The 92,856-nt window shown below is 59.6% G+C and carries 85 protein-coding genes and 1 tRNA gene; 55 read left to right on the top strand and 31 right to left on the bottom strand.

Annotation, left to right across the window (positions count from 1 at the left end):
* Positions 1–199: 199 nt before the first annotated feature.
* Genes B9Q17_RS12985 through B9Q17_RS13010 form a run of 6 tightly spaced genes read right to left on the bottom strand, consistent with a single transcriptional unit; the run spans position 200 to position 4,334 of the window.
* The gene (locus B9Q17_RS12985) at positions 200–778 is read right to left on the bottom strand and encodes a metallophosphoesterase family protein (RefSeq protein WP_154707643.1); all 579 of its coding nucleotides are present in this window, start codon (positions 776–778) and stop codon (positions 200–202) included.
* Between the two features lie 27 nt (positions 779–805).
* Positions 806–1,603, bottom strand: coding sequence for a metallophosphoesterase family protein (locus B9Q17_RS12990; RefSeq protein WP_094625540.1), 798 nt, complete (start codon positions 1,601–1,603; stop codon positions 806–808).
* Between the two features lie 34 nt (positions 1,604–1,637).
* Positions 1,638–1,910, bottom strand: a complete 273-nt coding sequence (locus tag B9Q17_RS12995) for an AbrB/MazE/SpoVT family DNA-binding domain-containing protein (RefSeq protein WP_244177390.1) — start codon at positions 1,908–1,910, stop codon at positions 1,638–1,640.
* Positions 1,911–1,932: 22 nt separating this feature from the next.
* Positions 1,933–2,886: a TraI domain-containing protein gene (locus B9Q17_RS13000; RefSeq protein WP_094625542.1), complete on the bottom strand. Its 954-nt coding sequence runs from the start codon at positions 2,884–2,886 to the stop codon at positions 1,933–1,935.
* Complete coding sequence (locus tag B9Q17_RS13005) at positions 2,873–4,096, bottom strand: Arm DNA-binding domain-containing protein (RefSeq protein WP_094625543.1); 1,224 nt, start codon at positions 4,094–4,096, stop codon at positions 2,873–2,875. The genes B9Q17_RS13000 and B9Q17_RS13005 overlap by 14 nt, the downstream gene beginning before the upstream one ends.
* Positions 4,089–4,334 (bottom strand): hypothetical protein, encoded by a 246-nt coding sequence (locus tag B9Q17_RS13010; RefSeq protein ID WP_094625544.1) that lies wholly within the window; start codon positions 4,332–4,334, stop codon positions 4,089–4,091. The genes B9Q17_RS13005 and B9Q17_RS13010 overlap by 8 nt, the downstream gene beginning before the upstream one ends.
* A 153-nt stretch (positions 4,335–4,487) precedes the next feature.
* Between B9Q17_RS13010 and B9Q17_RS13015 the strand changes: the two genes are divergently transcribed.
* On the top strand, positions 4,488–4,697 hold the full coding sequence (locus B9Q17_RS13015) for a helix-turn-helix domain-containing protein (RefSeq protein ID WP_094625545.1): 210 nt from the start codon (positions 4,488–4,490) through the stop codon (positions 4,695–4,697).
* A gap of 249 nt (positions 4,698–4,946) precedes the next feature.
* Here the strand turns inward: B9Q17_RS13015 and B9Q17_RS13020 are convergent.
* Positions 4,947–5,023, bottom strand: a tRNA-Met gene (locus B9Q17_RS13020).
* A gap of 254 nt (positions 5,024–5,277) precedes the next feature.
* Here B9Q17_RS13020 and B9Q17_RS13025 point away from each other — a divergent pair.
* The 6 genes from B9Q17_RS13025 to B9Q17_RS13050 all read left to right on the top strand — a co-directional run bounded on the left by B9Q17_RS13025 (position 5,278) and on the right by B9Q17_RS13050 (position 11,557).
* On the top strand, positions 5,278–6,399 hold the full coding sequence (locus tag B9Q17_RS13025; protein WP_094625546.1) for a metallophosphoesterase family protein: 1,122 nt from the start codon (positions 5,278–5,280) through the stop codon (positions 6,397–6,399).
* Positions 6,396–9,026: an AAA family ATPase gene (locus tag B9Q17_RS13030; RefSeq protein ID WP_094625547.1), complete on the top strand. Its 2,631-nt coding sequence runs from the start codon at positions 6,396–6,398 to the stop codon at positions 9,024–9,026. Before B9Q17_RS13025 ends, B9Q17_RS13030 begins: the two co-directional genes overlap by 4 nt.
* Before the next feature lie 140 nt (positions 9,027–9,166).
* On the top strand, positions 9,167–9,589 hold the full coding sequence (locus tag B9Q17_RS13035) for a roadblock/LC7 domain-containing protein (protein ID WP_058340176.1): 423 nt from the start codon (positions 9,167–9,169) through the stop codon (positions 9,587–9,589).
* A gap of 38 nt (positions 9,590–9,627) precedes the next feature.
* Entirely contained in the window at positions 9,628–9,984 is a 357-nt protein-coding gene (locus tag B9Q17_RS13040) for a roadblock/LC7 domain-containing protein (protein WP_094625548.1), read from the top strand.
* A 72-nt stretch (positions 9,985–10,056) separates the two neighbouring features.
* Positions 10,057–11,010 (top strand): hypothetical protein, encoded by a 954-nt coding sequence (locus B9Q17_RS13045; protein ID WP_022988732.1) that lies wholly within the window; start codon positions 10,057–10,059, stop codon positions 11,008–11,010.
* Between the two features lie 10 nt (positions 11,011–11,020).
* The gene (locus tag B9Q17_RS13050; RefSeq protein ID WP_022988733.1) at positions 11,021–11,557 is read left to right on the top strand and encodes a GTP-binding protein; all 537 of its coding nucleotides are present in this window, start codon (positions 11,021–11,023) and stop codon (positions 11,555–11,557) included.
* Between the two features lie 13 nt (positions 11,558–11,570).
* On the opposite strand, the gene B9Q17_RS13055 is transcribed toward B9Q17_RS13050, so the two are convergent.
* Both B9Q17_RS13055 and B9Q17_RS13060 read right to left on the bottom strand, forming a co-directional pair.
* Positions 11,571–11,951 (bottom strand): rhodanese-like domain-containing protein, encoded by a 381-nt coding sequence (locus B9Q17_RS13055; protein ID WP_094625549.1) that lies wholly within the window; start codon positions 11,949–11,951, stop codon positions 11,571–11,573.
* Positions 11,952–12,003: 52 nt separating this feature from the next.
* Positions 12,004–12,810 (bottom strand): DNA-binding transcriptional regulator, encoded by an 807-nt coding sequence (locus B9Q17_RS13060; protein ID WP_094625550.1) that lies wholly within the window; start codon positions 12,808–12,810, stop codon positions 12,004–12,006.
* Between the two features lie 200 nt (positions 12,811–13,010).
* On the opposite strand from B9Q17_RS13060, the gene B9Q17_RS13065 reads away from it, so the two are divergent.
* The 10 genes from B9Q17_RS13065 (at position 13,011) to B9Q17_RS13110 (ending at position 23,994) form a co-directional block, all read left to right on the top strand.
* Positions 13,011–14,684 carry a bifunctional 3-(3-hydroxy-phenyl)propionate/3-hydroxycinnamic acid hydroxylase gene (locus B9Q17_RS13065; RefSeq protein ID WP_094625551.1) on the top strand — a complete coding sequence of 558 codons (1,674 nt, stop codon included), beginning with the start codon at positions 13,011–13,013 and terminating at the stop codon, positions 14,682–14,684.
* A gap of 1 nt (position 14,685) precedes the next feature.
* A complete protein-coding gene (locus B9Q17_RS13070; protein WP_094625552.1) occupies positions 14,686–15,627 on the top strand; it encodes a 3-carboxyethylcatechol 2,3-dioxygenase in 942 nt (313 codons plus the stop codon).
* Between the two features lie 41 nt (positions 15,628–15,668).
* Entirely contained in the window at positions 15,669–16,538 is an 870-nt protein-coding gene (locus B9Q17_RS13075; RefSeq protein WP_094625553.1) for an alpha/beta fold hydrolase, read from the top strand.
* 34 nt (positions 16,539–16,572) lie between these two features.
* Positions 16,573–17,367: a 2-keto-4-pentenoate hydratase gene (gene mhpD, locus B9Q17_RS13080; RefSeq protein WP_094625554.1), complete on the top strand. Its 795-nt coding sequence runs from the start codon at positions 16,573–16,575 to the stop codon at positions 17,365–17,367.
* 30 nt (positions 17,368–17,397) lie between these two features.
* Positions 17,398–18,333, top strand: a complete 936-nt coding sequence (locus B9Q17_RS13085; RefSeq protein ID WP_094625555.1) for an acetaldehyde dehydrogenase (acetylating) — start codon at positions 17,398–17,400, stop codon at positions 18,331–18,333.
* Between the two features lie 12 nt (positions 18,334–18,345).
* Positions 18,346–19,374, top strand: coding sequence for a 4-hydroxy-2-oxovalerate aldolase (gene dmpG / locus B9Q17_RS13090; protein WP_094625556.1), 1,029 nt, complete (start codon positions 18,346–18,348; stop codon positions 19,372–19,374).
* 314 nt (positions 19,375–19,688) lie between these two features.
* On the top strand, positions 19,689–20,828 hold the full coding sequence (locus tag B9Q17_RS13095) for a C4-dicarboxylate TRAP transporter substrate-binding protein (protein WP_167373030.1): 1,140 nt from the start codon (positions 19,689–19,691) through the stop codon (positions 20,826–20,828).
* A 67-nt stretch (positions 20,829–20,895) separates the two neighbouring features.
* Positions 20,896–21,402 carry a TRAP transporter small permease gene (locus B9Q17_RS13100; protein ID WP_094625558.1) on the top strand — a complete coding sequence of 169 codons (507 nt, stop codon included), beginning with the start codon at positions 20,896–20,898 and terminating at the stop codon, positions 21,400–21,402.
* 11 nt (positions 21,403–21,413) lie between these two features.
* Positions 21,414–22,709, top strand: a complete 1,296-nt coding sequence (locus B9Q17_RS13105; protein WP_094625559.1) for a TRAP transporter large permease — start codon at positions 21,414–21,416, stop codon at positions 22,707–22,709.
* A gap of 142 nt (positions 22,710–22,851) precedes the next feature.
* Positions 22,852–23,994, top strand: coding sequence for a DcaP family trimeric outer membrane transporter (locus B9Q17_RS13110; RefSeq protein ID WP_154707644.1), 1,143 nt, complete (start codon positions 22,852–22,854; stop codon positions 23,992–23,994).
* Positions 23,995–24,071: 77 nt separating this feature from the next.
* Here B9Q17_RS13110 and B9Q17_RS13115 read toward each other — a convergent pair whose 3' ends face one another.
* Positions 24,072–25,814 carry an FAD-dependent monooxygenase gene (locus B9Q17_RS13115; RefSeq protein WP_094625561.1) on the bottom strand — a complete coding sequence of 581 codons (1,743 nt, stop codon included), beginning with the start codon at positions 25,812–25,814 and terminating at the stop codon, positions 24,072–24,074.
* Between the two features lie 153 nt (positions 25,815–25,967).
* On the opposite strand from B9Q17_RS13115, the gene B9Q17_RS13120 reads away from it, so the two are divergent.
* The gene (locus B9Q17_RS13120; protein ID WP_094625562.1) at positions 25,968–26,624 is read left to right on the top strand and encodes a GntR family transcriptional regulator; all 657 of its coding nucleotides are present in this window, start codon (positions 25,968–25,970) and stop codon (positions 26,622–26,624) included.
* 99 nt (positions 26,625–26,723) lie between these two features.
* Here the strand turns inward: B9Q17_RS13120 and B9Q17_RS13125 are convergent, their stop codons facing one another.
* Positions 26,724–27,731, bottom strand: a complete 1,008-nt coding sequence (locus B9Q17_RS13125) for a hypothetical protein (protein WP_094625563.1) — start codon at positions 27,729–27,731, stop codon at positions 26,724–26,726.
* A gap of 35 nt (positions 27,732–27,766) precedes the next feature.
* Between B9Q17_RS13125 and B9Q17_RS13130 the strand changes: the two genes are divergently transcribed.
* Positions 27,767–29,608: an autotransporter assembly complex protein TamA gene (locus tag B9Q17_RS13130; RefSeq protein WP_482805298.1), complete on the top strand. Its 1,842-nt coding sequence runs from the start codon at positions 27,767–27,769 to the stop codon at positions 29,606–29,608.
* The gene (locus B9Q17_RS13135; RefSeq protein ID WP_244177391.1) at positions 29,605–33,399 is read left to right on the top strand and encodes a translocation/assembly module TamB domain-containing protein; all 3,795 of its coding nucleotides are present in this window, start codon (positions 29,605–29,607) and stop codon (positions 33,397–33,399) included. The genes B9Q17_RS13130 and B9Q17_RS13135 overlap by 4 nt, the downstream gene beginning before the upstream one ends.
* Before the next feature lie 6 nt (positions 33,400–33,405).
* Here B9Q17_RS13135 and B9Q17_RS13140 read toward each other — a convergent pair whose 3' ends face one another.
* From B9Q17_RS13140 to B9Q17_RS13150, 3 genes are read right to left on the bottom strand one after another with little or no spacing between them, the layout of a single operon-like run.
* The gene (locus tag B9Q17_RS13140) at positions 33,406–34,101 is read right to left on the bottom strand and encodes an SIMPL domain-containing protein (RefSeq protein WP_244177392.1); all 696 of its coding nucleotides are present in this window, start codon (positions 34,099–34,101) and stop codon (positions 33,406–33,408) included.
* An 8-nt stretch (positions 34,102–34,109) separates the two neighbouring features.
* The gene (locus tag B9Q17_RS13145) at positions 34,110–34,868 is read right to left on the bottom strand and encodes a gamma-glutamyl-gamma-aminobutyrate hydrolase family protein (RefSeq protein ID WP_425268625.1); all 759 of its coding nucleotides are present in this window, start codon (positions 34,866–34,868) and stop codon (positions 34,110–34,112) included.
* Entirely contained in the window at positions 34,861–35,862 is a 1,002-nt protein-coding gene (locus B9Q17_RS13150; RefSeq protein ID WP_094625565.1) for an amidoligase family protein, read from the bottom strand. The genes B9Q17_RS13145 and B9Q17_RS13150 overlap by 8 nt, the downstream gene beginning before the upstream one ends.
* 169 nt (positions 35,863–36,031) lie before the next feature.
* Here B9Q17_RS13150 and lexA point away from each other — a divergent pair, with 169 nt between their 5' ends.
* Both lexA and B9Q17_RS13160 read left to right on the top strand, forming a co-directional pair.
* The gene (gene lexA, locus B9Q17_RS13155) at positions 36,032–36,640 is read left to right on the top strand and encodes a transcriptional repressor LexA (protein WP_036219354.1); all 609 of its coding nucleotides are present in this window, start codon (positions 36,032–36,034) and stop codon (positions 36,638–36,640) included.
* Positions 36,641–36,655: 15 nt separating this feature from the next.
* Positions 36,656–37,147, top strand: a complete 492-nt coding sequence (locus tag B9Q17_RS13160; protein ID WP_094625566.1) for a cell division inhibitor SulA — start codon at positions 36,656–36,658, stop codon at positions 37,145–37,147.
* 18 nt (positions 37,148–37,165) lie between these two features.
* Here the strand turns inward: B9Q17_RS13160 and B9Q17_RS13165 are convergent, their stop codons facing one another.
* Both B9Q17_RS13165 and B9Q17_RS13170 read right to left on the bottom strand, forming a co-directional pair.
* On the bottom strand, positions 37,166–37,438 hold the full coding sequence (locus B9Q17_RS13165; protein WP_022988742.1) for a hypothetical protein: 273 nt from the start codon (positions 37,436–37,438) through the stop codon (positions 37,166–37,168).
* A gap of 55 nt (positions 37,439–37,493) precedes the next feature.
* Positions 37,494–37,994 (bottom strand): DUF6586 family protein, encoded by a 501-nt coding sequence (locus B9Q17_RS13170; RefSeq protein WP_094625567.1) that lies wholly within the window; start codon positions 37,992–37,994, stop codon positions 37,494–37,496.
* A 259-nt stretch (positions 37,995–38,253) separates the two neighbouring features.
* Between B9Q17_RS13170 and B9Q17_RS13175 the strand changes: the two genes are divergently transcribed.
* The 3 genes from B9Q17_RS13175 to B9Q17_RS13185 all read left to right on the top strand — a co-directional run bounded on the left by B9Q17_RS13175 (position 38,254) and on the right by B9Q17_RS13185 (position 41,517).
* Complete coding sequence (locus tag B9Q17_RS13175; RefSeq protein ID WP_094625568.1) at positions 38,254–39,612, top strand: DUF1329 domain-containing protein; 1,359 nt, start codon at positions 38,254–38,256, stop codon at positions 39,610–39,612.
* A 22-nt stretch (positions 39,613–39,634) separates the two neighbouring features.
* A complete protein-coding gene (locus B9Q17_RS13180) occupies positions 39,635–41,083 on the top strand; it encodes a sigma-54 dependent transcriptional regulator (protein ID WP_094625569.1) in 1,449 nt (482 codons plus the stop codon).
* A gap of 92 nt (positions 41,084–41,175) precedes the next feature.
* Complete coding sequence (locus B9Q17_RS13185) at positions 41,176–41,517, top strand: Hpt domain-containing protein (RefSeq protein WP_094625570.1); 342 nt, start codon at positions 41,176–41,178, stop codon at positions 41,515–41,517.
* Here B9Q17_RS13185 and B9Q17_RS13190 read toward each other — a convergent pair.
* Together B9Q17_RS13190 and upp are read right to left on the bottom strand one after the other, a co-directional pair.
* Positions 41,514–42,770 carry a uracil-xanthine permease family protein gene (locus B9Q17_RS13190; protein WP_094625571.1) on the bottom strand — a complete coding sequence of 419 codons (1,257 nt, stop codon included), beginning with the start codon at positions 42,768–42,770 and terminating at the stop codon, positions 41,514–41,516. The genes B9Q17_RS13185 and B9Q17_RS13190 overlap by 4 nt on opposite strands.
* A 2-nt stretch (positions 42,771–42,772) precedes the next feature.
* Complete coding sequence (gene upp / locus B9Q17_RS13195) at positions 42,773–43,411, bottom strand: uracil phosphoribosyltransferase (protein WP_058340163.1); 639 nt, start codon at positions 43,409–43,411, stop codon at positions 42,773–42,775.
* 146 nt (positions 43,412–43,557) lie between these two features.
* Between upp and B9Q17_RS13200 the strand changes: the two genes are divergently transcribed.
* From B9Q17_RS13200 to ccmI, 12 genes are all read left to right on the top strand, one after another.
* A complete protein-coding gene (locus B9Q17_RS13200; RefSeq protein ID WP_094625572.1) occupies positions 43,558–44,376 on the top strand; it encodes a MinD/ParA family protein in 819 nt (272 codons plus the stop codon).
* Positions 44,373–46,652 carry an ATPase, T2SS/T4P/T4SS family gene (locus tag B9Q17_RS13205; RefSeq protein WP_094625573.1) on the top strand — a complete coding sequence of 760 codons (2,280 nt, stop codon included), beginning with the start codon at positions 44,373–44,375 and terminating at the stop codon, positions 46,650–46,652. Before B9Q17_RS13200 ends, B9Q17_RS13205 begins: the two co-directional genes overlap by 4 nt.
* Positions 46,649–47,749, top strand: a complete 1,101-nt coding sequence (locus B9Q17_RS13210) for an ATP-binding protein (protein ID WP_094625574.1) — start codon at positions 46,649–46,651, stop codon at positions 47,747–47,749. Before B9Q17_RS13205 ends, B9Q17_RS13210 begins: the two co-directional genes overlap by 4 nt.
* Positions 47,750–47,875: 126 nt before the next feature.
* Positions 47,876–48,514 (top strand): cytochrome c biogenesis heme-transporting ATPase CcmA, encoded by a 639-nt coding sequence (gene ccmA / locus B9Q17_RS13215; RefSeq protein WP_094625575.1) that lies wholly within the window; start codon positions 47,876–47,878, stop codon positions 48,512–48,514.
* A complete protein-coding gene (gene ccmB, locus B9Q17_RS13220) occupies positions 48,504–49,229 on the top strand; it encodes a heme exporter protein CcmB (RefSeq protein WP_094625576.1) in 726 nt (241 codons plus the stop codon). Before ccmA ends, ccmB begins: the two co-directional genes overlap by 11 nt.
* Before the next feature lie 20 nt (positions 49,230–49,249).
* The gene (gene ccmC / locus B9Q17_RS13225; RefSeq protein ID WP_022988752.1) at positions 49,250–49,993 is read left to right on the top strand and encodes a heme ABC transporter permease CcmC; all 744 of its coding nucleotides are present in this window, start codon (positions 49,250–49,252) and stop codon (positions 49,991–49,993) included.
* A gap of 3 nt (positions 49,994–49,996) precedes the next feature.
* Positions 49,997–50,233 (top strand): heme exporter protein CcmD, encoded by a 237-nt coding sequence (gene ccmD / locus B9Q17_RS13230; protein WP_022988753.1) that lies wholly within the window; start codon positions 49,997–49,999, stop codon positions 50,231–50,233.
* Positions 50,234–50,247: 14 nt separating this feature from the next.
* Complete coding sequence (gene ccmE / locus B9Q17_RS13235) at positions 50,248–50,724, top strand: cytochrome c maturation protein CcmE (RefSeq protein ID WP_022988754.1); 477 nt, start codon at positions 50,248–50,250, stop codon at positions 50,722–50,724.
* A gap of 33 nt (positions 50,725–50,757) precedes the next feature.
* A complete protein-coding gene (locus B9Q17_RS13240) occupies positions 50,758–52,758 on the top strand; it encodes a heme lyase CcmF/NrfE family subunit (protein WP_094625577.1) in 2,001 nt (666 codons plus the stop codon).
* Positions 52,755–53,291 (top strand): DsbE family thiol:disulfide interchange protein, encoded by a 537-nt coding sequence (locus B9Q17_RS13245; protein ID WP_094625578.1) that lies wholly within the window; start codon positions 52,755–52,757, stop codon positions 53,289–53,291. Before B9Q17_RS13240 ends, B9Q17_RS13245 begins: the two co-directional genes overlap by 4 nt.
* A complete protein-coding gene (locus B9Q17_RS13250; protein WP_094625579.1) occupies positions 53,291–53,770 on the top strand; it encodes a cytochrome c-type biogenesis protein in 480 nt (159 codons plus the stop codon). The genes B9Q17_RS13245 and B9Q17_RS13250 overlap by 1 nt, the downstream gene beginning before the upstream one ends.
* 36 nt (positions 53,771–53,806) lie before the next feature.
* Positions 53,807–55,081: a c-type cytochrome biogenesis protein CcmI gene (ccmI, locus tag B9Q17_RS13255; RefSeq protein ID WP_094625580.1), complete on the top strand. Its 1,275-nt coding sequence runs from the start codon at positions 53,807–53,809 to the stop codon at positions 55,079–55,081.
* Here ccmI and B9Q17_RS13260 read toward each other — a convergent pair.
* Genes B9Q17_RS13260 through B9Q17_RS13285 form a run of 6 tightly spaced genes read right to left on the bottom strand, consistent with a single transcriptional unit; the run spans position 55,071 to position 62,030 of the window.
* Complete coding sequence (locus B9Q17_RS13260) at positions 55,071–56,801, bottom strand: BatD family protein (protein WP_094625581.1); 1,731 nt, start codon at positions 56,799–56,801, stop codon at positions 55,071–55,073. The genes ccmI and B9Q17_RS13260 overlap by 11 nt on opposite strands.
* On the bottom strand, positions 56,795–58,648 hold the full coding sequence (locus B9Q17_RS13265; RefSeq protein ID WP_094625582.1) for a VWA domain-containing protein: 1,854 nt from the start codon (positions 58,646–58,648) through the stop codon (positions 56,795–56,797). Before B9Q17_RS13265 ends, B9Q17_RS13260 begins: the two co-directional genes overlap by 7 nt.
* Positions 58,641–59,666: a vWA domain-containing protein gene (locus B9Q17_RS13270; protein WP_094625583.1), complete on the bottom strand. Its 1,026-nt coding sequence runs from the start codon at positions 59,664–59,666 to the stop codon at positions 58,641–58,643. The genes B9Q17_RS13265 and B9Q17_RS13270 overlap by 8 nt, the downstream gene beginning before the upstream one ends.
* Positions 59,663–60,130, bottom strand: coding sequence for a DUF4381 domain-containing protein (locus B9Q17_RS13275; RefSeq protein ID WP_094625584.1), 468 nt, complete (start codon positions 60,128–60,130; stop codon positions 59,663–59,665). Before B9Q17_RS13275 ends, B9Q17_RS13270 begins: the two co-directional genes overlap by 4 nt.
* Positions 60,127–61,062 (bottom strand): DUF58 domain-containing protein, encoded by a 936-nt coding sequence (locus B9Q17_RS13280; protein ID WP_094625585.1) that lies wholly within the window; start codon positions 61,060–61,062, stop codon positions 60,127–60,129. The genes B9Q17_RS13275 and B9Q17_RS13280 overlap by 4 nt, the downstream gene beginning before the upstream one ends.
* 5 nt (positions 61,063–61,067) lie before the next feature.
* Complete coding sequence (locus B9Q17_RS13285) at positions 61,068–62,030, bottom strand: AAA family ATPase (RefSeq protein ID WP_036219357.1); 963 nt, start codon at positions 62,028–62,030, stop codon at positions 61,068–61,070.
* A 163-nt stretch (positions 62,031–62,193) separates the two neighbouring features.
* Here B9Q17_RS13285 and B9Q17_RS13290 point away from each other — a divergent pair, with 163 nt between their 5' ends.
* The 3 genes from B9Q17_RS13290 (at position 62,194) to B9Q17_RS13300 (ending at position 69,315) form a co-directional block, all read left to right on the top strand.
* A complete protein-coding gene (locus B9Q17_RS13290; RefSeq protein ID WP_094625586.1) occupies positions 62,194–67,068 on the top strand; it encodes an NAD-glutamate dehydrogenase in 4,875 nt (1,624 codons plus the stop codon).
* A gap of 65 nt (positions 67,069–67,133) precedes the next feature.
* The gene (locus B9Q17_RS13295; protein WP_094625587.1) at positions 67,134–68,192 is read left to right on the top strand and encodes a class I SAM-dependent methyltransferase; all 1,059 of its coding nucleotides are present in this window, start codon (positions 67,134–67,136) and stop codon (positions 68,190–68,192) included.
* A complete protein-coding gene (locus tag B9Q17_RS13300) occupies positions 68,179–69,315 on the top strand; it encodes a class I SAM-dependent methyltransferase (RefSeq protein WP_022988767.1) in 1,137 nt (378 codons plus the stop codon). The genes B9Q17_RS13295 and B9Q17_RS13300 overlap by 14 nt, the downstream gene beginning before the upstream one ends.
* A gap of 19 nt (positions 69,316–69,334) precedes the next feature.
* Here B9Q17_RS13300 and B9Q17_RS13305 read toward each other — a convergent pair whose 3' ends face one another.
* Positions 69,335–69,955 (bottom strand): riboflavin synthase, encoded by a 621-nt coding sequence (locus B9Q17_RS13305; RefSeq protein WP_022988768.1) that lies wholly within the window; start codon positions 69,953–69,955, stop codon positions 69,335–69,337.
* Positions 69,956–70,059: 104 nt separating this feature from the next.
* Here B9Q17_RS13305 and B9Q17_RS13310 point away from each other — a divergent pair, with 104 nt between their 5' ends.
* The 4 genes from B9Q17_RS13310 (at position 70,060) to B9Q17_RS13325 (ending at position 73,302) form a co-directional block, all read left to right on the top strand.
* On the top strand, positions 70,060–70,737 hold the full coding sequence (locus tag B9Q17_RS13310) for a TetR/AcrR family transcriptional regulator (RefSeq protein WP_036219365.1): 678 nt from the start codon (positions 70,060–70,062) through the stop codon (positions 70,735–70,737).
* Between the two features lie 68 nt (positions 70,738–70,805).
* A complete protein-coding gene (locus tag B9Q17_RS13315) occupies positions 70,806–71,294 on the top strand; it encodes a L,D-transpeptidase (protein ID WP_022988770.1) in 489 nt (162 codons plus the stop codon).
* Between the two features lie 23 nt (positions 71,295–71,317).
* Positions 71,318–72,529 carry a mechanosensitive ion channel family protein gene (locus tag B9Q17_RS13320; protein WP_022988771.1) on the top strand — a complete coding sequence of 404 codons (1,212 nt, stop codon included), beginning with the start codon at positions 71,318–71,320 and terminating at the stop codon, positions 72,527–72,529.
* Positions 72,526–73,302: an S-methyl-5'-thioinosine phosphorylase gene (locus tag B9Q17_RS13325; RefSeq protein WP_094625588.1), complete on the top strand. Its 777-nt coding sequence runs from the start codon at positions 72,526–72,528 to the stop codon at positions 73,300–73,302. Before B9Q17_RS13320 ends, B9Q17_RS13325 begins: the two co-directional genes overlap by 4 nt.
* Here B9Q17_RS13325 and B9Q17_RS13330 read toward each other — a convergent pair.
* Positions 73,283–73,912, bottom strand: coding sequence for a CsiV family protein (locus B9Q17_RS13330; RefSeq protein ID WP_094625589.1), 630 nt, complete (start codon positions 73,910–73,912; stop codon positions 73,283–73,285). The genes B9Q17_RS13325 and B9Q17_RS13330 overlap by 20 nt on opposite strands.
* 29 nt (positions 73,913–73,941) lie before the next feature.
* Positions 73,942–77,484 carry a transcription-repair coupling factor gene (mfd, locus tag B9Q17_RS13335; RefSeq protein WP_094625590.1) on the bottom strand — a complete coding sequence of 1,181 codons (3,543 nt, stop codon included), beginning with the start codon at positions 77,482–77,484 and terminating at the stop codon, positions 73,942–73,944.
* A 181-nt stretch (positions 77,485–77,665) separates the two neighbouring features.
* On the opposite strand from mfd, the gene B9Q17_RS13340 reads away from it, so the two are divergent.
* The 10 genes from B9Q17_RS13340 (at position 77,666) to sthA (ending at position 88,053) form a co-directional block, all read left to right on the top strand.
* A complete protein-coding gene (locus B9Q17_RS13340; protein ID WP_058340140.1) occupies positions 77,666–79,135 on the top strand; it encodes a glyceraldehyde-3-phosphate dehydrogenase in 1,470 nt (489 codons plus the stop codon).
* A gap of 243 nt (positions 79,136–79,378) precedes the next feature.
* On the top strand, positions 79,379–80,725 hold the full coding sequence (locus B9Q17_RS13345) for a Na(+)-translocating NADH-quinone reductase subunit A (RefSeq protein WP_094625591.1): 1,347 nt from the start codon (positions 79,379–79,381) through the stop codon (positions 80,723–80,725).
* Between the two features lie 4 nt (positions 80,726–80,729).
* Positions 80,730–81,938 carry an NADH:ubiquinone reductase (Na(+)-transporting) subunit B gene (locus B9Q17_RS13350; RefSeq protein WP_094625592.1) on the top strand — a complete coding sequence of 403 codons (1,209 nt, stop codon included), beginning with the start codon at positions 80,730–80,732 and terminating at the stop codon, positions 81,936–81,938.
* The gene (locus B9Q17_RS13355) at positions 81,931–82,734 is read left to right on the top strand and encodes a Na(+)-translocating NADH-quinone reductase subunit C (protein WP_094625593.1); all 804 of its coding nucleotides are present in this window, start codon (positions 81,931–81,933) and stop codon (positions 82,732–82,734) included. Before B9Q17_RS13350 ends, B9Q17_RS13355 begins: the two co-directional genes overlap by 8 nt.
* A 2-nt stretch (positions 82,735–82,736) precedes the next feature.
* Positions 82,737–83,402: an NADH:ubiquinone reductase (Na(+)-transporting) subunit D gene (locus B9Q17_RS13360; protein ID WP_094625594.1), complete on the top strand. Its 666-nt coding sequence runs from the start codon at positions 82,737–82,739 to the stop codon at positions 83,400–83,402.
* Positions 83,402–84,010, top strand: a complete 609-nt coding sequence (gene nqrE, locus B9Q17_RS13365; RefSeq protein ID WP_022988780.1) for an NADH:ubiquinone reductase (Na(+)-transporting) subunit E — start codon at positions 83,402–83,404, stop codon at positions 84,008–84,010. Before B9Q17_RS13360 ends, nqrE begins: the two co-directional genes overlap by 1 nt.
* Before the next feature lie 37 nt (positions 84,011–84,047).
* Positions 84,048–85,274 carry an NADH:ubiquinone reductase (Na(+)-transporting) subunit F gene (gene nqrF / locus B9Q17_RS13370; RefSeq protein ID WP_022988781.1) on the top strand — a complete coding sequence of 409 codons (1,227 nt, stop codon included), beginning with the start codon at positions 84,048–84,050 and terminating at the stop codon, positions 85,272–85,274.
* Positions 85,275–85,283: 9 nt separating this feature from the next.
* Complete coding sequence (locus B9Q17_RS13375) at positions 85,284–86,333, top strand: FAD:protein FMN transferase (RefSeq protein ID WP_094625595.1); 1,050 nt, start codon at positions 85,284–85,286, stop codon at positions 86,331–86,333.
* A 12-nt stretch (positions 86,334–86,345) separates the two neighbouring features.
* Positions 86,346–86,588: a (Na+)-NQR maturation NqrM gene (gene nqrM, locus B9Q17_RS13380; RefSeq protein WP_094625596.1), complete on the top strand. Its 243-nt coding sequence runs from the start codon at positions 86,346–86,348 to the stop codon at positions 86,586–86,588.
* A 73-nt stretch (positions 86,589–86,661) separates the two neighbouring features.
* Complete coding sequence (gene sthA, locus B9Q17_RS13385; protein ID WP_022988784.1) at positions 86,662–88,053, top strand: Si-specific NAD(P)(+) transhydrogenase; 1,392 nt, start codon at positions 86,662–86,664, stop codon at positions 88,051–88,053.
* 25 nt (positions 88,054–88,078) lie between these two features.
* Here the strand turns inward: sthA and B9Q17_RS13390 are convergent, their stop codons facing one another.
* The 4 genes from B9Q17_RS13390 to dusA form a co-directional block, all read right to left on the bottom strand.
* The gene (locus tag B9Q17_RS13390) at positions 88,079–88,852 is read right to left on the bottom strand and encodes a glycerophosphodiester phosphodiesterase (protein WP_022988785.1); all 774 of its coding nucleotides are present in this window, start codon (positions 88,850–88,852) and stop codon (positions 88,079–88,081) included.
* The gene (locus B9Q17_RS13395) at positions 88,849–89,976 is read right to left on the bottom strand and encodes a 3-deoxy-7-phosphoheptulonate synthase (protein ID WP_094625597.1); all 1,128 of its coding nucleotides are present in this window, start codon (positions 89,974–89,976) and stop codon (positions 88,849–88,851) included. Before B9Q17_RS13395 ends, B9Q17_RS13390 begins: the two co-directional genes overlap by 4 nt.
* A gap of 21 nt (positions 89,977–89,997) precedes the next feature.
* A complete protein-coding gene (gene tal, locus B9Q17_RS13400; protein ID WP_058340134.1) occupies positions 89,998–90,966 on the bottom strand; it encodes a transaldolase in 969 nt (322 codons plus the stop codon).
* A 119-nt stretch (positions 90,967–91,085) separates the two neighbouring features.
* Positions 91,086–92,102: a tRNA dihydrouridine(20/20a) synthase DusA gene (dusA, locus tag B9Q17_RS13405; protein ID WP_425268626.1), complete on the bottom strand. Its 1,017-nt coding sequence runs from the start codon at positions 92,100–92,102 to the stop codon at positions 91,086–91,088.
* Between the two features lie 147 nt (positions 92,103–92,249).
* Here dusA and B9Q17_RS13410 point away from each other — a divergent pair, with 147 nt between their 5' ends.
* Positions 92,250–92,792: a helix-turn-helix domain-containing protein gene (locus tag B9Q17_RS13410; RefSeq protein WP_094624264.1), complete on the top strand. Its 543-nt coding sequence runs from the start codon at positions 92,250–92,252 to the stop codon at positions 92,790–92,792.
* Positions 92,793–92,856: the final 64 nt, after the last annotated feature.

The following is a 92,856-nucleotide window of genomic DNA, read 5'->3' on the forward strand; positions in this document are numbered from 1 at the left end:
GATGGCGGGCCTGGCGTTTGAAGTGCTTTTGGATACCGGCGTGTTGATTCAGGCCTTGCCGGTCTGGGAGCGTGAATGGGCCAACCCGCAGGGCTACTCCAACCCAGAACTACTCGAAAACATTGTCAGGGACGGCATTGTGCTTTGGCGTGCCGGATAACTGCGCCGCAAACCTCGCATACTGATACTGTCGTAAAAATTAACCACCTCGCTGTACTTGCGCCACTCTTTCCAGCACACGATGAGCCGGCATCAACGGCACCTGACCGGTTCTCGCCAGAACGTCAATCCAGACCTGATTCCCGCGTTGAATGATCTCGACAGTCCCGATGTGGCCTGACACCACGGCCGAGATACCCGTAATGGTTTGATCTTTTCCCTGGGCCCGGTTCCAGGGCCAGGTGCACTCAATGGCAAAACGCTCTGAGAAAGAACACTCCTGAACGGTGCGCCAGTCGTCGAACGGGCTTTGGGCATGCACCAGCTCGAGCTGTCCGTTCTCGCACTCCAGCGTCATGGTGAGCGGCAGCTGGTAGCGACACTGGGTTGCCAGATTTTTGTAAGAGGCTTCATCCAGGCTCGCGGCCCAGTCACCGCCCATCCCCCGGTGCTTGTATCGGTTGCGGTTATCCTCAGCGCCGGCGATAAACATCAGCTCATGGGCACCCGACAACGCTGCTTGCAGGGCGTCGAACTCGCCATGCAGGTCACCACAAACCCAGTCCACCCCGACCGGATTGGCCGCAATAAAGCGGTGTGGAGTCAGTCGCATGCTCACCGGATGGGATCTCCCGCGCCTAATCGTTCACTCACCGTCAACCTCCGGCAGAACCACCACGAGCCGCCCATCGACATTCAACGCCTGACCCTCTCCGAGTGAAATAAGCCAGGGCCAGTCCCATCGAGTATGGCCGAACACGGTGAGCCCTTGAAAGCCGGTTTCGAGCGATAGCGCGACACCGGGATCACCCCGACGATCCGCCCGTTCCGGGTCGGTTGGGCCTTGATGGAGTAGCAGGATCTCAGGGGCTTGATCGGTTACCGATTCCAGTGCGGCCAGGAAATCATCTTCGGTTCGCCGTTGATTGCGATTTGGATTGCCCACGATACCGCTGACGCCACCGACGTTCAGGTTGCCCAACATCCCAACCACCTCGCCATCCAGGAGGGTAGTGTTGTCTGGAAGCGCCTCGGGGTACTCCATCTGGTCGTGGTTCCCCAGAACGCCGACGACCTCCGGCGTGATCGCAGAAAACGCCTGAAACACCTCGTCCACCGGCCCAGTACCGCCGCGTTTTCGGCAGTCGGGATAATCGTACAGATCGCCGCACAGAAACACTGCGTCGGGCGCCGGAATGACGCCTTCCCGAGACAATGCCAAAAGTGCTTCAGCCACAGGCACGCCGAGCAGCCGATTCTGACCGCCGGCTTCTCGCCCCTGGAGATCGGAGGTCAACACAAGGCTCCTCACATGACTCGGAAGGCCGATGGCATACGCTCGATAAAACGGCAGGCGATTATGCAGTGGCGCACCGGCCGGGCCGCTGGTGCGGTGTGGCAAGGTGAAAAAGGGTTCCGGGTCGAACCGGGCGATGCGTGGCATGGATGGCCTCTACATTTTCGCGATGATGATATTGTTACTTATCACGCTCATCCGGTGCCGGTTGCTCGCGGTCTTCCATAAAATCGTCACTGACGCCATCAGAGTCGAAATACTCGTCCCAAACCGAATCGGTCGGCCGATCATAGCGTTTGACGGAACCCTTGAGGCGTTCCAGCGGAGTGAGCTCCTGAGGCAACGGGTCGGCCAGCTCATCGGCATGGGCGGTGTGGGCATCTAGGCCTTCCAGCAGCTCTTTTTCGGTCGGGCGCTTGGTTGTCATGATGGCGTACTCCGCTCGTTGTGTCATCGAAGCCAGTCACCGTTGGTGCTCATCCATGAGCGGTAACCGACGGCTTCCAGTATACGTTGTTTCCAAGCCGGCCAAAGCCAACAGGGTGGCGCTTCCGGTAAGCCTTCCTTTGGTTATCTGCCATGGCACTTTGTGCATCCGCATCTCGAACGTATCGGGCGACGGTCATCGCCGGAGCTGCTCCGTACCGCGCGCCGGGTGAGGCGCAAGTCCAGATGTGGCGCAGAGCCAGCGCTGAGTCCGGGTCAACCTTGTCAAGGTAAGCCAGGCCACAGGCGCAAGCCTCCAGTGTCAGGTCGGCATGATCACACAGCTTTGCCGCAGCTGTAGGCTTACCATGCATGTCATACGTGTAGGTTTTACCGATATCGTGTAGGAGGCCCGCCACAAAGCCAAGCTCTCGAAGTTCCCTCGGCATTTCCGGCTCATTGACTTGAATCATCGCCAAGACGTTTTGAGCGACTTCCAGTGAGTGAGCAATCAGCCCTCCCGGTTCATTATGATGATAGTTCTTGCTGGCTGGTGCTTTGAGAAAGACTTCCAGCCTGTCCCGGCGTTCCAGCACCCGTTTGATGAATTGTTGCAAGGGCAGGGATGTCAGGGAACGTACTGCCATAATCAGTTGGTCCAGTGCTTCTGGTTTCGGGCAAAAGGTGCGAGGAAGCGTCTGCAGTGCCGGCAAACCGGCAACGTCTGTCTGCAGCGGGCGGCGGATCTCGGTCAGTAGAATTTCACTGTCTTCTGCACCTACGCACACTTGTCCTTTGACCACCACGAGTTCCATGTGCCCCAAGTGCTCAGGAATTACGATAGAGCCAATCACCGCCAGCACCACAAGGTCACTGGAACAACTGCTCAGTCGTAGTTTCAGGTATGGAATGCCTTCGTCATCGAAGCAGGCAACACGACCTGTCAGGCGATAGGTGCCTTTAAAGGTTTCTTGCATCAACGGGCGCAGATCATTCAGTTTCATCACCTACCTCCTTATCGTTTTCGATGACCCGGCTCTGGATAAGACGCTCAAACGCGCTGCCGTCCATGCGAGTCAGGTTTGGAATGTAGCGGGAGTACACTTTGAACAGCATTTCGGTGGATGAGTGGCCGAGTGTGCGGGCCACCCATTCCGGGTTCTCGCCGGAGGCAAGGAGCAGCGTCGCCGCTGTATGCCGGGTCTGGTAAGGCCGGCGCTTCTTCAGCTTGAGGTGCTCCAACAGCGGGTACCAGACACGCTTGGTCACATTGTTGTGATCCAGAGGCTCACCCATGCGGTTACAAAACACGAATTTGCTGAGCTTGCCCGTGGCCTCGTACTGGGTCTTGAGTGCTTCGTACACGGGGCCGAACATGGGGATCTCCCGTTGGGAGCCGTCAGTTTTGGTGTATTCGGTCTGGCCATGAATGAGAGTTTCACGCACCAGGATTTCCCTTTTTTCGAAATCCACGTACTCCCACTTGAGGCCATCAATCTCGCCCGTGCGCATCCCAGTGTAGAAACGCACAGCGTAGTAGTTGCGGTAATCTTCCCTGACCGTCTCCAGGATCTTTTCCACTTCATTTAGGGAGAAGGGCTCGATATGCACCTTCTGCTGTTTGAGTGGCTTGATGTTCAGGTAGGGGTTGGTGAAGTCAAACCGCTCAGCCGCCTCAGTCAGGATCATCCTCAGGATGGTCATGTGGCTGTTGATGGTTTTGGGGGACATCAAGCCATTAGTACCCCGGCCCTTGCGGCGACCCAGTTTGTTTCGTGCTGCCAGGATATCCGCCTTGGTGATGTCGCCAATGCGCTTGTTCTTGAAGGCCGGCTTCAAGGATCCGTTCAGAATGGACTCCACGTTCCGGGTGTGGGAGTTGCGCCACTGGATTTTGCACTCGAGGAACCACTGGTCGGCGAAGTCTGTGAATAGGGGCGTGTCAGTTCCCCCGTTACTATCCGATACGCCAGCACCCCGGTGGGCTGCCTGTTTCTGCTTAATCTTTTGCGGGTTGCGACTATCTGGAAAATACTCAGCGTAGTTGAAGTCTCCCAAGAGAATCCTGGCTTCAACTTTCTGCAAGAGTGCGTTTACACGCTTACGATTAGCAGGCGTGTCCGGAAGCGCCGTTTGTTCCCTGCACCGGTGACCCGCGTACATAAAGTCCAGATAAAGCTTCCCGGTTTCTTTTCGCGCTCTGACTTTACCCATGGCATACCACTCCGCTTGCCATAGGGATAGCCAGATGCTCGTGTTCGCGAGCACCGTCTAGCATTTCTTTTTCCACTTCTTCCCAGAGAAAAAGAATCTTGCGGCGGCCGAAAGGCTTGATGTAATGCTTGCCCTCGAGGAGAACTGTATCTTTCAAGCACTGACGGATAGTTCTGCAGTCATACTTGATTCGACCGGCCAGTTCTTCAGTGGTCAGATAGGTGTAAGAGTTTTCCATCGAAATATTCCTTCTGTTGCGATACTCTAGATCAACAAAAGACATTCCCCGTATCAGAATGTCATCCTAAATGACATATTAGGCGATAAAAGAACATTTGCAAGCGCTTTTTGTCATTCTGGATGATATTTTTTCATTAAGGATGAGTTGGAAATGATTCGATGCCACCTGGCCCGCCTCATGGGCGAGCACAAAATGAAAATCGTGGATGTGGCGCGAGAGACCGGCCTGAATCGCAACACGGTGACGCTGCTCTATAAGGAGACGGCTCAACGGATTGATCTTGATGCGCTCGACAAACTCTGCAAGCTATTCAAATGTGAAGTGAGCGATCTACTGGAATTTCAGGAAGACCGCCGGTAGGTAGCAACTGAATATGGTGGGGAGATTCCAGAGGGAGAATTGCCAACTGGTGATTGGTCAATTTGTCCGCTGAAGAGGTTATTTGGGGGGAGTGACGTAAAATGACTTACGGTCAATTTCACCTAACCACCCAAATAGGGGGGCACAAGGATTGGCACATATATGTCACATATACGTCACAGGGAAATTTGGCTACCCCAGACGCAAAAAAGGCAGACCAGTAAGTGACTGATCTGCCTTTCTTTTTTATGGTAGCGGGGGCAGGATTCGAACCTACGACCTTCGGGTTATGAGCCCGACGAGCTACCAGACTGCTCCACCCCGCATCAAAACTGGTTGTTGGCTTCGGGGCTGGCCCCGATCAACGAGGGGCGCATAATACAGCTGGGCAGGGTGCTTGTCAAACCTTACTTAAGACTTTCGTTGTTTACCGTAACCCCTGAAAATACCGCCAGGGTCAGCTGTGAAGGTTGCTTGCATGAAGCCCAAGCATGATTAGGATGGTAGCAGAAGCCGCCGGGCTCCCACGCCAGAATCGGCAAGCGATGAGACTAAAGTCTACATTTTGAAGGGGCACGCAATGCCAAGATTTCTACACACCGCCGACTGGCAAATGGGGCGTACCTACAGCCGTTTTGAAACCGAAGACGGTGCAGCGCTGGTGGAAGCCCGGTTCGAGGCCATAGAAAAGCTGGCCCGCCTTGCCAATGAACATCAGTGCCAGGCGGTGCTGGTGGCCGGTGATGTGTTTGATGCCCAGACGGTATCTGATCGCACCATTCGCCGGGTGTTCAACGCCACCAGGGCATTCCCTGGCCCCTGGGTGATGCTGCCGGGAAACCATGATGCGGCGCTCGCCGAAAGCGTCTGGACCCGCGCTCAACGGTTGGGTGCCGTGCCGGATAACGTGCACCTGGCGCTGGAGCCGGGCGTTATCGAACTGGCTGCCGAAGGCCTCGCCATACTGAACGCACCGCTGACCCAGCGCCATACCTATGGTGATCTGACAGAAGCTTTCGGTCGCTACGAGACCCCGGCAGGATTGGTTCGGGTGGGGCTGGCCCACGGCAGCGTGCAGGGATTGCTGGCGGGTGAAATCGATTCCACCAACCCTATTGCGCCGGACCGGGCACAAGCCAGCAAGCTGGATTACCTGGCATTGGGAGACTGGCACGGTACCAAGGAAATCAACGAACGCACCTGGTACAGCGGTACCCCGGAGCCGGAGCGGTTCCGGAATAACGAGGCCGGTAATGCCCTGATTGTCGATATTTCCGGCCCGGGCGAGCTGCCGCAGGTTCAGGTGGTAGCCACCGGTCGTTATCAGTGGCATCAATGGCGGGAAACCCTTTCGGTAGACTCAGACCTGGACCAGTTACTGGAACGCCTGCAAAACCTGCCTGAATCCTCGGTGGTGGATCTTCGGCTGGATGGCCTGATCACCCTGGCAGGCGAAGAAAAACTTCAGCACGGATTGTCGGTTGCCGAAGCCCGTTTCCGCAGCATTCGTTGCGAACGCAGTAACCTGCAGCTGGCGCCCACCGACGATGATATTGCCGCCCTGAAAGCCGACGGCTATGTTGGCGATGTGATCGAAACCCTGCGGGAGCAGCAAGCCGGCGAACAGGGCGAAGTTGCCCGGGATGCCCTGGCCATTCTGGCCTCGATGCTGAAAACACCGGCTCAGGAGGCAGGCCAATGAAACTGCAGAGCCTGAAGGTTGAACAGCTGCGCCAGTTCCGCCAACCCTTTGCCCTTGAGCATCTTCAGCCCGGCCTGAACCTGATCCACGGCCCCAACGAATCCGGCAAAAGTACCCTGGTGCGTGCCATCCGGGCGGCTTTCTTTGAACGTTACCGGTCCCAGGCGGTGGATGACCTTCGCCCCTGGGGCGACTCTGCAGCAGCTCCCACCGTTGAACTGGCCTTCGAGCATCAGGGTGCCCAATGGCGCCTGGTTAAAAGTTTCCTGAAACGCACCCGCTGTGACTTGTCGGTCGGCAACGAAACCTGGAGCGAAGACGAGGCAGAAGAAAAACTGGCGGAGCTGTTGGGTTACCAGTATCCCAAGCGGGGTGCCAGCAAAGCGGAGCATTGGGGCATTCCGGGCTTGCTGTGGGTAGAGCAGGGCACGGGGCAGGATATCGAACAAGCCGTTGAACACGCGGGCGATCACCTGAAATCTGCCCTCAATGCCTTGGTAGGCGAGGTGGCCAGCACCGGCGGCGATGCAGTGATTGATGACGTAAGATCCAAGCGCGAAGTGTTGCTGACGGCTACCGGCCAGCCCAAGGGTGACTACAAAAAGCTGGATAAAGAGCGGGAAGACCTGCAGCAACAGGTCGACGATTTGCAGCTGCGGGTTGAGCAGTATCAGGGACAGGTGGATCGCCTCGGGCAGTTGTCGCAGGCGTTTGATCGCACCGAACAGGAAAAGCCCTGGGACGACGCACGGCGGCAACTGGACCAGGCCCGTGAACAGCTGCAGCAGGTCGAGCAGCTGGAACAGCAGCAGGAACAGGAAAAGAATACCCTGGCGCAGCTGGTTCAGAACCGCGAGCTGCTGGAGCAGAACCTAGGCCACTTGAGCCGGCTGGACGAACAGCGCCGCGCCCGCAAGGCAGAACTGGAGAGTGCCGAACGCAAACTGCAACAAACCGGGCAGCAGACCGCTGCCCTGGCTGGCGCCCTGAACGATGCCCGGGCTGCCTATGAAAATGCCCGGTCACAACTGCAACTTGCTCGCCAGCAGGAAATCCGGCAGCGGCTGGAGCAGGATCTGCGCCAGTCTGAACAGCGACAGCAGGCCCTCAGCCAGAACCTGGCCAGGGCCCGGGAATACCAGCAACAGGTTGACGAGGCCCGGGAGCAGGCAAAGGCAAACCGCATTGATACCGCCGCGGTGGCCCGCCTGAAAACAACCGCCAGGGAACTGAATGACGAAACCATCCGTTCCGGCACCGTTGCCACCCGCCTGAGCTGGCAGCTGCAGCCCGGCGCTAGTATCACCCTGGACGACCGGCAGCTGGAGGGGCAGGGAGAACAGCAATTGCTGGAAGCCTCGCAGCTGGTTATTCCGGGCGTAGGCACCCTGGGCATCGCCCCGGGCGGCGAGGAGCTGGCCAGTACCAGACGCAAGCTCGAAACGCTCGAACAGTCCCTGGACGAGCAATTGCAGGCCATGGCTGTGGCGTCCGTTGAGCAGGCAGAAAGCCGTGCCTCCGCCTGGGAGGTAGCGGAGCAAAAACGTAAACATGCCGTCGAGTTGTTGCGTTCGGTCGCCCCGGCCGGTCTGGAGCCACTGGAAACCGAGCTGGCGGAACTGCAGGCAGAATTGAAAGCTGTTCGTGAAAAACTGGAAGCCACTCCCGTATCGGATCAGGAAGTTCAGGTATTGGATCTGGCCTCGGCCGAAAGCGCCCTGGCCAGTGCCGAGAAACGCTTGAATGACGCCGAGGCCAGCGACCGCAGCCATCAGGCGCAACTGCTCACCGGCAAGCAGGCCCGGGATAACGCAAAGGCCGAATGGCTGCGGCTGGAAGATGAGGCCAACAGCCCCGAGCGCCAACAACAGTTGACCCGATTAACGGCTGAGCTTGCCCGGATCGAACAGCAGCAGGTCAGCCTGCGCGAGAGCATGGCGAAGCGGGAGCAGCAAATCCGCGAGGCACGGCCGGATATCCTGCGGCAGGATATCGACCGTTTTCAGCGCACGATCCAGACTTTGCAGCAAACCCAGGAAGACCGGCAACGGGAACTGCGGGACATTCGTGTTCGGCTTGAGGCCTGGGGTGCCGAAGGCCTGGAAGAGCAATTGAGCGAGAAGCAGGCGGAGCTGGAACAGTGTCAGCGCCGTTACCAGGAGCTGGACCGCCGTGCCCGGGCACTGGATTTGTTGCTCACACTGCTGACCGACAAACGCCAGGCGCTGACCCGGCGCCTGCAGGCCCCATTGCAAAAACATCTTAACCATTACCTGTCGCTGCTGTTTCCGAATGCAACGCTGGAGGTGGACGAACACCTGCGGCCGGGAACCTTCAATCGGGGGAATGAGCTGGGCCAGATTGCCGAACTGAGTTTTGGTGCCCGGGAACAGATGGGGCTGATCAGCCGGCTGGCCTATGCCGACCTGTTGAAGGAAGCCCAAAGGCCCACCCTGATTCTCCTGGACGACACCCTGGTGCACAGCGACCAGAACCGGCTGGAAGACATGAAGCGCATCTTGTTCGATGCTGCCAGCCGGCATCAGATCCTGCTGTTCACCTGTCATCCCGAGAAATGGCAAGACCTCGGGGTGCCGCCCATTGACCTCCAGAAGCTGAAAAGCTGAAACGCTGAAACGAAAAATTCCGTAAAATAACTGAAACTTATTACGACATAACTGATCTGCCTGTCTTTTCAGGCCGTAACACTGTCACCTGTTTCGATTTGTCGAAACTATGTGTTTTAACTAAGTGATAGGTTGGGCCTGTGCAAGCTACCGATAAACAAGCAAATTCCAATGTTGTTGACCAGTTCAGCGAAGCCTGCCAGGCCACCCTGGACCGGGTGCTGGGCAACAACAGTGCCGGCGTATTCGCTTCGGTGACTACCCTGGACGGTCGTTCACTGGCCTTTACCGCCAAGAACGATGCCATCCGCAGCAGCCGGGTGGCCGCACTGGGTTGTTCCCTGATGTCTCTCAGCGAGGCATTCAGCCGGGAAATCCTGCAGAGCCAGTGCTCCCACAATGTCATTGCCACCAGCCACGGGTCCATCATCACTGTGCGCTTGCCCTGCAAGCAGCACCAGTTTGCGCTGTCCGTCTGTGTAGACCGCAGCGAGAACCTGGCCATGGCCTTGCGTATGACCCTGGATGCGGCCCAGGCCCTGGCTGACACCATCGACAACTAATTTCCAACCCCAACTCAACAGAAGAAGGATAGTTCAGCATGGCAAAAATCAACCTTGAATCCCTGCGTGACATCGACGGCTACGTGGCAGCGGCCCTGGTCGACATGGACAGCGGCATGATGATGGCCGGAGACGGCACCGGCATTGACCTTGAAATTGCTGCGGCTGGCAATTCCGAAGTGCTGCGCGCCAAGCGCAAAGTGGCTAGCAGCCTCGACCTGAACGACACCATCGAAGACGTGCTGATCAGCCTGGCCAAGCAGTACCACCTGATTCGCCCGCTGGAAAGCAACCAGCAGATCTTCCTGTACCTGGTGCTCGACCGCTCCCGGGCCAACCTGGCCATGGCTCGCCACGAGCTGCGCAGCTTTGAGAAAAACCAGGACTTCTCCTGATCGAAAGAGCTATTCCCGGGCCCTCCAGGCGGGCCCTTTTCTGAACAGGTTTGCGTAAAGGAGGCTCCACCAATGAACGTTGATATCAGGGTAGCTGTCGCCGGTGATGAACTGCAGAAAAGGCTCCGGCTGGCTGCGGGGCTGCTGCAGGCCCATAAAATTGAAGGCAGCCTGCGCCCCTGGGATGGCACCCGGTGCGATTGCGCCATCGTTGCCGCCGATGACCTGTACGGTGAACGGATACAGGACTATGCCCGGCGCAAGCAGATCCCGGTACTCGCCATCACCCGGGCAAACGACCGCTTTGACCCCGACACCGCCACCATTGGCGAGCATGCACCCTTAAACGTGTATGTGCGGGCCCTGCTGAACCTGCTGAAGGCTGAGGCCGAACCGGCAGAGCCGGCGCAGGCAACGGCGGCTTCGGTAACATCCCGGACCCCCGGAATTATTGTGCTCGCCCAGGCCCTTAGCCGGCCAAGCAGTGACCTGGTGATGGCATTGGACGGGGTGGAGCTTGGCATTTGCCCGTCGACCGGAACCATCCGGGCGGCGTCGTCTGAGGTGATGCTTCAGGCCAGGCAACTGCTGGGGCAGCCGGGCTGGCAACTGCGTGAGGCATCGGGCGGCGCGCTTGCCAATGGTCATTCCGAAAGCCTGGATATTTTCATGATCCGTGCCGGTATTCATCATGGCGAGGCCCTGCCCATGTTCCCTCTGGAAGGATCACGAATGAAGTGCTGGCCGGATCTTGGCGCCGCGCCGGATCTGATCGAGCCGCTCCGGGTTGCGAGCCTGCTGGCCAAGGGCCATCGAGATCTGCAAAAGGTGGCCGGGCTGACCGGCATCGAACCGGTGCAGGCGTCGGGTATTCTGTGGGGCTTCCAGGCCGCAGGGTTGATTGTGCCGGACCAGCAGAAAATGCCCTCGCCACACCCGAAAACAGCGTCGAACGACCGGCTGCCGGCAGCAGGCCTGTTCCAGAAACTGGCGGCCCGCTTCGGGTTGTTCCAGAAAGCCTCCTGACGGACAGTATATGCAAGACATTAACAGCAGTGCGGTAAAACTGGTGATCGCCGGCCCGGTGGGGGCCGGCAAGACCACCACCATTCGAACCCTGTCAGACTCGGAACCGGTGTCCACCGAAATGCCCATGAGCGAGCCAGCCATGGGTGATAAAACCACCACAACTGTCGCCTTCGATTTTTCCACGGTCATGCTGGATGACGGCCAACCCCTGTTCATTTACGGCTTGCCCGGGCAGGAGCGGTTTGAGCATATGTGGTCGATCGTGCTGGAAGGGGCTTTTGGTGTGTTGTTGGTGCTGGATGCCAGTGATGAACGGCTCCAGGAAGAATGCGAGGGCTGGCTGGCCGCTATTGAAAAGATTGCTCCCGGCACCCCGGTTGTCATCGGCCTGACCAAAACCGACTTGCTGGCCAAGCCGGACTTGCGATCTTTGCGTGCCAACCTGGCGGAACAGGGGCTGGTTCTGCCTGTGTTCAGCTTTGATGCCAGAGACAAGGCGCAGGCGAACCACATGGTGCGTGCGCTGCTTGCCTCTATAGACTGATCCGCCCCCGGGTTTAATCGAAGTCTGGCAGTTCCGGTTTTACCAGCGGCTTGCCGGCAGCTTCCCAGGCTTCAATGCCGCCTGCAATGGACTGAACGTGAATGTACCCCATTTCCTTCATGGCCCTGGCTGCCAGGGCTGATCGGCCGCTGTTCTTGCAGTAGATCACCATATTCAGGGCCCGGTCTTCAAACGCCGGATCGTTGGTGAGCTTGAATTCCAGAATGCCACGGGACACATTGACGGCACCGGGAATGTGGCTGGTGTGGTATTCGTCTGCTTCGCGCACATCCAGCAGTACGTCGGCTTCCTTGATGGCGTCTTCGGCCTGGTCCGGCGGAATTTCACGAATTTCCGCACGGGCGGCTTCTACGAGGTCGTGAGCAGTTTTCATTGGCAGGCTCCTGTCAGTTTGGATGCTTGTTCGTGTGTTCGGTAATCATAGGTTAATCGATAGTACTTGCGCGTTCCCCGATAGCTTGCAGGATTTTGTCCCTGGTGCGCTCCATTGCGGGAAGATACTTTGCCGCCGCTTCATCTATGCTCATAGCTTCTGCGATGTAGACAAGGTTGAGACAGGCAAGTACATCTTCTCCTGAGGAGATTGGGATGGCAATCGAGGCGATTCGCTGTTCCATGTCCCAGTCCTGGTAGTTCTCACCGAAGCCCTTACGTTGTGTTCTCAGCAACAGATTGTTGAGGGTCTTTTTGTCCCGTGCAATTTCGCCTTCACGGTTGTCCTGACTGGCCAGCAGTTCGATCAGTTCCTGCCGCTCGTTCTCCGGGCAAAACGCGATGTAGGCCAAGCCGCTGGCGGTTTCCAGCAGCGGTAAACGCCGGCCCACCATAGAGCGGTGGAACGACAGCCGGCTGAATCGGTGGGTAGTTTCCCGCACCACCATGGCATCGACATCGAGGGTGGTCAGGTCGGTTGGCCACAGCACTTTATTGAGCAGCTCGCCGAGCAGGGGCGCGGCCACTGCCGAAATCCAGTGGTCGTCCCGGAAGCCTTCGCTCAGTTCCCGCACCTTCATGGTCAGCCGGTAACTGTCATCCGACGGGCTGCGGCGCACATAGCCTTCACTTTGCAGGGTTTCGAGCAACCGGCGCACGGTGGTGCGGTGAATCCCGGTAATGTCGGACAGCCTGGACGGCGTGGCGCCTACCAGTTCCCGGTTCAGGGCATTGAGTACGGCCAGCCCGCGGGTCAGGCCTCGTACAGTTTTATAGCTGGCGGTTGAGCTTGGTTCCATCAGTGATCGACCTGGGAGTGCGGTGCACTCTGTGCACCGACAGCCTGTTTTTCATTGAGAGCGAGACAGGCTGATTTTTATACTGCTGCTCATTCGGAAAATGACAATTGACAATTATCGTAAACCCCGCGAGCAATCCCGGCACCGGGCTGGATGCTGTCATCCAGGGCACGCGACTTCCTGTTTAGCAAGGTGTTCTCATGACCAGTTCCCAAAAGACCAGCACAGAGACCAACGATTATACCTGTAAAGTGGCCATCCTGGGCGCAGGCCCGGTAGGGCTGACAATCGCCAACTATCTGGGCCAGGCCGGCGTGGAAGTTCTTGTCATCGAGAAGCTGGACCAGCTGATCGACTACCCCCGCGCCATTGGTATCGACGATGAAGCCCTGCGTACCATCCAGTCTGTCGGGCTGATCGATGAAGTATTGCCGCATACCACACCTTATCATGCCATGCGCTTCCTGACTCCCAAGGGCCGTTGCTTCGCTGATATCCAGCCGATGACCGATGAGTTCGGCTGGTCCCGCCGGAACGCCTTCATTCAGCCGCAGGTAGATGCGGTTCTGTACCGTGGCCTGAGCCGCTTCAATAACGTGAAGGTACTGTTCTCCCGCGATGTGCAGGAGTTCGAGCAGGATACCGCTGGCGTCACCCTGGTTGCCGATGCCCCGGAAGGCAAGAAAGAAACCATTCGTGCCGATTACCTGATCGCCTGTGACGGCGGTAACAGTTACATCCGCCGTAACCTGGGTATCAGTTTTGATGGCAAGACCGCGCCTAACCAGTGGATTGTTGTGGACATCGCCAACGACCCGCTGGCGACACCGAACATATACCTGTGTGCGGATCCGGAGCGCCCCTACGTTTCTGCCGCGCTGCCCCATGGCATCCGCCGTTTCGAATTCATGGTCATGCCGGGTGAAACCGAAGAGCAGCTGAACCAGCCGGAAAACATGCGCAAGCTGCTGGAAAAAGTGATCCCGAACGCCGACAACGTAGACCTCATCCGTAGCCGTGTGTACACCCACAACGCTCGCCTGGCAGGCCAGTTCCGCAAGGGCCGGGTTGTGCTGGCGGGAGACGCGGCCCACATCATGCCGGTATGGCAGGGCCAGGGTTACAACAGTGGTATGCGTGATGCCTTCAACCTGGCCTGGAAAGTCTCCCTGGTGGTTCAGGGCAAGGCCGGCGAAGAGTTGCTGGATACCTATGAAATGGAACGCCGCGACCACGCCAAGGCGATGATCGACCTGTCTGTTCTGGCGGGCCACGTTCTGGCTCCGCCCAAGCGCTGGCAGGCAACCCTGCGCGACAGCTTGTCCTGGGCCATGGGCTTTGTGCCGCCGGTGAAGCGTTACTTCCTGGAGATGCGTTTCAAGCCGATGCCGAAGTACGAGAAAGGCGCACAGGTTGAAGTGAAAGAAAACCGCAAAGAGTCCCCGGTCGGCAAAATGTTCATCCAGCCGAAAGTGCTTACCGAGCAGGGCAACGAAGTGCTGCTGGACGAGGTAATCGGTTCCGGCTTCGCCATCATCGCCTGGGGCGCAGACCCCACCTGGGGCCTGAGTGAGAAGCAGGTTGCTGCGTGGAAGGCGCTGGGTGCCACCTTTATCCAGGCGATTCCGGCTGTACAGATGCGTAATGAGCGGGAAGTTGTGGATGGCGTGGTACGTGTTGGTGACGTGCAGAACCGCCTGAAGGACTGGTTCGGCCAGTACCCGGCCTCCATTGCCATCATTCGCCCGGACCGCTTTGTTGGCGCTGTGGCTATTCCGCAGACCCTGGGCAACATTGGCGACGACTACCTGCGTGTGCTGAAAGCCACCCCGGTCAGCGCCAAGGCCACAGGTTCCAGCAGGAAGGTGGCGTGATATGACGGCGTTACTGCAATGTTTGTCCCATACTCCGCTGGTAGGGCATGTGGACCCGGAGCAGCCGATTCTGGACGAAGTGGACGGCGTGATTACCGCCGCCCGCAAGCGCATAGAAGCGTTTGACCCGGAGCTGGTGCTGCTGTTTTCGCCGGACCATTACAACGGCTTCTTCTACGACATCATGCCGTCGTTCTGCGTTGGTACCAAGGCCTACGCGATCGGCGATTTCGGAACGGCTGCCGGTGACCTGCCAGTGCCGACCGAGCTGGCTGAGCAGGCCGTGCAGCAGGTAATGGACGCCGGGGTAGATGTGGCGCTGTCCCACAAGATGCAGGTGGATCACGGGTTCTCCCAGCCGCTGGAGTTCCTGCTCGGTGGCCTGGACAAGGTTCCGGTGATTCCGGTGTTTATTAACTCGGTGGCGGTACCGCTGCCGTCTTTCCAGCGGGCTCGCCTGCTGGGTGATGCGCTGGGTCGCTGGGCAGCATCTTTGAACAAACGGGTATTGATTATCGGTTCCGGTGGTTTGTCGCACCAGCCACCGGTACCGGAATTGGCCACCGCCAATGACCATATGAAAGACCGCCTGCTGGGTAGTGGCCGTGACTTGCCGGAAGAAGAGCGTGAGTTGCGCACCAGCCGGGTGATCGAGGCAGCTCGCAAGTTTGTGGACGACCAGAATACCCTGCACCCGCTTAACCCGGAGTGGGACCAGTGGTTCCTGGAAGTGGTTGCCAGCGGCAAGCTGACGGAACTCGACAGCGTGAGCAACCAGGAAGTATCTGACAAGGCCGGCAAGTCGACCCATGAAGTCAAGAACTGGGTGGCTGCGGCCGCCGCAATGGCTGCGTTCGGCGATTACGCCGAAGAAACCCGTTATTACCGGCCGATTCCTGAGTGGATTGCCGGGTACGGCGCACTGACAGCAGCCAAGGCCTGAGTGTTCAGGCCCGATAACACATAAATTCGAGGGGAAAGAATATGACACAGCAATGGACCGAAGCAGGTACCAGCAAGTTTGTGACCATCCGTGAAGGCGATGCGGACCTGAACATCCACTACAACGACACCGAAGCCGGTGATGAAGTGGTTGTGATGCTGCACGGTTCCGGCCCCGGCGCCAGCGGCTGGGCCAACTTCAACCGCAACATCCAGCCCCTGACCGACGCCGGCTACCGGGTGATCCTGATGGACTGCCCGGGCTGGAGCAAAAGCGACACCATCGTGAACGACGGTTCCCGTTCCCACCTGAACGCCCGTGTTCTGAAAGGTCTGGTGGATGCGCTCGGCCTGAACAAGATTCACATCATCGGTAACTCCATGGGTGGCCACAGCGCTGTAGCCTTTACCCTGGAATACCCGGAACACGTGGACAAGCTGATCCTTATGGGTGGCGGCACCGGTGGCGGCAGCCTGTTCACCCCGATGCCGGCCGAAGGCATCAAGCGCATCGGCAAGCTGTACCGTGAACCGAACATGGACAATCTCAAAGAGATGATGGACATCTTCGTTTACGACACCAGCAACCTGACCGAAGAGCTGTTCCAGACCCGCCTGGACAACATCCTGGCCCGTAAGGATCACCTGGAAAACTTTGTTGCCAGCACCAAGGCCAACCCCAAGCAGTTCCCGGATGTAGGCCATCGCCTGGGCGAGATCAAGAACGAAACCCTGATTGTCTGGGGTCGCGATGATCGCTTTGTACCCATGGATACCGGTATTCGCCTGGTGAACGGCATCCAGCGTTCTGAGCTGCACATCTTCAATCGCTGTGGCCACTGGGTGCAGTGGGAATATGCTGACAAGTTCAACCGCATGGTTCTGGACTTCCTGAAGCACGGCATCAACTGATCGCCAGCCACAGATAGCCTTGAAGGACGTTGAAATGAGTGTAGATCAACAGGTTCTGGACAAGCTGGCGGAACAACTGCGCCAGGCCGAAGTTTCCGGTGAACCGGTGCCGCCGCTGCGTGACCAGATCGGCGAAGACAGCGCGGAAGCGGCGTATCAGATCCAGCGTTTGAATGTGGCCCATGCCTGCGCCAACGGTGCCCGCATTGTCGGCCGCAAGATCGGCCTGACCAACCCGAAAGTACAGGCCCAGCTGGGCGTGGATCAGCCGGACTTCGGCACCCTGTATGCCGATATGGCTTACGGCGATAACGAAGAAGTGCCCTTTGGCCGTGTACTGCAGCCAAAAGTGGAAGCGGAAATCGCCCTGGTGCTGGCCGAAGATCTGCCCCGGGCAGATACCGGACTGGCTGAGTTGGTGGCTGCAGTGGACTGGGTAATGCCGGCGCTGGAAATTGTCGGTAGCCGTGTCGAAAACTGGAACATCCGCTTTGTGGACACCGTGGCCGACAACGCCTCCAGTGGCTGCTTTGTGCTGGGTGGTCCGGCCCGTCGTATTGACGGTGTAGACCTGCGCAAGGCCGCCATGACCATGACCCGTAACGGCGAGGAAGTCTCCGCCGGCGACGGTTCAGAGTGCCTGGGCAACCCCCTGAATGCTGCGGTATGGCTGGCTCGCAAAATGGCGAGCCTGGGTGAGCCCCTGCGTAAAGGTGACATCATTCTGACCGGTGCACTGGGGCCTATGTCCCCAGTGGCTGCCGGCGACCGGTTTGAGGCCGTCATCGAAGGCATTGGCCAGGTTGGCGTGTCATTCAGTGCCGAATAAGGCCTACCGGACTTTTTGAGGAAAACGAGTATGAGCAAGAAAATCAAAGCAGCGATCATCGGCTCGGGCAACATCGGCACCGACCTGATGATCAAGATCCTGCGTAACGGCAAGCACATCGAAATGGGCGCCATGGTCGGTATCGACCCGGAATCCGACGGCCTGGCCCGTGCCCAGCGCATGGGCGTGGCCACCACCCACGAAGGCGTGGACGGCCTGGTGAAGATGCCGGAATTTGCCGACATCGACATCGTATTTGACGCCACCTCTGCCGGCGCGCACATGCACAACGAAGTGTTTCTGCGTGGCCACAAAGAAAACATCAAGATTGTCGACCTGACCCCCGCGGCCATTGGCCCCTACTGCGTGCCGGTGGTGAACCTGGAGCAGAACCTGAGCGAAGGTAACGTGAACATGGTCACCTGCGGTGGCCAGGCCACCATCCCGATGGTGGCCGCCGTGTCTCGCGTGGCCAAGGTGCACTACGCCGAAATTGTGGCATCGATTTCCAGTAAGTCTGCCGGCCCGGGCACCCGCGCCAACATCGACGAGTTCACCGAAACTACCTCCAAGGCCATCGAAGTGGTCGGTGGCGCCCAGAAGGGCAAGGCCATCATTATCCTGAACCCGGCCGAACCGCCCTTGCTGATGCGCGACACCGTCTACGTGCTGTCGGATGCAGCAGACCAGGCGGAAGTAGAGAAGTCTGTGGAAGAGATGGCTGCGGCCGTACAAAGCTACGTCCCGGGCTACCGTCTGAAGCAGAAGGTGCAGTTTGATGTAATCCCGGAAGACCAGCCCCTTAATGTTCCGGGCCTGGGTCACTTCAGCGGCCTGAAGACGTCGGTGTTCCTGGAAGTGGAAGGCGCCGCCCATTACCTCCCGGCCTATGCCGGCAACCTCGACATCATGACCTCTGCGGCCCTGGGCACAGCCGAGCGCATCGCCGAGTCACTGATTAACTGAGGAGATTGAAACATGACTTTTAACCCTGGCAAGAAACTCTACATCTCCGACGTGACTCTGCGCGACGGCAGCCACGCCGTACGCCACCAGTACAGCATCAAGAACGTGCAGGACATCGCCCGTGCCCTGGACAAGGCCAAGGTGGATTCCATCGAAGTGGCCCACGGCGACGGCCTGCAAGGCTCCAGCTTTAACTATGGCTTTGGCGCCCACACCGACCTGGAGTGGATCGAAGCCGTGGCAGAAGTGATCGAGCATGCCCAGATCGCAACCCTGCTGTTGCCCGGCATTGGTACTGTTCATGACCTGGATAACGCCTACAAGGCTGGTGCACGCATTGTCCGGGTAGCCACCCACTGCACCGAGGCGGATGTGTCCAAACAGCACATCGAGCACGCTCGCAAGCTGGGCATGGACACCGTGGGCTTCCTGATGATGAGCCACATGCAGACTCCTCAGGGTCTGGCCGAGCAGGCCAAGCTGATGGAAAGCTACGGTGCTACCTGTATCTACGTGGTGGACTCCGGCGGCGCGATGAACATGAACGATATCCGCGACCGGTTCCGCGCCGTTAAAGACGTGCTGGACCCGAATACCCAGACCGGTATCCACGCTCACCACAACCTGGCCCTCGGTGTCGCTAACTCCATGGTTGCCGTGGAAGAAGGCTGTGACCGTATCGATGCCTCGCTGGCAGGGCAGGGTGCCGGTGCCGGCAACGCGCCGCTGGAAGTGTGCATTGCCGCTTTCGACAAGCAGGGCTGGGAGCATGGTACCGATCTGTACGCCCTGATGGATGCCGCTGACGACATCGTGCGCCCGCTTCAGGATCGCCCGGTGCGTGTGGACCGTGAAACCCTGGCCCTGGGCTATGCCGGCGTGTACTCCAGCTTCCTGCGTCACTCCGAAGTGGCTGCACAGAAGTATGGCCTGAAGACTGTGGATATTCTCGTTGAACTGGGCAAGCGCCGGATGGTGGGTGGCCAGGAAGACATGATTGTTGACGTTGCACTGGATCTGCTCAAGCAGCAGGGCAAGTAACTCGTAAGAGGCGTTGTTGTGACCCCTCATTGGCCGGCCGGGCTCTGCTTCGCCGGCCCTTTTTATTTTTTGGGTAGGAATATTGTGCACCAGGTGCACGGAGTGAACGAATTTCGTTGAGGCTGACTTTTGTCAGTTTTTATACTGCGTGCCTGATGGATTGGCACAAATACTTATCAGGGATTCTACCAACAAAGCAAAAGCTGTTATTGACCAGCATCAAAGGCAGAGAGCCAAATCGTTTTGTTGGAGCTTGGCCCGATGATTGCGGCATACCGCCTCAGTCCACGACATGATCAAAATAGGTGATGACTATGACAACAAAATTACCCTACGTGAAGAAAGCCGCTAAAGTCCTGTTTGGTGCTGCTCTGGCCGCCACGCTGACCGCTGGCGTTTCCGCCAAGGAACTCCGCCTGGCTTCTGGCCTGCCGCCGCTGCATCCGGCACACGATCCCCTGTACACTGATTTCCAGGAACTGCTGCCTGAGTATTCCGACGGTCGTTTGAGCGGTCGCCTGTTCGGCACTGAAATTACCACCCTGGGTAACATGCGCGCTTCTATTCTGAGTGGCATGGTCGAGGTGGGCCTGTTCCTGCCAGCTTACTTCCCGGCTGACCTGCCGAACTTTAACCTGGTGGGTGACCTGTCCATGTTGGGCCACCAGAATCCCCAGGTAACTGCCGCTGCAATGAGCGAGTACATCCTTACCTGTGATGACTGCCAGGACGAATTCAAGAAGCTGGGCGTGGTTTACACCAACTCCCATGCCAACCCTTACAGCGTACTGACCACCAAGCCAGTCACCAAGCCGGAAGACCTGGACGGTCTGCGCCTGCGCACCGCTACCCCGCAGCACGCGCGCTGGGTAGAAGCCATGGGTGGCAAAGCCGTCACCATGGCAACCGGTGAAGCCTTTGAAGCGCTGTCCCAGCGGGTTATTGATGGCACTGTGACTTCTATTTCTGACGTGATCTCGTTCAACCTGGGTGAGGTGATTACCCATATCACCCTGCTGGACATGGGTACTTTCCATTCCCTGGCCAACCATTCAGTACGTAACAACGTCTGGAACGGGCTGTCCCTGGAAGACCGTGAAGCGCTGATGAAAGCGTCTGTTGTCGCCAACGTTCGTACCACTGCACGTTGGCTTGAAATGGTTGCCGAGGGCAAGGGCGTGGCACAGGAAAACGGCCTGGAAATCCTCGAACCGGAACAGTCCCTGGTTGACGCCACACTGAAGTTCAAGGATGACGACCTGGTGGATGCCGCTGCCAGCTCTGAAGAGCGTTTCGGTATTACCGGTGCGGAAGCGAAAGTTGAGCGTTTCAAGGCTCTCGTTGAAAAGTGGGAAGGCCTGATTGCTGACACAGATGGCAGCGAAGATGCCGTTGTTGCGCTGTATGAGTCTGAAATTCTCTCCAAAATCGATCTGGCAACCTACGGTCAGTAAACCATACTGGTCTGGTCAACGGCCATCGTTCTGATGGCCGTTTTTCCAATGAGAAGCTGAGGGCGCTATGAATACGCTTTCCCGCATAACCGATCGACTCACCGGATTTCTGTCGTACTTTGGCATGATCGGTGTACTGGCCATGATGGTGCACATCTGTGCCGATATTATCGGCCGCACGGTGTTTGACATATCGGTGCCGGCAACCCTGGAAATGGTGACCCGTTACTACATGCTGATGCTGGTGCTCCTGCCCCTGGCGTGGGTGGAAAGCAAGCGTTTCATGATCATGGTAGAAGCCTTTTCGGGCCTGTTCGGCAAGCTGGGGCTGCGAATTATCGATGTGCTGGTTGCTGTTGTCTGCATTGGCGTTTACTCGATACTGGCAATCAGTACCTGGGAAAAGGCGATCGAACAGTACGATGTGGGGGCCTACATTGTTGCCCTGGATACCCAGATCATCGTCTGGCCCGGTTACTTTACCCTGCCTTTCGGTTTCGGCCTGGCAGCGCTGGTCTGTCTGGTGAGAATTCCGCTTCTGTTGTTCCCCCAATCGGCGTCTGAAGCCGCGTAAGGTATTCCGCTATGTTTCTTGAAACAGGTCTGATTGGTCTTGGCGTCCTGCTGGTAATGTTGATCCTGCGGGTGCCGGTTGCCATTGCGCTGATTGGCGTATCGATGGGTGGCATTGCCGCCATGATGGGCTCAGACGTGGCGGTCAGCATGCTGGCTTCCAAGCCCTACGATTTTCTTTCCAAGTGGACGCTCAGTGCGGTGCCCATGTTTCTGCTGATGGGGTTTGTCAGCTATCACACCGGTCTGACAGCGGGTCTCTTTAATGCCGCCAAGGTGGTGTTTCGCTGGTTGCCGGGTGGCCTGGCTATTTCCAGCGTTGTCGCCAGTTCCGGCTTTGCCGCGGTGTCCGGCTCCAGCGTAGCCTGTGCGGCCGCCATGGGTAAAATTGCCATCCCGGAGATGGTGCGTTCCGGCTATAAGCCGAGCTTCGCCTGCGGCACCATTGCGGCCGGCGGCACCATTGGTGCCCTGATTCCGCCCAGCATTCTGATGATTATCTACGGAACCTTTACCCAGACCTCCATCACCAACATTTTTCTGGGTGGTATCGTCATCGGCCTGGTCACCGCGCTGGCCTACAGTATTGTGATCATGCTGGTGAGCTTCTTCCGGCCGGATGTGGTGCCCCGCCATGAGGAAGGTGCCCTGGACTACACCGTTGCCCAGGCAATCCGGGAAGTCTGGCCGGTACTGGTGTTGGGTATCATCATCTTTGGTGGCATGTTCTCCGGTGTGTTCACTGCTACCGAGGCTGGTGCCATCGGTGCTGGCGGTGCCATTATTATTTCGGTACTGCTTCGTCGCCTGGATCTGTCCACCTTTAAAACCTCTTTGCTGGAAACCCTGTCGACCACGTCTTCGCTGCTGATCATCGGTATTGGCGCCAGTATGTTTACCGTGTTCCTGAGCCTGAGTGGCGTGTCTGGTGCGGTGGGCGACCTGCTTGCAGAATGGCAGCTGAGCTACCTGCAGTTGATGCTGGCTATTGTGGTGGTGTACCTGATTCTCGGCCTGTTCATGGAGCCGTTCGGTGCCATGCTGATTACCTTGCCTATCTTCTTGCCGGTGCTGAGTGATTTCGGCGTGTCGCTGATCTGGTTTGGTGTCCTGGTGGTCAAACTGCTGGAAATCGGCATGATTACTCCGCCGGTGGGCATGAACATTTTCGTTATCCGTGGTGTGGCATCCCAGTATGCCTCACTGGTGGATATCTTCCGCGGGGTCACCCTGTTCCTGGTGGCGGACCTCCTTATCGTTGCTCTCATGGTGTTCGCGCCGGAGTTTGTGATGATCCTTTCTGAGTAACTCGTTGGACGGCTTCGGCCGTCTTTTTTTCATCTGATCACTCTTGACGAAAAACGGGAGGGTATTGCTCCAGAGTATCGCTGTGCCTTTTTTTCATAAAAACAACCGTGTATGACCGACAACTACAATGGATGACAACACTATGAAACGTGATTTCCAATTCGTTACCGCACGTAGCCTGGCTACAGGCCTGTCCCTGATGGCTGTGAGCGTAAGTGCTGCAGCAGTTGACCTGAATGTAAATGGCACCCAGGCCAAGCTGTATGGCTTTGCCGAACTGAACATGATTTACGACGTGGATGCGGATCTCGGCCCGCTGCTGATTCCCCAGCGTATTGGCCTGAACAGCGATGGCGCAGAAGGTCACTTCCAGGCCGATGCCAACCAGTCCCGTCTTGGTCTTTCCACTGTCACCGAACTGGAAGATGGCAGTGAGCTGAAGACGGTTGTGGAAGGTGATTTCTTTGGCGGTGGCCCTGCCGGCGGTGAACTGCGTCTGCGCCACGCCTACGGCGAATGGAAAGGCATCCTGGCCGGCCAGACCTGGACCAACTTCCCCGGCTTTACCGGTATTTACCCGACCGTGGATTTCCGCGTGCCGGTAGGTACGTCCAACACCCGCCAGGCCCAGCTGCGTTACACCACAGGTAACTTGTCTGTTGCGCTGGAAGAGGCTGGTAATCTTGGTGGAAAGGTAGTGGAAACGGCAGCGGATGTAGCCAAAAGTGCCAAGAACAGCATGCCCGACTTCACGGTTAAGTACGCCAGCCGTGGCGCTACCAGCTACCACGCAGCAGCGGTAATGCGTCAGCTGTCAGTGGATAATGGTGCAGACGATGATTCCGCTTTCGGCTGGGGTGTGTCCTTCGGCCTTGCCCAGGAAGTGACCAATGCCCTGACTCTGCGTGCCAGCGTGGTACACGGTGATGGTGTAGGCGGCTACCTGAACCTGAACCCCGGTGCACCGGCATACGTGGTTGATGGCAATGTGGAAACCATTGAAGCCACCGGCGGCACCCTGGCGGCAACCCTGAAAGTAGGTCCGGGTGCGATCACCCTGGGTACTGCCTTTGCCAAGGCGGACTGGGACGATGCAGTGAACGACGGCTTGACCGGCGCTGACAAGGCCAACGAAGAGTTCCGCTCTACTCACCTGAACTACATCTGGTCTCCGGTGAAGAAGATCACCTTCGGTGTTGAAGCGGCCTATCACGAGCGTGAAACCTGGGAAGGCGACCGTGGCAACGCGCTGCGCCTGCAGGGTATGGCTCAGTACGCATTCTGATCCGAACCCAACCCAACCGGTAAAACCAACAAGGCCGCTCAAATTGAGCGGCCTTGTTGGTTGTAGTGCTTTCCTGTTCAGCCCAGCAGGCTTGCCAGCACACCGGTTAGCTGGTTGCGGGCCTGCTCTTCATCCCACACCGGCTCTACGCTGCGCCAGGCCACATAGCCGTCCGGCCGCACCAGCACCGCGCCTGCCTCGTGCACTTCGCGGATACGCTGCCAGTCGCAATAAACGTCATTGCTGTCCGGGTCGCCGGTTACCACGCATTCCAGGTAGGGGGCATCCAGTTCGGCAACGGCGGCATTCCAGGCCGTGCCAGACAGCCCGGTAATCAGGGTCAGCTTGCCTTCTGCCAGCACATCCAGCGTAGACACTTTGTTGCCGGTACGGTCAATCAACCAGGCGTGGGGCAGCTTGGCGCCCGGGCGTGTGGTGGCTTGCAGGTGCAATTGCGGGTCTGCCTGCCATTCCTCTTCTCCCGGCTCTGACAGCACCACACTGGAGGCGTAACGCTGGTTCAGTTCAGTGCCCTGGGCATTGAACTCGTAGTTCTTCAGTTCCAGCGCATCCAGCAGGTCTGAGCGCAGCTTCGCACCTTCCGGAGAGGGATCGCGGAAGCGTTGCAGCAGTTGTTCGACGGTGTTCACGCCTTCCTTGAAGCCAAAGCAGTCACTCAGTGGCTTGTAATCCAATCGGGACTGGTTGGCCCGCAGCACAATTTGCTTGCCCACCGGCTGGCGCTCGTCGGAATAGGTTTCCAGAAGCTGCGGCTTGGCATATCCCTTGAGTACAAAGGCCAGTTTCCAGGCCAGGTTGAAGCCGTCCTGAACGCAGGTATTGGAACCCAGACCGCTGGAGGGCGGATGGCGGTGGACAGCGTCGCCGCCACAGAACACCCGGCCTTTGGAGTATTCGGTGGCGTAGGCCTGGTTAACGTACCAGGTGGAGACTTTCTCGATTTCCGGCACAAAGCTGTCGTGGCCCACCAGGGCTCGAATCTGGGACAGGATGGTCTCTTCGGAAGTGTCCGGGTCACCCTTGGAGATATCAAAGCCCCAGCCGGCGATCCAGTGAGTCCAGGGCTTCACCGCCCGCAGCAGGCCCATGCCGATTTCGCCGAAGCTGGCTTCCGGGGTAACAATCCAGTTCAGAATGCTGGGGCGATGCTCCATGTAGCGGCTCAGGTCGCCTTTGAACTGCACGTACACAGTGCCGGCACGGGCCATCTGGCCCTCGATGTTCAGGCCGATCTCCTGGGCAATCCTGGAGTTGGCGCCGTCTGCTCCCACCAGGTACTTCGCCCGCAGGGAATACTCCTCGCCGCGAATCCGGTCTTTCAGGTACACGGTCACGCCATTGGCATCCTGTTCGTGGCGCAGGTATTCGGTGTTCAGTGTGACCTGGGCGCCCCGTGCTGCGGCATGCTTCAGAACCAGCGGCTCCATTTCCGGCTGGATGATGTCTACCAGCGGGCAGGGGCTGCCTTTGATGTAATCGCCCTTGCGCAAGTCGCCGGTACCCCAGGTGCGCATGCGGGCGATTTCCTCGCCGGCCAGGCTGGTGGTGAACAGGGTATCGCCCATCTTCTCCCAGGGGGTGGCGTGGCGCTTGATGTCGCCTTCAATGCCCAGGGCCCGGAATACTTCCATGGCGCGCTGGTTGGTGATGTGCGCCCGGGGGCTGTTAGCCAGCCAGTTGAACATCGACACCATGTGCACTCGCACACCGTAGGTAGCCAGGGCCAGGGCGGTAATGCCGCCGGTGGGGCCGGTGCCGATGATCATCACGTCAGTATCGTAGTTTTGTGGGGTTGTCATTGTTTTCTCCTGCTCCTTTTTTGCATTCTAGAATGCTAGCATGTTAGTTTTGGCGCGTGCAATCAATAACCAGACCCGCATTTATTGCTTGTGCCTGCTGGCACGCTAGAATGCAGGCACCCGAAAGCGCTCAGTCAAAGGCCCGACACCTTGATGAACAAGTCCACCAAGAAAGCAGCCATCTACGATCACATCCTCGAGAAACTGATGACCCGCCAGTACCGGTTTGGCGAGAAAATCGTGGTGAAGGAGCTCTCAGAGGAAACCGGCGTAAGCCGACAGCCCATCATGTCGGCGCTGAGCAACCTCCAGGAGCGCGGGTTTGTGGAAATCACTGCCCAGGTAGGCTGTACCGTGTACCGGCCAGACAGCCGTGCAGTAAGCGACTTTTACCGATTGTTCTCGGCCAATGAGGGGTTGATTGCGGCGCTGGCGGCAGAGCGGGGTAGTGAGGATGAAAAGCGGCGACTGGTAGAGATCAATGAAAAAATCGGCCAGATCAACCCGGCCCACAGCGATGCCGATACCAGTTACCGCAAGCTGAACGAAGAGTTTCATCACCAGCTGCACCAGATGGCCCGCTCGCCTCTTGTGTCGCGTCAGCAGATGGCCAATTTCGAGTTGTCAGACTTCTTTATTGTTCAGAGTTGCGGGTTTGAAGTGCACCTGAGCGATGCCACTGATGAACATCAGGGTATTATTCGTGGGGTGGCAGAGGGTGATGCCACCGTTGCCCGTAATGCAGCCATAGCGCACATCGACAGTGTAGCGAGTCAGGTAGTTGAAGCTCTGCAAACCGAGGTGGATTGATATATAATCCAGCCCCTCGCAGGAGAGAGGGTGCAGCCGCACCCCGCCGAAGGCGCAAACTCCCCCTGGCCGCCGGGCGCCGCAAAGTGAGGGATCCCGTTACGGCAGGTTCTCCCGCCAGTGTTTTACGTGTACCTGGTCCTTGATGGCGTCGATCACCTCCAGGATCAGGGTGATCAAAGCCTCTTTCTCGCCCTCTTCGGTCAGCCCTTCGCCGGGCTCAGGCAGGAACACGTTAACGATGTCTTCAATAAAGGCGTGGTTGGTGGATGAAGCGAGGTCATCCAGGATCTGGTGCACCACGTTGGCCACGATGTCACCCACGGCATTTTCCAGGGTGTCCTGAATGGTCGGACCCACGACCGGCAGGTACTTCAGGCGTGACAGTTCCAGGTTCTGTTTCAGGGCATGGTCTACCCGGTTTTCCAGGTAAACCCGCAGCGCACCCCGATTGGGGATATAGCCCTGCTTCGCGGCCTGGGCGACCCTTTCGGACAGCCAGTCAGACAACATTTCCCGCCGCGGGAAAAGAATGTCGTGTTGGATACGCTCGAACAGGGGCGAACCACGTTTCACCTCATCCTGCACGCCGCTCAGCACCTTCAGTACAATCCGGTCAGACAGCTCTTCCATAAAGGCTTCGTAGTAGAAGATGACAAACCGGTACAGGCGGGTGCTGGTGAAGTCGATGATCTTGTACTGGTGCAGCCGGTAAATAATGGAAATAATCCGCAGCACCCGCAGAAAGCGGAGGCTGCCTACCGGAATACACCCCACCAGGTCGTACCAGTGGATGAACGGATAGAAATACCAGCGGTCATACACCCGGGCCTTGATGGAGTAGCCCCAGCGCAGGACAAACTCGCCCAGGAAGATCGACACGAAGATCAGGTCGTAGAAAATGAAGCGTTCGTGGATGGGGTGGTAAAGCTCCTGAATAACCGGGGCGTAGTCTTTCAGAAGGTTTTGTACGGCTACGAAGTTATAAATCGAGTCCCAGATAATCAGCGCGAGATTGAGGATCAGCAGCCCCAGCATCACAAAGTCGATGATGAACCAGGTGAGCTGGTGGCTAGATTTGAGGTTTTCTCGGTTTATCTTGAGCATCCGGGCTACCTTGGGGCCTACAATATCAAAGCTAAGTGACTGGAAGGTTAGCCTATTCAGTCGGTAAACTCAGCAACCTGTTTCAGGGAATCAGCCCGGACACCGGATCGGACGCCATTAAAACCAGCATGCTGTTAGCCAGAACCTTACAACGCCTTGCCACCATCAGCCCGGGCCTGGTGATGCTGGTACTTACCCCTGCCGTATTCGCCAGCCAGGTTCGGGTGGAGGTTGAGGGCGATGTGGATAACCTCCAGGACAACGCCCAGATCTTTGTCGGCGAAGTGGAAGGCCGCACTGCCGATGGCCTGCGCCGTTATGCCAACACCTCGATTGCCCAGGTGAAAGAGGCGGCCCGGGCGCTGGGCTATTACAATCCCGAGGTACGCTGGACAGTAGAAGAAGCCGGCGATGAACCGGCGGAGCTGGTGCTTACCCTCATTCCCGGCGAGCCGGTGCTTATCCGCTCCCGCAATGTAATGATCGAAGGGCCGGATGGTGCACAGGAAGACTTCCGGCAGAACCTCCCGAAAACGCCTGCACAAGGCGATGTGCTGCACCATGGCCGGTACGATGCCCTGCGCCAGTCTATCCAGAACACGGCCAACAGGCTGGGCTATTTCGAGGGCGAATTCCTGACCCGCCGGCTGGAAGTGGATCCCGCCAAAAACGCCGCTGACATCACCCTGGAGTACCAATCCGGCGAACGCTACCGGCTGGGCAAGGTCACCTTTCTGGAAGGCCATGAGTTCGAACAGAACCTGCTGGAGCAGTTTGTTACTTTCGCGCCCGGTATTCCGTTCCATGCCGATGAAGTGGCAAAACTCAGTAACGACTTGTCCAACAGTGGCTATTTCTCCGGGGTGGATGTAGACGCCGCGCCGTCAAAGGCAGAAGACCGGGTAATCCCTGTCGATATCGCCCTGACGCCCCGGCCGCCGCGCTCCGTGGCCGCCGGTGTTGGCTTTTCGACAGACGTCGGCCCCCGGTTCCGGGGTAACTGGCGGGAACACTACATCAATCCCATGGGGCACCGCCGGGGCGCGGACACCGAACTGTCCGAGTTACGCCAGAGCGTGAGCGGCTGGTACGAGCTGCCGCTGGATCCGCCCATGACGGATGCCATCCGCCTGACCTCCGGTTACCAGCGCGAACATATTGAAGATGTGGAGTCTGAGAGGCTCACCTTCGGCCAGCAGTGGAGCCACCAGCTGGACAACGGCTGGATGCAGATATTGTCCATGCGCTGGGAAGGGGAGCGCTTCAGTATTGGTGAGGAAGGGCAGGGTAACTCCAGCCTGTTATTGCCGGGTGTCAGTTATTCCAAGCTGCACGCTAACTCGCCGCTCGACCCGTCCCGGGGGTATCGCCTTCAGTTCGACGTGACCGGGGCCCATCGGGCGGTGATTTCGGATGCCGATATCCTGCATGTGAACTTCCTGGCCAAGGGGCTTTATACCCTGGCCGGCAAGCACCGGTTTCTCGCCCGCTTCAATTTCGGTGGCGTGGCCACCAACAGCTTCCGGGATGTCCCGCCTTCGTTGCGTTTCTTCGCCGGTGGCGACCAGAGCGTTCGCGGCTACGGCTACGAAACCCTGGCACCCAAAGACTCGGATGATGTGGTCATCGGTGGCCGTTACATGGTGGTGGGAAGCGCCGAATACCAGTACGAGTTTGTCCGCAACTGGCGTGTGGCGGCCTTTATTGATGAGGGTAATGCGGTGGATGATGTCTTTGATCCCCTGGCTACCGGCGTTGGGATGGGTATTCGCTGGGTGAGCCCGGTGGGCCCCCTGCGCCTGGATGTGGCCAAGGGTATGGATGACCAGTTCGGCGGCGGCTGGCGGATTCACTTCTCCATGGGGCCGGAACTGTGACCGAAACGAATCAGACACCTCCGCAGCCGGAGCATGGCGCAGCGCCAGCCAGGCCGCCCCGACACAAACGCTGGTGGTTCTGGCCGCTGGTGATTGTGTTGCTGGTGTTGCTGTTGCCCTTGGTGCTGGTGGCTATTGTTTTGCTGGCGCTGCTGACCGATACCGGCACAGCCTGGACCATCGACCAGATTCCCGGGCTGCAAACCGAGGCGGACCAGGGTTCCCTGCTGGGCCAGTGGCAGGCGGAACGGCTGGAATGGCGCGGCTATGGCGTGGAAGTACTGTTGCTGGCGCCGGAAGTGGACTGGTCTCCCAGCTGCCTGTTCGAAAAGACCCTGTGCCTGGATACCCTGAAAGCCGAACAGATCGATGTCACGGTTCAGCCGTCCGATACCGCGGAAGACACAGAACGGGGTGATATCAGCCTGCCCGCTATCAACCTGCCGGTGGCGTTGGTGGTGGGGGATGTACAACTGGGGCCCTTTAAGCTGAACGGCAGCCCCATCTGGGACAAGGTGGAGCTGCGCAGTGAAGCATCCGGCGCCAGCCTTACCGTAAACCACGCCCTGTACCAGCTGGGCGAGATCCGGGTGACTGCCAGTGGCCGTGCTGAAATGCGCCGGGACTGGCCGGTGGATCTCGATGTTACGGCACAGTTGCCACCCCCGAGCGGAGACAGCTGGACGATCGCGGCCAACCTGGCGGGCAGCGTGCGGGATCTTCGGGTGTCCGGAACCAGCAGCGGTTATCTTAACGCACAATTGAACGGCACCGTGCAGCCACTGGCAGCGCAGTTGCCGGCGGCGCTCACCATTGAGTCAGAGAGCTTCCTGGCCTACGACACCCTGCCGGAAACCCTGACCCTGGAAAACTGGGTGGTGTCGCTGGACGGTTCCCTTGCCAACGGCTTCCGTACCCGTACCAGTGCCAACCTTCCCGGTACAACCGGCACCATCGAAACTGTCATCAGGGGCCTGGTCACAACCGGTGGTGTCGACAACCTGGTCCTGACCATGACCGGGCCGGCGGCCACACAGCCTTCCGGCGAACAGCCCGACGCTCCGGGCACCCTGGAAGTTCAGGGCAGCGCGAGCTGGTCTGGTGGCCTGCAGGCAGAGGCCGACCTGGCCCTTGACCGTTTCCCCTGGTTCGGACTGATTCCCGGGCTGGAGCCGCCACCGGTTGCCGTGAACCGGCTGGAAGGGAATGTTGAGTACAACGATGGCAACTACAACGCCGATTTACAGGCGGCGGTGAGAGGTCCGCAAGGCGATGCGGAGCTTACCGCAGCCCTGAACGGAGACCTGCAAGCGGTTCGCATCACACAGCTGGATATGACCACCGGTGCAGGTTCCCTGACCGGCGATGCCGAACTGGCCTTCGCGGATCAGCTGGCCTGGCAGGCCCGGCTGCTGCTGGATCAGTTCAACCCTGGCTACTGGGTGCCGGTGCTGGAAGCCAGCCTCAACGGTGAGGTCAATTCCGAGGGCCGGCTGGTGCCGGACAGCCTGCCGGTAATGACCGCCGACTGGGACCTGAAAGGTCGCTGGCAGCAGGAGCCGGCCACCGCCCGGGGTAAACTTAGCAGCGATGGTACCGACTGGCGCGTGCAGGATCTGCTGGTGGCGATAGCGGAGAACCGGATAGAAGGCGAGGGGCGCTACGGTGAGAGCCTGGGCGCCGGCCTGACCGTGAACCTGCCGCAGCCGGACCGTCTGCTGCCCGGCCTGGCCGGTCGCTTCTCGGCCAGGGTGGACCTGGCGGGCTCGGCGCAGGATCCCACGGGCAAGGTGACGCTTGATGCCAGTGAATTCGAATGGCAGGACCTGCTGCGCATTGAAAACATGGAACTGGATGCCAGCCTTGCCAGTGGCGGCGTGCTGGATGCCAGCCTCAACGCAGAAGAGTTGCGTGTCGCTGGACAGGAACTGGCTACGGTGACAGCAGATCTTGATGGTACCCGGGCGGATCACCAGCTGGCGTTGACTGTGCAGCACCCGGAAGCCTCGGTGGCGCTGAAGTTCGCCGGCGCCCTGGGTGACGCCTGGAACAGCTGGCAGGGCGCCTTGGCCCGGGGCGAAATTGATGTGCCCGGCCCGGAGCAAACCTGGCGGCTGGAAGCGCCGGCAAGCCTGGATTACACGGCTGACGGCGAAGTGTTGTTTGGCGCCCACTGCTGGCGCTGGCAGGCCAGCTCGGTGTGTGCCGACGACCAGCAGCTGCTGCCGGATACCCGGATCGCCTATCAGATTCGCCAGTTCCCCATGCAGGCGCTGGCGCCGTTGTTCCCGGAAACCTTTCGCTGGCAGGCGTCCCTGAATGCAGACATTGACCTGGCACTCACCGAACAGGGCCCCGATGGCCTGATCAGTCTTGATGCTGGCGGCGGGGCCTTCGAGTTCCTGATCCTGGATGACTGGGAAACCCTGCAGCATGAATCCCTGACCCTGGAAGCCCGGCTAAAGCCTGAAAACGCCGAACTGGCCATGGCGCTCCGGGGCCCGGAACTGGGCAGCTTTGACCTGGAACTGGCGGTGGACCCGAATACCGAAAGCCGGCCCATCGATGGCCGCTTCAACCTGGAAGATCTGAACCTGGCTTTCCTGTCGGCCTTTGCCGGCATTGAAGAGGTGGCCGGCGAGGTCAATGGTCAGGGGACTTTGTCTGGCCCGCTGTTCCGGCCCCAGGTGCAAGGGGAACTGGCGCTCACCGACGGCCGGGTGTTCGACCCGGGCCTGCCGCTGCCCATGGAAGACATCGTGCTGGTGCTGGAATTTCTGGGCAACCGGGCCGACATCAGCGGCCGGTGGAAGAGTAACGATCGCAGCAGTGGCGAGCTGGGCGGTTACCTGGACTGGCAGGATGAACCTGAAGTCCAGCTGAATATCAGCGGCGAGCGGCTGCCGGTTTCGGTCGAGCCCTATGCCCGGGTAGAAGTGGGCCCGGATCTGACCATTGCTTTCCGCGCCGGTGAGCTGGCGGTGTCAGGCCGGGTGGATGTGCCCCGGGGTGATATCGAAATCAAGGGCCTGCCGCCATCGGCGGTTTCGGTATCCGAGGACGAAGTCATTGTCGGTGTCGAGCAGGAAGAGCCCACCATTCGCACCATGCTGATGGATATCACCGTAGTGGTGGGTGAAGACGAAGTATCGTTCAATGCCTTTGATGTAACCGGCAACCTGGAGGGTACTCTTCGCATTGGCAACAACATGGATACCCGCGGCACCCTGCAGTTGGTGGACGGCCGCTACGAAGCCTTCGGGCAAGACCTGGACCTGCGTCGGGCGCGGATCATCTTTGTGGGGTCTCTGGCCGAGCCGTACCTGGATGTTGAAGCCGTGCGCACCGTCGATACCGTTGTGGCGGGTATTCGCCTGAGCGGGCCGGTGAACGCGCCGACCACGGAAGTGTTCTCGGAGCCGTCCATGCCCCAGAGTGATGCGCTGTCTTACATCATTCTCGGCCGGGCCCCCCAGAGCCAGGGGGATGAAGGCCAGATGAGCCGGGCGGCGATTTCGCTGGGGCTAAACCAGGCCAGCGGTATAACCCAGAGTATCGGAGACGAGTTGGGTATTCGTAACCTGACCCTGGAAGCGGAAGGCTCTGGCGACCAGTCTGCCGTAGTGGCCAGTGGTTACATTACCGACGAGCTCAGCCTGCGCTACGGGGTGGGTATTTTCGAGCCAATCACGACCGTGGCGCTGCGCTATGACCTGGGCAAGTATTTCTATCTGGAGGCGGCCAGCGGGCTGGCGGCCTCCCTCGATATCTTCTATACCCGTAATTTCTGACCCGGTTCAGTCCAGTTCGAAGGTGGCGCTCACGCTGGACTGAATCTCACGGGGGCCCACGCTCGAGACGGTATCCCGGGCGGACTTGGCTTCTGCCATCATCATCGGCACGGGCCGGTGCCCACCGTTGATGTTGATAGACACCACCTCGCCGCAGGTTTTGTCCAGCTGCTCCGCCACGAACTGGCAGCGGTTTCGGGCGTCCTCGATGGCCCGGGCCAGCGCCTGCTGCTCAAGCCCCTGCTCGTCGGAATGGAAAAACTGGTGGCTGCCAAGGTTGTACTGGAGGCCCAGTTTATTGGCCTGCTCCAGCAGCGGGTTCAGCAGTTCCAGGTCATTGATCGAGAAGCTCACGGTCTGGCTGGCGACGGAGACCCGTTCCGGCTCCTTGCCTTTCTCCTGAACCGGCAGGGTGCGTGTATACAGGTTTACATCCGCGTCGGAGTAGTCCTGCAACTGGTCTCGCCAGTTTTTGATGGCGCTACGCCACTTGTCCATGGTGTCAGCTACCTGGGCGGAAGCCTTTTGCGGTTGCCTGTGCTCGGCAGAAACCGAGAATTGCAGGCGGGCGCTGTCCGGGTTGTAACGCACCACGCCTTCGCCGGTCAGGCTGACTTCGCCGGCATTGGCGGCCAGGGGCACGGCCGCGGTCGCTAACAGGGCGGCGGTCAGTGCCAGGGGGTGTTTCAGCGATACCATCATCAAACTCCTTATTGATCAAAGGCCGAATATCGGCTTTCCAGTCTTTCCAGTTTTCTGCCCCGGGCGGCATGCACAAAGTGGCTGAAAATATGCCGGTGGCCGGTGTGATAAAGCAGGTACTCGGGATGCCATTGCACGCCCATCAGCCACTGGGCTCCGGTGTTTTCAATGGCCTGTACGAACCGGTCGTTGTCCAGGGCCGTTACCCGCAGGTTCCGGCCCAGCCGTTTGATGGCCTGGCTGTGAATGCGGTTGGCGCCAATCACCGTGGCAGGCATCAACCGGCCCAGCCGGCTGTCTTTCACCAGTTGTACGGTTTGCAGGGGCAGCAACAGTGGCCGGTGGCGGGTATGTTCCCGCAGCGGAGTCACGTTCTGGCACAGGGTGCCGCCGTGGAACACATTGATAAACTGTGCGCCCCGGCAAATGCCCAGCACCGGAATATTAATGGCTTCGGCCTGAATCAGTAGCCGGTGATCGGTGGAATCCCGCTTGCGGTCGTACCGGGCCGTTACCTGGGGCTGTTGCCCGTAAAGCTCCGGGTGTACGTGGGTGCCGCCGGACAGCACCAGCCCGTCCAGCAGGGATACGTCGGTATGACTGCCGGGGCGAATGTAATGGGTGTTGGCACCGTGCAGGCGCAAGGCCAGGTTGATCAGCCGGTGCGCCAGGCTTCTTCGCACCGGGCCACTGATGCCGATGGTCAGCCCCGGCTTCTCCGGCAGCTCTTCTGCCATCGGCATGTCGTTGCCCTGATAATCAGACATAACCGTGTTGTTTCAGCCAGTTGTCCGTGGTCTCACGCCAGGAATGGGTGAGGTTGTGGAAGCTGAACTTCTGGGCTTCCCGGAACCGGCTGCGTAAATCGGCCAGGTCTTCCGGATGTGCGGCCAGCTGCTCCAGAACCACCCAGTCATTCCACACCGTGGAGAAATGCCAGCGCGGGTTGTCGATGTCGCAGTCCGGCAGGCGGTAATGCAGGGTAGGGCGGCTCTTGATCCTGGGGTCCTTCACGTAGCCTGCCAGCAGTTCCTTGTCGAGATGGGCGAACAGCGGCAGCAGGTCCAGGGCCTTGTTGCGGGTGGGGTTGTAGTGCAGGTAATCCCGCATCAGGGTTTCCAGGTCCGGGCAGTAGTCATCCGCCATCAGCTTCTCGGTATACCGGCTGCTCCAGGGTTCGATATAGGTGGTGAACTTGCGGCTGATATCCAGCTGGTGCCGGGCTTTAAGCCAGTCGTAAAGGGCCGCAAAGGCTTGCAGGTAGGCTACCAGGGTAGCGGGTTCCAGGTCCGGCAATTCCGGGTTCAGCTGCAGGCCAAAGGCGAAGTAGATGGTTTCACGGCTACCTTCGGCGCCCAGTTCCCGTAGCTCATCCATCAGGGTTTCGATCAGCTCCAGTTTCGAGAACGCCAGTGGCGGGCCGACAATCTCAAGCGGAACGACCTTCTCGGCAGCAAAGTCGATCACATCCATGGCATGGCTGCCCAGCTCCCGGATGGATTGCGGCAGGCGTTCGTCGTCCAGGTCCAGCTCCTTGATGGGATCGGAGTCCAGTTCGATGGTAAAGCGGCCATGTTCGGTGTCCAGAGCTGTCACGTAGCGTGAGGTCAGCTCCGGCGATCCGCCGAGCAAGCGGGCGGCATGCTGCACCAGTTGTTCGTAACCGAGCCCCGAAAGCTCGATTTCGACCCCTACGCGGCGTTCTTCACCTTCGTGGTCTTTCAGTCTTTCCGGCATCTTGCAACGATTGGCTGCGTTCATGGAGTGTTTGCATCCCCTTGCTTCGTTTCAGGTCACCTTAACACAGGCGTGCGCCGTGTCCCGTTACCCAAAGGAAAGAAACTGCACAGGGACTTTACACTGGATAAAACACTGTATATAGTCAAATAACTGTATAAAAAACCAGGACGAACAACCCCGGAGAAAAAGCATGAAGCTGACCGCCCGACAGTCCCAGGTGCTGGATATTATCCGGCGATATCTGGATGAAACCGGTTATCCACCCACTCGCGCAGAAATCGCTGCCGAGCTGGGTTTCCGCTCTGCCAATGCGGCGGAAGAGCATCTCAGGGCGCTGGCTCGCAAAGGTGCGATCGAGATGGTGCCGGGCGCCAGCCGCGGTATTCGCCTGCCGGAGGCTGAGCCGGATCTGGGGTTGCCGGTCATTGGTCAGGTAGCAGCGGGTAGCCCGATCCTGGCGCAGGAGCATGTGGAAGATCATTGCACCCTGAAGCCGGACTTCTTCTCGCCCTCGGCAGATTACCTGCTGCGGGTGCGGGGCATGAGTATGAAGGATATCGGCATCCTGGATGGCGACCTGCTGGCGGTGCATCGCACCCAGGATGTTCACAATGGCCAGGTAGTCGTGGCCAGGGTGGGCGAGGAAGTTACCGTTAAACGCTACCGCCGTGAAGGCTCAAGGGTCTGGCTGATTGCGGAGAACGAAGAGTTTGCTCCTATCGAAGTGGATCTGAGTGAGCAGGAATTGTTTATCGAAGGTCTTGGTGTGGGTGTAATCCGGCGCTCCGATCTTCACTGAACAGGCAGGTGAGTTATGGAACAGTTGAGCTTCAATCAGAACATGGCGTTTCATCCGGCCACAGTGGCACCGGCGCAAGCGATCTCTGCGGGTCAGCGCCCGGCAAGCATGCGTCGGCCTGCAGGTGGTTCGGCAGCGGGTCATTCAGGCCTGGGCGGCAATGTGACGGAGATTATCCTGCCGGAAGGACAGGTAGAGAACTTTCAGCTGTTATTGCCCATGCTCACCCAGCTGAACCAGGAAAAGCGCTGGCTGGCGTGGATTGATCCGCCCCAGGCGCTGGTGGCCAAGTGGCAGAAGATGCACGGCATTGTGGCAAACGAGATCCTGGTGCTGCGTTCAACTGCGGAATACCCGGCCCAGCAGCTGGCAGAGCGCGCCCTGGGCGCAGGTACCTGTCATGCGGTAGTGCTCTGGACCAACAAGCTGGGGCGCGCCGCCTTCGATTCACTGCAAAAGGCTTCTGCGAAAGGCAACAGTCACGGGGTGATTTTGCGCCAGCGCTGAGGGCTGGCGCAGTATCGGTCAATGCAGGGTATAGCTGGGCTGGGGGTCGATCGCGTCGCCGTCTTCTTCATCCCAGTCCATGTCATGGCCCATGTCGTAGTCGATATTGCCGGCGGCTTCAATGCCTGCAGCAATCATGGCCTTGGCCACGTTCATATCCCGGTTCTCCATCATTTCCCGGGCTTCTTCGGAAAAAGAAATGCGCACCAGTGGGGCGGCATCATCGTCTATCCGGCGCAATGCGTAGTCGCCGTCAGAGAGTTGTACAATTTCAAAAAACGATGGTGACATTCGTTAAACCTTTGTCGTCATTCGGGTTGTTTCGGTGCAGCCGTGGTCAGGGCTGCTACCACTCGCCGTGCCGCTCTTCGAGTTCCCTTGCAAAAACGGCCATGGCTGCCCTGGTCTGTTCCAGTGCCTGCAGGGAGCGGTCCGGGCCTTCTTCTGCGGCTACCGCAATAATGTTGTCGGCAGAGACCGTCTTTTTCTGCGCTGGTGGTTGGCCCAGGGCCTTGTCCAGCTGAACCAGGTGGTTCCACCAGCTGTCCCGCTGCTGCGCGAGGCTGTCGAGAGTCTCGACTTCCGCCACGTCGTATTCGAACAGCGCCTTTAACTCGGCCAGGCTGTGCGGCGTTTCCGTCTTTTTCTGGTGCAGCCTTGCGATCATGGTCAGTAGTACGTCGCGGGCTCTCAGCAGGACTTCTGCCACTGCCTGGGACCGGGCTTCTCCGATCACGGCTGCCGGCAGTCCGGTGCTGGCGGTACTGGCTGGCTGGTCAAATTCCCGGATCAGTACCTGGGCCAGGTACAGTTTTTGTGAAACCAGTGAATACCACGTTGAAGCCATGCAATACCTGCCCACATGCAGTGCCGGATGATCAGTTGCCCGCCTGAAGACCACACCCTTGTATATCCATCAGGCCAAGCGGCTAATAGTATCATTTTTGTCCACCCATTTCCTCCCCTTTGATGGTTGCTGTTGATACAGGTGCCTGTTCACAAGAAACTACAAACCTTCACTTGAAACGGTCGTTTGAAACTGGCAAAAAAGGGCCGCAATTCGGGCGAAGGTCGATCGCCCGACCATTCAGAATGGAGGTTGAGGGATGCGAAACCAGTTGGTTGCGGCGGTTACCGCAGCAGTAATGGGGTTGTCCGGACCCGTTGTGGCAAAGGTTTCACCTGCCGAAGCAGAGCGGTTGAACAATGAGCTCACACCGGTCGGTGCCGAACGCGCCGGTAATGCCGAAGGCACTATTCCGGCCTGGAACGGCGGCCTGGCAACACCACCGGCAAACTGGCGAGAGGGAACCAAGGAGATTGATCCGTTCCCGGAAGACAAGCCGCTTTATACCGTTACTCGCGATAACATGGACCAGTACCGTGATGTGCTGTCGGATGGCCATATCCGGATGCTGGAACAGTACGGGCCGGAATTCTTTATGCCGGTTTACCAGACGCGCCGGACTGCAGCCTTCCCCGAGCATGTCTACGAAAAGTCTTTCGAGAATGCCTTGAGCGCAGAGCTGCTGGATAACGGCAACGGCGTGCGAAATACCATCATGACCAGTCCGTTCCCCATTCCCCAGAATGGGCTTGAGGCGATCTGGAATCACATCCTCCGTTATCGGGGTGAAGAGGTTTCGTTCCGCAGTGCCTCCGCCGCGCCCCAGCGGGATGGCGCCTACAACGAAGTGGTTAACCAGTACGATTACTACTTTGCCTACAGCCAGATTGGCGCCGAGCTGGCAGATATCGACAACAAGATCTTCTACCTGAAAACCGAGACCATCGCGCCCAGCACCCTGGCCGGCACCATCACACTGGTGCACGAAACTTTGGACCAGGTCCGTTCACCGAGGCTGGCATGGCGGTATGATTCCGGTTCACGGCGTTTGCGCCGGTCACCGAACCTGGCCTACGAGACAGATCTGCCCAACTCCTCGTCGCTGCGTTCCGTTGACCAGAAAGACATGTACAACGGTGCCCCTAACCAGTACGACTGGGAGCTGAAAGGCAAGCGGGAACTGCTGGTGCCGTACAATGCGTACAAGCTACATGACGACAACATTCGCCCCTCGGATGTGATTCGCCCGAACCACATCAACCAGGAGCTGACCCGCTACGAGTTGCACCGGGTCTGGGTAGTGGAAGCCAAGCGCCGCGTTGGTATTGGCCATATCTACGATCGCAGGGTGTTCTACATTGATGAAGATAGCTGGCAAATCATGGCCTCTGAAGAGTACAACGAAGAGGGTGAGCTGTGGCGCGTGTCGGAAGCCCACAACATCAGCTACTACAGTGTGCCGGTGTTCTGGACCACCATGGAAATGACCTACGACCTCAAAGCGCAGCGTTATTACATTGATGGCCTGGATAACGGTTACCCGGCCTACGATTTCGATCCGGGCTTCCGGGGTAATGAATTTACCGCCTCGGCGGCACGGCGGGCAGCACGACGCTGATACCTGACAGAGATACCGGTTAATGCCCAACAACAATAAAGTACTGGTAGTGAGTGAAGATCCCGGCCTGCGCCGGGATCTTGTTACTATCCTGGAATTTCTGGGTGAAGGCCCGGTGGCTGCTGACGACCTGTCAGTGGCAGCGCAATTTCGAGACGGGGAGGATCAGCCGGAGGGTTTCTCCGTGGCCGTGGTGGCAGGTGATGGCCAGGCCGTGCAGGATAGCCTTCAGGAGCTTGCTCGCATCTCCCCGGCTTTGCCGGTGTTGCTGGCCGGCGGGCCCGAGGCCGCCGACCTGCCCAGGGATCTCGCCAGTCGCATTATCGCCCGCCTTGAATGGCCCCTGAATTACGCCAAGTTTGTCGATTCCCTGCACCGGGCCCAGGTGTACCGTTCCCAGTTTGACCAGGGCAATGGCCGCGGGCACCAGCGGGGTGTCCAGCTGTTTCGCAGCCTGGTGGGCACCAGCCGTCGCATACAGCAGGTGCGGGATCTGATGGAGCAGGTCGCCGATCGGGACGTCAGCGTGCTGATTACCGGAGAGTCCGGAACCGGCAAGGAGGTGGTCGCCCGCAACTTGCACTACCATTCCGACCGTCGCGACCAGCCCTTCGTGCCGGTAAACTGCAGCGCCATACCGGCGGACCTGCTTGAAGGCGAGCTGTTTGGCTATGAACGGGGAGCCTTTCCCGGTGCCATCACCGAGCGGGCCGGACGCTGTGAACTGGCCAATGGCGGAACCTTGTTCCTGGATGATGTCAGCGAGCTGCCCCTGAACACCCAGGTGAAGGTGCTTCGGCTGGTGCAGGATGGCAACTTCGAACGCATCGGCAGTAACCGCTCCCGGCCTACCAACGTGCGGATTATTGCGGCGGCAGACAAGAATCTCGAGCAGCTGATCGAAGCCGGCCGCTTCCGTGAAGACCTCTACTACCGGCTGAATGTTTTTCCCATCGATATGCCCGCCCTGCGTGATCGGGTCGAAGATATTCCCCTGCTGATCAACGAACTGATCTCCCGCATGGAAAAGGAAAAGCGCGGCTCCCTGCGGCTGAACTCGGCTGCCATCATGAGCCTGTGCCGGCATGACTGGCCGGGCAACGTGCGGGAGCTGGCCAACCTGGTGGAGCGGCTGGCCATCATGTACCCCTACGGCGTGATTGGTGTTCAGGAGCTGCCCCGGAAATTCCGCTACCTGGATGACCACGACGAACACCGGGCGCCGGACGATCAGGGCTTGCCCTCTGCCGTTCCCGGCCTGGTGGGGCTGGACGGGCCGGTACTGCTGCCGGTTAACGGCATAGACCTCAAGGACTACCTGGCCAATCTCGAGAAGCAACTGATCGAGCAGGCCCTTAATGAAACCGGGGGTGTGGTGGCACGGGCTGCAGAGAAATTGCGTATCCGCCGAACCACACTGGTAGAGAAGGTGCGCAAGTACGGCCTGCGGGAAGAACCCCCGTCCTCCTGACGCCGAAGCGCCCCGAGTTTGCCTGCGGGGCTTTGATTCCGGCGGCCTTTCTGAGAAAGTATCGGGATATGCGCACGACAGGGAGTTGACCGATGAACGACAAACCGCATCTTGATGAAGAGGCGCTGGCCGAACTGAAGGATGTCATGGAAGAAGAGTTTGATGTCCTGATCCAGGCCTATCTGGCCGACTCCAGAAGCCGCATCGAAAGCCTGGAGCAGGCGCTGTCAGAGAATAACCCGGACATTTTTGCCAAGACCGCCCACAGCTTCAAGGGCAGCAGCATCAATATTGGTGCGCCCCGGCTGGGGCAGGCGTGCTTTGAAGCGGAGAAGCTGGGTAAGGCCGGAGCACTGGAACAGGCTCCGGCCGTACTGGAGCAGATTTACACGGAGTTTCGGGAGGTGCAGCAGCGCCTCGAGAACTTCGGTTAATCGTTTTTGCTTTCGTAGATCTTGCGGCCCCAGGCTTCTTTCTCGCCCGGCAGGACCAGGTTCAGGATAATCGCCACCACGGCACACAGGGCGATCCCTTCCAGCTGCCCCAGCACCATGTTGCCAATGCCGAACACCAGGGTAACACCCACGATCACCAGGTTACGTGACTGAGACAAGTCCACCTGGTGGCGGATCAGGGTATTCAGGCCCACCACGGCAATCGAACCAAACAGCAGGCACAGGATGCCGCCCATCACGGGCACCGGAATGGTCTGCAGCGCGGCACCAAACTTGCCCACAAAGGCCAGTACAATGGCAACAACGGCCGCCCACCACATTACTTTCGGATTGAAGTTTCGGGTCAGCATCACTGCGCCCGTCACTTCCGAGTATGTGGTGTTAGGCGGCCCGCCCAGCATAGACGCGGCGCTGGTGGCCAGGCCATCGCCCAGCAGGGTGCGGTGCAGGCCGGGCTTTTCCAGGTAGTTCTTGCGGGTGACGTTGCCGATCGCCAGTACATCACCAATGTGTTCAATGGCCGGGGCAATGGCCACCGGAATCATGAACAGGATGGCGCCCCAGCTGAACGCGGGTGCGACGAAATTCGGCACCGAGAACCAGGCTGCCTGCTCGATGGCGGTGGTGTCGACAATGCCGGCAAACCATGACAGCACATAGCCCACAATTACGCCGAACATGATCGGCACCAGCCGGAAGATGCCCTTGGCCCAGACCGACATCACAATGGTCACGGTCAGGGAAATCATGGCAATCCAGATGGCTGTGTTGTAGGGCACCAGCTCTGCGGCACCGTCACCGGTGCGGCCAGAGGCCATATGCACGGCCAGCGGGGCCAGGCCCAGACCGATGGTCATGATCACCGGAGCGATCACCACCGGCGGCAGCAGGCGGGTAACAAACCCGGTGCCGCGCAGGCGAACCGCGCCGGACAGGATGATGTACAGGATACCTGCCGCCATCAGGCCGCCGAGGGTTTCTTCCAGACCGAACCGGCCCTTGGCGGCAATGATCGGGGCGATAAACGCAAAGGAAGATGCCAGGAAGATCGGAATCTGGCCCCCGGTCACCACGTGGAAGATCAGGGTGCCGACACCGGCCGTGAACAGGGCCACGTTCGGGTCCAGCCCGGTAATCAGCGGCATCAGCACCAGGGCGCCGAAGGCCACCAGCAGCATCTGGGAGCCGGCCAGCGCCTGCTTCCAGACCGGATCGTTGCTATGGTCCTGCATACTCAGACGTCCTTCTGCTTGGTGCCGAAGATCTTGTCGCCGGCATCGCCCAGGCCCGGCAGGATGTAGCCTTTCTCGTTCAGGCGTTCGTCAACCGAAGCGGTGTAGATGGAAACGTCCGGGTGTTTCTCCAGGACTTTTTCCACGCCTTCCGGAGCTGCCACCAGCACCAGGGCACGGATTTCGGTGCTGCCGGCTTTCTTCAGCAGGTCGATGGTGGAAATCATCGAGCCACCGGTAGCCAGCATCGGGTCGATAATCAGCGCCATGCGCTGGTCCAGCTCGCCCACCAGTTTTTCCAGGTAGGTTTCCGCTTCCAGGGTGGTTTCGTTACGGATCTGGCCAACCACGCTTACCCGGGCGACCGGAATCAGGCTCAGTACGCCGTCCAGCATGCCCAGGCCTGCCCGCAGAATAGGCACAATGGTAATCTTCTTGCCGTGGATCTGCTCAACGGTGACCGGGCCTGCCCAGCCATCAATGGTCTTCTCCTGGAGGCTGAAATCCTTGGTTGCCTCGTAGGTCAGCAGGGCGCCAACTTCCTGGGCCAGTTCACGAAAATTCTTGGTGCTGATGTCTGCCCGGCGCATAAGGCCAAGTTTGTGCTGGATCAGGGGATGCTTTACTTCGTGGATTGGCATTTGTGGTCACCTGTGTGTTCGGATAATCTGGCGTGGATTTGCTTGAAATAAATGGCGCAAGGATACCGTATCTTTAGCTCCGAGTCAGGCACTCAGAGGGCCATGAACAGGCCGCGCAGCAAGTTTTTCAGAGAACCATAACAATCATGAATAAACCCCGTCCGGTTCAGGTAATTGCCGTGTCCAGCGGCAAGGGTGGAGTAGGGAAAAGCAATATAGCCGTTAACCTTGGTATTGCACTGGCCGAACGGGGCCGTCGTGTGCTGGTGCTCGACGCCGGCCTGGGGTTGGGTAACCTGGATGTGCTGCTGGGCCTGACGGTCCACTATAACCTTCAGCACGTGCTGGATGGCCAGTGCGCCCTGGAAGACATTCTGGTAGATGGCCCCGGTGGTATCCGGGTGGCACCGTCTGCGTCCGGCAGCCTGGCGATGACCCGCCTGACTGCGGCCCAGCACGCAGGGCTCATCCACGCCTTCAGTGATCTGGGCGACCAGACCGACGTATTGATCATCGATACCTCAGCCGGTGTATCCGACTCTGTATTGGCGTTTTTGCGGGCCGCCCAGGAGATTCTGCTGGTATTGTGTGACGAACCCACTTCCATTGCCGATGCCTACGCCCTGATCCGCATGATGCACCGCGATTACGGCACCAGCCGTTTCCGGGTGCTGGCCAACCAGGTGCGCAACGACAGGGAGGGCACCCAACTGTTTGAAAAACTGACCAGAGTCACCGGTCGTTTCCTGGATGCGGGGCTACACTACAGTGGAGCCATTCCCAGTGACGACGCCGTGCGCAAGGCCGTGCAGCGGCAAAAGGCGTTTATGGAAGCCTACCCCAAGGCGAGGGCGTCCCTCGCCATGCGGGCACTGGCAGAAAAAGTCGAAAACTGGCCTTTACCCTCTGCTCCCGGGGGGCATCTTGAGTTTTTTGTGGAGCGTCTGGTTGGAGCCGTTGAATGAAACAACTGTATTCCCGTGCCCATGAGGCCCTGCTGGCGGTATCCCGCCAGGATTTTGTTTCCGGTGCGGATCTCGCGCCATCCATTACCGGCCATTCCATTCCCCGGGAAGAAACCGTCCGCCACCTGCTGGGGCTGATACCCGAAATCGACAGCCACCAGGTTGTTATGCACGTGGGTGGGGGTTCCGGCTATCTGACGGCCGTGCTGGCGCGGCTGGCCCGCCGGGTGATCTACGTCGACAAGAACCCGGTGCTGGCGGAAAAAGCCCGTGAACGGTTCTTCCAGTGCAGCCTGCATAATGTGGACGTCATGCAGGTGTCTGCCGATGCCGGTATCGAGGTCGATGAACTCTGCGACCTGGTGCTGTGCACAACGTTTATCAAAGATCCGGCACTTCTGTTGCCCTGCGTGAAGCGGGATGGCCATATCCTTTGCCTGGAGGGGCGCGCCGGCCCGGTGCCCAGCCTAGCCATATTCCGGAACACGGGTGGCCAGCTGGAGCGGGTTCGCACCCTTGGCTGGGTCGACTTCAACCGGAACTCCGAGCAGATCCTGATCGACCTGGGGCTGGTCAGCGATTCGGTGCTGGCCCAGGCCAGAATCGAAGCCGCCACCGGCAACGACCGGGTTCTGGATGTGGTGCGCCGCAAGCTGAACCTGGAAGAAATCGACCTGTACCGGTCGGTGGCCCAGCAGCGGGGCATGAAATTCACCGACGGTGACGAGGTGCTGAACAGCCTGAACGCGGAATTGTTCCGGCGCTTCTCCCGCACCTTCCTGGATTTGTCCCGGCTGATTCCGGTATCGGAGGAAGACAGTACCCTGACCGTTGTCACTGATGACCCGGACGCCCGTACAGACCAGCTGGAGCGGCTGACGCCCAGGCACCGTATTGTCTGCATGCTGGTTACCCCGACGGATTTCCGGCGCATCTGGTCGGCCCTGGATCTGACCGTCAAGGGCAGCCGCTTTGTCGCGGAGCAGGGCACGAATACCGGAGTAAAGCCGTCGGAAACCGGGGCCAGCAAGGATTTGTTGGGCAAGGATAACTCCAGGAGCATCAGCCCGTACCTGGTGTCGGTCTACGAGGCCATCCTGCTGGATGCCGTCAGCGAGAAGGCCAGTGACATCCACATCGAGCAGTACGAGAACCGGGTGCGCATCCGCCTGCGGGTAGATGGCGACCTGCACGACTTGCCCCAGTACCAGCTCTCGGCCCGGGAAATCCGGGGCGTTATCAACGTTATCAAGCTGAGGGCGGAGCTGAACATCGCCGAGCACCGGCTGCCCCAGGGCGGCCGTTCGCGACTGCAGCTGGGTAATACCTCCTACGACCTGCGGATCCAGACCCAGCCCTCGCTGCACGGTGAAAACGCTGTTATCCGCCTGCTGCCCCAAACCGGTCGGGCCATGACCATTGCCGAGCTGGGTATGTCGCCGGCGATCGGCGCCCGCTATGAGCGCTTGCTGGATAACCCCGCTGGCCTGGTGCTGGTGGTGGGGCCGACCGGCTCCGGTAAGTCCACCACGCTTTATGCCGGTTTGCAGACGCTGGCGGACGATGGCCGGCGCAAGGTGATTACGGTGGAAGATCCTATCGAGTACTCCATCGACAACATCCAGCAAACCCGGGTGCGTACCGAAATCGGTTTCAGTTTTGCGGACGCCATGCGGGCTTTCGTCCGGGAAGACCCGGATGTGATCCTGGTGGGTGAAATCCGGGACCAGGAAACCGCCCTGGAAGCCATCCGGGCCTCCCAGACCGGCCACGTGGTGCTTTCAACCCTGCACTGTAACGATGCGGTGGATTCCCTGCAGCGTCTGTACGACCTGGGCATTCATCCCAACTCCATTGCCGGCGAATTGCTGGCAGTGATTGCCCAGCGACTGGCCAAGCGTATCTGCAAGCATTGTCGCAAACCGGCCGAGGCGGATCCGGCGATTCTGGCCGAGGTCTTCCCGAACGGGGCACCTGCAGATTTCCGCTGTTTCGAAGGGGAGGGCTGCGACAAGTGCAACGGACGGGGCACCCATGGCCGGGTGGCCATCGTTGAATATATGGAAGTGGATTCGGACATCCGGAACGCCATTTCCAGCCAGCCGCCGATCGGTGAGTTGCGTTGGCGGGCGCTGGATGCCGGACTGATTACCATGCGCGATAGTGCACTGGACCATGTGATTGAAGGCTTGATCCCGCTGTCTGAATTGCCGCGTATCCTGCCCAGGGAGCGCATGGCACCGGAAGTCCGTGGTGGTCGAAGGAGTAACGGATGAACAACACCAAAACAACGGTAAAAGCGGCCCAGCGGGAGCCAGCGGAAGTCACCTACCGGGAAGAGCTCGACAAGCTGGTCGCTATGGATCAGGGGCCGGTGCCGCCGGGCTGGAAGATGTCGCCCCGGGCGGTGGAGAAGTTCCTGGTGGGCGACGAAAAACTCGGTATCGAGCGCAAGTTCGTGGCAGACCGGGCCATGGTCACCCGTATTATCATTTCCCTGTGTACCAACCGGGGCTGTCTGTTGGTAGGTGAGCCAGGTACCGCTAAGTCCTGGTTGTCAGAGCTGCTGTGTGCTGCCATCTCGGGCAATTCGACCCTCACGTTACAAGGCGGCGCCATCAGCCAGGTCAGCCAGTTGTTGTACAGCTGGAACGACGCACTGTTGCACAGCGAAGGCCCTACGCGCCGGGCCCTGGTGCCCACGCCCCTGTTGCGGGGCATGATGGAAGGCCGGCTGGTGCGGTTCGAGGAAATCGCCCGCTGCCCCCAGGCCCTGCAGGATGCCATGCTGTCTGTGCTGTCAGACCGGGTAGTGGTTATTCCCGAGTTGGGCGAAGACGGGGTGATTCTCGCCCAGGAAGGTTTCAACCTGGTGGCCACCTCCAACAGCGTGGATGAAGGGGTGCACCAGATGAGTGCCGCCCTCAAGCGCCGGATGGACTTCGAGGAAATCCGCCCCATCCGCCTGCTGGCCGATGAAATGGACGTGGTGCTGCGGGAAGTGCGCAAGGCCAACCAGCGCGCCGGCATAGAGGTAGCGCTGGATGAAAAGGTGGTGGAAGTCCTGGTAACCCTGTTCCATGAACTCCGTAATGGCCAGACCCTGGACGGCCGAAGTACCGACCGGCTGGCCGGTGCGGCGCTGTCGACGGCCGAGGCGGTGTCCGTGGCCCATGCGGCGAGCCTCAATGCCTGGTATTACGGTGGCGGCACCATGACCATCGAACACCTGGTGCACCACATCATCGGTTCGGCCCTGAAAGACCAGCCGGATGACCGCCGGCGCCTGAAGCATTACTTCGAAACTGCGGTCGCCTCGCGCAAGGGTGATCACTGGCAGCAGGTTTGGGCACTGCGCAACCTGATTCAATAAGTTAGGCTTGCTGAGTACATCGGTATTTGACGTCACGCATGGGTAATCCGGTGTCGCATTCGTTATAATGCGCACTCATTCACCGGATGCCTGCGTGGCGTCCTTCGCTCTGCAGACGGGGCCCCGATGTCCGAGCCGTTATTACAGGCTGTAAATCTCGAATGTGAGCGCGACGAGCGCCTGTTGTTCCAGAATCTCAGCTTCTCGGTAATGCCGGGTACCGTTACCCGTATTGAAGGCCCCAACGGCACCGGCAAAACCACCCTGCTCAGAATCCTTGCCGGTTTGAACGATGCCTGGTCAGGCGAACTGCTCTGGTGTGGCGAACCCCGGGCCTGGCACCGTGAATCCTTCCTGCGCAACATGCTGTACCTTGGGCACCGCCCCGGCATCAAACCCCTGCTCACTCCCATGGAAAACCTTCGGGCCCTGATGGCGGGCCGCCGCACCGTCAGCGATGACATATTGTCGCAGGCACTGGCGGGCACAGGACTGGCCGGCTTCGAGAATGTACCCTGTCGCAATCTGTCGGCCGGTCAGCAGCGCCGGGTGGCACTGGCGCGCCTGTTGATTGCAGACGAACCCTTGTGGCTGCTGGATGAAGTGTTCACGGCGATTGATGCGGATGGCGTCAAAGCCATTGAAGAATTATTGCAGCAGCGGGCTGCAGAAGGCGGTGCGGTGCTGGTGACGACCCACCACGACCTGCAGTTGCCCGGAATGAAGCGCATTACACTGGGGGGAGGGCAGAGTTATGAATGCTGAATCCCGGCCGGCATTGAAACCGGTAGAGAGTGCCATCGGTCCGGTGCAGGCCATGGTGGCGGTCTTCATGCGGGATGTCCGGGTGGCCTTCCGGCAGCGCCAGGATCTGCTCAACCCGCTGCTGTTCTTTATTATGGTGGTAACCCTCTTTCCGTTAGGGGTTAGCCCTGAAGTGGCATTTCTCAAGCAGTCCGGTGCCGGTATTCTCTGGGTAGCGGCCCTGTTGTCGGTGCTGCTGTCGCTGGACCACCTGTTCCGGCACGACTTTGATGATGGCACCCTGGAGCAATTGATATTACAGCCACAGCCCCTGTTCCTGCTGATCCTGGCCAAGACACTGGCCCACTGGATACTCACCGGCCTGCCGCTGGTATTGCTTACGCCAGTGTTGGGCATAATGGTGCACCTGGACGGGAACTCTGTGGCAATTCTGTGTCTAACGCTGCTGATCGGTACCCCGGTACTGAGCCTGATTGGTGCCATCGGCGCGGCGTTGACACTGGGGTTACGATCTGCCGGTGTGCTCTTGTCACTGCTGATCATTCCACTGTACATTCCCGTGCTTATTTTCGGTACCGGGACCGTGGCGGCAGCAGCCGAGGGCGCGCCCGTGGCCGGTTATCTCGCATTGATGGGGGCATTCCTGGTACTGGCGCTGACCCTGGCGCCATTTGCAGCCGCCGCCGCGCTGCGAATCAGCATGTCTAACAGTTAAAAAAAGACGGTGACCAACTGATGTGGCAATGGTTTCACAAATTGGGTTCCCCAAAGTGGTTTTACGGCATCGCTAACCGCTTGATGCCCTGGCTGCTGGCCGGCGGGCTGATCGTGCTGCTGGCCGGCCTGGTGTGGGGTCTGGCGTTTGCGCCGAAGGATTACCTGCAGGGCAACAGCTACCGGATCATCTTTATCCATGTGCCGGCAGCGTTCCTGGCCCAGTCAATCTACATAATGATGGCGGTGGCTGCCGTGGTCACCCTGGTCTGGCGCATGAAGCTGGCGGACGTGTTTGTCAAAGCCATCGCGCCGGTTGGGTTGGTGCTCACTTTCCTGTCGCTGTTCACAGGGGCCGTGTGGGGTAAGCCCACCTGGGGCACCTGGTGGGTCTGGGACGCCCGTCTCACCTCCATGCTCATTCTCCTGTTCCTGTACGGTGGCGCCATCGCGCTGGACCGTGCCATCAACGACGAGAAATCTGCCGCCCGGGCCGTGGCGGTGCTGGTACTGGTGGGGGTAGTAAATATCCCTATCATCAAATATTCGGTGGACTGGTGGAATACACTGCATCAGCCGGCCACCTTCAAGTTGACTGAAAAACCCTCCATGCCGATGGAAATGTGGGTGCCGTTGCTGCTTTCAGTGCTTGGCCTGTACCTGTTGTTTGGCTGGCTGGCCTGTCTGCGAATGAAAACCGAGATCCTGTTGCGGGAGCAGCGTACCCGCTGGGTCAGAGAACTTGTTCTGGCGGGAAGGAAATAACCAATGGCATTCGATTCGTTCTCCGCATTTATTGCCATGGAAGGGCACGGCCCCTATGTGTGGGCGTGCTACGCCGTATTTGTTGTGTTGCTGGGCGGGCTGATGATCTGGTCTGCACGCCGCAACCGTGCCGTATACGATTCCTGCAGGCGCAGGCTAGAACAGCAGCAGGGAAGCAAAGACAGCGCCCGCCCGAAAGCGGCGGCCACTTTCACCCGAGTTGAAGTTTCCCAGGACTGAACAGCAGGTAACCCATGCATCCGATCCGCAAAAAAAGACTGACCATTCTTGCCTTCCTGGTTGCCGGCATTGCGCTGGCGGTGGGCCTGACGACCTATGCACTGCGCCAGAACATCAACCTGTTCTACGACCCGACAGAAATCTCTGCCGGCAATGCCCCGGTTGATGTACGCATCCGTGCCGGCGGCATGGTGGAAGAAGGCAGTGTGATACGTGATACCGAAAGCCTGAAGGTGAACTTCCGGGTGACGGATTATGCCGCGTCTGTGCCGGTACAGTACGTAGGCATCCTGCCGGACCTGTTCGCAGAAGGGCAGGGCGTGGTGGCCATGGGTCGACTGAACGAAGAAGGCCTGTTTGTGGCAGACCAGGTTCTCGCCAAGCACGATGAAAACTATATGCCGCCGGAAGTAGCCGATGCCCTGGAGAAATCATCCAAGGGCCTGAACAAGGCGAACGCAGAGAAAGCTGCAGAAAGCGCGGCTTACTGAGCCCCGAATCATGACTGACCTTGGAGATTTCTGATGTATCCGGAACTCGGACAGCTTGCACTGATACTCGCGCTGTTGCTCTCGGTGCTTCTTGCCGTCGTCCCGTTGGCCGGTGCGCTCACCGGGCGTGACAGTCTGCAGGCGTTTGCCCGGCCCCTGGCGTCGGGCATGTTTGTGTTTACCGGCCTGGCCTTTGCCATCCTGATCCACGCCTTCCTGGTAGACGATTTCTCCGTGGCCTACGTGGCCAACAACAGCAACAGCATGCTGCCCTGGTACTACAAGTTCAGTGCCGTGTGGGGTGGCCATGAAGGCTCACTGCTGTTGTGGATCCTGATGCTCACCGGCTGGACCCTGGCAGTGGCCATCTTCAGCCGCAGGTTGCCATCGACCATGGTGTCCCAGGTGCTGGCGGTTATGGGCATGGTCTGTGTCGGCTTCTTCCTGTTCATCATTGTGACGTCCAACCCCTTTGACCGTATGCTGCCGAACGTGCCGGCGGATGGCCAGGACCTGAACCCGCTGCTGCAGGACATCGGCCTGATTATGCACCCGCCCATGCTGTACATGGGCTATGTGGGCTTCTCGGTGGCCTTTGCTTTCGCTATTGCCGCCCTGATCAACGGTCGCCTGGATGCGGCCTGGGCCCGCTGGTCCCGGCCCTGGACAACCGTTGCCTGGTCGTTCCTGACCATCGGTATTGCCCTGGGCAGCTGGTGGGCCTATTACGAGCTTGGCTGGGGCGGCTGGTGGTTCTGGGACCCGGTTGAAAACGCCTCCTTGCTGCCGTGGCTGTCCGGTACGGCCCTGATGCACTCGCTGGCAGTGACGGAAAAGCGTGGCGTGTTCAAGAGCTGGACGGTACTGCTGGCCATCGTCACCTTCGCACTGAGCCTGCTGGGCACCTTCCTGGTGCGCTCCGGTGTTCTCACCTCGGTACATGCCTTCGCTTCTGACCCCGAGCGGGGCAGCTTTCTGCTCATGCTACTGGGTATCACCGTCGTGGGCAGCCTGCTGCTCTACGCGTTCAGGGCACCCGTGGTGCACGTGCGTTCCCGTTACGGCTCCCTGTCCCGTGAAATCTTCCTGCTGCTGAACAACGTGTTGCTGGTATCCGCTACGCTGCTGGTGGCCATCGGTACCCTGTATCCGCTGGTCCTGGACTACCTGGATGCCGGCAAGCTGTCCATCGGCGAGCCGTTCTTTAACACCACCTTCAGCCCGCTGGCCGTGGCCACCGGCCTTTTGCTGGGTGCCGGTATCTTCTCCCGCTGGAAGAAAACCGACGGCGGTATGCTGGCCCGTAAACTGTTGTGGCCGCTGGCGATCAGCCTGGTGGCGACGGCTGCGGTGATGGTTAACTATGGCAGCTTTGCGCCCTGGGCCTTTGCCGGTGTGTTCACTGCCATATGGATTGCCGTGGCTACCCTGTGGGACCTGTGGGACAAGTCTGCTTCCCGCCAGGGCCGATTGCATGGCCTCAAGCGCCAGTCCCGCAGTTACTGGGGCATGGTGCTGGGGCACCTTGGTGTGGCTATGGTGATGGCCGGTGCCACCGTGGTGTCCAATTACGGTGTCGAGCGGGATGTCCGCATGACTCCGGGTGATTCCGCCATGGTGGGCGATTACGAAATCGTGTTCACCGACATCGGTGAGCGGCAGGGCGCCAATTTCACCGCCCAGTACGGCAGCTTTAACGTGTTCCTGGATGGCAAGCTGGTTACCGACCTGCACCCGGAAAAGCGTAACTACCCGGTGGGTATGAGCGTGATGACCGAGGCGGATATTGATGCCGGCCTGTTCCGGGATGTATTTGTGGCCATTGGCGAGCGGATTTCCGACGACGCCTGGGCCATCCGCCTGCAGTACAAGCCGCTGGTACGCTGGTTGTGGCTGGGTTCCCTGGTGATGGCCATCGGCGGCTTCCTGGCCATTGCCGACAAGCGTTACCGCATTCGTGTAAAAGCTGAGGAAAAACAGAAAGCCCAGGCTGGCAACACGGCTCCCGGCAAGCCGGCGGAGGCATCGTCATGAGGCGCCTGCTGCTGTTTATTCCGTTGCTGATTGCGGTGGGCATAGGGGTCTTCCTGTTTGCCGGTATCGGCAAGGATCCCACCAAGCTGGAATCGGCCCGTATCGGCAAGCCGGTACCGGAATTCCAGCTGCAGGACCTGCACGACCCGGAGCATATGCTGGACACCTCGGTTTTCCAGGGGCAGGTGTCCCTGCTGAATGTCTGGGCCGAGTGGTGTCCGTCCTGCTGGGACGAGCATGAATACCTGATGCACCTGGCCAGCAACGAAGGCGTGCGCATTGTCGGCCTGAACTACAAGGATCAGCGGGAAACCGCGTTCAGTTTCCTGGGCCGCCTCGGCAATCCCTACGAAACCATTATCTTCGACCCTCGCGGATCCCTCGGCTTTGACCTGGGTGTATACGGCGCTCCGGAAACCTATGTGATCGACGCCGACGGTGTCGTTCTGTACCGGCATGTGGGTGTAGTGAACGAGCGGGTTTGGCAGGAAGTCCTGCTGCCCGTGTTCAATCAGGCAAAGGGAAATAGCTGATGCGTTTTTATCCGCTACTGTTGGCCATGCTGTTTGTGGTTTCACCACTCCGGGCCGAGGTGATGGAGGTCTACGACTTCGATACCCGGGCTGAAGAGCAGCGTTACCAGAACCTGATTGCCGAGCTGCGCTGCCCCAAGTGCCAGAACCAGAATATCGCTGACTCCAACGCCCCCATCTCCAAGGATATGCGGGACGAGGTGTACCTGATGATGCAGCAAGGCGCTTCCAACGATGAAATCGTCGGCGCCCTGGTGGACCGTTTTGGCGAGTTTGTGCAGTACAAACCGCCGGTCGACAAGCGCACGATTTTCCTCTGGGCTTTCCCGGCCATTGCCGTGATTGGCGGCTTGCTGATTGTGGCTGGCGTGGTAATGCGCTCGCGCAAACAGGGCCAGCAGGAAACGGCCCTCAGCCCCGAAGAAAAAGCCAGGGTCGAACAGATGCTGGCCGATAAGGATCAGCCATCCGAGCGCTGATCCGCGTAACACATCCCCAACTGCGACGAAGACTCCATGACTGAAACATTCTGGATTGCCGCGACGGTATTCATTCTCATCGCCCTGGCATTTGTGTTGTACCCGGTGTTCTTTCACCGCCCCAAGGCGCGGATGGATGCAGACCTCAGAAACCAGAACCTGCTGGCCTACAAGTCCCGCCTGAAAGAGCTGGATGATGAACACGAAGCCGGCATCCTGGACGCTGAAGGCTACCAGCAACTGAAAGAAGAGCTGGCGGGCGCCATGCTTGACGACGTTCCGGAAAACGAGCAGCCCCGCCAGCGGCTGGCAGGCCGGCGCAGCGCCATGGCTGTTGCCTTGCTGGCCGTGCTACTGCTGCCCGCCGGTGCCTACCTGGGCTACCAGGAATGGGGCGCTATGGACCGGGTAGAGCAGTTCATCACCATGCAGGAAATGGGTGCTTCCGGTAACGATGACCAGACCGCGCGCATGTCCGCACTGGCAGACCAGCTGCGGGACCGCCTCGAGCAGGATCCGGAGAACGCCGACGGCTGGGCCATGCTGGGCCAGACCTATATGCGTACCGAACGTTACGAGGATGCGGCCGAAGCCTTCCAGCGCCTGGCTGCAATTACCGAGCAGGATCGCAATGCCAGCTCAGTGGCCTGGGGCCTGTCAGCCCAGGCATTGTACTTCCAGAGTGAAGGGCAGATGACGCCGGGTGTGATGGCGGCCATCGAGTCAGCCCGCGCCCTGAACCCGAACGAAGTGAACTCGCTGGGCCTGCTGGGCATCAATGCCTTCAGCCAGCAGAACTACCGTGAAGCGATCGAATACTGGGAAACCATTGTAGAGGTCACGCCGGACCATCCGCAGATTGCCTCTATTCGCGGTGGCATTGCCGAAGCCTACAACCGCCTGGGCGAAACACCTCCCGCTGCGCAGGCTCCGGAGCCTGCGGCACCGTCTGCCGGTGTGGCCCTGAGAGTTTCCCTGGATGATGCGTTCAGGGACAGCGTGCCAGGTGACACCACCCTGTTTGTCTTTGCCCGTGCAAAGGGCACATCAGGTGGGGCGCCGGTGGCTGTCGCCCGCATGACTGCAGGTGTTCTGCCGGTAGATATCCGCCTGGATGACAGCTACGCCATGTCGCCGGAGGCTACCATTTCCTCCGCAGAAGAGGTCGTGATTGTCGCCCGCCTGAGCCGCAGCGGAAGCATCAACCCGCAAGCCGGTGACTGGCAGGGCCAGGTGGAAGCGGAAGTGCTGCCACCGGAGGCTGGTGGCGAGCCGGTTGAACTGGTAATCAGCCAGGAACTTATCGACTGACCGGATTCAGCGGAGGCAGTCCGTAGCGGCTGTCTTCGCTTTGTGCCTTCCGCTTTCTCAACCTCTCCAATGCTTTCCCCAATCCCTGTAGTGCCTCATTCGAAACCGCCTGCTGGTGTTGCGAGAACAGCTGTGCCTGCAGTTGCTCCAGGTGGCCGGCCAGTTCCGGGTCATCACTGAACCTGACCACATCGCTGACCGTCGCAAAGCGCTGTTCCGGGAATCGTAACCTGGCCCAGTGCAGCAGCTGGCCGGTGGTGTCTGCGGAACCGTTTTTAACCGAACGGATCAACTGCTCATAGGCGTGTTTTTCGGTGTCGTCTTCCAATGGCTCGGATGACAGGGCGCCGCCGGACGGCTTTCGGGACAACCACCACAGCACCAGGGTAGCCAGCCAGAGCAATCCCAGTACCATCGAAAGCCAAAGCCAGAAAGAGCCCGGGTTATCTGTCGGGGGCTGGTCATCTGCGGTGACCGGAGTAGTGGCGGGCGGAGTCTCCGGGGCGCTGTTATCCGGCACCGGCGCAGCGGCGACCGCGCTGTTACCGGTGATGGTGTAGGGACGCTCCGGCAATACCGCCTGCTCCAGTTGGTCGGTCTCTGTGTTCCACCAGAGGATGCGGATGGCGGGCAACACCACATCGCCGGCCTGGACCGGCACCAGAGCGGCTTCCTGCTGCAGGGTGGAGCGAAGGCCGTCAACGGTGGTTTCGGTATTTCTCAGGGGGCTTTCCGGGTAGCTGCGTATGGCCGCTGGAGTTTCCTGCGGCAGTGGCGGCAGGGCTTCTGCCGGCAAGCCATCGGCATGCAGGGTAATCTTCCGGGTCAGGTTGGCTCCGGCGTTCAGTTCCCCTGCTGGCGGCAGGCCGTCTTCAGCCAGCGCCAGGCTGCGGGCCGGCAGCCAGGGCTGGTCTGCCGGGAAGGCATCAGGCACCGGTTTTACCGGTACCTCATAGAGCTGCTGTTGATCCCGCAGGAACTTCAACTGGCCGTTGGCGTCGCGGGTCTGACCCTCAAAGCGGATCGGGGCCAGGCTCAGCTGCCCCGGCTGCTGGGGAAAGATGGCATAGCGCCGCTCAACCACCCGGTAACGGACGCCATCCCGGTAACGGGTGAATTCGCGCTGCTTGCCCAGGGATTCGATGATGGCATCGGGGTGTTCCGGCTCCGACAATTCGCCCCGTATCAGGTTGCCCGAGAAAAACAGCTGTATGGTAAGCACCAGCTGTTCCTGCACATACACCTCGGCTTTGTCGGCCGATAGTTCGATAAAACTGTCGCGGGCGCCGGCTTCCTGGCTCGGCGCTGTGCCGGTCACCACGTCAATCTCTACCGGCTCGGAGGTGGCATCCTTGAAGGTCAGCTCCGGGATAGTCAGCTTGCCGGTTCGGGTGGGGGCCAGCTGGTAGGTCCAGGTGATTTCCCCGGTCATATCGCCGTTGACGGTCTGCACACTGTAACGCTGGTTCCGGGCCAGGATTTCGAAGTCCGGCTCTACCTTTTCAATGTCGGGGGAAGGCAGGTCAGACAGGTCAAAGTTGAACAGATTGCTGAGGTTCAGGTCGATTTCCATGGAGCCGCGCACGGTCAGGGTTAATACCTCGCCTTCGTACAGCTGCGTGCGGTCCGGCTCAACCGACAGCTCACTGGCCTGGGCCGGCTGCAGGGCCACAAGCTGTACCAGTAACAGAAAAACGGGGAGAAAAATGCGTTTTACCATGGTGTATCGCCCTCGTCGGATTGCGTCTGGCGCTGCTGGTACTGCTGCAGGAACTTGCGCTGCAACAGCCCGCCGGGGTTGTCAGGAATACGCCGTAGCCACTGCTCCTGGCCCTGGTCCAGCGGTTGTTCGGAAATTTCGGCCGGAGCTTCTACAGCCTGGCCGTTGTCGGCCGGCTCCTGGTCTGACGGCTGGCCTTGCCCGGATTGCTGCATGTCTTCGCCAGCCTGTGGCTCGGCGTCTTGGCCGCTCTGTCCGGAATCCTGTGTATCACCGGATTGTTCGGATTCCTGCTGGCTGTCTTGCTGGCCTTGCTGCTGGCTTTCCTGCTTACCCTGACTGCCTTGATCGCTTTGATCACCCGGGCTGTCCTGATTGTCCTGGCCGGACTGTGAATCTTCGCCCTGCTGCTGGTTGTTCTCCGACTGCTGGTCACCGGAATCGCCTTGTTGCTGGTCTTGCTCTTGCTGCTGTTGCTGGTCGAGCAGCTGCTGAACCAGGTCACGGTTAAAGCGGGCGTCTTCGAAGTCGGGGTTCTGCGCCAGGGCCTGCTGGTAGGCGTCCAGGGCTTGTTCAAGCTCGCCGGCCCGGGCCAGGGCATTACCCCGGTTGTAGTGGCCGGTGGCCGTCGGTATTTCGGTAAAGGCCCGGGCAGCCTCTTCGTGGCGGCCGCTGCGGTACAGGGCCGAGCCTTTCCAGTCCGGCTGCTGCAGAACCTCTGCCGCGCGCTCCGGATCCTGCCCGATCAGTTCCCGCCCGCGCTGGTCGTCCCGCTGCCACAGGCCACCCCAGTCCAGTGCCATGGCCGGGCGGGGTGTCAGGGTCAGTGGTATAAGGCTCAGGGCGAGTACAGCAAAGGCACCCCGACGCCAGCCCAGCAATAACAGGGGCAGGGCCAGCCAGAGCAGCCAGTAGCCGTCGTCTTGCCAGCGGTTGATGGTCAGGCCGTCACCGGTTTCCGACCAATCCTCTTCCGCTCCCGGTTCCAGCGCAAGGGCACGGATATCCGCGTCGCCAAGGGTCAGTTCGTGGCTGTCACCGCCGTTGGCCCGGGCCAGCCTCTCCATGGCATCGGGGTCGGCCCTGGCGATGACAATCTCGCCGTTACTGCGCAGGAAGCCTCGCTTGGCCAGGGGAATCGGCCCACCTTCCGGTGTGCCCACAACCAGTGTGCTCAGGGCATAGCCGGTGCCGGCCAGGTGATTGTTGATGGCGCTGTGATAACTTCGGGGCACATCATCGGATATCAGCAATATCCGCCCGCGGCCCGGTGCGCCCTGCTGCAGCAGATCCACCGCCTGGCCAATGGCCAGGTCTGCCCGGTTACCCTGTGCCGGCATGATGGCGGGGTCCAGAACTCCGAGCATGGCTTCGATAGTGCGGAAGTCTTCGGTCAATGGCGTAACGGTGTGGGCATCACCGGAGTACACCAGCAGGGCGGTCAGGCCGCCGCGCCGTTGCGCCAGCAGGTCCCGAACCTTGCGCTTGGCCAGGGTCAGCCGGTCCGGTTCGGCATCGGTGGCCAGCATGGACAGCGACAGGTCCAGCACAATCACCAGACTGTCTTCCGGTTGTTTGAGCGGGGTAGGGGCCTGACGCCAGCTCGGGCCAGCCAGGCCGATGGCCAGGGTCAGCAGGGCGATGTTCAGTGGCAGCAGCGGCGACCGGCTGGCACCGCCCGGGGCGCCTTGCCCAGGTTTGTTTAAAAGCGGTTTCAGCAGGGGCTGGGGAATATAACGGCTCCAGCCGGCATCGGCCTGGCGCAGCTTGTGCCTTGCCAGGTATAACGCCGGCAGTGCCAGCAACAGTAATAACCAAAGGGGCCTCAGGAAGTGAAAATCAGCCATGGTGCACCTCCCCGGATTCATTGCGGCGGGCCCGGCTGGCCAGTAACCTCAGTGCTGACAACAGCAGCCACAGGGTAACCGCTGTGCCCGCCGGCCACACGTAGAGTTCGGTAACCGGGCGATAGAACTGGCCTTCCTGCTCAATGGGCTCCAGCTGGTCGATGCTGTCGTAGATCATTTCCAGCTCCGGCAGGCTACGGGCCCGGAAATACCGGCCGCCGGTCTGTTCCGCCATGCGGGTGAGCAGGGCTTCGTCCAGGTCCCGGGACGGGTTCACCCGCCGTGAGCCCAGCAGCCCCCGCTGGATCATGGAATCGGCGCCGATACCGATGGTGTATAGCCGCACACCTGTGGCCGCGGCAATCTCGGTGGCTTTGTCCGGGCTCACTTCACCGGCGGTGTTGGCGCCGTCGGTCAGAAGGATGGCTACCCGCTGCTCCTGGGGGCGATCCCGCAGGCGTTTCACCGCAAGGCCCACGGCATCGCCAATTGCAGTTGCCCGGCCGGCCATGCCCAGGCCGGCTTCCAGCAGCAGGGTTCTTACGGTTTCCCGGTCAAAGGTCAGGGGTGCCTGCACGTAGGGCTGGGTGCCGAACAGGACCAGCCCCAGGCGGTCACCCTCCCGGCGGTCGATAAACTGGTCCAGCACCCGCTTGACCGCTTGCAGGCGGTTGATGCTGCGGCCCTGAATAACCATGTCGCGCTCATCCATACTGGGCGATATATCCACCAGCAGCATCAGGTCACGGCCGCTGACCGGCATCTGCACCTGCTCGCCCACATGCTGCGGTCGGGCGATGGCGAGCACCAGGCACAGCCAGGCCAGAAGCAGCAGCAACTGGCGCCAGCGCGGTGTCCGGCGCCCCTGGGTACTGACGCCGGGCATGCCCGACAACCAGTGGCCAACCGGGATGACCGGTGCATCTACCGGTTCACCCTTGCCATAACGTTTGCCGGCCAGGAACAGCAGCGGCAACAGGGCCAGTAACAGCAGCCAGGGATAGGCCAGGGAAATCATAGCTGGGCCTCCAGCCAGAACCGGGCAAAGTCGAGTGCCTGGCCCGGGTCCAGGTTGGTGTTCGGGCGCCAGGGTGCTTGCACCAGCGCTTCCGCTACCGGCCTTGAGGCAATGCGTTCGGAAGGCGAGGTTTCCAGCAGGAATTCGGCCCAGCCCTGGCCGGTGAGGGTTTCCGGATGCCGGTCCGGATAGGCCTGCCGGGCTACCCGCTTGAGCAGCTGGTTAAGTTCACTGAACCATTCGTTGCACTGGCGCGGGTTGGCCGCCAGTTGCACCAGTTCCTCGCGGGCCTGGCGTTTCCACAGGTTCTGCTGGCGGCGCCGGCGCAGCAACCAGAACGCGACTGCGGCCAGTACCAGAGCGACGACCGCCAGAATCCACCAGCCCGGCGCCGGCGGCCACCAGCCACCGGTTTCCGGCAGGTGAATATCGCGCAGTTGGGCTAACGGATCTTGCGGGTTCATCCGATACGCCCTCCCGGGCCCAAAAGCTGGCGTAGGGCGGCTGCCGGCTCTTCGCTGGTCATGATGGTGGCCGCCTGCACACCGGAGGTGCGAAAACAGTCTTCCAGCAGCCGTTCATGGGTGACAACCTTTTCCTGCCAGGCCTTTTTGAACGCGGGATTGGAGGCATCAAACCAGATCGGCCCTTCCGGCCCGGCCACCGCAAACTGGCCGCTGTCCGGCAGCTGTTTTTCCAGCGGATCCATAATGCGCAGGGCGCTGACGGTGTTATGGCGGCCCAGGGCGCCGAGCAGGCTGGTGGTGTTATCGCTGATGTTCATGAAGTCGCTGATGATGAAAATCCGGCTGCCGGTATGGGCCACCCGCCGGGCTTCGGCCAGCGCTGTGTCCAGCCCGTGGTCGGGGGTCGAAGGCCGGGGTGGCACGTCCGGCTTGTGTTGGTGGCTGGCCAGGGTATCCAGCAGGCGCAGTACGGATTTCTTGCGCCGGGCCGGGCGCAGCACCTCCAGCTCCTGGTCATTAAATACCAGGCCACCCACCTGGTCGCCGGCCCACAGGGCCAGCCAGGCCAACAGCGCGGTAACCTGGGCGCAGCGCACCTGTTTGTAGGCACCGGTGCTGGCGAAGAACAGGGTCGGGCCCAGGTCGGCAATCAGCAGCACCGGCCGCTCCCGTTCTTCTTCGTAGAGTTTGGTGTGGGGTGACTGGCGCCGCGCCGTTACCCGCCAGTCAATGCTGCGGATATCGTCGCCGGGCTGGTATTGCCGCACTTCGGCAAAGGTCATGCCGCGACCACGCTGGCGAGACTGGCGCAAGCCGGCCTGGCGCGAACGCACCGGGCGGGCAGAAGGCAGCTTCAGGGCCCTGGCGTCGGCTTGCAGCCGAACCAGTTCCGGCAGGGTGATGTGGGTTGCTGCGTTGCTCTGCGCCATGGTGTTCAGGCGGTTACCGGTACGCGGTCGATCAGCCTTTGCAGAACCGTGTCTGCGGTCATGCCTTCGGCCTCGGCCTCGAAGGTCAGCAGGATTCGGTGGCGCAGCACATCAAAGGCCATGGTGCGGATGTCGTCCGGGGTTACGTAGTCCCGGCCATCGAGCCAGGCCAGGGCCCGGGCGCAGCGATCCAGGGCAATGGTGCCCCGGGGGCTGGCGCCGAAAGCCGTCCAGCGGGCCAGTTCCGGATCCAGGCTGGCGGCATCCCGGGTGGCCAGGATCAGGGCCAGCAAATACTGCTCCACCGGCTCCGCCATGTAGATGTCGGATACCGCCTGGCGGGCCTCCATAACCTGTTGCTCTGTAAGACGAATGTCTACCTGTGGTATTCCCTGACGGTAGTCGCTACGGGCAAGGTGCAGAATCTGACGCTCAGCATCGGCATCCGGGTAATCGATCACCACATGCATCAGGAAACGGTCGAGCTGGGCTTCGGGCAGGGGGTAAGTGCCTTCCTGCTCGATGGGGTTCTGGGTGGCCATCACCATGAACAGCTTTGGCAGCGGGAAGGTTTGCATGCCGACACTGATCTGGCGTTCGCCCATGGCCTCAAGCAGGGCAGACTGCACCTTGGCCGGGGCCCGGTTGATTTCATCGGCCAGCACAAGGTTGTGGAATATCGGGCCGCGCTGGAATTCGAACAGGCCGGTTTCGGCCCGGTAGATCTCGCTGCCGGTAACATCGGACGGCAGAAGGTCCGGGGTGAACTGGATGCGGTGGAAATCCCCTTCCAGGTGATCGGCCAGGGCTTTTACCGCGGTGGTCTTGGCCAGGCCGGGTGCCCCTTCCACCAGAAGGTGGCCATCAGCCAGCAGGGCGATCAGCAGTCTGTCTACCAGCTTGTCCTGACCGATGATGCGTTTTGCCAACTGTGTTCTGAGATTACCGAACGTTTGCTGTAACGACATGGAATTCACTGCTCTCGGTTTTGAAGGTCCGGCGGCGCGGGTGTTTGCGCCCGTAGGTAGTTGCCGCAGTTTTGAGGTCTGGCCGGCAAAAATCAAGAGCTTGACTATGCTTATGTGACGATACCGTGATTACGTTTCTTTCACACAAAACCAGAGGTTGGATATGAATGCGCTGACAATTGCCAGCAAGGATCAGTTTTTCGAGCAACTGGCTGAAGCATTCGCAGACAAGCTTGCGAAAACCGAAGCCAGGAAGGTTGTAGAGTTCGCCAAGCAGCATTACGCCCACAGTCCCTTGGAAGAGCTTGTCAGCCGGCGCTTCTCGGACACCTATGGCGCGGTACTGGCGGCCTGGCAGTTCCTGCAGAAGCGCAGCGCCGAGGAAACCCCGGTTACCGTATTCAATCCGGACCTGGAAAGTGACGGCTGGCAGTCTACCCACTCGGTTATTTTTATCCTGCATCCGAACATTCCGTTTTTGATCGACTCCCTGCGCATGGCCATCAACCGCCGGGAAATCGGTACCCACTCCATCCAGCATTCGATTCTGCAGGTGGAGCGAGACGGTAACGGCAAGCTGAAGAAACTGCATTCGGCCAAGAAGTCGTCTGCGGCCTCCTACGAAGCATTGATCGTTCTGGAAATCGATCGCCACAGCGATCCGGCAGACCTGCGGGGCCTGGAAGAAACCTTGCAATCGGTGCTGCACGAAGTGCGCATTGCCGTGGACGACTTCCCGATTGTGAAAGACAAGGTTAGTGAAATCCTGGGCGAACTGGATGCCACCACCGCCGGTATCAGCGAAGAAGACAAGGAAGAAGCCCGGGCGTTTCTGGGCTGGCTCACCGAAGACCACTTTACCTTCCTGGGCTACGACGAATACGACTTCGTCAAAGACAAGCAGGGCATGGCCGTGCGCCGGGTGGAAAACTCCGAGCTGGGTATCTTCCGGGTCAACAACGAACGCCCGGACAAGGTTCGCCTGAACGAGCTGCCCCAGCGCACCCGCCATGAAATGACCCGCACCGACGATATCTTCATCTTCGCCAAGTCGGCTCAGCGTTCGCGGGTTCACCGCCCGGCGTACCCGGACTACATCGCGGTGAAGAAGTTCAACAGCAAGGGTGAAGTGGTGGGTGAGCGCCGCTTCCTGGGCCTGTACACCGCCCGGGTATACAACGAGCGCCCGGACGAAATCCCGCTGCTGCGCCGCAAGTTCCAGACCGTAATGAAGCGTTCCGGCTTCATGCGTACCGACTACGCCGGCAAGGAACTGGAACAGATCCTGACCCTGTATCCGCGCGACGAGCTGTTCCAGATTGAAACCGAAGAGCTGCTGCGGGTGGCCAAGAGCATCCTGTACATCCAGGAACGCCGCCGCATCGAAATGTTCATGCGCGAAGACGTCTACGGCCAGTTTGTTACCTGCCTGGCCTTCTTCCCCCGGGACATCTACAACACCGAGCTGCGCCTGAAGGTAGAGCAGGTGTTGCTGGAGCGCCTGGAAGCGGAAGACATCGAGTTTGTTACCCACTTCTCCGAATCGCCACTGGCCCGGGTGCAGTTCACCATCCGCGTGCCCCAGGTGGAGAACCGGCAGCTACCGCTGGCGGAAATCCGCGACCGGGTGATCGAGCTGGCCCAGTCCTGGAGTGAAGGCCTGGCCGAGGCCCTGCACGAAGCCTATGGCGAGGAGCGCGGCAACGAGTTCTACCGGGTATGGGCGGCTGGTTTCCCGGCCAGCTACACCGAGATGTTCTCGCCCCGTCGCGCCGCCATCGACCTGGACCACATTACCAAGGCGGCCAGCGCCGATGACCTGGCCATGAGTTTCTACCGGGCGCTGGAAGAAGACGACAGCACGCTGCACTTCAAGCTGTTCTACCCGGACGAGCCGCTGCCGCTGTCGGATGTGATGCCCATCTTCGACAACCTGGGCTTCCGGGTTATTGGTGAGCATCCGTTTGAAGTGATCGACCGCACCGGCAAAACCGTGTGGATTCACGACTTCACCCTGCAGGCCCATTCCGGTGGCGTGGATATCCACCGTATCCGGCCCATTTTCGAAGAGCTGTTCCGCCGCGTCTGGCACACCGAGGCAGAAAACGACGCCTTCAACCGGTTGCTGTTGTCGTCTTACATGAGCTGGCGCCAGATTGCGCTGCTGCGTACCTACGCCCGCTACATGCGGCAGATCCGGTTCTCTAACAGTCAGACCTTTATTTCCAATACCCTGGTCAACCACGAGAACCTGACCCAGATTCTGCTGGAATACTTTGAAATCCGATTCAACCCGGATCGCTATAAGAGCCCGGGCAAGAGTGAAGCGGCCCAGAAAAAGCTGGAAATCGAATTCAACGCCGGCCTGGAAGAGGTGGAAAACCTCAGTGAAGACCGGGTGCTGCGGCTGTACCTGGAGCTGATGCAGGCCACCCTGCGTACCAACTACTACCAGCCGGACGCCGAAGGCCAGCCCAAGCCATACATCAGTGTGAAGTTTGACCCCACGCGCATTCCCGACATGCCGCTGCCCATGCCCATGTTCGAGATCTTCGTGTACTCGCCGCGGGTGGAAGGTGTGCACCTGCGCGGTGGCAAGGTGGCCCGTGGTGGCCTGCGCTGGTCTGACCGCTTCGAGGACTACCGCACCGAGATCCTGGGCCTGGTCAAAGCCCAGCAGGTGAAGAACGCGGTGATTGTGCCGGTGGGCGCCAAGGGCGGCTTCGTGGCCAAGCAGCTGCCGGATCCGTCTGACCGGGAAGCCTTCCAGGCTGAAGGCATTGCCGCTTACAAAACCTTTATCCGTGGCCTGCTGGACATCACCGACAACCTGGTGGATGCCGGCATACAGCCGCCGGAGCGGGTAATCCGCCACGACGAAGACGACCATTACCTGGTTGTAGCCGCCGACAAGGGCACCGCCACCTTCTCCGACATTGCCAACGGCCTGGCCGCTGAATACGGCTTCTGGATGGGCGATGCCTTCGCTTCCGGTGGCAGTAACGGCTACGACCACAAGAAGATGGGTATCACCGCCCGGGGCGCTTGGGTATCGGTTGAACGCCACTTCCGCGAAATGGGCATTAACCCGGCGGAAGACGAGTTCACCGCTATCGGTATCGGCGATATGGGCGGCGACGTGTTCGGTAACGGCCTGCTGTGTTCCGAGAAAACCCGGCTGGTCGCGGCCTTCAACCACATCCATATCTTTATCGACCCGGAACCGGATGCGGCGAAGAGCTACAAGGAGCGCAAGCGCCTGTTCGAAATGCCCCGTTCGGCCTGGACCGATTACGACACCAAGCTGATCTCCAAGGGCGGCGGTGTGTTCAGCCGGAACGCCAAGTCGATCCCGGTCAGCCCGGAAATGAAAAGACTGCTGGGCATCAACGCCGACCGCATGCCGCCGAACATGCTGATCAGCCACATCCTGAAGTCCGAAGTGGACCTGCTCTGGGTGGGCGGTATCGGCACCTATGTGAAGGGCGCTGAAGAAACCCATGCCGACGTAGGCGACAAGGCTAACGACGGCCTGCGGGTGAACGGTAAAGACCTGCGCTGCAAAGTGGTGGGCGAGGGCGGTAACCTGGGCTTCACCCAGCTGGGCCGTATTGAATACGCCCTGAAAGGCGGCCGGCTGAACACGGACTTCATCGACAACTCCGGTGGGGTGGACTGTTCAGACCACGAAGTGAACATGAAGATCCTGCTCAACCGTGCCGTGGCCATGGGTGATCTCACCGCCAAGCAGCGCAACGTGATGCTGGAAGAGATGACCGACGATGTCTCTGCCCTGGTGCTGAAGAACAACTACCGGCAAACCCAGGCCATCAGCATTGCCAGTGCCGATACCGCGCCAAGACTGGAAGAATACCGCCGGTTGATGAACACCCTGGAAAGCGAAGGCAAGCTGAACCGCGGGCTGGAATTCCTGCCCGACGACGATGCCCTGGCCGAGCGCAAACTGGCCAAGAAAGGCCTGACCCGGCCGGAGCTGTCGGTGCTGATTTCCTACGTGAAGGGCGACCTGAAGCAGACCCTGATCGCCAGCACCCTGCCGGACGATCCGCTGCTGGCCGGCGAAATGTACAAGGTGTTCCCGAAGGAACTGAACAAGAAGTTCTCGAAGGAACTGGGCGAGCACCAGCTGCGGCGGGAAATCATCGCCACCCAGATTGCCAACGACATGGTCAACCACATGGGCATTACCTTTGTGGAGCGCCTGAACCAGTCTACCGGTGCCGATGCTGCATCCATCGCCCTGGCCTGGATCATCGCCCGGGATGTGTTCCGGATCGACAACTGGTGGGACCGCATCGAGGCGCTGGACTACCATGTGCCCGCCAAGCTGCAGATGGAGCTGATGCAAGACCTCATGCGCCTGATGCGCCGTGCCGTTCGCTGGCTGCTGCGTAACCGCCGGGCCGAGCTCAATATCCAGAGCCATATGGAGCGGTTTGCCGACAGCGTATGGGCGATTACCTCCAGCCTGCCGGACTACCTGGGCGACCAGGCCCGCAGCAACTGGGAGCAACGCCACGCGTACCTGGAAGAATCCGGCTTGCCGAAAGACCTGGCCTCGGTACTGGCCGGCACCGGTTACCTGTACTCGTCGCTGGGCATTATCGAATCCCAGGAGGCCACCGGCCTGCCGCTGAAAACCGTGGCTAACCTGTATTACGACCTGGGTGACCGCCTCGACCTGACCTGGTTTGCCAACTCCATTGCCGCGCTTACGCCCAATTCCCATTGGCAGGCACTGGCAAGGGAAAGCTTCCGGGAAGACCTGGACTGGCAGCAACGCGCCCTGACCACCGGCGTCCTGCGCCTGGCGGGTAAGGCCGGCAAGGTGCCCGAGAGTGTGGAAGCCTGGGAGCAGAAGCACCAGCACATGATCGAGCGCTGGAGTGCCATGCTGGCGGAGCTGAAGAGCGTGCGGGAGCCGGAATACGCCATGTTCTCCGTTGCCCTGCGTGAGCTGCTGGATCTGGCTCAGAGCACCATGCACCAGAATACGGACAGCGACGGCAGTATCTGAGGCTTGCGTTATGCTGTTGATTCCCGTTCAATTCCGCGCGGGAATCAACCGCAAAGGCAGGATTTATGGCGCAGCTACAAACCAACACACACGACGTTCTGCTCCGGAATGCCGAACTGCTGACCGGCAAGGTGGCCCTGCTGGGCGTATCCGAGCCGGCGCTGCTGGCCCATTGCCCGCAACCCGGGCTGGCCATGAGCGAACACGCCGGTGTGTATGAACAGCTGTGCCAGCATGCAAACTGGCAAGCCTGTTTCGGCTATCAGTGCAACGACCAGGACGCCGGGAGTTTCGACACCCTGGTCATCTTCCTGCCCAAGGCCCGGGCGGAACTGGAATTACGCCTGGCCATGGCACGCTACCTGGGCCGCGAAGGCGTCAGCCTGGTTCTGGTGGGCGAAAAGAAAGAAGGCATCGCTGGCGCCGTCAAACACTTCACAGCCATGGTGGCCGACGCCCTGAAAGTCGACAGCGCCCGGCACTGCCAGGTGTGGACCGGCACCAACCACCAACCCCTTTCCCGTTTTGACCTTACTGACTGGTTGCGCTGGACGCAGGTTTCCTGTGCCGGCGTAAATCTTGAAGTAGCCGGCCTGCCCGGTGTGTTCAGTGAAGGGGAGCTGGATGCCGGCACCCGGATGTTGCTGGAAACCCTGGAACAGACTCCGCTGAAAGCAGACAAGGTGCTGGACTTTGCCTGTGGCGCCGGCGTGATCGGCAGCTGGCTGCAAGGCTACCGCCGCGATCAGGGCCTGGCCCAGGGTGTGGTAGACGGTGTGGATGTCCAGGCCCAGGCGGTTGCCTGCGCCCGGGAAACCTATGCCCGGGCTGGCGCGGAAGGTCAGATCTACGCCTCCGATGGCCTGGCCGGCATTCAGGGCCGGTGGCCGGCGGTGGTCACCAATCCGCCGTTTCACAGTGGCGTGAAAACCGACACCTCCATGACCGAACAGTTCCTTCGGGAAGTGGCCGCCCATCTGGCCCCCAGGGGCGAGGTGCGGCTGGTGGCCAACAGCTTCCTGCCCTATGAGTCCGTTATCCAGCGCTTTATCGGGCCGGTCGAGAAGCTGGCCCAGGATCGCCGTTTTACCGTTTACAGGGCTTTCAACCGTGCCATCCGCTGAAGTACTGCCGCTGACTGCCGGTAACCTGAAGCTCAGCCGCCCCGGCGCCGAGCCTGGCCTGCGGGCCTGGGATGCGGCGGACGAGTTGCTGCTGGCAGAAGCCGGTAACCGGCTGGCGGACAGCCCCCGCGTGCTGGTGGTAGACGACCAGTTCGGTGCGCTCACGCTTGGGCTGGCCCAGGCCCACGGGCCGGTCACCAGCGTGGCCGACAGTGCAGTCCTTCCGGATGCACTCGATTACAATGCCCGACATAATCCCGGTATCGCCCGGCCAGCGCTGCTGCACAGCTGGCTGAACCCGCCGGAGGGGCCGTTTGACCTGGTGGTATTGCGCATTCCCCGCCACGGCGCCTATCTGGGCTGGCTGTTGCGCTGGGTAAACTCTGTGCTGGCAGACAACGGCTGTTTGCTGGCTGGGGGTATGATCAAGCATTTGCCGGACCGCAGCGTGGATGTGTTTGCCGAAGCCGTGGTCACCGAAACTGTACTGCCGGCCCGTAAAAAGGCCCGGGTAGTGGTCTGCCGCAAAGGGCAGGCGCAACTGCAGGGCTGGGCTGAAAGCTGGAAAGGTTACCCGCAGGAGGGTCTGCCGGCGCCGGTAGAGGCATTACCGGCTGTCTTTGCCCGGGACAAGCTGGACATCGGCACCCGGGAGCTGTTGCCGCTTGTGGGCCCTGCCGTGGCCGGGCTGAAGCCTGGCGCGCGTGTGCTGGACCTGGCCTGCGGCAATGGCGTGCTGGGCTTGACGGCACTGGCTTGTGGCTCTGATATCACGGTGGATTTCAGCGATGTGTCCAGCCAGGCCATTGCCAGCGTGCAGCATAACCTGGGTACCTGTGGTTACCGGGCCGGACAGTGCCAGCATAGCGACGGAATTCGGGAAGGAACCGGGCAGTACGACGTGATTTTGCTGAACCCGCCGTTCCATGAAGGCGGTGTGGTGGGGGATCACATTGCCCTGCGACTGTTCCGGGACGCCGCAAAACACCTGGTGCCGGGCGGGCGAATGCTGATGGTGGGCAACCGCCACCTGGGCTACCACAAGTCCCTGAAGCGCTTCTTTGGCAAGGTAGAGCAGCGGGCCGCAAGCCCGCGCTTTGTGGTATTCGAAGCGGCGCCCTGAGCGCCGCTGCTAACCGTGGTTAAAGGGCAGGGGCAGGGCGATCGTAACCGAGCCGGGCCAGGGTATCGACGATGGCCTGGGTCTGGCTGTCGATCTCGATGTTCACTGACTGACCCTGTTCGGCCGTACCGAAGGTCGTGGCCCGCAGGGTTTCCGGAATCAGGTGAACGTTAAAGCGGTTACCGGTGACCTCGCCAATGGTCAGGCTGGCGCCGTTGATGGCGATATAGCCTTTCGGGAACACATACTTCATCCAGCTCTCCGGCACCTCGAACCACAGGGTTACGTTGTTCTCTGTGCGGATAATCTCGGCCAGAACCGCGGTAGTGTGCACATGGCCGCTGAGCAGGTGGCCGCCAATCTCGTCACCAATACGGGCTGCCCGTTCAAAGTTTACCGAATCCCCTTCGGCCAGGTCGCCCAGTGTGGTCAGCCTCAGGGTTTCCTGCATGGCATCAAAGTACAGCAGGTCGCCGTCCTGTCGGGTTACCGTCAGGCAGGTGCCATTGATCGCGACCGAGGCGCCGATGGTTACACCCTGCACCTTGGCTTCCGGAAAGCGCACCACCAGTGTGTTCAGCCCCGGCGCCTTGATGACTTCCGCAATGGTGGCCACCCCCTGAACGATACCTGTAAACATCACGAATCTCCTGAACGGTTGCAGTCATGCCAAGGTATGCTTGACACGGCAGGGTGTCAAACGTATGTTTCAAACAGACGTTTGTTAGAGGCATGGATAACAAAATGGCGCAGTCAGATACCGTAGACCGCATACTTGATGCTGCTGAAGAGCTTTTTGCCGAGCGTGGTTTCTCGGAAACGTCTCTTCGCATGATTACCAGTAAGGCTAAAGTAAATCTGGCCGCTGTCAATTACCACTTTGGTTCAAAGAACGCGCTGATTCACGCGGTTTTCGCGCGTTTTCTGACGCCTTTCTCTGCAACTCTGGAGACTGCGTTCGACGAACTGGAAGCAAAGTGTGACGGCAAACCGGCTACCCTGAACCAGACCCTCTGGGCGCTCACGGAAAGTGCTGTGCGCATGCCCCAGCGTAACGAAAAAGGTATTTCCATTTTCATGCGCCTGCTCGGGCTGGCCTACACCCAGAGCCAGGGCCACCTGCGCAAGTTCCTGGAGCAGGAATACAGCGAGCCGTTCAGTCGTTTCATGCGTCTTCTGAAAGAGGCCACCCCTGAGTTGTCCTCGGTAGACCGCTACTGGCGCATCCAGTTCATGCTGGGAGCCACCGCCTTTACCATGTCCAGCAGCGATGCCCTGATCGACATCCTGGAAAACAAGCTGGGTGTGCACACCACGGTGCAGGAAATTGCCGCGCGCCTGGTGCCGTTCCTGGCGGCCGGTATGACCGCACCGGACAAAATGCTGGTTTCTGCCCCGGCCCGGCCCGCGTCGGTTGCCTGAGTTCCCCTGCCTCGGTTAGGCTTCCCTCTGGTTTCCGGCCGGAGGGAGCTTCCCTTTTGAATACCCCCTTGCCCCCCGGGGCTTATCTGACCATTGATATCGCCAGCCAGGTGCTAACGGTGTGTGCTGCTGATGGCAGCGCGCTGGACCGTTACCCCATATCTACCGCCCTGAACGGACCGGGAGAGCAGGATAGCAGCGGCTGCACCCCCCGGGGCGAGCACTACATCCGCGCGCGCATCGGCGAAGGCCAGCCGCTGAATACGGTCTTTCGGGGCCGTCGGCCCACCGGTGAGATATACTCACCACAACTGGCCGCTGAACACCCTGATCGGGACTGGATACTGACCCGTATACTCTGGCTTTGTGGCCGGGAGTGGGGGCGCAACCGTGGCCCGGGGGTGGATTCCTTCCGGCGCTTTATCTACATTCACGGCACCCCGGATACCGAACCCATGGGCGAGGCCCTGTCCCACGGCTGTGTGCGGATGAGAAACACCGACATCGCCGAACTGTTTGCGCGGGTAAGGGCCGGCACCCGCGTTGTTATTGGATGAACTGACAGACTCAGAGGAACACAATGATTGGTCAAATGCTGGCTTTGGTGAATGGCTGGATCGAAAAATTCGGCTTGCTGTCAGACGGGTGGCGTGCGGGCGTCCTGATATTCCTCCTGGTCCTGGGCACGGCCACCGTTGCCTTTATCGTCAGCCGGTTAATTCTGGCCGTCGAGAACAAGTTCAAGTCGACTAAAAACAAATGGGATGATGCCTTCCTGCATGCTGCCCGCCGGCCCATGGTGGCGTTTGTCTGGCTGCAGGGTGTGTACTGGGCAGCCGAGGTGGCCCATCACTTCAGCGACGCGGAAGTCTTCAAGGCCAACGGCACGGTGCTGCAGATCGGCTTTGTCTGGGTGCTGGTCTGGTTCCTGTTCGGCCTGGTGAAGGAAATCGAAAAGGTCCTGACCTCGCCCATTAAAATGCGCAAGCCGATGGATTACACCACGGTGAACGCCATCAGCAAGCTGTTGCGCGCCGTTATTATCATCACCGCGGTGCTGACCGCCCTGCAGACCCTGGGCTTCAGTATTTCCGGGGTTCTGGCCTTTGGTGGCGTGGGTGGTATCGCGGTCGGCTTTGCCGCCAAGGACCTGCTGGCCAACTTCTTTGGCGGCTTCATCATTCACTTGGACCGTCCGTTCAAGGTGGGTGACTGGATCCGCTCGCCGGACCGTAATATTGAAGGCATCGTGGAGCACATTGGCTGGCGCCTGACCACCATTCGCACTTTCGACAAGCGCCCCCTGTATGTGCCCAACGCGGTATTCACCACCATCGCGGTGGAAAACCCGTCCCGCATGACCAACCGCCGCATCTCCGAAACCATCGGCATTCGCTATGCCGATGTACACTCCATGCAGAAGATCGTGGAAGAAATCCGCGAGATGCTGAAAAACCACGAAGAAATCGACAGCAACCAGACCCTGATTGTGAACTTCCTGGCGTTCAATGCCTCATCGCTGGATATCATGCTGTACACCTTCACCAAGACCACCGAATGGGTGCGCTTCCATGAGATCAAGGAAGATGTACTGCTGAAGGTCAGCGACATTATCGAATCCCATGGCGCCGAGATTGCCTTCCCGACCCGTACCTTGCATTTGCCGGACGGTGTCAGGCTCAGTGGCGAGGCGAGCGAACAAGGTGAAGCCCGCAGTGAGGGTAGCAAAGAAGCCCCGGAATCCCGTGGCGAAAGCGAGCAGGGCGGACAACCAGCAGGAGACAAGGCATGACCGCAAGCACCAACCCGGTCGGGATTATCGGCGGTACTGGCCTGACCAGTCTGAGTGACCTCGAAATTGTTGGCGAAGAAACCGTCAGCACCCGTTGGGGCGAGCCCTCAGACAAGCTGGTACATGGCCGGCTGGGTGACCAGGCCGTGGTGTTCCTGGCCCGCCATGGTAACCCTCACCGCATTCCGCCCCACCAGGTGAACTACCGCGCCAATCTGCAGGCACTCTACGACGCCGGGGTGCGAACCGTGGTGGGAGTGAATGCCGTGGGTGGTATCCACAAGGCCATGGGGCCGGCCCATGTGGTGGTGCCAGACCAGGTCATTGATTACACCTGGGGGCGGGCCAGCACCTTTTTTGAGGGCGAGCTGGAGCATGTTACCCACATTGATTTCACCTACCCGTATGACCAGGAAGGCCGGCAGTTGCTGATTGATGCCGCCCGGGGGCTGAAGCTGGATTTCTCGGATTTCGGAGTCTACGCCGCTACCCAGGGGCCAAGGCTGGAAACCGCGGCCGAGATCAGGCGACTCGAGCGGGATGGCTGTGACCTGGTGGGAATGACCGGTATGCCGGAAGCCGTGCTGGCTGCCGAGTTGGGGATGCGTTACGTGTGCCTGGCCCTGGTGGTGAACTGGGCGGCCGGAAAGTCCGACCACATCATTACCATGGAAGAAATCGACCAGGCCATTGACCAGGGCATGGCAGGCGTGAAGACAGTCCTGGAGCGGTCAATGGCCGGCCTGGGCCAGCTTAGCCCTCGATCTTCCTGAAGAACACCAGCACGCCAACGGTGGGGGAATCGATAAAGTGGATTTCCTCACTGCGCATGCGGCGGGTTTCGCGAATCCAGGTAATCAGCTCCTGCTGTTCTTCACCTTCCTGCCAGTGGTTCAGGTGCACCTTCACGTGCAGGTAACGCTGGCGGTCGATTTCGATATGACCTTCCACGGCGCGCTCGCCGGCTCCGCCAAGCCATTTGCCTACGGCGACCCGCATGGGGCGGCCGTTATAGTTGGGCGGAAACGTCTGATACCAGCCGGCGGTGGCCAGAACCCGGTAGTTGCCGCTGTTTTCCAGGCGGGCGGCAGCCTGGTTCAGGTACAGTTCGTTGCGGGCAGCCAGCCGGACATCAGAAACCCGGTTGCCGTTGGCGTCTTCCACCCATAGTGAGCGGATACCGCTCAGGGGTGGTTCCACCGGCATGCCGGCCATCTGCTCTTCAAGGGCAGAGGGGTCTACCAGTCGTTCGACAATTACCACTTCTGCGCGGTAAAAATCATCCGGTGTCTGGGCCAGGGCCTTGCCGGCTGGCATCAGTACGAATGCCAGGGCCAGTGCGGCAGTCAAAGCCTGCTTGAAACAGAGATCACGTGCTTGCAAGTGTGTCACTCCAGCTGATTCGGGTTGGCTCAGGCTTTCTTTGCCGGCGCCGGCTTGCTCTGCTCCGGCCCGAGTTCCATGAGCATGGCTGAGATGGCGTCGAGTTTACCACTGGTTGAATCATCATTCAGCCGGAAGCGGAAGCTGTTGGCCCCTTCCAGCCGGTAGGTGTCCGGTGCGGATTGCACTTTTTTAACCAGCGCCAGCGGGTCTACCGGCGTGCTTGCGCCGAACTCCAGGCGCACCCATTCCTTGCCGGCGTCCACTTTTACAATGCCCAGGGCGTCTGCTTTCAGGCGCAGGCGGGTCTGGTTTACCAGGTTCTTTGCCGGCTCCGGTAATAATCCGAACCGGTCAATCATCTCAACCTGAAGTTCTTTTAATTCTTCTTCGTTCTGCACACTGGCGATGCGCTTGTACAGCATCAGCCGGTTGTGCACATCCGGCAGGTAGTCATCCGGAATCAGCGCCGGAATACGCAGGTTCATCTCGGTGCCATGGCTCAGGGGCAGCTCCGCATTGGGTGTGCGGCCCTCGCGGATGGCTTTTACCGCTTCGTCCAGCAGCTGCATGTACAGGGTGAAGCCGATGCTTTCAATCTGCCCGCTCTGTTCCTCGCCCAGCAGCTCGCCCGCGCCCCGGATTTCCAGGTCGTGGGTGGCCAGCATGAAGCCGGCGCCCAGGTCCTGGGCTTCGGAAATGGCATCCAGCCTCTTCTTGGCGTCGGTGGAAATGCTCTTGGGCGGTGGCGTCAGCAGGTAGGCGTAGGCCTGGTGGTGGGAGCGGCCAACACGGCCCCGTAGCTGGTGCAGCTGGGCCAGGCCGAATTTATCCGCCCGCTCGATAATAATGGTGTTGGCACTGGGAATGTCGATGCCGGTTTCCACAATGGTGGTACACACCAGCACGTTGAAGCGCTTGTGGTAGAAGTCCGACATGATCTGTTCCAGCTGGCGCTCGCGCATCTGGCCGTGGGCCACGCCTACCCGGGCTTCGGGAATCAGCCGGCGCAGGTCTTCGGCGGTTTTCTCGATGGTCGAGACATCGTTGTGCAGGAAGTACACCTGACCACCGCGCAGGATTTCCCGCAGAATGGCTTCTTTCACCATGGATTCGTCGCGCTGGCGCACAAAGGTTTTCACCGACAGCCGGCGGGCCGGCGGGGTGGCAATAATCGAAAGATCCCGCAAGTGGCCCATAGCCATGTTCAATGTCCGCGGGATGGGCGTGGCGGTGAGCGTGAGCATGTCTACCTCCGCCCGCAGGGACTTCAGCTTTTCCTTCTGCTGAACGCCGAACCGGTGTTCCTCGTCGATAATCACCAGCCCCAGGTTCTTGAACTTGATATCGCCCTGCAGCAGCTTGTGGGTGCCGATCACAATATCGGCCTTGCCTTCTTCAATGGCTGCAATGGCCTTGGTGGTCTGGGCGCCGCTGCGGAAGCGGCTGAGCAGCTCCACAGTCACCGGGGTGTCAGAGAACCGGTCCCGGAAAGACTCATAATGTTGCTGCGCCAGCAGGGTAGTGGGTACCAGCACCGCCACCTGCTTGCCGGACCAGGTGGCCAGGAAAGCGGCACGCATGGCCACCTCGGTTTTACCGAAGCCGACGTCGCCGCACACCAGGCGATCCATGGGGCGCTCGCCGGTCATGTCTTCGAACACGGATTGAATCGCTACCTGCTGGTCTGGTGTTTCCTCGAACGGAAAGCCGGCGGCAAAGGCCCGGTAGGCTTCTTTCGGGTCTTCGAACTGGAAGCCCTTGCGGGCCTCGCGGCGGGCGTAAACATCAAGCAGCTCGGCGGCGGTATCGCGAATCTTCTCCAGCGCTTTCTGCTTGGCGTTGCTCCAGCGATCGGTGCCCAGCTTGTGCAGGGGGGCGTGTTCTTCGTCGGTGCCGGCGTAGCGGGAAATCAGGTGCAGGCTGGATACCGGCACGTACAGTTTCGAGCCTCCGGCGTATTCGAGCATCAGGAATTCATCGGCCTGGCCGCCGGCGGTAATGGTTTCCAGGCCTTTGTAGCGGCCAACCCCGTGGTCGATATGCACCACCGGCGAGCCGATGCGCAGTTCGGACAGGTCCCGGTAACCGTGGTCGTCTACCTCGGTGGGCTTCTCGCGCCGCCGGCGCTGCAATACCCGCTCGCCAAACAGGGCAGTTTCGGTAATCAGCGCCAGGTTTTGCTCCGGCAGCACCATGCCCTGTTCCATGGGGGCAATGGTAATGGCCAGGGTGGAGTCGGATTTCTCCAGAAACTCCTGCCAGCCGGTGACGGTGGCCAGTTTCAGTTTGTGGTCACCCAGGTTTTCGATCAGTGCTTCCCGCCGGCCGGAGGATTCGGCACAGATCAGTACCCGGCCGGGAAACTCCTTGATGAACCGTTTAAGTCGTCCGGCAGGGTCTGCTGCCCGTCCGTCCATGGCCACGTCCGGCAGGGCTTCGGCGTGGCAGTTGGCGCTGCCGGCGCCCTCAACCGGGTCCGGGGCGCAGGTTACCCGGGGGTGGGGCTTAAGCTGGCCGAACACCTCGTCTTGTAGCAGGAACAGCTCCGAGGGCGGCAGGATAGGCCGCAAACGGTCATGGCGGCGGTCTTCGTGCCGGGCCCGGGTTTCGGCATCAAACGCCGCCACGGCATCGTTCAGGCCGTCGGCCGTGAACACCAGGGTAGAGGCCGGCAGGTAATCGAACAGGGTGGCGGTTTCGTCAAAAAACAGCGGCAGGTAGTACTCGATGCCCGGCGGCGTAATGCCGTTGCTGACATCCTGATACACCGGGGAGTCTTTGTCTGCGTTCGGGAAATATTCAAACCAGCGGTTGCGGAAGCCGGAGCGGGCATCCTTATGCCAGGGGAATTCGTGGGCCGGCAGCAGTTCGATCTGCTCGATGCGGTCGATGGAGCGCTGGGTTTCCGGATCGAAGGTGCGCAGGGTTTCGATTTCATCATCGAACAGGTCAATCCGGTAGGGCAGGTTGGAGCCCATGGGATAGATGTCCAGGATGGCTCCACGTACCGCGTATTCACCATGCTCGTACACATTTTCGGCGTGGTGATAGCCGGCGGCTTCCAGCTGCATGCGCCAGCTGTCGATATCCAGGTTCTGGCCGACTTTCAGCAGCAGGGTGTTGCCCTGCAGGTAGCTGGGGGGTGCCAGCCGGTGCATCAGGGTGCGGGCCGGGACCACCAATATGCCGTGCCGGGTAGATGGCAGGCGGTGCAGGGTGCGGATTCGCCGGGAGGTGATGTCCTGGTGTGGCGAGAATAGATCGTAGGGCAGGGTTTCCCAGTCTGGCAGTGACAGCAATTCCAGCCCGTCTTCGGTAATGGCGGCGCCGTCTTCTTCCGGTGGCAGGTTCAGGAAGAACCGGATGGCCTGTTCCAGCCGGATGGCGTCATCGGTGCTGCGGGTGATCACCAGGGTCAGACCTTTATGGTCCCTCGCGCTTTCGCAGATGGCCAGGGCGTCGCTGCAACCTGCCAGCTGCCCCCACTTTCGGTGGTCTGACGGTTTTTCCGGCGCCACGGGCGCAATAAGGGCTGTGGCAGTAAAGGAGCGGGCGGAACCTTGGGGCATGGGCTGGCAAATCTCCTGGGTTGGCGCATCGGAAGCGAAAGCGGCCGCTATTCTAGCGTTCGGGGGTGACAGTGTCATGGCCGGGCGACGAAGGTCGGGCAGAAACCTATTTGCCGTAGGCGCCGTTAAGTTGGATAATACGCGCCTCAAATTATTCCCTGTGCTAAACGAGGTCCCAACCGTGAGTCACGAGCAGATCAACCAGCACCTGTCCAACTGGACAGAGAGAGAGTCCACCGCGGAAGCCATGATTCCGCTGATCGGCCGCCTGTACCGCAAAAACAACGTTGTTACGTCTGTTTACGGCCGCGCGATCATCAACCAGTCTGTGATCGACATCATCCGTGCCCACCGCTTTGTTCGCCAGGTTGAGCACAGCGAGCTGTCTGTTCACGACACCCTGCCTATCCTGCAGGAAATGGACAAGCTGGAACTGGGCCGTGCCCACGTGGATATCGGCAAGCTGGCCGTTAAATTCAAGGAAGAAGGTGGCGACCTCGCCGAATTCCTGAAGCGCGAAATCGGCCCGGTGGTTGGCCAGTACGCCAGCCAGTCTGAAGAAGACTCCAAAAACGAAACCAAAGACGTGGTCCTGTACGGCTTTGGCCGTATCGGCCGTTTGCTGGCCCGCATCCTGATCGAGAAGGCCGGTGGCGGTAACAACCTGCGCCTGCGTGCCATCGTGGTTCGTCAGGGCGGCGCCGAGAACGACCTGGAAAAGCGTGCCAGCCTGCTGCGCCGTGATTCCGTGCATGGTCCGTTCGACGGCACCATCACCGTAGACGAAGAAAACTCCGCGCTGATTGCCAACGGTAACTTCATCAAGGTGATCTACTCCGATGGCCCGGACAAGGTGGATTACACCGACTACGACATCCACAACGCCATCGTGATCGACAACACCGGTAAGTGGCGCGACGAAGAAGGCCTGGGCCTGCACCTGAAATCCAAGGGTGTCAGCCGCGTCATCCTGACCGCGCCGGGCAAGGGCGACATCAAGAACATCGTTTACGGCATCAATAACGACTGGATCACCGACGAAGACAAGATCCTGTCTGCCGCCTCCTGTACCACCAACGCCATTACCCCGGTACTGAAGGCCATCAACGACGAGTACGGCATTGAAGACGGCCACGTTGAAACCGTTCACTCCTACACCAACGACCAGAACCTGATCGATAACTACCACAAGGGTAGCCGTCGTGGTCGTAGTGCGGCCCTGAACATGGTTATCACCGAAACCGGTGCTGCCAAGGCCGTTGCCAAGGCCCTGCCGGAGCTGAAGGGCAAGCTGAGCGGTAACGCTATCCGCGTGCCGACTCCGAACGTGTCTATGGCGATCCTGAACCTGAACCTGAAGTCAGACGTTGAAGCGGATAAGGTAAACGACTACCTGCGCGACATGGCCCTGCACTCCGAGTTGCAGAAGCAGATCGACTTCGTGAACTCTCCGGAAGTGGTGTCTACCGACTTCGTAGGCTCCCGCCACGCCGGTGTTGTGGATGCCCAGGCCACCATTGCCAACGGCAAGCGCCTGATCCTGTACGTTTGGTACGACAACGAGTTCGGTTACAGCGCCCAGGTTATCCGCTGCGTTAACCAGATGGCCGGCGTAACCTACCCGATCTTCCCGAAGCGCACCCGCGACTAAAGTCGTAGGCCGCTTCCTCGAGAAGTGATCGGACCGGCCCCGGTAGCGTAAGTTACCGGGGCTTTCCTGCGTTAAGGGGCCGCTAAAACCATTTTGGTTACCGGTGGAAATAGGTTTCCTTAATCTCTATAATTGGCGCGATTTTGGGTATGTCTGGCACCCCGTTTCTCAACCTTTCCTGGGCCGCAGGGGGCCGGGCGTTAATAATCCACAGAAACAGTTTCTGATGATTGGACGAGGCTAATGATCAAGATCAAAAAAGGCCTGGATCTTCCCATCAGCGGCGCTCCCGAACAGACCATTACAGATGGCAAGCCGATTCGCCACGTGGCATTGATCGGTTTTGACTATCACGGCATGAAGCCGACCATGGCTGTGAAAGAGGGAGACCGTGTCAAGCGCGGTACGCTGCTGTTCACGGACAAGAAGACCGAGGGCGTTCGTTATACTTCACCAGCCGCAGGCGTGGTGAAGGAAATCAATCGCGGTGAGCGTCGTGTATTCCAGTCTGTTGTTATCGAAATCGATGGCAACGATGCGGAAACCTATGCCCGTTACAACGATTCGGACCTTGCCGGCCTGGAACGCCAGCAGGTGGTCGACAACCTGGTAGAGTCCGGCCTGTGGACAGCTTTCCGCACGCGGCCCTACAGCAAGGTTCCGGAAATCGATTCCGCACCGAATTCCATTTTCGTGTCTGTGATGGACACCAACCCCCTGGCGGCAGACCCCACCGTTATCATCGGCGAGAACAGCAAGGCTTTTGAAAAAGGCCTGACCATTATCTCCCGCCTGACCAACGGCAAGGTCTTCGTAACCGGCAAGCCCGGCGCCAATGTTTCTGTGCCCAAGGCCGACAACATTGAAGTGCACCAGTTTGACGGTGTGCACCCGGCCGGCAACGTAGGTACCCATATCCATCACCTGGATCCGGTATCTGCCAGCAAGACTGTCTGGTCCATCAACTACCAGGACGTCATCGACATCGCCAAGCTGTTCGAAACCGGTGAAGTGCCGGTAGAGCGCATTGTGGCTATCGGTGGCCCGAAAGCTTCCAAACCCCGTCTGGTTCGTACCCGCCTGGGTGCCAGCCTGCAGGAACTGCTGGACGGTGAAGTGGCGACTGACTGCCAGGTTCGTGCTATCTCCGGTTCTGTGTTCGGTGGTCGTCGCGGCGAAGGCCCCTGTGCCTACCTCGGCCGTTTTGCCAACCAGGTAAGCGTGCTGGAAGAGCAGAGCAAGCGTGAGTTCATGGGTTGGCTGTCTCCGGGCCCCAACAAGTTCTCTGTGCTGAACATCTATCTGTCCAAGCTCAACCCGGGCAAGCTGTTCAACTTCACCACCACAACCAACGGCAGTGAGCGCGCCATGGTGCCGGTAGGCGCCTATGAGCAGATCATGCCGCTGGATATCCTGCCAACGCAGTTGCTGCGTTCGCTGATTGTGGGTGATACCGAAATGGCACAGAAACTGGGTGCCCTGGAGCTGGATGAAGAAGATCTGGCGCTGTGCACCTTCGTGTGCCCCGGCAAATATGAATACGGTCCGATTCTCCGCGAGAACCTGACCCGAATCGAGATCGAGGGCTAATACGATGGCAATCCGACAGTTTCTCGATGGAATCGAGCATCACTTTGAAAAAGGCGGCAAGTACGAGCGCTGGTACGCCCTGTACGAAGCCGTCGATACAATTTTCTATTCGCCTTCGAGCGTAACCAAGACCACCTCCCATGTGCGTGACGGCGTAGACCTCAAGCGCATCATGATCACCGTGTGGTTGTGTACTTTCCCGGCCATGTTCTTCGGTATGTGGAACATCGGTTTCCAGGCCAACAGCTTCCTGGCAGAAAATGCCGGCGCCCAGATTGCCGACGGCGGCCTGCGCGAAGCCTTCATTACCGCCCTGGCGGTAACCGGAGCCGGAGCCGGCCTTTGGGATAACTTCGTATATGGCCTGGCGTACTTTGTGCCCATCTACGCGGTTACTTTTATTGTGGGTGGCTTCTGGGAAGTCCTGTTCGCCACCGTGCGCAAGCACGAAGTGAACGAAGGCTTCTTTGTGACCTCCGTACTGTTCGCACTGATCTGCCCGCCCACCATCCCGCTGTGGCAGGTGGCCCTGGGTATCACCTTCGGTGTGGTGATCGGTAAGGAAGTGTTCGGCGGTACCGGCAAGAACTTCCTGAACCCGGCACTGACCGGCCGTGCCTTCCTGTACTTCGCGTACCCGGCACAGATTTCCGGTGACACCGTATGGACCGCCGTAGACGGCTTCAGTGGCGCAACTGCCCTTAGCTGGGCTGCCTCTGGCGGCCTGGAAGCACTGGAAGCCCAGATTGGCTGGATGAACGCCTTTGTCGGCACCATCCAGGGTTCCATGGGTGAAACCTCCACCATCGCAGTTCTGATCGGCGGCCTGATCCTGCTGGCCATGAAGATTGCCTCCTACCGCATCGTCGGTGGTGTGATGATCGGCATGATCGCTATGTCCCTGCTGCTGAACATCATCGGTTCTGAAACCAACCCGATGTTTGGCGTACCGGCACACTGGCACCTGGTGATGGGTGGCTTTGCCTTCGGCATGATGTTTATGGCCACGGACCCTGTGTCTGCCGCCATGACCAACACCGGTCGCTGGTGCTTCGGCATCCTGGTGGGCGTGATGACCGTGCTGATCCGTGTGATCAACCCGGCGTTCCCGGAAGGCATCATGCTGGCGATCCTGTTCGCTAACCTGTTTGCGCCGCTGATGGACCACTACGTGGTTCAGGCCAACATCAAACGGAGGCTTGCTCGTGGCTAAAGCTAAAGATACCGTCTCCAGAACCCTGATGGTTGCGCTGGTACTGAGTATTGTTTTCTCGGTAGTGGTCTCCACCGCAGCCGTTTTGCTGCGCCCGGCGCAGATCCAGAACCAGAATCTGGACATCAAAACCAACATCCTGTCGGCCGCCGGCATGCTTGAGCAAGGCGCCAGCGCCGAGCAGATCGAGCAGACCTTCGAGCGTTTCGACGTTCGCCTGGTGGACCTCGATACCGGTGATTTCGTGGAGCCTTCCGCCGTTGGTGTTGAAGACCCCATGAAGTACGACATGTACAAGGCCGCTTCTGATCCGGCGATGTCTACCAACATCCCGGCGTCTGAAGACAAGGCTGGTATCAAGCGTCGCCCGAACATCGCCAAGATCTACACCCTGAGCGAGAACGGAGACCTGGTGCGTGTGGTACTGCCGGTTCACGGTTATGGCCTGTGGTCTACCCTGTATGGCTTCGTCTCCCTTGAAGGCGACCTGAACACCATCGAAGGCCTGGGTTTCTACGCTCATGCCGAAACACCGGGCCTGGGTGGCGAAGTAGACAACCCGCGCTGGAAACAGCAGTGGGTGGGTAAAGAGCTTTATGCCGACAACCCCACCGAGCCACAGATTCGCCTGGTGAAAGGCGGCGTAAGCTCCGACACCAAAGACCGGGAACACAAGATTGACGCGCTCTCTGGTGCCACACTGACCAGCCGCGGCGTAGAGCAGCTTGTGAACTACTGGATGGGTGAGCGCGGCTTCGCCCCGTTCCTGAAAAAACTTCGTGAAGGGGAGGTCTGATCATGGCCGGTGCATCAGCCAAACAGGTTCTCTTCGAACCAATCTTCAGTAACAACCCTATCGCCCTGCAGATCCTTGGTATCTGTTCGGCGCTGGCGGTAACCACCAGCATGAGCGTCAGTATCGTTATGTGCCTGGCGGTTATCGCAGTAACCTCGTTTTCGAGCCTGGCGGTCTCCCTGGTGCGTGCCCAGATTCCGGGCAGCATCCGGATCATCGTACAGATGACCATCATTGCCTCCCTGGTAATCGTGGTAGACCAGATCCTCAAGGCCTACGCCTACGAGATCTCCAAGCAGCTGTCGGTATTCGTTGGCCTGATCATCACCAACTGTATCGTTATGGGCCGCGCGGAAGGCTTCGCCATGACCAACCCGCCGCTGCTCAGCTTCCTGGACGGTATCGGTAACGGTCTGGGCTACTCCATTATCCTGCTGTTCGTAGCGTTCTTCCGGGAACTGCTGGGCGCCGGCTCGCTGTTCGGCATTACCCTGCTGCCGACCGTGAATGACGGTGGCTGGTATGTAACCAACGGCCTGCTGCTGCTGCCGCCAAGCGCATTCTTCATCATTGGCCTGGGTATCTGGGCACTGCGCGCCTGGAAACCGGAGCAGGTTGAAGAGGCGGACTACAAAATGTCCCGCCATACCGTTAAGGAGGCCTTCTGATGGAACATTATCTGAGCCTCTTGATGAAGGCGATCTTCGTTGAAAACATGGCGCTGGCCTTCTTCCTGGGGATGTGTACGTTCCTGGCGATCTCCAAGAAGATCGAAGCGGCCACCGGCCTGGGTATCGCGGTTGTTGTGGTTCTGACCGTCACCGTACCGGTGAACAACCTGCTGTATAACGGCATCCTGCGGGAAGGCGCCCTGGAATGGGCCGGCCTGCCGAACGTAGACCTGAGCTTCCTGGGCCTGCTGACATACATCGGAGTTATTGCCGCGATCGTACAGATCATGGAAATGGTGCTGGATAAATACATCCCGGCCCTTTATTCCGCCCTGGGTGTGTTTCTGCCGCTGATCACGGTTAACTGCGCCATCATGGGTGCGTCACTGTTCATGGTTGAGCGTGACTACACCTTTGGCGAGAGTGTGGTGTACGGCTTTGGCGCCGGTGTTGGCTGGGCCCTGGCCATCATCGCCCTGGCAGGTATCCGTGAAAAGCTCAAGTACAGCGATGTCCCGAACGGACTGCGTGGCCTTGGCATCACCTTCATTACTGTGGGTCTGATGTCTCTGGGTTTCATGTCGTTCTCCGGCATCTCCCTGTAATTCACCCGGTGATTCGGTTTAACGAAAAGGCGAGACCATGAATACAGAAATTATTCTCGGCGTGGTCATGTTCACCGTTATCGTTCTGGCGCTGGTGGCGATTATCCTCGCGGCCCGCTCCAGGCTGGTAAGCACCGGTGATGTGACTATTGAGATCAACGACGACCCCGAGCACACGGTAAAAACCAGTGCCGGTGGCAAGCTGCTGGGTACCCTGGCCAACAGCGGTATCTACCTGTCTTCCGCCTGTGGTGGCGGTGGTACCTGTGCCCAGTGTAAATGTAAGGTTCTGGACGGCGGTGGCGCCATGCTGCCTACCGAAAAGACCCACTTCACCAACCGTGAAGAGAAAGAAGGCTGGCGCTTGTCCTGCCAAGTTCCTGTAAAGCAGGACATGAAGATCGAAGTACCGGAAGAGTTCTTCGGCGTGAAGAAGTGGGAATGCGAGGTTATCTCCAACCACAACGTGGCCACCTTCATCAAGGAACTGGTACTGAAGCTGCCGGAAGGCGAGGAGGTAGACTTCCGCGCTGGCGGTTATGTACAGCTGGAGTGCCCTCCGTACGAAATCAACTTCAAGGATTTCGATATCGAGGAAGAGTTCCACGAAGACTGGGACAAGCACGACATCTGGCGCTACAAGGGCGTGAACAAGGAAGACACTATCCGGGCCTATTCCATGGCGAACTACCCGGAAGAGAAGGGTCTTCTCAAGTTCAACATCCGTATTGCCACACCGCCTCCTGGCACTGATCATCCGCCGGGCATCATGTCTACCTTCGTGTTCAACCTGAAGCCGGGTGACAAGGTAACCGTAATGGGACCGTTTGGTGAGTTCTTCGCCAAGGATACCGATGCGGAAATGGTGTTCATCGGTGGTGGTGCGGGTATGGCGCCCATGCGCTCCCACATCTTCGACCAGCTCAAGCGCCTGAACTCCAAGCGCAAGATCAGCTTCTGGTACGGTGCCCGTAGTGTGCGCGAAATGTTCTACGTAGAAGATTTCGACATGCTGGCCCGGGAGAACGAGAACTTCGAGTGGCACGTGGCGTTGTCTGACGCGCTGCCGAGCGATAACTGGGAAGGCCCCACCGGCTTTATCCATAACGTGTTGTACGAAAACTATCTGAAGGACCACCCGGCTCCGGAAGACTGTGAGTTCTACATGTGCGGGCCCCCAATCATGAACGCGTCTGTCATCAAGATGTTGAAAGACCTTGGTGTAGAAGACGAAAACATCATGCTGGATGATTTCGGGGGTTAATTCACTCAAATGACATCCGGCAAGATGAAGCCCGCCAGGGTGGTTATAATCAGCGCTTTCTGGGCGCTGGTTATGGCTGCCCTGGCGGGTTGCTCGTTTCAGGACGAGGAAAAAATCTGGGAGATCTCCGGCGGCATTTTCGGCACCACCTATCATATCAACGTGGTATTGCCCGAAGACGAAGCCCGGTTGCAGACCCTGGCTGATGGCATTGAAACCGCACTGAACGATGTAGACGCCAGTATGTCTACCTGGAAGACGGACTCGGAACTGTCTGAGCTGAACCGGAAACAGGACCAGTCCCGGTGGACGCCCTTGTCTCCGGCACTGTTCGAGGTGATCCAGCGGGCGCAGGAAATCTCTGCCCTGACCGATGGCGCGTTTGACGTCACCATCGGTCCCGTTGTGAACCTGTGGGGTTTCGGGCCGGAAGCACGGCTGGAAAAGGCGCCTTCAGAGCAAGAACTGGCAGCCCGGATGGCGGCCACCGGCTGGGAAAAACTGGAGCTGGATGAGCAGCGCCAGGCAATCCGCAGCCAGCAGCCCCAGTACATTGACCTGTCCGGCATTGCCAAGGGCTATGGTGTGGATGTGGTGGCCCGTTACCTCGACAGTGAAGGGGTACAGGCTTATCTGGTGGAAATCGGTGGCGAGGTTCGCACCCTTGGCCGCAAGCCTGGTGGCGACGCCTGGCGGCTAGCCGTGGAAGAGCCCACAGAGGATGCCCGGCAGGTAAACAAGGTTGTGGCGCTTAGCGGGCAGGCCATGGCAACCTCCGGCGACTATCGTAACTATTACGAATCACAAGGGCAGCGCTATTCCCATACAATTAACCCTGATACCGGTAAACCGATAAGCCACAAACTGGCATCGGTAACCGTACTGGCGGATGATTGCATGACAGCCGACGCACTGGCGACTGCATTCAATGTGATGGGTTATGAGCGCGCTGCGAGCCTGGCAACTCGGGAAAACATTCCCGCATACTTTATCGTAAGGGGAGACAACGGTTTTGAAACCCATCAGACACCGGCATTCTCGTCTTACGTTGTCCAGTAAAGGAGGGCAGTAATGGGTACCTTTCTTTTAGTTCTGTTTATTGTGGTACTGCTGGTTGCCGGCATGTCGATCGGCGTTATTTTCGGTCGCAAGCCGATCAGCGGAACCTGTGGTGGTATTGGTGCCTTGGGTATCAGTGCTTCCTGCGATATTTGCGGTGGTAACACCCAGAAGTGTGAAGAGAGCCGGAGTGGCTCCGACGAGCCGGCAAAAATGGAAGACCTGGCCTACGACGCCAGCAAAGCCGACAAGTAACCGCAACGGGTCACCTACAATCACTATAACGACAGCTACGCACTCAAGACGTAGATAAGGAGTCACTGCGCACATGGCAGAGCATCATTACGACGTAGTCGTGATCGGCGCCGGCCCTTCCGGGGAAGGGGCGGCAATGAACGCGGCCAAGCACAACAAGCGCGTCGCCATCATTGAAGACAAGCCCACCGTTGGCGGTAACTGCACCCATTGGGGCACCATCCCGTCGAAGGCGCTGCGGCACTCGGTCAAGCAGATCATCACCTTCAACACCAACCAGATGTTCCGTGACATCGGCGAGCCGCGCTGGTTCTCCTTCCCCCGTGTGCTGCAGAACGCCCAGAAGGTCATTGGCAAGCAGGTAAAACTGCGCACCCAGTTCTACTCCCGTAACCGGGTAGACCTGATCAACGGCCGTGCTTCGTTTGTTGACACGCACCGGCTGGAAATCCGTGGCAACAAATCGGTGGAAACCATCCACTTCAAACAGGCGATCATTGCCACTGGCTCCCGCCCGTACCTGCCGCCCGATGTGGACTTCCGCCATCACCGGATCTACAACTCGGATTCCATCCTGAACCTGTCCCACACCCCGCGTACCCTGATTATCTACGGTGCCGGCGTTATCGGTTCAGAATACGCGTCCATCTTTGCCGGGCTGGGTGTGAAAGTAGACCTGATCAACCCGGGTGACCGCCTGCTGTCGTTCCTGGATGACGAAATCTCCGATGCGCTGAGTTATCACCTGCGCAACAACGGCGTGCTGGTTCGCCACAACGAACAGTATGAGTCCGTCAAAGGCGACGATCACGGTGTGGTGCTGTCACTGCAGTCCGGCAAGAAAATCCGTGCCGATGCCTTCCTGTGGTGTAACGGCCGTAGTGGTAACACCGAGAACCTGGGCCTGGAAAATGTCGGCCTGGTGCCGAATGGCCGCGGCCAGCTGGCAGTGGATGACCACTACCGCACCGAGGTAGAGCATATCTACGCTGCAGGTGATGTAATCGGCTGGCCAAGCCTGGCCAGTGCTGCCTACGACCAGGGCCGTGCGGCCTCTTCCGATATTACCCAGGACGAGTATTTCCGCTTTGTGAACGATGTGCCCACCGGCATCTACACCATTCCGGAAATCAGTTCAGTGGGTAAAACCGAGCGGGAGCTGACCGAAGCCAAGGTGCCCTACGACGTAGGCCAGGCCTTCTTCAAAGACCTCGCCCGAGCGCAGATTACCGGTGAAGCGGTCGGCATGCTGAAGATCCTGTTCCACCGTGAAACCCGTGAAATCCTGGGCATTCACTGTTTTGGTGACCAGGCAGCCGAGATCGTACACATCGGCCAGGCCATCATGAACCAGGAAGGGGAAGCGAATTCCCTGAACTACTTCATCAACACCACCTTCAACTACCCGACCATGGCGGAAGCCTACCGGGTAGCTGCACTGAACGGCCTGAACAGAATCTTCTGACCAGGCCGTGGTGCCCGGGCCTGCCTCAGGCAGGTTCCGGGCTGCTTTCCCTTGCCGGCAGGCTCAGTAACGCCTTGGCCCGGTTATCGAAGAACATTTTGGTACTGGTGGGATAGTCAGAAATAATGCTGTCCACGCCCATTTCTTCCAGCTTCAGCATGTCGTGAATACGGTTTACCGTCCAGGTAGACACGTGCATGTTGCGCTTGTGGGCGGTGTCCACCATCTCCTTGTTCAGGATTTTCCAGTTAACGCAGAAATACTCGCAACCCAGCCGGGTGGCCAGGTTCAGGGGCTTGGGAAACTTGCGCTCCGCCACCAGGCCGATGCGGATATTGCGGTTTCTCCGGCGGATTTCCCGCAAGAACCACGGGTCTGTAGAGGTGACCGCGCAGGTCTGGTACAGGTTACGGCGCTGGATAACCTCGGTTAGCCGGTTGCACAGAATATTCAGGCGCGAACGGCTGTCTTTCTTTACCTCCAGCTGCACGTGTTCCAGGTCGTCAAACTGGTCCAGCAGGGTTTCCAGTGCCGGAATCCCGGTTTTTCGGGGCCAGGCGCTGGTGTTGCGCCGGGCGTCCATGTTTTCCAGCTCGGCGGCCGTGTAGTTACCCACGTTGCCTTTCTGGCCGGTAGTGCGGTCTACCGTCAGGTCGTGCACCAGCACGGGAATGCCGTCTTTCGACAGCACAAGGTCCAGCTCGAAATGCCGGATGCCCTGCCGGTATGCATGCACAAAGCCGGGCAGGGTATTTTCGGGGGCCTCACCCTTGGCCCCCCGGTGACCATAAACGATCATTCTGCAGTGTTGTCCTTAAGACGTTGATAAATAGCCTGGCGCTTCTTCCAGGTGTCGTGGCACAGGCGGATATCTTCCAGGTACGCCGGCAGCTCGTTCATCAGCAGGGCCTGGGGGCCGTCGACCAGGGCTTTTTCCGGTTTCGGGTGGAAGTCCACCAGCACCATGTTGGCACCGGCAATCACGCCCTGAGCGGTGGCGTGCATCACATCCAGGATGCCGTCCGGAGCGCGGTCACGGCTGCCCACAGAGTGGGACGGGTCTACACACACCGGCATGCGGGTCAGGCGTTTTACCGCCGGCACGTGGGCGAAGTCCACCATGTTGCGGTGCGGCTGGCCGGCTTCGGTTTTCATGCCGCGCAGGCAGAAAATCACATTGGCGTTGCCTTCGCTGGCCAGGTATTCCGCCGCGTTCAGGGATTCGTTCAGGGTAATACCGAAGCCGCGCTTCAAAAGAACCGGGTAGGTGGTCTGGCGGCCAATGGCTTTCAACAGCTCGAAGTTCTGGGTATTGCGGGTGCCCACCTGCAGCATCACGCCGGTAGGACGGCCCAGCTTCTCCAGGCAAGTATCGATTTCTTCGATGTGGCTTTCGTGGGTAATCTCCATGGCCACCACCTTGATGCCATGCTTGCCCGCCTTCTCGAACACCCAGGGCAGGCAGCCCTTACCGTGGCCCTGGAAGGAATAGGGGTTGGTGCGGGGCTTGTAGGCGCCCATGCGGGTGCAAACTTCGCCGGCGTCCTCCAGCGCCTGCATCATCTGCTCAACGTGCTCGGGTACATCCACCGCGCACAGGCCGGCAAAGATATTCAGGTTGTTCTGGCTGAACTCCACGCCGTTGTAGGTGAAACCGCTCTGGCGATTGTCGTCTTTGTGGCGGCCCAGAATCCGGTAGTCATCGGAAATGCGAATGGCCCGCTCAACCGCCGGCAGCGCTTCGATTTCTTCCTTGTCCAGAGTCTTGGTATCGCCCAGCAGGTAGACCTCGGTCAGCCGCTGGCTGGCGCCCTGGATTTCGTGAACGCGAAGGCTCACGCCAGGCAGGTTTTCCAGGTAATGCATGGTCTGGCGATAGGCATCGCTGTCCAGCGCCGTATTGGGGTGAAGAATGGCTAGCATGGAACGTCCTCGTCCTTAAAATTACGCGGCCCGGGAAGCCAGCTGGCGCACCCGGTTCTCAAGCTCAATCTGGTCGGCCGCAAAGCGGCGGATGCCGTCGGCCAGTTTCTCGGTGGCCATGGCGTCTTCATTGGATTCCCAGCGGAACAGCTTTTCGTCTACCCAGCCCATCTTCTCGGAGACTGTGGCGGAATCCGGGCTCAGCTTGCGGCTGAGTTCGCCCTGGTCTTCTTTCAGTTCCTGCAGCAGGGCAGGGCTGATGGTCAGCCGGTCACAGCCGGCCAGCATTTCAATCTCGCCGGTATTCCGGAAGCTGGCGCCCATCACCACGGTGTTGAAGCCATGGGCCTTGTAGTAATTATAGATGCGGGTAACCGACTGCACGCCGGGGTCTTCCGCCGCCGGATAGCTGTCGCGGCCGGAACTGGCCAGGTGCCAGTCCAGGATGCGGCCCACAAACGGTGAAATCAGGTGCGCGCCGGCCTGGGCACAGGCAACCGCCTGCACAAACGAGAACAGCAAAGTCAGGTTGCAGCGAATGCCTTCTTTTTCCAGCTGCTCGGCCGCGCGGATACCTTCCCAGGTGGAGGCAATCTTGATCAGCACCCGGCTGGTGTCTACGCCTTGCTGGTCGTAAAGCTCAATCAGGCCACGGGCCTTCTGCAGGGTGGCGGCAGTGTCGAACGACAGGCGGGCGTCTACCTCGGTGGATACCACGCCGGGAATCAGGTTCAGGATTTCCTTGCCGGCCAGAACGGCCAGCATATCGGTAGCCACCGAGAGCTGGTCTGCCGAGGAACCGCCGTGTTTCGCAGCAATGGCCACCGCTTTATCCAGCATGGGGCGATAGGCGTCCGACGCTGCGGCCTTCAGCAGCAGGGAAGGGTTGGTGGTGGCATCTTCCGGCCGCCATTGGGCAATAGCGTCGATATCGCCGGTGTCGGCTACCACGGTGGTCATGTTTTTCAGTTGGTCTAGCTTGCTGGTCATTCGTCCTGTCGTCCCGGTTGTTCTGTTTTGGTGCAGCATCCAGCTCCCGAATGCTTTGGCAACCCCTACAATAACGGCAGGTTACAACAGGAACAAGACAACAAAAGGTATGCCTGTTATCAGCTTTCCGCTATCGGTTGCGGCTCGCGTACCTTGGCCAGTGCCTGTTCAATCACTTCCAGCCCGGAACCAGGCTTGTTGGCGTTCTCGCTCAGGTGCCGGCGGAACTGCCGCCCGCCCGGCTGGCCCAGGAACAGGCCCATAATGTGGCGGGTAATGTGGGTAAGGTACACGCCCCGGTCCAGCTCCTGCTGAATGAACGGAAACATCGCCCGCAGCGCCTCGTGGCGGCTGGTGACCGCAGCTTGTTCGCCAAAGAATTCAGAATCCACCCCGGCCAGCAGCCAGGGGTTGTGGTACGCCTCGCGGCCCAGCATCACGCCGTCGGTATGGGCCAGGTGCTCGTGGCATTCCGCAAAGGTTTTGATGCCGCCATTGATGATGATTTCCAGGTGCGGATAGGCCTGCTTCAGGCGGTACACCCAGTCGTACTTCAGCGGCGGAATATCGCGGTTTTCCTTCGGGCTCAGGCCTTCAAGAATGGCAATGCGGGCGTGCACAATAAAGGTCTTGCAGCCAGTGGCGGCTACCGTCTCGATAAACTCGCACAACTCGTCCCAGGACTCGCGGCCGTTAATGCCAATGCGGTGCTTCACCGTAACCGGCAAATCCGTAGCTTCGCTCATCGCCGCCACGCCTTCCGCCACTTTATCCGGGTGGCCCATCAGGCAGGCGCCAATCATATTGTTCTGCACCCGGTCGCTCGGGCAGCCCACGTTCAGGTTCACCTCATCAAACCCGAACGCCTGCGCCAGCTTCGCACACTGCGCCAGCTCCCCGGCATCACTACCACCCAGCTGCAACGCCAGCGGAAATTCCGACGGATCATGCCGCAGAAACCGCGCCGTATCGCCATGAATCAACGCCCCGGTCGTCACCATCTCGGTATACAACAAAGCCCTGCGGCTAAGAATACGCGCCAGGTACCGAAAATGCGGCGTAGTCCAATCCATCATCGGCGCAACCGAAAACCGGCGAGACAAAACGGGGGCGGGCTGTTGAGAGGTCATGAACATCCGGAGAACAAAGCAAATGAAGGCGCCAATTCTACCACGTTCCCCCCATTCGGAGTCGATTAGGGGACTAGGGGTCTGTCCCTACGTGGACTGACCCCTCTAGTGAAGTGACCCCCGAAAGTTGGACACCGACTTTTGGGGAGTCACATGACAAGAACACATAGTGAAGCATTCAAATTAAAGATGGTGAAGCTTTACCTCGAAGGCGGGGCCAGCTTCAACCGCATCTCCAGAGAATTCAATGTCGATAGATCTTTGGTTCGGCGGTGGGTGACGAGATACCGGCACCATGGTCTGAAGGGGCTGGAGCCCGCAACCAAGCACCATTACAGCCCGTCGTTCAAGCTCCATGTCGTCAAGTGCGTGACCCGAGATGGCCTGACGGACCGGCAGGCAGAGGCGAGATTTAACCTCAGGAGCACGGGGCTTATTGGCAAATGGCTGGTGCAGTATCATAGTGGCCAGCTAACCAAGCCACTTTCCGAGACCAAGCGAGCTGCCCCGATGGCCAAAAAGTCTGTAGACCTCCCACCTGCTGATGCGCCAGAGCGCAGTCTCTCGCAGGATGAGTTGATCGAAGAGCTGTTGTACCTGCGGGCGGAGAACGCTTATCTAAAAAAGCTGGATGCCTTGATCCAGAAAGAGAAAGCCGCAGCGCGCAGCAAAAAGCGCAAGCGGTCCAAGGGTTAAGGCAGAAGCATTCCCTGGCACGACTGCTGCGTGCAGCCGGGCTGTCCCGCAGCACGTTCTATTA

This window comes from Marinobacter vinifirmus, from assembly GCF_002258215.1.
Taxonomy (GTDB): Bacteria; Pseudomonadota; Gammaproteobacteria; order Pseudomonadales; family Oleiphilaceae; genus Marinobacter; species Marinobacter vinifirmus.

Excerpts from the sequence above, each read along its gene's own strand:
- ccmD (WP_022988753.1), top strand. The coding sequence starts at position 49,997 with ATGGCATTCGATTCGTTCTCCGCATTTATTGCCATGGAAGGGCACGGC.
- B9Q17_RS13175 (WP_094625568.1), top strand. The coding sequence starts at position 38,254 with ATGCGAAACCAGTTGGTTGCGGCGGTTACCGCAGCAGTAATGGGGTTG.
- B9Q17_RS13005 (WP_094625543.1), bottom strand. The coding sequence starts at position 4,096 with ATGGGTAAAGTCAGAGCGCGAAAAGAAACCGGGAAGCTTTATCTGGAC.
- B9Q17_RS13055 (WP_094625549.1), bottom strand. The coding sequence starts at position 11,951 with ATGAAAACTGCTCACGACCTCGTAGAAGCCGCCCGTGCGGAAATTCGT.
- nqrM (WP_094625596.1), top strand. The coding sequence starts at position 86,346 with ATGGGTACCTTTCTTTTAGTTCTGTTTATTGTGGTACTGCTGGTTGCC.
- mhpD (WP_094625554.1), top strand. The coding sequence starts at position 16,573 with ATGAGTGTAGATCAACAGGTTCTGGACAAGCTGGCGGAACAACTGCGC.
- B9Q17_RS13060 (WP_094625550.1), bottom strand. The coding sequence starts at position 12,810 with ATGGAACCAAGCTCAACCGCCAGCTATAAAACTGTACGAGGCCTGACC.
- B9Q17_RS13350 (WP_094625592.1), top strand. The coding sequence starts at position 80,730 with ATGGCAATCCGACAGTTTCTCGATGGAATCGAGCATCACTTTGAAAAA.
- B9Q17_RS13170 (WP_094625567.1), bottom strand. The coding sequence starts at position 37,994 with ATGGCTTCAACGTGGTATTCACTGGTTTCACAAAAACTGTACCTGGCC.
- B9Q17_RS13095 (WP_167373030.1), top strand. The coding sequence starts at position 19,689 with ATGACAACAAAATTACCCTACGTGAAGAAAGCCGCTAAAGTCCTGTTT.
- B9Q17_RS13280 (WP_094625585.1), bottom strand. The coding sequence starts at position 61,062 with ATGGCGCAGAGCAACGCAGCAACCCACATCACCCTGCCGGAACTGGTT.
- ccmA (WP_094625575.1), top strand. The coding sequence starts at position 47,876 with ATGTCCGAGCCGTTATTACAGGCTGTAAATCTCGAATGTGAGCGCGAC.
- B9Q17_RS13065 (WP_094625551.1), top strand. The coding sequence starts at position 13,011 with ATGACCAGTTCCCAAAAGACCAGCACAGAGACCAACGATTATACCTGT.
- B9Q17_RS13100 (WP_094625558.1), top strand. The coding sequence starts at position 20,896 with ATGAATACGCTTTCCCGCATAACCGATCGACTCACCGGATTTCTGTCG.
- B9Q17_RS13210 (WP_094625574.1), top strand. The coding sequence starts at position 46,649 with ATGAACAACACCAAAACAACGGTAAAAGCGGCCCAGCGGGAGCCAGCG.
- B9Q17_RS13295 (WP_094625587.1), top strand. The coding sequence starts at position 67,134 with ATGGCGCAGCTACAAACCAACACACACGACGTTCTGCTCCGGAATGCC.
- B9Q17_RS13250 (WP_094625579.1), top strand. The coding sequence starts at position 53,291 with ATGCGTTTTTATCCGCTACTGTTGGCCATGCTGTTTGTGGTTTCACCA.
- ccmB (WP_094625576.1), top strand. The coding sequence starts at position 48,504 with ATGAATGCTGAATCCCGGCCGGCATTGAAACCGGTAGAGAGTGCCATC.
- B9Q17_RS13030 (WP_094625547.1), top strand. The coding sequence starts at position 6,396 with ATGAAACTGCAGAGCCTGAAGGTTGAACAGCTGCGCCAGTTCCGCCAA.
- B9Q17_RS13245 (WP_094625578.1), top strand. The coding sequence starts at position 52,755 with ATGAGGCGCCTGCTGCTGTTTATTCCGTTGCTGATTGCGGTGGGCATA.
- B9Q17_RS13000 (WP_094625542.1), bottom strand. The coding sequence starts at position 2,886 with ATGAAACTGAATGATCTGCGCCCGTTGATGCAAGAAACCTTTAAAGGC.
- dmpG (WP_094625556.1), top strand. The coding sequence starts at position 18,346 with ATGACTTTTAACCCTGGCAAGAAACTCTACATCTCCGACGTGACTCTG.
- B9Q17_RS13125 (WP_094625563.1), bottom strand. The coding sequence starts at position 27,731 with ATGCTCAAGATAAACCGAGAAAACCTCAAATCTAGCCACCAGCTCACC.
- B9Q17_RS13015 (WP_094625545.1), top strand. The coding sequence starts at position 4,488 with ATGATTCGATGCCACCTGGCCCGCCTCATGGGCGAGCACAAAATGAAA.
- upp (WP_058340163.1), bottom strand. The coding sequence starts at position 43,411 with ATGCCAATCCACGAAGTAAAGCATCCCCTGATCCAGCACAAACTTGGC.
- B9Q17_RS13070 (WP_094625552.1), top strand. The coding sequence starts at position 14,686 with ATGACGGCGTTACTGCAATGTTTGTCCCATACTCCGCTGGTAGGGCAT.
- B9Q17_RS13140 (WP_244177392.1), bottom strand. The coding sequence starts at position 34,101 with ATGATGGTATCGCTGAAACACCCCCTGGCACTGACCGCCGCCCTGTTA.
- B9Q17_RS13265 (WP_094625582.1), bottom strand. The coding sequence starts at position 58,648 with ATGGCTGATTTTCACTTCCTGAGGCCCCTTTGGTTATTACTGTTGCTG.
- B9Q17_RS13290 (WP_094625586.1), top strand. The coding sequence starts at position 62,194 with ATGAATGCGCTGACAATTGCCAGCAAGGATCAGTTTTTCGAGCAACTG.
- B9Q17_RS13085 (WP_094625555.1), top strand. The coding sequence starts at position 17,398 with ATGAGCAAGAAAATCAAAGCAGCGATCATCGGCTCGGGCAACATCGGC.
- B9Q17_RS13180 (WP_094625569.1), top strand. The coding sequence starts at position 39,635 with ATGCCCAACAACAATAAAGTACTGGTAGTGAGTGAAGATCCCGGCCTG.
- B9Q17_RS13375 (WP_094625595.1), top strand. The coding sequence starts at position 85,284 with ATGACATCCGGCAAGATGAAGCCCGCCAGGGTGGTTATAATCAGCGCT.
- B9Q17_RS13200 (WP_094625572.1), top strand. The coding sequence starts at position 43,558 with ATGAATAAACCCCGTCCGGTTCAGGTAATTGCCGTGTCCAGCGGCAAG.
- B9Q17_RS13240 (WP_094625577.1), top strand. The coding sequence starts at position 50,758 with ATGTATCCGGAACTCGGACAGCTTGCACTGATACTCGCGCTGTTGCTC.
- mfd (WP_094625590.1), bottom strand. The coding sequence starts at position 77,484 with ATGCCCCAAGGTTCCGCCCGCTCCTTTACTGCCACAGCCCTTATTGCG.
- B9Q17_RS13310 (WP_036219365.1), top strand. The coding sequence starts at position 70,060 with ATGGCGCAGTCAGATACCGTAGACCGCATACTTGATGCTGCTGAAGAG.
- nqrF (WP_022988781.1), top strand. The coding sequence starts at position 84,048 with ATGAATACAGAAATTATTCTCGGCGTGGTCATGTTCACCGTTATCGTT.
- ccmC (WP_022988752.1), top strand. The coding sequence starts at position 49,250 with ATGTGGCAATGGTTTCACAAATTGGGTTCCCCAAAGTGGTTTTACGGC.
- B9Q17_RS13165 (WP_022988742.1), bottom strand. The coding sequence starts at position 37,438 with ATGTCACCATCGTTTTTTGAAATTGTACAACTCTCTGACGGCGACTAC.
- B9Q17_RS13105 (WP_094625559.1), top strand. The coding sequence starts at position 21,414 with ATGTTTCTTGAAACAGGTCTGATTGGTCTTGGCGTCCTGCTGGTAATG.
- B9Q17_RS13285 (WP_036219357.1), bottom strand. The coding sequence starts at position 62,030 with ATGTCGTTACAGCAAACGTTCGGTAATCTCAGAACACAGTTGGCAAAA.
- B9Q17_RS13010 (WP_094625544.1), bottom strand. The coding sequence starts at position 4,334 with ATGGAAAACTCTTACACCTATCTGACCACTGAAGAACTGGCCGGTCGA.
- B9Q17_RS13050 (WP_022988733.1), top strand. The coding sequence starts at position 11,021 with ATGCAAGACATTAACAGCAGTGCGGTAAAACTGGTGATCGCCGGCCCG.
- tal (WP_058340134.1), bottom strand. The coding sequence starts at position 90,966 with ATGACCAGCAAGCTAGACCAACTGAAAAACATGACCACCGTGGTAGCC.
- dusA (WP_425268626.1), bottom strand. The coding sequence starts at position 92,102 with ATGTTCATGACCTCTCAACAGCCCGCCCCCGTTTTGTCTCGCCGGTTT.
- B9Q17_RS13390 (WP_022988785.1), bottom strand. The coding sequence starts at position 88,852 with ATGATCGTTTATGGTCACCGGGGGGCCAAGGGTGAGGCCCCCGAAAAT.
- B9Q17_RS13205 (WP_094625573.1), top strand. The coding sequence starts at position 44,373 with ATGAAACAACTGTATTCCCGTGCCCATGAGGCCCTGCTGGCGGTATCC.
- B9Q17_RS13320 (WP_022988771.1), top strand. The coding sequence starts at position 71,318 with ATGATTGGTCAAATGCTGGCTTTGGTGAATGGCTGGATCGAAAAATTC.
- B9Q17_RS13395 (WP_094625597.1), bottom strand. The coding sequence starts at position 89,976 with ATGCTAGCCATTCTTCACCCCAATACGGCGCTGGACAGCGATGCCTAT.
- B9Q17_RS13270 (WP_094625583.1), bottom strand. The coding sequence starts at position 59,666 with ATGATTTCCCTGGCCTATCCCTGGCTGCTGTTACTGGCCCTGTTGCCG.
- B9Q17_RS13120 (WP_094625562.1), top strand. The coding sequence starts at position 25,968 with ATGAACAAGTCCACCAAGAAAGCAGCCATCTACGATCACATCCTCGAG.
- B9Q17_RS13275 (WP_094625584.1), bottom strand. The coding sequence starts at position 60,130 with ATGAACCCGCAAGATCCGTTAGCCCAACTGCGCGATATTCACCTGCCG.
- B9Q17_RS13160 (WP_094625566.1), top strand. The coding sequence starts at position 36,656 with ATGGAACAGTTGAGCTTCAATCAGAACATGGCGTTTCATCCGGCCACA.
- B9Q17_RS13040 (WP_094625548.1), top strand. The coding sequence starts at position 9,628 with ATGGCAAAAATCAACCTTGAATCCCTGCGTGACATCGACGGCTACGTG.
- ccmE (WP_022988754.1), top strand. The coding sequence starts at position 50,248 with ATGCATCCGATCCGCAAAAAAAGACTGACCATTCTTGCCTTCCTGGTT.
- B9Q17_RS12995 (WP_244177390.1), bottom strand. The coding sequence starts at position 1,910 with ATGACACAACGAGCGGAGTACGCCATCATGACAACCAAGCGCCCGACC.
- B9Q17_RS13110 (WP_154707644.1), top strand. The coding sequence starts at position 22,852 with ATGAAACGTGATTTCCAATTCGTTACCGCACGTAGCCTGGCTACAGGC.
- B9Q17_RS13145 (WP_425268625.1), bottom strand. The coding sequence starts at position 34,868 with ATGTCTGATTATCAGGGCAACGACATGCCGATGGCAGAAGAGCTGCCG.
- B9Q17_RS13150 (WP_094625565.1), bottom strand. The coding sequence starts at position 35,862 with ATGAACGCAGCCAATCGTTGCAAGATGCCGGAAAGACTGAAAGACCAC.
- B9Q17_RS13185 (WP_094625570.1), top strand. The coding sequence starts at position 41,176 with ATGAACGACAAACCGCATCTTGATGAAGAGGCGCTGGCCGAACTGAAG.
- sthA (WP_022988784.1), top strand. The coding sequence starts at position 86,662 with ATGGCAGAGCATCATTACGACGTAGTCGTGATCGGCGCCGGCCCTTCC.
- B9Q17_RS13115 (WP_094625561.1), bottom strand. The coding sequence starts at position 25,814 with ATGACAACCCCACAAAACTACGATACTGACGTGATGATCATCGGCACC.
- B9Q17_RS13260 (WP_094625581.1), bottom strand. The coding sequence starts at position 56,801 with ATGGTAAAACGCATTTTTCTCCCCGTTTTTCTGTTACTGGTACAGCTT.
- B9Q17_RS13075 (WP_094625553.1), top strand. The coding sequence starts at position 15,669 with ATGACACAGCAATGGACCGAAGCAGGTACCAGCAAGTTTGTGACCATC.
- nqrE (WP_022988780.1), top strand. The coding sequence starts at position 83,402 with ATGGAACATTATCTGAGCCTCTTGATGAAGGCGATCTTCGTTGAAAAC.
- lexA (WP_036219354.1), top strand. The coding sequence starts at position 36,032 with ATGAAGCTGACCGCCCGACAGTCCCAGGTGCTGGATATTATCCGGCGA.
- B9Q17_RS13305 (WP_022988768.1), bottom strand. The coding sequence starts at position 69,955 with ATGTTTACAGGTATCGTTCAGGGGGTGGCCACCATTGCGGAAGTCATC.
- B9Q17_RS13045 (WP_022988732.1), top strand. The coding sequence starts at position 10,057 with ATGAACGTTGATATCAGGGTAGCTGTCGCCGGTGATGAACTGCAGAAA.
- B9Q17_RS13410 (WP_094624264.1), top strand. The coding sequence starts at position 92,250 with ATGACAAGAACACATAGTGAAGCATTCAAATTAAAGATGGTGAAGCTT.
- B9Q17_RS13345 (WP_094625591.1), top strand. The coding sequence starts at position 79,379 with ATGATCAAGATCAAAAAAGGCCTGGATCTTCCCATCAGCGGCGCTCCC.
- B9Q17_RS13325 (WP_094625588.1), top strand. The coding sequence starts at position 72,526 with ATGACCGCAAGCACCAACCCGGTCGGGATTATCGGCGGTACTGGCCTG.
- B9Q17_RS13190 (WP_094625571.1), bottom strand. The coding sequence starts at position 42,770 with ATGCAGGACCATAGCAACGATCCGGTCTGGAAGCAGGCGCTGGCCGGC.
- B9Q17_RS13025 (WP_094625546.1), top strand. The coding sequence starts at position 5,278 with ATGCCAAGATTTCTACACACCGCCGACTGGCAAATGGGGCGTACCTAC.
- B9Q17_RS12990 (WP_094625540.1), bottom strand. The coding sequence starts at position 1,603 with ATGCCACGCATCGCCCGGTTCGACCCGGAACCCTTTTTCACCTTGCCA.
- B9Q17_RS13360 (WP_094625594.1), top strand. The coding sequence starts at position 82,737 with ATGGCCGGTGCATCAGCCAAACAGGTTCTCTTCGAACCAATCTTCAGT.
- ccmI (WP_094625580.1), top strand. The coding sequence starts at position 53,807 with ATGACTGAAACATTCTGGATTGCCGCGACGGTATTCATTCTCATCGCC.